The sequence below is a fragment of the Bacillus sp. BC08 genome, from assembly GCF_054326875.1.
The window spans coordinates 519,045-634,387 of sequence record NZ_JBTGPA010000031.1; the positions used below are offsets into that span (position 1 = coordinate 519,045).

Annotated in this window: 103 protein-coding genes, 7 pseudogenes, 1 riboswitch and 1 other annotated feature (2 of these 112 cut by a window edge); of the genes and pseudogenes, 30 read left to right on the top strand and 80 right to left on the bottom strand. The window is 32.2% G+C overall.

From position 1 onward, the window contains the following. On the bottom strand, positions 1 to 594 hold the 5' portion of the coding sequence (locus tag ACXVYO_RS13345; RefSeq protein ID WP_458467788.1) for an FtsK/SpoIIIE domain-containing protein. Its footprint begins 552 nt before the window's first position; 594 of the gene's 1,146 nt are visible here — the first part of the coding sequence; it begins with the start codon at positions 592 to 594; its stop codon lies off the left edge, out of view. 177 nt (positions 595 to 771) lie between these two features. Here ACXVYO_RS13345 and ACXVYO_RS13350 point away from each other — a divergent pair, with 177 nt between their 5' ends. The 3 genes from ACXVYO_RS13350 (at position 772) to ACXVYO_RS13360 (ending at position 2,618) form a co-directional block, all read left to right on the top strand. Further along, positions 772 to 1,773, top strand: a complete 1,002-nt coding sequence (locus ACXVYO_RS13350; RefSeq protein ID WP_458467390.1) for a WXG100 family type VII secretion target — start codon at positions 772 to 774, stop codon at positions 1,771 to 1,773. 14 nt (positions 1,774 to 1,787) lie between these two features. Beyond that, positions 1,788 to 2,066 carry a hypothetical protein gene (locus tag ACXVYO_RS13355; protein ID WP_458467391.1) on the top strand — a complete coding sequence of 93 codons (279 nt, stop codon included), beginning with the start codon at positions 1,788 to 1,790 and terminating at the stop codon, positions 2,064 to 2,066. A 123-nt stretch (positions 2,067 to 2,189) separates the two neighbouring features. Further along, positions 2,190 to 2,618 (top strand): SMI1/KNR4 family protein, encoded by a 429-nt coding sequence (locus ACXVYO_RS13360; protein WP_458467392.1) that lies wholly within the window; start codon positions 2,190 to 2,192, stop codon positions 2,616 to 2,618. A 69-nt stretch (positions 2,619 to 2,687) separates the two neighbouring features. Here ACXVYO_RS13360 and ACXVYO_RS13365 read toward each other — a convergent pair. Next, positions 2,688 to 3,134: pseudogene (locus ACXVYO_RS13365) on the bottom strand (N-acetylmuramoyl-L-alanine amidase C-terminal domain-containing protein); the annotation flags it as partial. 9 nt (positions 3,135 to 3,143) lie between these two features. Then, positions 3,144 to 5,531, bottom strand: a complete 2,388-nt coding sequence (locus ACXVYO_RS13370; RefSeq protein ID WP_458467393.1) for an RNaseH domain-containing protein — start codon at positions 5,529 to 5,531, stop codon at positions 3,144 to 3,146. A gap of 271 nt (positions 5,532 to 5,802) precedes the next feature. Here ACXVYO_RS13370 and ACXVYO_RS13375 point away from each other — a divergent pair, with 271 nt between their 5' ends. The 3 genes from ACXVYO_RS13375 to ACXVYO_RS13385 all read left to right on the top strand — a co-directional run bounded on the left by ACXVYO_RS13375 (position 5,803) and on the right by ACXVYO_RS13385 (position 7,181). Further along, positions 5,803 to 5,991: an HNH/endonuclease VII fold putative polymorphic toxin gene (locus ACXVYO_RS13375; RefSeq protein ID WP_342719563.1), complete on the top strand. Its 189-nt coding sequence runs from the start codon at positions 5,803 to 5,805 to the stop codon at positions 5,989 to 5,991. A gap of 76 nt (positions 5,992 to 6,067) precedes the next feature. Further along, on the top strand, positions 6,068 to 6,568 hold the full coding sequence (locus ACXVYO_RS13380) for a YxiF family protein (RefSeq protein ID WP_458467394.1): 501 nt from the start codon (positions 6,068 to 6,070) through the stop codon (positions 6,566 to 6,568). Between the two features lie 223 nt (positions 6,569 to 6,791). Further along, entirely contained in the window at positions 6,792 to 7,181 is a 390-nt protein-coding gene (locus ACXVYO_RS13385; RefSeq protein WP_458467395.1) for a hypothetical protein, read from the top strand. Positions 7,182 to 7,290: 109 nt separating this feature from the next. Here the strand turns inward: ACXVYO_RS13385 and ACXVYO_RS13390 are convergent. The 9 genes and pseudogenes from ACXVYO_RS13390 to ACXVYO_RS13430 all read right to left on the bottom strand — a co-directional run. Further along, positions 7,291 to 7,965: pseudogene (locus ACXVYO_RS13390) on the bottom strand (N-acetylmuramoyl-L-alanine amidase C-terminal domain-containing protein); the annotation flags it as partial. A 13-nt stretch (positions 7,966 to 7,978) separates the two neighbouring features. Next, complete coding sequence (locus ACXVYO_RS13395) at positions 7,979 to 8,440, bottom strand: nucleoside 2-deoxyribosyltransferase (protein WP_458467396.1); 462 nt, start codon at positions 8,438 to 8,440, stop codon at positions 7,979 to 7,981. Positions 8,441 to 9,191: 751 nt separating this feature from the next. Beyond that, complete coding sequence (locus ACXVYO_RS13400; RefSeq protein WP_458467397.1) at positions 9,192 to 9,671, bottom strand: homoserine dehydrogenase; 480 nt, start codon at positions 9,669 to 9,671, stop codon at positions 9,192 to 9,194. Between the two features lie 367 nt (positions 9,672 to 10,038). Further along, positions 10,039 to 10,377: a heterocycloanthracin/sonorensin family bacteriocin gene (locus ACXVYO_RS13405; RefSeq protein WP_458467398.1), complete on the bottom strand. Its 339-nt coding sequence runs from the start codon at positions 10,375 to 10,377 to the stop codon at positions 10,039 to 10,041. 330 nt (positions 10,378 to 10,707) lie between these two features. Further along, a complete protein-coding gene (tenA, locus tag ACXVYO_RS13410; RefSeq protein WP_458467399.1) occupies positions 10,708 to 11,397 on the bottom strand; it encodes a thiaminase II in 690 nt (229 codons plus the stop codon). 123 nt (positions 11,398 to 11,520) lie between these two features. Beyond that, a riboswitch (TPP riboswitch) is annotated at positions 11,521 to 11,626 on the bottom strand. A gap of 74 nt (positions 11,627 to 11,700) precedes the next feature. Next, entirely contained in the window at positions 11,701 to 12,615 is a 915-nt protein-coding gene (ddlB, locus tag ACXVYO_RS13415; RefSeq protein ID WP_458467400.1) for a D-alanine--D-alanine ligase, read from the bottom strand. A gap of 4 nt (positions 12,616 to 12,619) precedes the next feature. Next, positions 12,620 to 14,068, bottom strand: a complete 1,449-nt coding sequence (gene pdxR / locus ACXVYO_RS13420; protein ID WP_458467401.1) for a MocR-like pyridoxine biosynthesis transcription factor PdxR — start codon at positions 14,066 to 14,068, stop codon at positions 12,620 to 12,622. Positions 14,069 to 14,191: 123 nt separating this feature from the next. Then, positions 14,192 to 15,235, bottom strand: coding sequence for a homoserine dehydrogenase (locus ACXVYO_RS13425; RefSeq protein ID WP_458467402.1), 1,044 nt, complete (start codon positions 15,233 to 15,235; stop codon positions 14,192 to 14,194). Positions 15,236 to 15,322: 87 nt separating this feature from the next. Continuing rightward, the gene (locus ACXVYO_RS13430; protein WP_458467403.1) at positions 15,323 to 16,564 is read right to left on the bottom strand and encodes an esterase/lipase family protein; all 1,242 of its coding nucleotides are present in this window, start codon (positions 16,562 to 16,564) and stop codon (positions 15,323 to 15,325) included. A 269-nt stretch (positions 16,565 to 16,833) separates the two neighbouring features. Here ACXVYO_RS13430 and ACXVYO_RS13435 point away from each other — a divergent pair, with 269 nt between their 5' ends. Further along, the gene (locus ACXVYO_RS13435; protein ID WP_458467404.1) at positions 16,834 to 17,175 is read left to right on the top strand and encodes a DUF3914 domain-containing protein; all 342 of its coding nucleotides are present in this window, start codon (positions 16,834 to 16,836) and stop codon (positions 17,173 to 17,175) included. Between the two features lie 65 nt (positions 17,176 to 17,240). Here the strand turns inward: ACXVYO_RS13435 and ACXVYO_RS13440 are convergent, their stop codons facing one another. From ACXVYO_RS13440 to abc-f, 5 genes are all read right to left on the bottom strand, one after another. Next, positions 17,241 to 17,912 carry a lipoprotein BA_5634 family protein gene (locus tag ACXVYO_RS13440; RefSeq protein WP_458467405.1) on the bottom strand — a complete coding sequence of 224 codons (672 nt, stop codon included), beginning with the start codon at positions 17,910 to 17,912 and terminating at the stop codon, positions 17,241 to 17,243. A 66-nt stretch (positions 17,913 to 17,978) separates the two neighbouring features. Next, positions 17,979 to 19,910, bottom strand: a complete 1,932-nt coding sequence (locus ACXVYO_RS13445; RefSeq protein WP_458467406.1) for an ABC transporter permease — start codon at positions 19,908 to 19,910, stop codon at positions 17,979 to 17,981. Next, the gene (locus ACXVYO_RS13450) at positions 19,885 to 20,655 is read right to left on the bottom strand and encodes an ABC transporter ATP-binding protein (protein WP_458467407.1); all 771 of its coding nucleotides are present in this window, start codon (positions 20,653 to 20,655) and stop codon (positions 19,885 to 19,887) included. Before ACXVYO_RS13450 ends, ACXVYO_RS13445 begins: the two co-directional genes overlap by 26 nt. 265 nt (positions 20,656 to 20,920) lie before the next feature. Next, positions 20,921 to 21,514: a GNAT family N-acetyltransferase gene (locus tag ACXVYO_RS13455; RefSeq protein WP_458467408.1), complete on the bottom strand. Its 594-nt coding sequence runs from the start codon at positions 21,512 to 21,514 to the stop codon at positions 20,921 to 20,923. 20 nt (positions 21,515 to 21,534) lie between these two features. After that, the gene (gene abc-f / locus ACXVYO_RS13460; RefSeq protein ID WP_458467409.1) at positions 21,535 to 23,163 is read right to left on the bottom strand and encodes a ribosomal protection-like ABC-F family protein; all 1,629 of its coding nucleotides are present in this window, start codon (positions 23,161 to 23,163) and stop codon (positions 21,535 to 21,537) included. A gap of 487 nt (positions 23,164 to 23,650) precedes the next feature. On the opposite strand from abc-f, the gene ACXVYO_RS13465 reads away from it, so the two are divergent. Further along, positions 23,651 to 24,640 (top strand): aldo/keto reductase family protein, encoded by a 990-nt coding sequence (locus tag ACXVYO_RS13465; RefSeq protein WP_458467410.1) that lies wholly within the window; start codon positions 23,651 to 23,653, stop codon positions 24,638 to 24,640. Between the two features lie 72 nt (positions 24,641 to 24,712). On the opposite strand, the gene ACXVYO_RS13470 is transcribed toward ACXVYO_RS13465, so the two are convergent. Continuing rightward, on the bottom strand, positions 24,713 to 25,612 hold the full coding sequence (locus tag ACXVYO_RS13470; protein WP_458467789.1) for a LysR substrate-binding domain-containing protein: 900 nt from the start codon (positions 25,610 to 25,612) through the stop codon (positions 24,713 to 24,715). 363 nt (positions 25,613 to 25,975) lie between these two features. On the opposite strand from ACXVYO_RS13470, the gene ACXVYO_RS13475 reads away from it, so the two are divergent. Continuing rightward, positions 25,976 to 26,602 carry a DUF6518 family protein gene (locus ACXVYO_RS13475; RefSeq protein ID WP_144535004.1) on the top strand — a complete coding sequence of 209 codons (627 nt, stop codon included), beginning with the start codon at positions 25,976 to 25,978 and terminating at the stop codon, positions 26,600 to 26,602. A 403-nt stretch (positions 26,603 to 27,005) separates the two neighbouring features. On the opposite strand, the gene ACXVYO_RS13480 is transcribed toward ACXVYO_RS13475, so the two are convergent. The 3 genes from ACXVYO_RS13480 to ACXVYO_RS13490 form a co-directional block, all read right to left on the bottom strand. Next, positions 27,006 to 27,989 (bottom strand): sensor histidine kinase, encoded by a 984-nt coding sequence (locus ACXVYO_RS13480; RefSeq protein ID WP_458467411.1) that lies wholly within the window; start codon positions 27,987 to 27,989, stop codon positions 27,006 to 27,008. Beyond that, a complete protein-coding gene (locus tag ACXVYO_RS13485) occupies positions 27,986 to 28,693 on the bottom strand; it encodes a response regulator (protein WP_458467412.1) in 708 nt (235 codons plus the stop codon). The genes ACXVYO_RS13480 and ACXVYO_RS13485 overlap by 4 nt, the downstream gene beginning before the upstream one ends. A 127-nt stretch (positions 28,694 to 28,820) precedes the next feature. Continuing rightward, on the bottom strand, positions 28,821 to 29,735 hold the full coding sequence (locus tag ACXVYO_RS13490; RefSeq protein ID WP_458467413.1) for an acetamidase/formamidase family protein: 915 nt from the start codon (positions 29,733 to 29,735) through the stop codon (positions 28,821 to 28,823). A gap of 156 nt (positions 29,736 to 29,891) precedes the next feature. On the opposite strand from ACXVYO_RS13490, the gene ACXVYO_RS13495 reads away from it, so the two are divergent. Beyond that, on the top strand, positions 29,892 to 30,320 hold the full coding sequence (locus ACXVYO_RS13495; protein WP_458467414.1) for a cell wall hydrolase: 429 nt from the start codon (positions 29,892 to 29,894) through the stop codon (positions 30,318 to 30,320). 54 nt (positions 30,321 to 30,374) lie between these two features. Here the strand turns inward: ACXVYO_RS13495 and lysS are convergent, their stop codons facing one another. Further along, positions 30,375 to 31,928: a lysine--tRNA ligase gene (lysS, locus tag ACXVYO_RS13500; RefSeq protein ID WP_458467415.1), complete on the bottom strand. Its 1,554-nt coding sequence runs from the start codon at positions 31,926 to 31,928 to the stop codon at positions 30,375 to 30,377. 82 nt (positions 31,929 to 32,010) lie between these two features. Continuing rightward, positions 32,011 to 32,267, bottom strand: a binding site (T-box leader). Between the two features lie 66 nt (positions 32,268 to 32,333). Continuing rightward, positions 32,334 to 32,504, bottom strand: a complete 171-nt coding sequence (locus tag ACXVYO_RS13505; protein ID WP_064774857.1) for a DUF2197 domain-containing protein — start codon at positions 32,502 to 32,504, stop codon at positions 32,334 to 32,336. 140 nt (positions 32,505 to 32,644) lie between these two features. Between ACXVYO_RS13505 and ACXVYO_RS13510 the strand changes: the two genes are divergently transcribed. Both ACXVYO_RS13510 and ACXVYO_RS13515 read left to right on the top strand, forming a co-directional pair. After that, a complete protein-coding gene (locus tag ACXVYO_RS13510) occupies positions 32,645 to 33,547 on the top strand; it encodes an SMP-30/gluconolactonase/LRE family protein (RefSeq protein ID WP_458467416.1) in 903 nt (300 codons plus the stop codon). Next, on the top strand, positions 33,544 to 34,245 hold the full coding sequence (locus ACXVYO_RS13515) for a class I SAM-dependent methyltransferase (RefSeq protein ID WP_458467417.1): 702 nt from the start codon (positions 33,544 to 33,546) through the stop codon (positions 34,243 to 34,245). Before ACXVYO_RS13510 ends, ACXVYO_RS13515 begins: the two co-directional genes overlap by 4 nt. 155 nt (positions 34,246 to 34,400) lie before the next feature. Here ACXVYO_RS13515 and ACXVYO_RS13520 read toward each other — a convergent pair whose 3' ends face one another. The 5 genes from ACXVYO_RS13520 to ACXVYO_RS13540 form a co-directional block, all read right to left on the bottom strand. Next, on the bottom strand, positions 34,401 to 35,879 hold the full coding sequence (locus ACXVYO_RS13520) for a UDP-N-acetylmuramoyl-L-alanyl-D-glutamate--2,6-diaminopimelate ligase (protein WP_458467418.1): 1,479 nt from the start codon (positions 35,877 to 35,879) through the stop codon (positions 34,401 to 34,403). A gap of 286 nt (positions 35,880 to 36,165) precedes the next feature. Then, positions 36,166 to 36,789: a class I SAM-dependent methyltransferase gene (locus tag ACXVYO_RS13525; protein WP_458467419.1), complete on the bottom strand. Its 624-nt coding sequence runs from the start codon at positions 36,787 to 36,789 to the stop codon at positions 36,166 to 36,168. A gap of 237 nt (positions 36,790 to 37,026) precedes the next feature. Further along, positions 37,027 to 37,524, bottom strand: coding sequence for a DUF421 domain-containing protein (locus ACXVYO_RS13530; protein WP_458467420.1), 498 nt, complete (start codon positions 37,522 to 37,524; stop codon positions 37,027 to 37,029). A 204-nt stretch (positions 37,525 to 37,728) separates the two neighbouring features. Next, positions 37,729 to 37,896: a hypothetical protein gene (locus ACXVYO_RS13535; protein ID WP_165915404.1), complete on the bottom strand. Its 168-nt coding sequence runs from the start codon at positions 37,894 to 37,896 to the stop codon at positions 37,729 to 37,731. A gap of 271 nt (positions 37,897 to 38,167) precedes the next feature. Further along, positions 38,168 to 39,040 (bottom strand): zinc-dependent alcohol dehydrogenase, encoded by an 873-nt coding sequence (locus tag ACXVYO_RS13540; RefSeq protein WP_458467421.1) that lies wholly within the window; start codon positions 39,038 to 39,040, stop codon positions 38,168 to 38,170. 107 nt (positions 39,041 to 39,147) lie between these two features. On the opposite strand from ACXVYO_RS13540, the gene ACXVYO_RS13545 reads away from it, so the two are divergent. Continuing rightward, positions 39,148 to 39,390 carry a hypothetical protein gene (locus ACXVYO_RS13545; protein WP_458467790.1) on the top strand — a complete coding sequence of 81 codons (243 nt, stop codon included), beginning with the start codon at positions 39,148 to 39,150 and terminating at the stop codon, positions 39,388 to 39,390. 27 nt (positions 39,391 to 39,417) lie between these two features. Here ACXVYO_RS13545 and ACXVYO_RS13550 read toward each other — a convergent pair whose 3' ends face one another. From ACXVYO_RS13550 to ACXVYO_RS13560, 3 genes are all read right to left on the bottom strand, one after another. Next, complete coding sequence (locus ACXVYO_RS13550; protein ID WP_458467422.1) at positions 39,418 to 39,621, bottom strand: hypothetical protein; 204 nt, start codon at positions 39,619 to 39,621, stop codon at positions 39,418 to 39,420. Positions 39,622 to 39,772: 151 nt separating this feature from the next. Then, on the bottom strand, positions 39,773 to 40,120 hold the full coding sequence (locus tag ACXVYO_RS13555) for a carboxypeptidase regulatory-like domain-containing protein (protein ID WP_458467423.1): 348 nt from the start codon (positions 40,118 to 40,120) through the stop codon (positions 39,773 to 39,775). Between the two features lie 20 nt (positions 40,121 to 40,140). Further along, positions 40,141 to 41,511, bottom strand: coding sequence for an aminotransferase-like domain-containing protein (locus ACXVYO_RS13560; protein WP_458467424.1), 1,371 nt, complete (start codon positions 41,509 to 41,511; stop codon positions 40,141 to 40,143). A gap of 127 nt (positions 41,512 to 41,638) precedes the next feature. On the opposite strand from ACXVYO_RS13560, the pseudogene ACXVYO_RS13565 reads away from it, so the two are divergent. Both ACXVYO_RS13565 and ACXVYO_RS13570 read left to right on the top strand, forming a co-directional pair. Beyond that, positions 41,639 to 42,576: pseudogene (locus tag ACXVYO_RS13565) on the top strand (DMT family transporter). A 17-nt stretch (positions 42,577 to 42,593) separates the two neighbouring features. After that, positions 42,594 to 44,285, top strand: coding sequence for a M3 family oligoendopeptidase (locus ACXVYO_RS13570; protein WP_458467425.1), 1,692 nt, complete (start codon positions 42,594 to 42,596; stop codon positions 44,283 to 44,285). A gap of 14 nt (positions 44,286 to 44,299) precedes the next feature. Here the strand turns inward: ACXVYO_RS13570 and ACXVYO_RS13575 are convergent, their stop codons facing one another. Further along, positions 44,300 to 45,388, bottom strand: a complete 1,089-nt coding sequence (locus ACXVYO_RS13575) for a helix-turn-helix domain-containing protein (protein WP_458467426.1) — start codon at positions 45,386 to 45,388, stop codon at positions 44,300 to 44,302. 192 nt (positions 45,389 to 45,580) lie between these two features. Here ACXVYO_RS13575 and ACXVYO_RS13580 point away from each other — a divergent pair, with 192 nt between their 5' ends. Continuing rightward, the gene (locus ACXVYO_RS13580) at positions 45,581 to 46,528 is read left to right on the top strand and encodes a phosphotransferase enzyme family protein (protein ID WP_458467427.1); all 948 of its coding nucleotides are present in this window, start codon (positions 45,581 to 45,583) and stop codon (positions 46,526 to 46,528) included. 40 nt (positions 46,529 to 46,568) lie between these two features. Here the strand turns inward: ACXVYO_RS13580 and ACXVYO_RS13585 are convergent, their stop codons facing one another. From ACXVYO_RS13585 to ACXVYO_RS13600, 4 genes are all read right to left on the bottom strand, one after another. Next, a complete protein-coding gene (locus tag ACXVYO_RS13585) occupies positions 46,569 to 47,363 on the bottom strand; it encodes a VOC family protein (RefSeq protein ID WP_458467428.1) in 795 nt (264 codons plus the stop codon). A gap of 205 nt (positions 47,364 to 47,568) precedes the next feature. Then, positions 47,569 to 48,321 (bottom strand): class I SAM-dependent methyltransferase, encoded by a 753-nt coding sequence (locus ACXVYO_RS13590; RefSeq protein ID WP_458467429.1) that lies wholly within the window; start codon positions 48,319 to 48,321, stop codon positions 47,569 to 47,571. A 69-nt stretch (positions 48,322 to 48,390) separates the two neighbouring features. Beyond that, the gene (locus tag ACXVYO_RS13595) at positions 48,391 to 49,254 is read right to left on the bottom strand and encodes a serine/threonine protein kinase (RefSeq protein WP_458467430.1); all 864 of its coding nucleotides are present in this window, start codon (positions 49,252 to 49,254) and stop codon (positions 48,391 to 48,393) included. A 432-nt stretch (positions 49,255 to 49,686) separates the two neighbouring features. After that, positions 49,687 to 50,262, bottom strand: coding sequence for an NUDIX hydrolase (locus ACXVYO_RS13600; RefSeq protein WP_458467431.1), 576 nt, complete (start codon positions 50,260 to 50,262; stop codon positions 49,687 to 49,689). A 341-nt stretch (positions 50,263 to 50,603) separates the two neighbouring features. Here ACXVYO_RS13600 and ACXVYO_RS13605 point away from each other — a divergent pair, with 341 nt between their 5' ends. Together ACXVYO_RS13605 and ACXVYO_RS13610 are read left to right on the top strand one after the other, a co-directional pair. Beyond that, positions 50,604 to 51,830, top strand: coding sequence for an MFS transporter (locus ACXVYO_RS13605; RefSeq protein ID WP_458467432.1), 1,227 nt, complete (start codon positions 50,604 to 50,606; stop codon positions 51,828 to 51,830). Between the two features lie 17 nt (positions 51,831 to 51,847). Further along, positions 51,848 to 52,504: a hypothetical protein gene (locus ACXVYO_RS13610; RefSeq protein WP_458467433.1), complete on the top strand. Its 657-nt coding sequence runs from the start codon at positions 51,848 to 51,850 to the stop codon at positions 52,502 to 52,504. A 115-nt stretch (positions 52,505 to 52,619) separates the two neighbouring features. Here ACXVYO_RS13610 and ACXVYO_RS13615 read toward each other — a convergent pair whose 3' ends face one another. The 13 genes and pseudogenes from ACXVYO_RS13615 to ACXVYO_RS13675 form a co-directional block, all read right to left on the bottom strand. Beyond that, on the bottom strand, positions 52,620 to 53,252 hold the full coding sequence (locus tag ACXVYO_RS13615; protein WP_458467434.1) for a type 1 glutamine amidotransferase family protein: 633 nt from the start codon (positions 53,250 to 53,252) through the stop codon (positions 52,620 to 52,622). 74 nt (positions 53,253 to 53,326) lie between these two features. After that, on the bottom strand, positions 53,327 to 54,289 hold the full coding sequence (locus ACXVYO_RS13620; protein WP_458467435.1) for a helix-turn-helix transcriptional regulator: 963 nt from the start codon (positions 54,287 to 54,289) through the stop codon (positions 53,327 to 53,329). A gap of 63 nt (positions 54,290 to 54,352) precedes the next feature. Next, positions 54,353 to 54,598: pseudogene (locus tag ACXVYO_RS13625) on the bottom strand (helix-turn-helix domain-containing protein); the annotation flags it as partial. Positions 54,599 to 54,830: 232 nt separating this feature from the next. After that, positions 54,831 to 55,198: pseudogene (locus ACXVYO_RS13630) on the bottom strand (GyrI-like domain-containing protein); the annotation flags it as partial. Positions 55,199 to 55,207: 9 nt separating this feature from the next. Then, positions 55,208 to 56,659 carry a serine hydrolase domain-containing protein gene (locus ACXVYO_RS13635; RefSeq protein WP_458467436.1) on the bottom strand — a complete coding sequence of 484 codons (1,452 nt, stop codon included), beginning with the start codon at positions 56,657 to 56,659 and terminating at the stop codon, positions 55,208 to 55,210. After that, positions 56,640 to 57,164: a hypothetical protein gene (locus tag ACXVYO_RS13640; RefSeq protein WP_458467437.1), complete on the bottom strand. Its 525-nt coding sequence runs from the start codon at positions 57,162 to 57,164 to the stop codon at positions 56,640 to 56,642. Before ACXVYO_RS13640 ends, ACXVYO_RS13635 begins: the two co-directional genes overlap by 20 nt. Further along, complete coding sequence (locus tag ACXVYO_RS13645; protein WP_458467791.1) at positions 57,161 to 57,466, bottom strand: PadR family transcriptional regulator; 306 nt, start codon at positions 57,464 to 57,466, stop codon at positions 57,161 to 57,163. The genes ACXVYO_RS13640 and ACXVYO_RS13645 overlap by 4 nt, the downstream gene beginning before the upstream one ends. A 408-nt stretch (positions 57,467 to 57,874) precedes the next feature. Then, positions 57,875 to 61,045, bottom strand: a complete 3,171-nt coding sequence (locus ACXVYO_RS13650; protein WP_458467438.1) for an ATP-binding cassette domain-containing protein — start codon at positions 61,043 to 61,045, stop codon at positions 57,875 to 57,877. Between the two features lie 79 nt (positions 61,046 to 61,124). Further along, positions 61,125 to 61,604 carry an SRPBCC family protein gene (locus ACXVYO_RS13655; RefSeq protein ID WP_458467439.1) on the bottom strand — a complete coding sequence of 160 codons (480 nt, stop codon included), beginning with the start codon at positions 61,602 to 61,604 and terminating at the stop codon, positions 61,125 to 61,127. Positions 61,605 to 61,869: 265 nt separating this feature from the next. Beyond that, entirely contained in the window at positions 61,870 to 62,430 is a 561-nt protein-coding gene (locus tag ACXVYO_RS13660) for a class I SAM-dependent methyltransferase (RefSeq protein ID WP_458467440.1), read from the bottom strand. A gap of 186 nt (positions 62,431 to 62,616) precedes the next feature. After that, positions 62,617 to 64,851, bottom strand: a complete 2,235-nt coding sequence (locus ACXVYO_RS13665) for a SpaA isopeptide-forming pilin-related protein (protein WP_458467441.1) — start codon at positions 64,849 to 64,851, stop codon at positions 62,617 to 62,619. Between the two features lie 153 nt (positions 64,852 to 65,004). Further along, positions 65,005 to 65,808 carry a class C sortase gene (locus ACXVYO_RS13670; protein WP_458467442.1) on the bottom strand — a complete coding sequence of 268 codons (804 nt, stop codon included), beginning with the start codon at positions 65,806 to 65,808 and terminating at the stop codon, positions 65,005 to 65,007. A 92-nt stretch (positions 65,809 to 65,900) separates the two neighbouring features. Further along, positions 65,901 to 67,562, bottom strand: coding sequence for a SpaA isopeptide-forming pilin-related protein (locus ACXVYO_RS13675; protein ID WP_458467443.1), 1,662 nt, complete (start codon positions 67,560 to 67,562; stop codon positions 65,901 to 65,903). 574 nt (positions 67,563 to 68,136) lie between these two features. On the opposite strand from ACXVYO_RS13675, the gene ACXVYO_RS13680 reads away from it, so the two are divergent. Beyond that, positions 68,137 to 69,363, top strand: a complete 1,227-nt coding sequence (locus ACXVYO_RS13680) for a helix-turn-helix domain-containing protein (protein ID WP_458467444.1) — start codon at positions 68,137 to 68,139, stop codon at positions 69,361 to 69,363. Between the two features lie 292 nt (positions 69,364 to 69,655). Here the strand turns inward: ACXVYO_RS13680 and ACXVYO_RS13685 are convergent, their stop codons facing one another. The 7 genes from ACXVYO_RS13685 to yqeK form a co-directional block, all read right to left on the bottom strand. Beyond that, positions 69,656 to 72,328, bottom strand: a complete 2,673-nt coding sequence (locus ACXVYO_RS13685) for a M4 family metallopeptidase (RefSeq protein ID WP_458467445.1) — start codon at positions 72,326 to 72,328, stop codon at positions 69,656 to 69,658. A gap of 207 nt (positions 72,329 to 72,535) precedes the next feature. Next, the gene (locus tag ACXVYO_RS13690) at positions 72,536 to 72,910 is read right to left on the bottom strand and encodes a hypothetical protein (protein WP_061680389.1); all 375 of its coding nucleotides are present in this window, start codon (positions 72,908 to 72,910) and stop codon (positions 72,536 to 72,538) included. Positions 72,911 to 73,018: 108 nt separating this feature from the next. Further along, positions 73,019 to 73,867 (bottom strand): GNAT family N-acetyltransferase, encoded by an 849-nt coding sequence (locus tag ACXVYO_RS13695; RefSeq protein ID WP_458467446.1) that lies wholly within the window; start codon positions 73,865 to 73,867, stop codon positions 73,019 to 73,021. 102 nt (positions 73,868 to 73,969) lie between these two features. Continuing rightward, positions 73,970 to 74,605 carry an SDR family oxidoreductase gene (locus ACXVYO_RS13700; RefSeq protein ID WP_458467447.1) on the bottom strand — a complete coding sequence of 212 codons (636 nt, stop codon included), beginning with the start codon at positions 74,603 to 74,605 and terminating at the stop codon, positions 73,970 to 73,972. A 15-nt stretch (positions 74,606 to 74,620) separates the two neighbouring features. Beyond that, positions 74,621 to 75,361 (bottom strand): phosphorylase family protein, encoded by a 741-nt coding sequence (locus tag ACXVYO_RS13705; protein ID WP_458467448.1) that lies wholly within the window; start codon positions 75,359 to 75,361, stop codon positions 74,621 to 74,623. Then, positions 75,358 to 76,032: a DUF3885 domain-containing protein gene (locus ACXVYO_RS13710; RefSeq protein ID WP_458467792.1), complete on the bottom strand. Its 675-nt coding sequence runs from the start codon at positions 76,030 to 76,032 to the stop codon at positions 75,358 to 75,360. The genes ACXVYO_RS13705 and ACXVYO_RS13710 overlap by 4 nt, the downstream gene beginning before the upstream one ends. Before the next feature lie 13 nt (positions 76,033 to 76,045). Further along, on the bottom strand, positions 76,046 to 76,654 hold the full coding sequence (gene yqeK, locus ACXVYO_RS13715) for a bis(5'-nucleosyl)-tetraphosphatase (symmetrical) YqeK (RefSeq protein WP_458467449.1): 609 nt from the start codon (positions 76,652 to 76,654) through the stop codon (positions 76,046 to 76,048). 196 nt (positions 76,655 to 76,850) lie between these two features. Between yqeK and ACXVYO_RS13720 the strand changes: the two genes are divergently transcribed. The 3 genes from ACXVYO_RS13720 (at position 76,851) to ACXVYO_RS13730 (ending at position 79,891) form a co-directional block, all read left to right on the top strand. Beyond that, positions 76,851 to 77,546 (top strand): response regulator transcription factor, encoded by a 696-nt coding sequence (locus tag ACXVYO_RS13720; RefSeq protein ID WP_458467450.1) that lies wholly within the window; start codon positions 76,851 to 76,853, stop codon positions 77,544 to 77,546. Then, entirely contained in the window at positions 77,536 to 78,693 is a 1,158-nt protein-coding gene (locus ACXVYO_RS13725) for a sensor histidine kinase (RefSeq protein WP_458467451.1), read from the top strand. Before ACXVYO_RS13720 ends, ACXVYO_RS13725 begins: the two co-directional genes overlap by 11 nt. Positions 78,694 to 78,874: 181 nt before the next feature. After that, positions 78,875 to 79,891: a D-alanyl-D-alanine carboxypeptidase family protein gene (locus ACXVYO_RS13730; protein WP_458467452.1), complete on the top strand. Its 1,017-nt coding sequence runs from the start codon at positions 78,875 to 78,877 to the stop codon at positions 79,889 to 79,891. A gap of 58 nt (positions 79,892 to 79,949) precedes the next feature. On the opposite strand, the gene ACXVYO_RS13735 is transcribed toward ACXVYO_RS13730, so the two are convergent. From ACXVYO_RS13735 to ACXVYO_RS13795, 13 genes are all read right to left on the bottom strand, one after another. Next, the gene (locus ACXVYO_RS13735; protein WP_458467453.1) at positions 79,950 to 80,408 is read right to left on the bottom strand and encodes a DinB family protein; all 459 of its coding nucleotides are present in this window, start codon (positions 80,406 to 80,408) and stop codon (positions 79,950 to 79,952) included. 2 nt (positions 80,409 to 80,410) lie between these two features. Beyond that, entirely contained in the window at positions 80,411 to 81,151 is a 741-nt protein-coding gene (locus tag ACXVYO_RS13740; RefSeq protein ID WP_458467454.1) for an alpha/beta fold hydrolase, read from the bottom strand. Then, the gene (locus ACXVYO_RS13745; RefSeq protein ID WP_458467455.1) at positions 81,144 to 81,701 is read right to left on the bottom strand and encodes a hypothetical protein; all 558 of its coding nucleotides are present in this window, start codon (positions 81,699 to 81,701) and stop codon (positions 81,144 to 81,146) included. Before ACXVYO_RS13745 ends, ACXVYO_RS13740 begins: the two co-directional genes overlap by 8 nt. 51 nt (positions 81,702 to 81,752) lie before the next feature. Further along, complete coding sequence (locus ACXVYO_RS13750; protein WP_458467456.1) at positions 81,753 to 82,292, bottom strand: GNAT family N-acetyltransferase; 540 nt, start codon at positions 82,290 to 82,292, stop codon at positions 81,753 to 81,755. Between the two features lie 114 nt (positions 82,293 to 82,406). After that, positions 82,407 to 82,721: an exosporium protein ExsK gene (gene exsK / locus ACXVYO_RS13755; RefSeq protein ID WP_458467457.1), complete on the bottom strand. Its 315-nt coding sequence runs from the start codon at positions 82,719 to 82,721 to the stop codon at positions 82,407 to 82,409. 265 nt (positions 82,722 to 82,986) lie between these two features. Further along, positions 82,987 to 84,927 (bottom strand): AMP-binding protein, encoded by a 1,941-nt coding sequence (locus ACXVYO_RS13760; protein WP_458467458.1) that lies wholly within the window; start codon positions 84,925 to 84,927, stop codon positions 82,987 to 82,989. 49 nt (positions 84,928 to 84,976) lie between these two features. Beyond that, a complete protein-coding gene (locus tag ACXVYO_RS13765) occupies positions 84,977 to 86,518 on the bottom strand; it encodes an acyl-CoA carboxylase subunit beta (RefSeq protein ID WP_458467459.1) in 1,542 nt (513 codons plus the stop codon). Between the two features lie 2 nt (positions 86,519 to 86,520). After that, positions 86,521 to 87,309, bottom strand: a complete 789-nt coding sequence (locus ACXVYO_RS13770; RefSeq protein WP_458467460.1) for an enoyl-CoA hydratase — start codon at positions 87,307 to 87,309, stop codon at positions 86,521 to 86,523. A gap of 4 nt (positions 87,310 to 87,313) precedes the next feature. Next, positions 87,314 to 88,225: a hydroxymethylglutaryl-CoA lyase gene (gene mvaB / locus ACXVYO_RS13775; RefSeq protein WP_458467461.1), complete on the bottom strand. Its 912-nt coding sequence runs from the start codon at positions 88,223 to 88,225 to the stop codon at positions 87,314 to 87,316. A gap of 21 nt (positions 88,226 to 88,246) precedes the next feature. Further along, positions 88,247 to 88,462, bottom strand: a complete 216-nt coding sequence (locus ACXVYO_RS13780) for an acetyl-CoA carboxylase biotin carboxyl carrier protein subunit (protein ID WP_001987345.1) — start codon at positions 88,460 to 88,462, stop codon at positions 88,247 to 88,249. A 26-nt stretch (positions 88,463 to 88,488) separates the two neighbouring features. Continuing rightward, positions 88,489 to 89,826: an acetyl-CoA carboxylase biotin carboxylase subunit gene (locus tag ACXVYO_RS13785; protein WP_458467462.1), complete on the bottom strand. Its 1,338-nt coding sequence runs from the start codon at positions 89,824 to 89,826 to the stop codon at positions 88,489 to 88,491. A gap of 15 nt (positions 89,827 to 89,841) precedes the next feature. Beyond that, complete coding sequence (locus tag ACXVYO_RS13790; RefSeq protein WP_000397281.1) at positions 89,842 to 90,987, bottom strand: acyl-CoA dehydrogenase; 1,146 nt, start codon at positions 90,985 to 90,987, stop codon at positions 89,842 to 89,844. 215 nt (positions 90,988 to 91,202) lie between these two features. Further along, a complete protein-coding gene (locus tag ACXVYO_RS13795; RefSeq protein WP_458467463.1) occupies positions 91,203 to 92,171 on the bottom strand; it encodes a YbgA family protein in 969 nt (322 codons plus the stop codon). Positions 92,172 to 92,402: 231 nt separating this feature from the next. On the opposite strand from ACXVYO_RS13795, the gene ACXVYO_RS13800 reads away from it, so the two are divergent. Further along, positions 92,403 to 92,702, top strand: a complete 300-nt coding sequence (locus tag ACXVYO_RS13800) for a WGxxGxxG family protein (protein WP_000728148.1) — start codon at positions 92,403 to 92,405, stop codon at positions 92,700 to 92,702. Between the two features lie 121 nt (positions 92,703 to 92,823). On the opposite strand, the gene ACXVYO_RS13805 is transcribed toward ACXVYO_RS13800, so the two are convergent. The 10 genes and pseudogenes from ACXVYO_RS13805 to ACXVYO_RS13850 all read right to left on the bottom strand — a co-directional run bounded on the left by ACXVYO_RS13805 (position 92,824) and on the right by ACXVYO_RS13850 (position 103,447). Continuing rightward, positions 92,824 to 93,477, bottom strand: coding sequence for a TetR/AcrR family transcriptional regulator (locus tag ACXVYO_RS13805; protein WP_458467464.1), 654 nt, complete (start codon positions 93,475 to 93,477; stop codon positions 92,824 to 92,826). A gap of 24 nt (positions 93,478 to 93,501) precedes the next feature. Next, the gene (locus tag ACXVYO_RS13810) at positions 93,502 to 94,521 is read right to left on the bottom strand and encodes an ABC transporter permease (protein ID WP_458467465.1); all 1,020 of its coding nucleotides are present in this window, start codon (positions 94,519 to 94,521) and stop codon (positions 93,502 to 93,504) included. Continuing rightward, complete coding sequence (locus ACXVYO_RS13815; RefSeq protein ID WP_458467466.1) at positions 94,518 to 95,243, bottom strand: ABC transporter ATP-binding protein; 726 nt, start codon at positions 95,241 to 95,243, stop codon at positions 94,518 to 94,520. The genes ACXVYO_RS13810 and ACXVYO_RS13815 overlap by 4 nt, the downstream gene beginning before the upstream one ends. Before the next feature lie 179 nt (positions 95,244 to 95,422). Continuing rightward, entirely contained in the window at positions 95,423 to 95,674 is a 252-nt protein-coding gene (locus ACXVYO_RS13820; RefSeq protein ID WP_000548621.1) for a hypothetical protein, read from the bottom strand. Positions 95,675 to 96,033: 359 nt separating this feature from the next. Further along, positions 96,034 to 96,257 (bottom strand): annotated as a pseudogene (locus ACXVYO_RS13825) (metallophosphoesterase); the annotation flags it as partial. Positions 96,258 to 96,371: 114 nt separating this feature from the next. Next, positions 96,372 to 97,808, bottom strand: coding sequence for an MBL fold metallo-hydrolase (locus ACXVYO_RS13830; protein ID WP_458467467.1), 1,437 nt, complete (start codon positions 97,806 to 97,808; stop codon positions 96,372 to 96,374). A 66-nt stretch (positions 97,809 to 97,874) separates the two neighbouring features. Continuing rightward, positions 97,875 to 99,074, bottom strand: coding sequence for an FAD-dependent oxidoreductase (locus ACXVYO_RS13835; RefSeq protein ID WP_458467468.1), 1,200 nt, complete (start codon positions 99,072 to 99,074; stop codon positions 97,875 to 97,877). A gap of 531 nt (positions 99,075 to 99,605) precedes the next feature. Beyond that, positions 99,606 to 100,241, bottom strand: coding sequence for an HXXEE domain-containing protein (locus ACXVYO_RS13840; RefSeq protein ID WP_270732831.1), 636 nt, complete (start codon positions 100,239 to 100,241; stop codon positions 99,606 to 99,608). 17 nt (positions 100,242 to 100,258) lie between these two features. Beyond that, on the bottom strand, positions 100,259 to 100,846 hold the full coding sequence (locus ACXVYO_RS13845; RefSeq protein WP_458467469.1) for a TetR/AcrR family transcriptional regulator: 588 nt from the start codon (positions 100,844 to 100,846) through the stop codon (positions 100,259 to 100,261). Positions 100,847 to 101,464: 618 nt separating this feature from the next. After that, entirely contained in the window at positions 101,465 to 103,447 is a 1,983-nt protein-coding gene (locus ACXVYO_RS13850; RefSeq protein ID WP_458467470.1) for a serine hydrolase, read from the bottom strand. A 486-nt stretch (positions 103,448 to 103,933) separates the two neighbouring features. On the opposite strand from ACXVYO_RS13850, the gene ACXVYO_RS13855 reads away from it, so the two are divergent. The 3 genes from ACXVYO_RS13855 to ACXVYO_RS13865 all read left to right on the top strand — a co-directional run bounded on the left by ACXVYO_RS13855 (position 103,934) and on the right by ACXVYO_RS13865 (position 107,443). After that, entirely contained in the window at positions 103,934 to 104,359 is a 426-nt protein-coding gene (locus tag ACXVYO_RS13855; RefSeq protein WP_458467471.1) for a hypothetical protein, read from the top strand. A 689-nt stretch (positions 104,360 to 105,048) separates the two neighbouring features. Continuing rightward, positions 105,049 to 105,618: a methyltransferase gene (locus tag ACXVYO_RS13860; RefSeq protein ID WP_073515827.1), complete on the top strand. Its 570-nt coding sequence runs from the start codon at positions 105,049 to 105,051 to the stop codon at positions 105,616 to 105,618. A 409-nt stretch (positions 105,619 to 106,027) separates the two neighbouring features. Beyond that, the gene (locus ACXVYO_RS13865) at positions 106,028 to 107,443 is read left to right on the top strand and encodes a phosphatidylinositol-specific phospholipase C (RefSeq protein ID WP_458467472.1); all 1,416 of its coding nucleotides are present in this window, start codon (positions 106,028 to 106,030) and stop codon (positions 107,441 to 107,443) included. 163 nt (positions 107,444 to 107,606) lie between these two features. On the opposite strand, the gene ACXVYO_RS13870 is transcribed toward ACXVYO_RS13865, so the two are convergent. Continuing rightward, positions 107,607 to 108,983, bottom strand: a complete 1,377-nt coding sequence (locus ACXVYO_RS13870) for a lytic polysaccharide monooxygenase (protein WP_458467473.1) — start codon at positions 108,981 to 108,983, stop codon at positions 107,607 to 107,609. Positions 108,984 to 109,598: 615 nt separating this feature from the next. On the opposite strand from ACXVYO_RS13870, the pseudogene ACXVYO_RS13875 reads away from it, so the two are divergent. The 4 genes and pseudogenes from ACXVYO_RS13875 to ACXVYO_RS13890 form a co-directional block, all read left to right on the top strand. Then, positions 109,599 to 109,922, top strand: a pseudogene (locus tag ACXVYO_RS13875) (hypothetical protein). A 1,646-nt stretch (positions 109,923 to 111,568) separates the two neighbouring features. After that, positions 111,569 to 112,612, top strand: coding sequence for a Fic family protein (locus ACXVYO_RS13880; RefSeq protein WP_458467474.1), 1,044 nt, complete (start codon positions 111,569 to 111,571; stop codon positions 112,610 to 112,612). Between the two features lie 844 nt (positions 112,613 to 113,456). Further along, positions 113,457 to 114,965, top strand: coding sequence for a spore germination protein (locus ACXVYO_RS13885; RefSeq protein WP_458467475.1), 1,509 nt, complete (start codon positions 113,457 to 113,459; stop codon positions 114,963 to 114,965). Next, positions 114,952 to 115,343, top strand: partial view of a GerAB/ArcD/ProY family transporter gene (locus ACXVYO_RS13890; protein WP_458467476.1) — the beginning only. It continues 712 nt past the right edge of the window; the window shows 392 of its 1,104 coding nt (coding positions 1–392); the start codon lies at positions 114,952 to 114,954; the stop codon falls past the right edge of the window. The genes ACXVYO_RS13885 and ACXVYO_RS13890 overlap by 14 nt, the downstream gene beginning before the upstream one ends.

A 115,343-nucleotide genomic window follows, 5' to 3' on the forward strand; every position in this document is an offset into this window, starting at 1 on the left:
TGCCTTTTCGACTGAATCAGCTACTTCAACCACTTGTTTCAAATTACTAAACTCGCTAAATTCCAATCCTTTTTCCTTTAAATCAATTAAATATACATGTGCATTTTCAGGGTTTGCTTCAATTAAAGTGGTAAGTAATACTTTCAAAAACACTGTTTTCCCCATTCGTGTAAGGCCACCTAGCACCATGTGCGGAGTTATATCAAAGTCATGGTAAATCATTCTCTCTAGACTTTGCCCCATTGGAACGCGCCATTTCCCTTTTTTTACTAATCCCGTTGACCAATCCCACTTCTTCGGTATCTCCCGATGGAATACACGAATGTTTAATTTATAATTATCGTACTGGATCCGTACTGGTTTATTTAGTCCCTCACTTACCACATCCTCTACCTTCTGAATAATTTTACTCGGCATGCCAAGCGGTAAAGTGTAAACATAAGTCGTACTACGATCATCATCAATTTGTTTTTGGAACTTTGGATATTGCAATTTTTCTTCATTATTTCTTTTAATCGCAATACCAGATACCTCAAAAAACACCTGTATTTTTTTCTTATCATCATTTTTACTTTTGAACTTTTCACCGAAAATTGATAGATATTAAAAAAGCCGCCCAACAGGACGGCTCTTTTTTATTTCACATACACATAGGCTTTATTTACACTTAAGCAGATTTTAGTTCACATAAATATTATTATACTAATCTAAAATTTCCATGTTTACATTTTTTTCTTTTTATCTCATATTTTTGGGAAAGAGAGGGAAAAAATGGTTCAAATCAAAGTAACGCCTGAAATGCTAGAAGAAGTGGCTAATCGTGCAAATAATACCAGAATCGCATTAGAATCTATACATAATAATTTATGTAACGAAATAGATCAATTGTGTTTTCAATGGATGGGTGCCTCTAATCAACAGTTCATTCAAATGTTCAATGATGCGAGACCAAAAGCTTTTACATCTATCAATTCACTTGTAAAAATAGAAGAAGACTTGAAACGGATTGCTGAAAAATTCCGCAATGCAGATAATCAAGATGTTACAATGGAAGAAGGTGCAATGTGTGGTAAACCTTCCTCTGAAGAAAAAGGTTTTGATGGCGGTAAACTAGCTCGAGATATAGCTGGTGAAATAAGTGGTGAGTATGATATTAAAAGAGCGTGGGATGGTGTTAATCCATCTACTGGTGAAAAACTATCAACCTGGGATAGAATCTTTGCGGGTGGGATGGCAGTAGCTGGTCTTACACCAGTCGGGAAACTTGCTAAAGTAGGAAAAGGCGTTAAGATGACGCATGCTGCAATAGAAAGTAAAAACCTTTTACGAGGAGAAGATTACTTAAAAGCAGCAACAAGACCAAATGGTATCGGTAAACCACATATTGGTGAGAACGGAAATTTAATCCCAGCAAATAAAGAAGGGATGTATAAAGGCCGACAAGTAACTGTAACTGAACATAACTTAGGTGGATATCGCAGAGGAGCAAAACATAATAGTCCTTATACTAGTTTCTTGATAAAACCTGAGGTTGCAAGTAATTATGGTAAAAATATTATTGATATTGATTTACCTGCTCTAAGAAAGGAAATTAGGGAAGGTGAAGTAAAAGATGTTGCTATTTTAAGCCCTAAGCAAATAGAGCGTTTAATAAAACAAGATTCCGCAACTACAGATCACTGGAAAAATCTCGCTTTAAATTGGACTAAAAGAGATACTGAATACCTTATTAGAGGAGAAATTCCTGGTAAATATTTTAACATTAAGAAATGAGAGGGATATTCGCTATGAAACTATACTTTAAAGATATATATTTAGGAGACATTTCAAATGCAAATGGTGATGGTTTTTGGATGTATGGAAATATTAATTTCACTAATAACATTTCTGATTTCAAAGAGTTTCTTAACAAAATGGTAGATGAAAATAATCCGCCTTTAGATGATGTAAATCCAATCCTATTGGATGAAAACAATTGGTTTGTATCTAAAAATAATCAATTAGAGGGAATTGGAATACCTGCCGTCTACTTTGATTCAAATGAAATAGAATGGCGTTGGAGATAAATAAAAAGGTTCTCAGTTAAGAGAACCTTTTTCACTTCACATATACATAGGTTTCATTTGCTATTACATAGTAAATCTCACTTAACTTCATACCACCCAAGAGTATGAAAGGATTGATCATTAATGAATATTCTAGAAAAATCAAACGATTCCTTCACTTTAGAAGCTCAGGAATCACCAGCGAGTAAAGAGACCATTCAAGAATTACAAAAGTTCTCATCAATAGATGTACCATTAGATTATTTAGAAGTAATCCAAAATTGTACAAACGCAGAGATTAATGTACAAAATGAACTTTACATACGTATTTGGGGCCCTACTGATTGCATAGAGATGAATGAAGCACATGATATTCAAAAATATATACCAAATTCACTGGCAATCGGTGATGATGAAGGCGGAAAAGCATTATTATATGTAGATGGAAAAGAAGGATTCGGATTATATACAGTGGATTTTGGAGATTTAGATATTGAAGAAGCAATTAAAATAGCTCTTTCATTAAAAGCATTGTTAATAGATGGTGTCGGAGTAGAGGAATTGTTGTCATAGTTAAAAAAATAACAGCCGACTCATTTATATCGAGTCAGCTGTTATTTTTGATTAAGCTATCCTTTTGTTTTACTTCAAATACTTATACCACCAATCGCTACGATTAAGGTACTCCTTCATCGCATTTAATTGAGCATCTGAAGTTGGATCAGAAATAAAATATGCTAACCCATCAGGTTGTAAAATGAACTTAGCTGTCATTTTTAACGATGTCAATACTCCCATAACATCTTCAATATACTCTCTTGAAAATGCTCCTGATTGGATGATATTTAGTTTAGTTGTTTGAACTTGCTCTTGCACTGCTCCAGTAAACCAAGAAAGCAGCTTGCCTCCTATCAATTGATTTAAATCACAATTACCAATACCAGGTACATTTCCTGTTTCCGTGTACTGCCAAATATCGCAAGGATATGCTGGCTTATTACCGACATATAAACCAACTTTCTTAGCACCTAAACGGTATAACTCATCGATAAAGCCTTATGTGCGGGCTCTCATATCCTCCATCGATTTGTCTATTATTTAAAGTAGACTAATTGAATCTTTCTTTTTTATTTTTATAATATCTACATCCAATTCATCATCAAATTCTTTAAACTCCCTTGCATCTATATCAGTCATATAGCTCTTTATTACTTTTGCCATATGCATAGAATACGGCATATGTATATTTTTTTCCTGAAGCACACTTGAATTACAGCACATATAGTGTATCATTTTAGCGATGTAATTCCTTTCTACAGGTTTTACACCTAGCGTTAATATTTCAAGTATGTATCGCTGCAATGTTTCACTACCATTTAGCGAATATTCGCCAGTGCTATAATACATCCCTTTTTGATCTACATATAAATTTGCGCCCTCTGGAACATCATTACATTCTATCACACCGTATTTTGGTGTATCAAAAGATGTATTTATTCTTATAACGTTTAAATTAAGAACCTTTAACGCATCAGGAACAATCTCTGGTAAAATATCTATATCAATTTTTTTATTTTGCAACTCTTTTATCCAATATTTTCTTAAATTCGCATCTACAATGAAATACACTTGCTCATTTTTCTCTTTTGCCCGTTGTAAAATCCCCTTTAATGTTTCAAAAATAAATTGTTTAAATTGAATTCCCATATCATTTCTTTTTGAAGGCTGCGGTAAAAAAGTATTATGTTTATTTACATTTAATAATAAGCAATCGATCGTTTGCCACTCTGTATTCCCATATAATTTATATGAAATTTCTTTTCCTTTTATTTGTGAAATAATAGGTAAAAAATCAAATTTCGAGATTCGTTCAATTGATAAATTAACATATATACAAGGTAAATTTATTTTATTCCAACTACGTTTCAAAAATCCTTTTTGTTCTAATAAACTAAGAATACAATTTGTAATTGTTTTACGAGTTACACTTTGACCTATAAATAAATTAATAAATGCTGAAATACGGTTTGTACGTGCGAACCCTTCTCTAACGATTTGCTTTGGATCAATTTTTTCACGCCCATCACAATTTTTCATTGCGATTAACGCCAATGTCGCATCATTGCGCTCACCTGCAGTAGCATAAACCGCTTTCATAACATCCTCTACTAAATTTGTTTTGTATTTCTGGCAATATTGCATTTTATATGGATTTTGCAATACTTTTTCAACATTATATCTTACTATTTTTAACAATACTGGAGAATCTGCATTTAATACATATAATGACTCACCGATTTGAGCTAACACAATTTCACTTTCAAATAACGCTTGTTCAACTTCTAACGATATTTTTTCAGACCATATTTCTAATGTTATAGTCTCTAATCCTTTTGGTGCAATTAAAGGGAATAATTCATTTTCATTATTTGTTGCTACCTTTTTACATTCTGGTAGTAATGTGAAATAAGAGAATTTTTGCTGAAACCTTTTAAATAGATACTCACTTTCTTTTACTTTTATACCAGGTTTTATTTTAGTACCTTGAACTTTATATATTCTCTCATTGTACGGAAGCAACACCCTAATATTTGTTCCTATCATATAATCTTTCGGATATTGAAGAATATGCTCTAATTCAACTTCTCCACCTATACGAAAATCATCTTTTAAATTTCTAAATATCTTAATCCATTTTATGCCGTTTGTAGCCTGTTGAACTTTTAGTTTTACAAACCGTAATTTCTTATTATTCGCTACAAATTCTGGAGTAGAAACCAATATCATGCCCCGTTTTCGTCTTAATAGCAAAGGAATATCTGGATGGTTATATTCTTGATAAAACCTCCGAATTCCTATTGAAACATTTAATAACGGAATATTTTCGCCTCCGCGCGTTATACATTCAAACCGATATACATAGGCAAAATAATCTTGTGTTTTTTCGTCTTTAATAGGGTCTGACATAGATTCGCAAATATTTTGTGATCTAAGAGGAGAAAAGTATATATCTTCTTCGTTGATATTCTCTAATCGAATAGGTTGTTCACAAAAAATATGTGAAATTAAAGCAGGCACCCACTTAGAATATATTTCATTATCATGTAGTATTGGTAAGTTAGAAATTAAATCATAATGCCATTCATATTTTGGTAATTCTATTAATTTATTTGGTTTCCAATCATGAATCACCTCATACCAACTTTGGAAAATATACTCTAGTTGTTCTTTTCTAATAGGTTCTTTGGATACAATCCATGGTGTATTTTCATTTAATACATATGGATTATGCTGAATAAATAATATATCAGAAAACATATCATATAATCTTTCATTCAACCGTTTCAACTTACTTGTTAATAAAAATGTCTTATAATGTATCTCTACAATATCAAGCCATTCAATAGGGAAATATATAAATGATACACTTTCGTTTAAAAGAGGTTCTACTATATTTTCAAATGTTAACAACTTTAATTTTTCCATAAGATGATTACTTCCTTTCTACATTTTTCTTGATCACAAAAAACTAAAGTATCATCACATAATTTAATTATTTAAAAGAAAAGCAAATACCGCTTATCCGACTTACATATTAATGACATGACTCTGATAAAAGTTAAAAGAAATTATCATACATAGCCCCCTTATTCATCTTAATTACACTACATTAGAATTATACAATATACATTGCATATTGTATTTGGTATTTACAATAATTTTACAAAAGATTATAAAAGAGGTATTGACCATACATATGTATATCAATACCTCTTTTCGCTATCCTATCACCTTTTTCGCTTCTGTATTCCCTGGCGACTATTCTAATATTAAAAATGAAAAAGTATATATAATTGAGCATAGAGAAGATAAGATGGGAAGAGGTTCCCATTTCCATACTGCAGATAATGAAAAAGGAAACCCACTGGAAAAAAGGAAGATATAATCAACACCCTAGACATTATCCGGAAGATTTAGAAGGATAAAAGAAAAAAATTAAGAAACTAAAGGTGTGAAAAATTTTGAGTAATATGAATAAAAACCGAATTGAAATTCTAAAAATGAAAGCAAAAAGAAACGCTAATAGAAAAGAACTGATAGACAAACTTTCTAATATTGTTACTATTTCTATAGACTCATTTATGGATGCCGAATCTAATGATTTATTTTGTAAAGAATTATTTAATACGCTAGAACAAAATTCAAACATAAAAAAGTTTGGTAGCACTGATTATGAAGAAAACAGAAGACTATCAATAGCGCTGTTAAAAGAAACAGCTAAAACTATTCAATTTCCACTTAAGCAAGGGAGACTCTTTTTCTCTAAGGGTGGTAAAATTGAAGCAGTTAAGTTAAACATTGCTGAAGTATTCGATAATTTAGAAGAGTTATCAACCATATCAAGATTTCTAACTGGGTATATCGATTTTGTATTAGTTGGTGATGATTTAGAATTCGGCGTATGTATCGAAAGAACGGAATATCATTATGAATTCAGTATGTGGGGAATAACGAAAATCTAAATTGTGAAAACAATTGGCTTGTAGTGTCTAAAAATAATTAATTAAAAGGAATTGGAATACCTGCTGCTACTTTGATTCAAATGAAATAGAATGGCGTTGAAGATAGATAAAAAGGTTCTCTTAACTGAGAGCCTTTTTTCACCTTATCTCACATACACATAGGCTTTATTTGCTGTTACATAGTTAGAGTACCATATAAAAAATAATAAAGGAGTAATAAACAATGGATGTAAAAATAGTAGATATATCAGAAAAGTTATTAGATGGATATACAGTATTAGTTCAAGTTGATAGCAGTCAATTTATCGCTGAGTGGGATGGCGATAAGCCAGAAAAAAATGAAAACTATAATGTAGTAATAGATATAGATGATGAATTTATATGGAATACAAATATAGCCTTTTCAGATGAAAAGGCAAATGCAATAATTCAGAATGATGAAGGCTTTAAAGTCATCGCTAAGCTAGATTATAACAGTGAGGATAACTTAGCGATACTAAATGTCTATGATAGTATAGCACTAATTGATATAGAAGCAATCGAGCAAGATATAGCTAATGAATGGGTAGAAATGCAGTACACTTCAATTAAATTATTTAATAACAACTTATAATAGAAACCAAATACAATAACTATGGCATAGTCGTTATAATGTAGTAAGATATAGCTAAAGTAAACTTGTATAAAAAAGCCGTCCAATTTAAACAGGACGGCTCTTATTTTTACTTAACTTCATACCACCAACCTTTACGGTCAAGGTATTCTTTCATTGCATTAAGTTGTGTATCTGATGTTGGCTCAGAAACACAATACGTTAAGCCATCAGATTGTAATTTGAAGTTCGCTGTCATTTTAACACATGTTATGCAAGCTTTAACACATGTTAAAGCTTGCATAACATTTTGAACCTCATACGGTGAAAAAGCACCTGAATGGATAATGTATTGTTTAGGTACCCCCGCTTGTACTTGCTCTTGTTTCTGTTCTGCTCCGGTAAACCAAGACAACGGCTTGCTTCCGATTAATTCATTTAAATCACATTTACCAATACCAGGTACATTTCCTGTTTCCGTGTACTGCCAAATATCGCAAGGATATGCTGGCTTATTACCGCCATAACGCGTAATCCATACAAAATCAATTTTTACGTTCGCCATACCGAAAGGTGCATATATATGATGACCGACATATAAACCAACTTTCTTAGCACCTAAACGGTATAACTCATCGATAAACGCTTGTGTCCCCACTCTCATATCATTCATTGTTTTCACTTCTACATCTGCAACACAAACCGTAGCACTCTTGTTACCCCATCCCCAGAAGTCTTGCGCTTCTTTCTTTGCATCAGCAATGGAAACAAAGCGGCAAAATGCATAGTTACCAAAAGGAATGTTGTGCCGCTACAATTCACTCCAGTGGCCCTTTATATGGAATACGTGGCATATTAATAAAATCATACGTGGCAACATCTTCTACATTTGTCAGATAGGCATGTAAGCTTTCAACTAACATAAGGTTAGGTATACTTTCTTTTTCTTTTATTAAAATAATAGGCTTTTGAAATGCATATGCGTAACCAATTTCAAAAGCCGTGCCACTATCTACACACCCATTCACGAAATCATGAATTGCCACTACTACATCCGCTCTTCTTAAATATTTTAAATCATTATGAAAAACTACAGTTCTCCACTCCATAGATCCAAAAGTTAAATGTTCATGTTGATAAAACCTAGCTGAAAAAATATCTGCAACAAAAGGATTGTTACTAAGCGCATTTTCTAGTCTCTTTACCCTGTTAAGTTGTTCATCATTAAAAAATGGACTTGCTATAAATACCCTAACTACTCTTGTATTCTTTTTTTCCATACCACCTATACCTCCTTTTACACTTATAAACTTTAAATATTCCGTGTATTGCATAGATATTATCGTTTATTAAAAATTTATGAATATCTCCCCCTGAATAAAACTCAAAATTCCGTAAATAATGTAAACACATGATTATTTTTCTCCTATTTTCTTACATGAGCAGTTAGCTTTTGCTAGCTGCTCTTTTTTACGTGTACTTACCAAATAGTATTTTTGTTGAATTTTCATTGACTTTACGTTGACCTTTTGCTGAATTTTTCTTCATATTTAAAGAAACAAACATACGATATTGTATGTAGTCTCTCCGCTCATAGGGATCTACCTTTCTTATCGAAGAACATACTTATATGTGTGCTCTTTTTACTTACAATGAAATAACAATTTTATTTACTATCCAATTCCTCTTGCATAAGGACTACAGTTTTAAATATTACTTGCTCAAAATCTTTTTCATCCATGTATGGCTTTACAATCTCTAGAATCGCAATAATCCATTCAGATTTGTTTACATCACTACATGTAAATATCAAGCTATATATTTAATTAACCTAGTATAATGCGAGAGATTGATAATTATATTTATCTATTAAAGAAGAGCACTCAAAGTTCAGCCCCTTGACACGCACCGTTGGGGCTGAACTCCTTTGTTGCGACAGGAATGATGTAATGTATTAACCTCTACAATAATTTTACAATAGAAATAAAAAAGAACACCTTAATTCAGTGCCCTTCTTGCAAACATCAACCATTATGTAATTGAACATACAGATACCATAAATCCTCCAAATGTAATTGCACCTAGTAATCCTAATGCAAATCCAGTTATACAAACACAATCAGCAAGACAAATGGAAGACTGCGATAATGGAACAAATGACCTACTTGTACTCGATCCATATTGTTTTATTTTCTCATAATTTATATCTAACATTAATTGTAGACATGCTATACCTTCCTCAATAGAATGAAGAGATTCTTTTTCTAATCGATTCAATAATTTACTATTAAAAGTAATTGGAAGAGGATACCGTTTATCTAATTTCATATTCTGATAAATTAATTGTAAACGAGATAATATATTATTTTTCTTTTTTTCACATGTTACTGTGTGTTTCATGTTATTAAATTCATTTAATAACAGTGTCAATTCATCTCTGTTTCCGTATAAATCCCTTGCTATTTTTCTCTTTAGTTTGTACGAATGGATAATAGATTTAAGTTCAATCATTTTAATACACTTCCTAATAAAATTTTACTTACCCCAATATTAAAAAAATAAACAGTACTTTTAAATCTTATTTAAAATACACTCAAGTATATTCTTTTACTATTGATTAACATTACATTAACCTTACATAGTTGTAATAATTTCTTTCGCTACCCACTAACTAGAAGCAACAGATTTCTTATTTGATGATAAAAATATGAAAAAGCAATGATTAGGTTTTAAATCTAGTCATTGCTTTTTCGATTTTATCTTGATTTACAACTAAAAATCTAAATATCTTTCTTTCACTTGAATGCTATATGTGTTTTAATTAAATTCTTTTATAAAAATTATATAATGCTTCACTAATGGATTCCTTTTTCTCCTATCAATATTCATATGTTACAATAGTACCAGTTGTATCAGTAGTACCATTAAAACCACCAAAACAATTAGAACAACTACCACAGCTACTACAGCCTCCACAACCGCCACAGCCTCCACAACCAAAACAACCGAAGCAACCAATACAACGGAACCCACCACAACGAAATCCACCACAGCGACCCGCACAACCGCCACAACGACCACCACAACCTCCACAGCGACGAACAGCATCTTCAATATAGTAATATGGATATTGGTTTTGCTGGTCCCAATACACAATATTTCCAGACTGGTAATCATTAAGGCTTAACGCTTGTAGTTCTTGTTGAAACTTATTCATTTTTATGACCTCCATTTATAAACTTCAACCTTTTCAATGCTTTCCTATATTTCTGTTCGTTAAATCTAAGTAGAAATAGCGCTATAAACTAAGTTCAATACGTACACCTACAAAATATGACCTATCACTAGATGATGCACCTTGTTCATGTACCTATTTTTCGGTTATTTTTCCACGGGCTCATTTTTATAAAGTGAAACTTTAATCAGTGGGGGTTTTCTTCATCCCCCACTGATTATCAGCCCTCGTCAATCGGGCTGCCCATTAAAGCGGGATAAATTAAAAAAAGACGCACTTAGATTGATGCGCCTTTTGCGATACCTCTTCTCTTTATCCTATTACGTTTTTCTCTTCTGTACTCGCTGGCCACTCTTCTAATGTATAAGCCATTTCCCAAAATGAATATTCATATTGACTGCTAATAATAAAATGTTGTTTCATTCGATTTCGGTCTGCCTCTGTTACTTTTTCAGCGATAGTATCTAACCGTGTAATTTGCTCTTCAACTAATGTACGGAACCAATCAGATCCGTAAGCAGAAATCCATTCGTTATAAATTGGTTCTTCTGGCTGACACTCTTTTAAACGCTCACCAATTTCATAATACAACCAATAACAAGGTAAAATTGCTGCAATGATATCACCTAAATGCCCTTCATACGCAGCACGATACATATGTGAAGTATATGCGTATGCAGTTGGAGCAGGGATAAAATTATCTTTTTCTTCTTGTGTAATCCCTAGTTTCTTCGCAAAATTTTCATGTAAGGATAATTCTGCTTCATATGTATTTTGAGCATGGTGTGCCATACGAGCTGTCGTTTCTAATTCCAATGCTTTTGCAGCTCCTAAAGTTTGTACTCTAGCAAAGTGACTCAAATAATACGAATCTTGAAGCACATAATAGCGAAAACTAGCTAAATCTAACGTTCCTTCACCAAGCTTTTTTACAAAAGGATGATGAAAACTAGCTTCCCAAATTGAGTCTACTTCTTTACGTAATGATTGTGAAAAAGTCATTTGAATCCCTCCAATTATGTATGAAATTTAAGTATTTACCCACCATTATTAAATCTGTAAAACAAAAAAACTTTCTTTACAGGCGTAAAGAAAGTGAAATTGACAGTTTTTATTCATAAAATAGCAATGTCTTTCCCACTTCCCTACGCTGGCATTAACCAGATCAGGTACTAAGAGTCTCAAATTCCAATTTGATCTCAGCCTATAATAGGCCCCCCTAGTGGATAAAATATTTAATTTTCGTATTGTATTCATCATAACATACTTCATGTAACTGTCAAAAATTATTCATGATACCTCTACTTAAAAGCCTTCTTCTTTTCTTACTCTTAATGAAGTTTCAATAATCATATCTAATAGTTTACTATATTCAATTCCCGCTGCAGCTGCACTTTTTGGTAGTAAACTCGCTTTCGTCATCCCTGGTAATGTATTAATCTCCATTACATATGGAATACCATCCTTCACCATCATATCCACCCTTGCATAAACGCTGCACTTTAATGCTTTATAGCAAGCCAGTGAAGCCTTGTTTACACGTTCCTTAAGTTCAGCTGGAAGTTCGATAACCTCTTCAATTGTACTAGTATCATCATATTTCGCATTGTAATCAAAGAACTCAGCAGCATGTTGAATCGAAATGATAGGTAACTGTTTTCCATCAAAAATAGAACATGTAATCTCGTCACCTTTTATATATTTCTCAATTACTACTTCAGAATCCCATTCGAATACAGTTTCCAGCATTGAAATTAATTCGTCTTTATTATAGACAATCTTTACCCCGACACTTGAGCCACCAGAGTTTGGTTTTACCACTAACGGAAATCCTAACTTATTTAGTTCCTCAAGATTTAGATCCTCCATTTTTGTAAGTTCAATCCAATCTGGCGTTTCTATTCCTTCATAACGTAAAATCTTTTTCGAAATATTTTTATCCATACATATACCGCTAGATAACATATTGCTGCCGCTATAAGGAATACCTAAACTTTCAAGTGTTCCTTGAACTGTCCCATCTTCTCCGTATTTTCCGTGTAATGCGAGCAATGCAAAATCAATATCTTTCGCTTTTTCGATTAAATCCATTTTTTCATTTAACGTAATTGGTACGATTTCATATTTATTTTTATCTAAATTTGCAATTATTTCATTTCCAGTCATAATTGATACTTGTTTTTCAGAGGATACTCCCCCCATAATAACGCCAATTCTCATTTCCTCAACTCCAAATTTCATTTTTTATTGTATCACCAATTATTTTGATTCCCCGAACTATTTCTTCTTCTTTTAAACGTGAAAATCCTAATCGAAACGTGTTCGCTCCTCCTCCATCAGAGTAAAAAACATCTCCAGGAGAAAATGTAACCCCTTGCTCATAACACTTTTGCAAAAGTGTGCGGGCATGAATTTTTTCTTCTAACTCTATAAATAAATGCAGTCCACCATCACCGGTCATTCTTTGAAACGGAATGTACTCGTTACACGCCCCAACAGCTAACTCATATTTTTTCTTATAAACAGACCTTGCCTTTTTTAAATATTTTTCAAAATATCCTTCATGTAAATATTGAAAAAGAACAGCTTGATCTAAAGTAGATGTGTGAATTGTTCTTGCTCTTTTTACACTTTCTAAATAATGAATCAGTTCTTTATCGGCAATGATCCATCCTACACGTAAACCAGGGAAAAGTACTTTCGAAAAGCTACTAATATAAATCACATTATTACCCGCACCAGCAAAAGTTAATAATGGTGCTAAATGTGAACCTGAATAACGTAACTCTTCATTAAACCCATCTTCTATAATAGGAACCTTATATTTTGAAAATAATCTCATCAGTTCCGTTCTTTTCTCTGAACTCGTGACAATACCGGTTGGATTATGATAAGAAGGAATTAAATACGCGAAATCAAAATCCTTTTCACGTAAACTTTGTTCCACTTCGTTCGTATCGATGCCATCTTCATTCATATTCATTCCATGAACTTCAAGTCCATGTAAGCGGAAAAGCTTGAGTGCAGCATGATGGGTCGGATTCTCACAAATAACCCGCCCTGATTTTTTTGATAACGAGGATAGTACAATGTCTAATCCTTCTGTAAATCCATTTGTAATTAAAATGTCTTTGTTCGAAATATCTACGCCTTTCATTTCCATATAATGAAGTAGATAATTCATTAACGGTCTATAACCTTTTGCATATCCGTAATTTAATACGACATCACCTTCAATGGACATACGAGTAAGAAAAGCTCTTTTGAAATTTTCCACATCAAATAGCTTTTCGTCTGGAGCAATGCTATTAAAAACAATCATTCCCTTTTCCCAGCGAACACCATGTTTCATTAAATCTAATTCATCCGCTAATAAGGTAACTGTATTAAGTTTATTTTTCCAATCTATTTCAACAGACGAAGTGTTTGAAATATCAACCTTCGCAATAAAATTCCCTTTTCCTTTAACTGCATAAATGAGTCCTTCTTGCTCTAAATCTGCATAAGCAGCGAGCACCGTATTTCTGCTCACACTTAGTAATTCACTAAGTTCCCTCGTTGAAGGAATTTTTTGATCACCGAGCAAATGCCCTTTCATAATCATCTTTTTCAAATAATCTTTCAATTGAATATAAACAGGACGATCTTTGACAACTTTAAAATCTTTAAACAATTCCTTACCCCCTACAATTATTTTTGCATATTTATTTCATTCTCAAAAGGTCCACTACATATGTATTTTTTATAAAGGGCGGTACGGTCTTATAAAATAAAGGCTAATAATCAATGGTGGATTTTACTCCTCATTAATACGGTACAAATCTTTACGATATAAGTTAATAATATCTTTTAAAGCTGCTGCTGCGGCTCCGCGTGGATTGGAAGCGCCACCAATTGTAGTAACTTGCCCCATCGTATCTGTAAAGAACGTAATCCCTTTTTCTGTCCCATTTACATTTGCTAACGGATGATCCTTATCTATTTCGTACGGTTCTACTTTAAGAGCTATTTTACCCTCTTGATCCTTATATGCTGAAGCTATTAATTTAATATATTTATTTTGTTCCTTAGCATGTCGAATTTGTTGTTTTGTAACATGTTCGATTCCTTTTATATGTATATCTGCAAGCGTATTTTCTGTTCCCATTAAACTGTTTGTCAAAAGTAACAATTTACAAGCACTATCAGAACCACTTACATCTAATATTGGGTTCGTTTCAGCAATTCCTTTACTTTGCGCTTCTTTCAGTGCTTCTTCAAACGTAATATCTTCCTCATTCATTTTCGAAAGAATATAATTTGTAGTCCCGTTTAATATCCCTTCTATTTTTTCAATATAGCAACCAGCTAAACTAAATTGACCAATGTCAAGTGTCGGTAATGCGGCCGCAGTTGCACCACTATATCGAATTCGTACATTTGCGATTTTTGCTGCTTCATTTATTTCTCTCCAGTTTGTAACGAGTGCACCTTTTGAAATTGCTACTATATCCATATGTTTCTCAATCGCTTGTTTTATATATTGTTTTCCTGGATTTCCATCTTTAAGATTTGTAACAGTCGATTCCACCAGTACAGTACCACTTATGTTATCTATTGCTCGTTCCTTCGGATGATGTTCAATATATTCTTCAATTGCAGAGCTACCGCCACCATATCTTAATAAGTGATGAATAGATAAGCCATCCTCATTATGTATTGCAACATTTCTACCTAATACGCCACTTACCACTAAATCTATTCCATATGTTTCATTTATATATAAATATTTTTCATTTAATAATTTTATAAACTCTCTTCCTACTGTCCCATATCCTGATAATACAACTTGAACTTTCATAATATCCCCCCATATTTTTCTACCAAATCCCTCTTTCAATATAATATAAAGCGCCCCCGAATTCCATCGAGAGCGCTTTATTATTACCTATCTCGGTAAACTTGATAGCTTTTCTGCAATTGTTCTATAAAACTCTTGAATATTAGAAAAACCTAACGTGTCTGAAACACTAAGTCCTACCATATCGAGATGGTCCCAATTTGCTTTCGTTTCAATATGATTCCATTTTCCCATCTGTAAAATCTCATTATTATTTACCACAGTATTAGAAGAAGGCGCGATCATAGAATTTGTATTTACTACACCATCATTTTGCCACCAAGAAGTATCAATTAATGGACGGTTTACTTCATATCTTGCATAGGAACCTAAGAAAAATGCATTACCCATTAACACTTTATTCATCGTTATATGAGGTAGATGTAAGCCTGTAATAGGTGCTGCTTGTGATGCATGTCCACTATAGGATAAGTAATACACATCAGATTGTGTCTTTACCCAATTATTAAGCTCCTTTGCACCATCTGTACTTAAATCCCATTGACTTATATCTTTTGTATCTTTCCAAAGTGAACTATTTACAATACGATCAGTGTATTGGAAAAAAGACTCTCCAGCATTCTTTTTTATACCCCATTGATCCAATTTAAAATCATATAACGATAAATTATTATTCCCTCCAAAACTTGCAGCTGTAATGAGCAAATCTTTAACGAACGGTACTAGAAGACTACCATCCGCAAGTGTCGTGCCATTGTGAGGAGTTGCTAATGTTGTCACACTATGAACATATGATTTCTTGCCCTCAAATAGTGGTGATATATTCGTGTTCGAATGATTTTTCACATAATTTTTTTCTTCAAAACTACCTTCTTTTAATAGATGTACCAATGTTCTAATCGTTTGTCCACCCATGCTATGCCCAACTAAATGAATTTTATTGGTTTCACTCCAATTCGGTGCAAAACCACTATAAGTTCTGCCAAAACGATTATGTCCATGTTTCTCAGAATGTGCGGGACCGTAGTCTACTGTACCACCATTAATTTGCGCATATAACTCACATGCGCGATCCCAGTTACTAGAAACTGGTCCAACAGCAGCAGTATGTACTGTATAGCCACTTCTTTTTAAATCTTCTTGTATATCATGAACACCACCCCAATATTTAACCCCTAACATTTCCTCTCTACCCCAGCCAGCAAATCCATTCACTAGTATGATAGGATAATTATTTTGTTGCTTCTCTTCAGCGTATGTTGTTTTTACTGTGAACGAAAAAACAGTCACTAATGCGAAAAAACATATTTTTAAAATTAACTTCCCCATTCTTTCTCCCCCCTTAATAAAACGTTTACATATTTCTATTAAAAAAGAGTTCTTAACTTAAACATAATGTAAAGTATTTTATATACATTGTATATACAGAAAACATACACAAATGTTGATAAATATTAAATCAAGTAAGCATTTACTTTTTAGAATACGACTTGTAAATCTTATTATTTGAATTTATAATTAGATTTAGTTTCCTCAAGTTAAATAACTTTAAAAATCATAAGAAAACTAATTCCATTACTTAAGGAGGAGGAAAAGGCATGCAAATCGGATTAAATATTCATACATTATCTCAACCTACTAAAATAACTCCATCTAACCTTGAGCATAATACTATCTCTTCTACTAAACTTGAAGATAAAAAATCAAATGATTTAATCAAGTTTGATATTCGTTCATCTGAAAAAGAGATGAAACAACCTGAGCATAAATTTAACGAATTAGATTTATGGAAAATGTTAAAAGATAAAGGTGTTCCTTTATGGGTGATACTTGAAATGCTACAAAAGTCCCGTAAAGAGAAGGAAACTCAAGATAGTTCGGTTCAATATGCAAATGGTATTGAAGAAACGAATGAAACACGATTAAATGAAGTAATGTAAGTTATTTAAATGGTATTAAAAAGAGTTCGAGGTTGATAAAGTTTCTATCAACCTCGAACTCTTTTTTAAGATTTTTCTCCTACTGTTACAAACTGAAATGAAACTTCCCCTTTATGATCTTTAATTAACTTTTCTACTTTTATTTTTTCATTTATCAATGTATTATCTGTCGACATTTTAGGTTTTTCATCACCTAAAGACTTTTTCAGATGGAGAAGTTGCATTTTCGTTTCATTTGCTTTTATTTCTTTATATACACTATCTTTTGCTACAATTACATACGATTGGGTTGGATATTTACGAGTGTTACCTATCCAAGCATCACTACCGTATGTAACAGCAATCTCCGTTTCTTCTAATTCAATACTTTTCAATTTTTTTTCATCTTCACTTGCAAACAAAAGCGATCCTTCTTTTGGTAAATTAGGTAACGTATCTAAAGGTCTAAATTTGGATCCATTCTCTCTTTCACGAAAAACCTTTGTTTTAATCAACGCTTGCGCTGTAGATTCATTTAAAATTACTACTTGTCCTATTCCGAATGTATCTATTTTCACAGAAAACACTTCATTTTCTTTCGTAATCTCCTTATAACGATTAATAATTGGTGAAGTATAATTTTCGTCTCCAAAAATTAATACACCGTTGGCTGGAAGTCTATTTTCATTTTTAGAGCAAGCACTAAAGCTTATTAAAAGTATTATAATTAACATAAAAATGGTTAATGTTCTTTTCATCACAATTCCTTTCTTAATTCACTTCTTTTTTATATACTTTTGAGTAATCTAACAAGCTGATATACTCTATTGCTCCATAGTTTTATAAAGCTTTTGTAAATAACACCAACGTGTTATAAAGAAATATAAAACCTGTATACATATAAATGAAATTAAAATAACGATAGAGCTATTTAAAATAGAAAAATCGACTAATTGTTGTAATGCGGTATAAGCAACTACAGTATGAATCACTGCAATAACAATCGGTAAGAAAAACATTAATACTAACTGTCTCGTTACAACTTTTTTTAATTCTCGTTTACTTAATCCCATTTTCGAAATCATTTTATATTGCTGTTGATCACGGTCCAAATCAGTATATAATCGGAAATAAATAAAACTAGCAGCAAATGTAAAGAAAACGATTCCGACTAAAACACTTGCCATAAGTAATAAACCATTCTTTTGCTTTGCCTCCAACAAGTTTAATGTTAAAGCTTCAAAGTAGAAATCTCTGTCCCTAAGATCTTTATCGAATATACTCTTTAATTGATTTGAAATCTCTTTCGTTTTTATCCAATCATCTACAACAAATCCGTAAGTACGATGTTGAATATTTTCATCTTTTGGATTATTCGTCAGAGGAATTTCATCATATACATGATCTTGAACAGCAATATAAATACTACTAGAATCATGTGGTAAAACTAAATCCCCCACAGTTTTTTTTACACGAAATGTCTTTGTCCAATCTCCTTGAATGACTTCAATATTTTTTTTATAGTCACCATTTTTAAATTCTTGTTTTTGTGACACCCTCCCAGGGATTAGTAACATTTCATCTTCTTTTTCAATCGTTTCTTGTTTATAACCGAGTGCTCTCGCAAGTTCGTTATATTCACTTAACTTCAATACATTTACGTTACTTTCTGTAAATTTATTTGAAGATGAAGCCATTCGGTACGGAATATTTGCATCCGCGAGATGTTTTTTTATCATTGAGAGATGTTTATCTGCCAACTTGTTATTTTCAGAGCTTTCATACAGAAATGTATATGGATTTGTCATCCATACTAAATTCCTATTCCCAAGGGCAGCTGTTGTACCGATTGCTGTAAATGCCACTGCTGAAATAATAGATACTATAAAAAACATCGTTGCATTATCTTTCATACGGTAAATTAATTCAGAAAATGTTAATATATTTGTTCTCTTTAAAAAGAAAGATTCTCTCCTTTTAGCAAGGTGCAATATATAAACGCTACACTGTGTATATAAAAAGTACGTTCCTATAATTACTAGGAGCACACCTATTCCAAGTGTAATAAAATTGGTACTTGGTATGAAGCGAAATACTGAAAAATATCCATACCCTATACTAATTAAAGAAAGTAGCGATAATAAAATTGAAGATTTCGGTTCAGGTTTTGGCTTTTCCTCTGCTCGAATAAGTTCCACAAGTTCCGTTACTTTTATCATTTTAAATGTAAATAATGAAACAATTAAAAACAAGAAAAGAAATGTGATAACTGTTAATAATACAGCACGCACTGGTATATAAAAAGGTAAACCATTATTAATCATTAATACACTTGCACTTATCAATAAGACTAGTTTAGAAAATATGAGTCCAATGAAAATCCCTATACAAATTGAACCAAGTCCAATCAACATATTTTCAATTAATAATAACTTCTTAAGCTGCCTCATTGACATACCTTGCATCATTAGAATGCCAAATTCTTTCTTACGTGTTTTTAAAAACGAACTAACTGAATATAAAATAAAGAAAAATGAAAATACAAAAATCAATCCTTGCGAAACTGAAAATCCCAATGTACCAAATGCACTTATTGTTGCACTTGTCGATTTCAACTCACCTTGTAAATCAGGATGAAATAATAAAAGAGCATACGTAAAGAAAATCATGATCGAAAATGCACTGCTTAAAAAATGAGCTGCATATGTACGCTTATTGCGAAAAATATTATTAAATGCGAATTGACGAAAAGTCATGCCTTTTCCCTCCTAACAAAGAAAGGACATCCATAATCTTTTGGTAAAATGCTTGCCTGCTTTCACCACGATAAATTTCATTATATAATTGACCATCTTTTATAAAAATAACTCTGCTACAAAAACTCGCTGCATACGGATCATGTGTAACTAACATCATCGTTGCCTTTTCTTCCTTATTTAGAGTATCTAACATCTCCATTACATCATTTGAAGATTTAGAGTCTAAATTCCCTGTCGGTTCATCTGCAAGTAATAATTGCGGCTTATGAACAATTGCACGAGCGATTGCTGTTCTTTGAGCTTGTCCCCCTGATATTTCAAACGTTCTTTTATTCAATATATCTGTAATATTTAATTTCGCTGCAATTTCTTCTACTCGTTTGTTCATTTCTTGCACAGTAACACCATCTAATGTCATCGGCAATACGATATTTTCCTTCACTGTAAGCGTACTAAGCAAATTAAATGATTGGAATACAAATCCTAATTGTTTTCTACGAAATAAAGCTAAATCTTCAGATGATAACTGGAAAGGATTTGTACCATTTATTACTATTTCACCCGATGTTGGAGAGTCGATAGTAGATACCATATTTAATAACGTTGTTTTCCCGCTACCTGATGGCCCCATGATCCCTATAAATTCACCTTCTTGAATTGATAAATCAATATCCACTAATGCTTTAAAAGGTATTTTCCCTTTATATACTTTACTAATATTTTTCGCATGTAAAATTTCCATTTTTATTCTCCCTTCATTTGCACTTCTCACAATAGAGTGTAAATGAATTGCCCTTTATCTCATATTGATTCATCTTTCATTTATCTTACACGCTTGTAAGATTTCTGAAAAAACTAGCAATAAACTTTTTGAAAATTAATATTAACGCATTATCTTATAATAATTGTATAGTGGCAGGAAATACAATTGTATATCAAAACTTTATTATATAAATGCAAAAAGCTTAGAGTTTTAACTCTAAGCTTTTTGCATTGCATGATCCCCTTTAAAGAGCACTATTTTTTATCCATTCGGATTTACTCAATACATAATGATTATAAGTTTGATTTTCTATCGTCTGTTGATTCAAATAAGTAAACCCGCATTTTTCAATAACTTTATTTGAAGATACGTTATTTATTACTGCAATTGCGTTTAGGACATCTACATTTGTACTTTCAAACAAATAATCGATCAAACCTTTTGTCGCTTTCGTTGCATAACCATTATTATGATATTCACTTGAAACAGCATACATAATTTCTCTGTTCGGTGCAGGGAGTTCTTCTTTTATGCTTGTGCAGCACCATCCAATAAATTCATTTGTGGTTTTCTTAAATATTCCTAGTCTTAATATGTGATCATCTATGTTACTCGTAGTTGTCACTGCATGAAGAAATGCTTTGTTTTCTGGTATTTCTTCATTTATAATCCAATTAACTCGCTGTTCTTTCGTTGATTTCCAGTCTGGTAAAAACTTTTCTATTTCTGGTTGATTTGCTATTTCATAAATACTATCTGCATTTTTGACCGTAAACTCTTGTAGATATATATCACCACAATCTATTCTAAATAACTTAGTCAAATTCTCTTCTCCCATCATAATCCCCCTTCCTTACGTTAAAGCGCCTTAATCTGCTTCGTAAGCTCCATAAACCGTTCATCTAGTTCTTTATATTCTTTGTCTTTAGAAGTTAAAAAGCTTAATTTCCCTAATACTTCTTGTCTTTCTGTTTCTAATGTTAAACGTAGCTCTTCAATTTCATCTCTTGTTTTCGTAGGTTGTTCAAGCTGTTTTTGTATCGTATTGTTTAAAAACAAGAGCTTTGCGTTAGTTGTTTTCTCCAGAAAATATCGATCGTGAGAAACGATAACGAGTGTTCCATTATACTCAGCTAATGTATTTTCAAGTTGTTCACGTGAAGGTAGATCAAGGTGATTCGTCGGTTCGTCTAAAATAAGTACATCTTTTTCATCTAAAATATAAGCCATGAGCTTACATTTCACTCTTTCCCCCATACTCATATGCTCAATTGGCTCTTTCCATTGAGAAGCTTGGAATCCTAAATGTTTCATTAAATTTTGGACTTTTCCTCTCTTCTCAAACGTCTCTTTATAAAATAACTCTTCTGGTGTTTTATCAAGCGGTAAATCAAATACTTCTTGTGTTAAATATCCAATGTTTGCTGATGGTGAAATCCATACTTCTCCTTCGACAGTTTCTGTTCCCATAATCATCTTTAGTAACGTTGTTTTCCCGCTACCGTTTGGTCCAATAATCGCAACCTTTTCACCGTGCTGAATTGTAAAATTAACGTTTTCAAATAATATCCGATTATTAAATTCTTTTCGTAATTGTTTTACTTCTAAGAAACGTTTTCCTACTTTTTTACTCGCTTGAATAGAAAATTCAACTGAATACTCTTCTTTCACACGTTCCACCTTCGTTTTCTCCAGCTCTTTTTCGAGGCGTTTTCGTTTTGATTTAACTTGCGCGTCCATTCGCTTTGCTTTTACACGATAAAATTCTTTCACTCCTTCTTGTTTTGTAGACTGTGCATGTGCCTTTTGTGACCATGAAGTTAATTCTTTTATATGAGTTTCTACTTGTTCTATCTTTTTTTGTTGTTTTTCATATTCACGCTGCTGCGTCATTCGTTTATGCTCCCGTGCTTTCATATAACTCGTATAATTCCCGCTATGGTCAATTAATTTCTTATCCTCAATTGACCATATTCTTGTTGCAACAACATCTAAAAAGTATCGATCATGCGATACGACGATTACTGTACCTTTCATATTTTTTATTTGTTTAATGAGAAATTCCGTACTCATCTCATCTAAATGATTTGTCGGTTCGTCTAATATTAAGACATTAGGATTTTCAGCAAACCCTTTTGCTAATCGAACTTTTAGCTTTTCACCACCACTTAAAGTTAGAAAATCGTTCGTTGGCACGCCCCATTTTGCAAGGAGTTCCGCTTCTTTTGCAATTATATCCTTACTAACAAATGATTCTTTTTCTTGTTCAACATATGCTGTTGTCATATTCATTTGCATCCATTCAACAGTACCTTTTGATGGTTCAATCTTCCCATTTATTAATTGAAGTAACGTTGATTTACCAGCCCCGTTTTTACCAATTAATCCGATAACATCCCCTTGTCTTACTGTCACATTCATTTTCTCTAACAAAGTGTTTTCCTTTATTTCAACATAAACATCATTTAATTTTAAAAGTTCTTTCATACTACCGATCCCTTTCATTAAGGGAGAATAAAAAAATCCTCCCAAATAAATTTGGCAGGATTAGTCGTAAAAATATTTATACCCAAATAAGCTATTGCGCAACATAAATAGCAATACCGTTGTATGGAAATTGGGCAGACTAATCCTATTTTTTAGAAATTGAAATTTATTTAATTTCAACATTTAAAAATAAGATTAGTTAATCATCGTCCACCCATCATTCCTTTCCGTCGTTAGTAACCATATTGTACCATGATAGTACTGTATGAGTAAATGCAATTATAAAGATTGTTTTCTTCTAGGTCTATTTATCATTTCTTAACTTCAAATTGAACAAGCATACTTTATTTTAAGATTCCCCTAATAATTCCCTTCTAAGCATGCCCTCTTATATAATTTTTATATAACTGTATGATTAATTTTATATTATACATACTACATTTCAGTTTTTATAATAAAGTTATCATTTTTAAGGAGGGATTCTCCAATGGAATTTAGCAAACTAGGAAACAGTGGATTAACAGTAAGTAAGATTGCATACGGGAACTGGATAAACCATGGCGGAAAAGTAAATGAAGATACTGCAAATGAATGTGTGAAAGCCGCATTAGATGTTGGAATTACAACATTCGATACTGCAGATGTTTATTCGGACACTATTGCCGAGGAGATACTTGGTCGTTCTTTGAAAGGAATACGCCGAGAAAGTATAGAACTTTGTACAAAAGTATGCCATCCGACCGGACCTGGAAAAAATGATCGTGGATTATCACGAAAACATATTATAGAAAATTGTAATGCATCGTTACAACGGCTACATACAGACTACATTGATATCTATTATGCACATCGATTCGATACAACAACTCCTCTTGAAGAAACAATGTTAGCTTTCTCAGATCTTGTAAGACAAGGTAAAGTCCTTTATTTAGGTGTAAGTGAATGGACATCGGAGCAAATTACACGCGGTGCAGCACTTGCCCGAGAATTGAACATCCCTCTTATCGCTAGCCAGCCTCAATATTCGATGTTATGGCGAGTGATCGAAACAGATATAATACCTACATGTCAACGTGAAGGACTTGGTCAAGTTGTTTGGTCTCCCCTCGCACAAGGTATTCTCACTGGAAAATACCAACCAGGTAAACCAATTCCTGCTCAATCACGTGCTAATTCAGATGCGGGAAAACCGTTTTTTAACAAACTCGTACAACGTTGGATGATTGATAATGTGCTTACTGCTATACAAAAACTTAATCCTATTGCACAAGAAAATCATCTCACCCTACCTCAACTCGCAGTTGCTTGGGTACTACAAAATCCAGCTGTTTCCTCTGCTATTATTGGTGCTTCCAATCCGGAGCAAATAAGAGAAAATGTAATTGCTTCTAGTATTACATTGTCACCTGAAATTATGGATCAAATTGATAGTGTGCTAAAAGGTTTCATTGAATATGATCCAAGTAAAACAGGTTAAATCATCAGTGACTTAACAATAAATATAGTACCTTTCTAAATTAACTACTGCCCATCCAATCAAGATGGGCCTTTATTTTTCAAATTCAAGTTGTGGAGTCTTATAAATCTCTCTAACAACTGCTAAAAAGTTCTCGAGTACGACAGACTTTTCATCTTGTCTCCATCCAGCGTATAAGTTTATCTCCGGTGTATGTTCCTGAATGTCTTTATACATAACCCCCGATTTTTTATAACTTTCTACCGATGATGGAACGACAGAAATCCCCATTCCTGCTGCAACTAAATTTACAATCGTCTGCATTTGAATTGCTTCTTGAACAATATTTAAACTTACTCCATGTTCCCAAAAGTAACTAATAATTAAATCATAAAAGTTAGTACCGAAATGACGAGGAAATAAAACAAATGGTTCATCCACTAGTTCTTTAATAGGAATATTAGGTAACGAAACTAATGGATGATCTTCTTGTAAAACCAATTTTAAATGTTCTTTAGAACAAACTTCGGAAGACAATATTTCATTATTCTGCTTAGAACGAATAAATCCAATATGAATTTGTTTTTCATAGAGTGCTTTTATTTGCTGGTCTGTTGTCATCTCGCGTAATATAAGCTGAATTTTAGGAAACCGTTCTCGAAACGTTTTTAATATGTCTATAACTGTTTCTGTAGAATCGACAAAACCGATGATTAAACGCCCGATCTTCCCTTCATCCGCGAGCTGTGTTTCTTTAATGGTTCTATCTACTTGAAGTAACGTTTGGCGCGCACCTTCTAAAAAGATTTTCCCCGCATCGGTAAGTTCAACCATCCTTTTTGTCCTGTGAAGAAGTTGAACACCTAATTCTTCTTCCAACTTTCGAATTTCTTGACTTAAAGGCGGTTGTGCCATCATAAGACGTTCTGCCGCACGACTAAAGTTTAATTCTTCTGCCACTGCTATGAAATATTTCATTTTACGAATATCCATTACAATCCCCCTAACATTCACAACTAGCAAAAAAGCCCTCCTTCTAATAAATTATTAATAAAAACAGGAGGACACTATATCAATCCCTTTTCGTTTCTTTTTTATCATAAATCATTTCATGAAAATACGAGAGATTTATACTAAGTTGAATTACATGTTTTGGGAAATTTCATTACTTACATATATTATTTGATTTACTATTTGGTTGAGTAACGAATAATATTTTATTCACCCAATTATAAAAATAAAATATTATTCGTTATCCAACAATAACTTATTGTTTTTCGATAAACTTTTATTGATTACTCTCCTGTAATAAGCTATTATATATTTGTAGAAAATATTAATCTAAGGATTGATTTTATGGACAGGACATTAAAAATCACAAAGTTAAATATGTTTTTAAGGATTTTTCTCATCCCGATTATAGTAGGGATAATTGTTGGTATACTAACTAAATTAGGGCAAGGTATACTTCCAGGACATTGGAATTCATTAGCTAATCTAGGAAGTGTTTGGTTAGTTCCATCCTTTTTTGTGGCTAGCTTTAGTTATTCTAAGCGTACAGCTATACTTTCTGGTATCCTTGCACTACTCGGTATGGTATTAGGCTATTATGGTTATGCAATAGTTATTACAAATGTAGCTCACTCTATTTATTTTATATCTGTATGGATTGTATGTGCATTTATAGGAGGAACTATCTTTGGAATTGCAGGTTTTCTATGGAAAGATACTACAAATCCACTTCATAAATTCGGAAGCGCACTTATAAGTGGAGTTTTTGTAACGGATGGACTTCACATTCTTTTAAATTTTGAAGACTATAGTCACATGTTACCTGTTGGATATACCGAAGTGATAGTCGGGATTATCTTGATTCTTGTATTAGAACGCTCTAATGCTAATCGAATTTCTTCTTTCTTAATGATGGTCCCTATCACTATTTTAGGATTAATTGGATATAAACTATTAAGTTTGTTTACTTAATTACAATACTGTATCATGAAAAAACAAAAGACAAATTCTATTATAATCTACAAAACATATCACGAATTCGAACATTATACTTATTAATGTTGATACACTTATTCATAGGATGGATTCATGAAGCTATCTCTTTCAAAGGGGTGGCTTTTTTCTTACAAAAACTATTTATCAGCTTTTTATTAAATACTTCTAATTTAACAATCGTATTTAATAGCGTGTCATTATACATACTAAGATGACCTTATACCATTTCATATAATTGCTATAAGGTAAAACTTTAATCAATGGAAGTTTTCTTCATCCCCCACTAATTATTAGTTGAACCAATCGGACTGCCCATTAAAGCGGGATAAAATAAGGCTAAAAAACTTATCTCCAAAGTTCTTTAGCCCTGATCACTTATTTACACATTAAAAAATATAATTCGTACAACGGTACCTTTACCAACTTCTGAATGGATTTCTACACTATGTCCTAATTGTTTCGTAATTTCATATACAAGATATAGCCCCATTCCAGTTGATTCTTTAAAATCTCTGCCATTTTCCCCTGTAAAGAAAGGTTTAAATACTCTAGGTAAATCTTGCTTCGGTATCCCCACACCACTATCGATAATTTCAAGTATAACGTTATTACCTTCCTTACAAGCATTTACTTTAATCTTCTCTCGACTACCAGATGAATATTTGATCGCATTCGATAGTATTTGTCCAATTAAAAATTGTAACCATTTTGCATCACTTTCTACAATAATGCCCTTATCAATTTTAAGCTCAGGATATACAAAATTTCGGATAAAGAAGCGTTTATGTTCATGCACGGAATCATTCACTATTTTATATAGCTGTACTTTTTCGACATAAAAATCTTGTGTAAATGCCTCTAAACGTGCGACATACAGAGCCATCTCTAACCCTTTTTTCAATCTATCTGTTTCCTCATTTATACTTTCAAAACGTGGGTCGACTTCATCTTGTGTAATTAATTCTATTACAGATAAAGGTGTTTTCATTTGATGTATCCACTGATTCATAAAAGTTAAATGATCATTATTTTTTCTCTCTTGTATTTGCAGCTGATTTTGATAATGGCGATATTGCACCTCAAGTAGGTCTTGAAGCGCAGTAGATACAGCTGAAAAATCAGATTTTTGAACAGAATCATCCAAAGAATGCAACGGATTTGCTAATCTTTCATAGAACGTACGATGAGTAAAGTAACGAAATACTAAATAACCTACCATAAAAAAGACACCTAAAAACATTGCATATAATGCCGTTGCAATATGGTTATGCCCATCAAACCAATATACAAGAAATATGGCTAGTAGCTGGATTACTGTAAAACAAATAAGTGGTATATGATCATGAATAAATAATTTTATCATTTCTCCATACCATTACCCCAAGTTATATGTAATCTATAACCGACACTACGAATCGTTTCAATTGCATCTTCAATCTGTAATGTTTTTAACTTTTTACGCACACGAGTTGTATTTACGCTTAAAGTATTATCATCAACATAAGATTCGCTATCCCATAATTTATTTAATAGCACTTCTCTACCCACAACACGCGGATAATTTTTCATTAACATCTCTAACAAAATAGCTTCATTTCTTGTTATATCAATCTCTTGATTCTTAAGCTTCAATACAAGCCTTTCGGGATATAAACAAAGACCTTGTTGCTCAACCATCCGTTCTTCTACTTTCGGTGCATAATCTCCGTAAGCACGTCTTAAATGACTACGAATTTTCGCCATTACAACTTCGTAATGGAATGGCTTTGAAATAAAATCATCGCCACCGTTTTCAAGCGCCATAACTTGATCCATTGTGCCTTCACGAGCCGAAATAAATAATATCGGACATGTAGAAACTCCGCGAATTTGACGACACCAATAGTATCCATCAAAACTTGGTAAATTAATATCTAATAAAACTAACTCTGGTTGTTCTTCTAAAAAAATGTTTAATACATTTTGAAAATCCGATACAATAATTCCTTCATACCCGTATTTTGCGACATGTGTTGATAATAGTTCTGCAATTTTCATATCGTCTTCTACAATCATAATTTTAACCATATGTTTACTCCTTTTTCGATCCACAATCTTATATTCGTTTATATAAAATAAATACTACCTTTTTTTATATCATCCGTAAATCAAAAAAGGATACTTTTATACAACAGCATCCTTCTTCTATTATTTCTTATTTAATATGAAATTTACTCAAAGTAAATCCCAATTTCTCCACATAATTCATACCTAGTTCCATTCGAGCAGTCTTCAGCGGATCCACAACTTGGCATATTTTTATATTGCCGGCAGCTGATAATAAAAGTGTTGCATCAGCTTTAGACATTTCTAATTCTTCATGTAAAAATGTTACCATATTACGTACAGCGCGATTCGCTGCATCATCTAACAATTTCGCTGAAGCAATCATCATTATTTTTTCTTTTTGGATAGCCATTGGTAGTGGCCATTTCTTTCCTTTTATTATTTGAACTGTTACTGTTACCTCACCAGCAACTTCTACCCCACTAACACCAATTTCACCATCACCCATCGCTGCGTGTAAATCACCTAATGCTAATAGAGCGCCAGGAACATTTACAGGTAATAGTAATGTCGTCCCTTCTTTTATCTCTTTACAATCCATATTTCCGCCATGATCATGCGGTGTGCCACATGAAATACTCTCTTCTTTCGGCGCAGTACCAATAACACCGATCATTGGGTTAATCGGGATTTGTAATTCATTTGAAAACAAAACATGTTCATTATGTATTTGGACAATTTTCACTGTGTTTTCGTTTAGCTCTTCACCCATGACACCAAGATTCGCCCCTGTAGTTAAAACACCTTGCTCAGCAATTTTAATTTTTTCAATCGTTACGATTAAAATATCACCAGGTTCTGCATCTTTAATATATACAGGTCCAGTCGCTGGATTAATTCGGTTCCAATCTAATTCTTGAAACACAACATCTTCAGAATCAATTTGATTTTCAAAGCAATCATATGTTTCAAATACAACACGACTCCCTACTTCTACTTCCATACAAGGCTGATTATCTGGTGACATTGCGTAAATAATATGTTCTTTATAGATGCGATGCATTTTATCTCTCCCCTTTTATATTGGTCTACAATTACTAATTAGCGTTTTTTATAAAAGCTCCTTTTAAAAATTTATGAATTTACATATAGAAAAGCACCTAGCTTATTTTCATACATACACTCTTTACTATAACAGGTAAAGAAAGGTGGTAGCACTATGCCCCTTATTCCATATAACGAAAGCGATGTTGATTTACTAGCTCGTTTAATTCGTGCTGAAGCTGAAGGAGAAGGTCGACAAGGTGAACAACTTGTTGGATGCGTAGTAGTTAATCGTGTATTTTGTGATTGCTTAGATTTTAAACAACTTCGATCTGTACGTGATGCAGTATATCAAAGTCCCGGCGGATTTGAAGCAGTGCAATACGGATATTTTTATCAACGCGCTCGTGAATCAGAAAAAGATATCGCTAGAAAAGTTTTACAAGGTGAATGGCGCTGGCCAGCACGATGGGCTCTTTGGTATTTCCGTCCAGTTGGTGCTTGTCCACCTGAATGGTATAATCAGCCGTTTGTAGGACAGTTTAAAAGCCATTGTTTTTATGAACCTAGTGGTGATGAATGTCCGAAAATATATTCACGGTAGCAAAATTTGAAACGCAAGTACTTAGACCACTGAGTACTTGCGTTTCCTTTATTTTTAGAAATCTAATAATGTGATGAATTTTCCAACTCCCACAACATGTATTAATAGCGGTATACGCGGGCCGCTAGTCTGATTCATAATGAGCCTATAAATTATAATAAATAATTGTTTTTGATTTTCTTTCATTATTTTTTTATTTTCATGATGGCAAATCGAATACAATTGTTCCATTAAGTTAGAGTAATCTTTGTTAGAACGAAGTATGTTGCAAACTTCTACTAACCATTCTTTCTGTCTTTCATCTAATGTGTTGTAAAAATCTATATTTCTCTCTTGATTTACAGCAATTAATTTTTCAGATTGAAAGTTTCTTATCCAATACTCTGCGCGGTTACATATCGCTATCATAGCATCTAATGTATAACCTCTATCTATTTTTTCTAATGTATCTTGTAAAATAGATGCATCAAAATTTAATAGCGGTAACGTTCCTGCTACTTGATTAAATCTCGGATATTCTTTAAAACCGCTATCAACTCTAGAAAGTTTAATTACATCGAGTAAATCTTCATTTTTGAGCGTTATATTTTCATAACTACTTTTCAATCGCTCATATTCTGTATAATTGCGAATCACATCTTCATCAAGACCGATATGAAAAGCTGCGTTTGGTCTATATTTTGCAAACATGAAAAGAATTACTTCTGGTAAATATACTTTTAACAACTCACTAGGTGTAATACTATTTCCTGAAGAACTAGACATTTTTTCATGATTGCCTTTAATTCCAATGAAATCATAAGCAACATAATGAGGAGCTTCACGATTGAATATTTTCATTGCAATTTCCTTTGATACATTATAACTACCCGTTTCCGAGGAATGATCTCTTCCGCCCGGTTCAAAAATAACATCCTCTATCATCCATCTCATCGGCCAATCGATTTTCCAATTCAGTTTCATTTTATTTGTATTTAATACCGATAATTCATTTTGATTTCCGCATTCACATTCATACCGTACTGTTTTTAATACTTCATCAAAATGTGTAATCGTTGTTTCATCTTTCTCGCATTTCTCACAATATAATGTAACCGGATAAAAACTCTCTCGCTCTTTTGCACTACACTCTCCAGTTTTAAAACTCATTAAAATATCATATATTTCTTTTCTTTTATACAAAGCCTCTAATATATTTTTGTTATACCTTCCGCTTCTATACTCAGCATGTTGATATATGAATTCCACCTCAACCCCAAATACTTGAAGCGATTTCTCAAACTCTTTTTCAAAATGCTCTGCATAGGAGTTATGACAGCCATATGGATCTGGTATATCACTGTATGGCATACCAATATATTTTGCAAAAGATGAATCAATATTTTTAGGAACTTTTCTAAACCGATCATAATCATCCCATGAAAATATAAAACGAGTCTTTTTTCCTAAATCTTGAAGGGCCCTTACAACGAAATAAGTCGTTATTATTTCGCGAAAGTTCCCGATATGAACAGAGCCAGATGGACTGATTCCAGATGCGCAAACAAACGTTTCTTTGTTTGGATGTTTCCTTATTAATTCATGTGCTACTTCATACGCCCAATGCATATATTACTCACCTCAATTGTTTTTTGTTTTCACATTTTCAGTTTTATGCAATAAAAAAACTCCCACCCCCAAGATTATTCATCTTGAGGACGAGAGTTGTTAGCTTCGCGGTACCACCTCAGTTTGTCAATACGTCGCCATATTAACCTCTTCAGGTACGGCAAAATATGCTTATACCCTATCTCGATAACGGGAGAACCCGTCGCACCATCCCTAAACAAATTAGTTCCTTGCGCAGCTCCAAGTCTTTTTTCATTAAGATGTATACCGCTCTTTCTCAGCTACCAGAGCTCTCTGTACGTATTCTTTCTTAACTACTCTTCTCTTCCATGCCATTTTAAATATTAGTTTTTTCATATGATAATTTATAATACTTTTATTGTCAAACTTTTCCGGACAAAAAGGCTATCTAAATAAATGCTTTATTGCTTCTAATTGAATTTTATGACTACATTCATCACAACAATATGTCCCTTTCGGTTTCTCTTTAAATCGCTTATATTTTTCGCTTCCTTCGTATACACGGAATATATTTTTACAAGAAAAGCAAACAATTTCATAAAACATCATATGCATTTTCCTCTCCATGTTTATACATTTTTTAATCATTTGAGAAAATCAGTTTTCCAAAGTACAAATCTTAATATCTTCTAACTAAAGGTTTACCTCTATTCTTATCGAATTATATAAATATCTTATAAAGCGAGGTGAACATCTTGATCAGTAATATAGAATTAGTTTTAGATGCTAAAGCAAGTTTAGCTGAAGGACCATGTTGGGATGAAAATAAACAACTTTTATACTGGGTTGATATTATGGAGAAACAATTATGCATATTTAATCCTACTACTAATACAAACCGAGTAATCGCTCTTAATCAACAAATCGGCTGTGTTGTTCCATATTTAGAAGACGTACTACTCCTAGCTATGGAAAATGGCTTTTATTCTATTAATGTAAAAACAGAAAAACTGACACATATTTTTGACCCTGAACCACATTTATTTGAAAATCGTTTTAACGATGGAAAATGCGATCCAGCAGGACGTTTTTGGGCAGGCACTACAGATACATACGGTATTAATGCTGCAGGTTCCTTGTATTGTTTAAATAATAATTTAAGTGTCGAGAAAAAAATTGTACATGTAAATACATCAAATGGCATTGCTTGGTCACTTGATTATACATACCTTTACTTTATTGATACACCTACTAAAAAAGTAGTTCGATTTCATTATAATATTTGTACTGGAGAAATTCGCAATCCAAATGATGTAATCATTTTCCCCGAAAATGACGGTCTACCTGATGGTATGGCAATAGACGAAGAAGGTTGTTTATGGATTGCACATTGGGGCGGTTCAAAGATTACTAGGTGGAACCCTTTAACTGGAGAGCAAATATTAAGTATCCCCATCCCAGCGTTATATGTAACCTCGTGTACATTTGGAGGGCCTAATTTAACAGATTTATATGTTACAACAGCCAGAACAAGAATGACAAATAACGAATTAAAAGAATATCCACATGCTGGTGGTATTTTTCGAATTCAAACGAATATAAAAGGTTGTCCTACCCATTCATTTCGCAATAATAATATTGGAGCTGAAACTATATGAACCGTATCGATTACATAAGACACGAAGAAAAGAAATATCATGACCTTTGCTATGAACAATATAAACTATTCGAAACTGGCTCTTGGCTTTACAAACCGGTTAAAACAGTTATGGACTTAATGGAGTACTTTGAAGGACAAAATAACTTACAAGTACTTGATCTCGGGTCTGGCGTTGGAAGAAATAGTATTCCAATTGCACAAAAGATACAAAATGGTAGTGGTACTGTTACTTGTGTGGACTTACTGGATTCCGCTTTAACAAAATTACAAACGTATAGTAAAGAGCATGATGTATTTCAAGTCATACAAACAGAACAAGCAGCAATTGAAAACTACTACATCCAACCTGATACTTATGATTATATCGTTGCAGTATCAAGTTTAGAGCATGTCAAATCAGAAGAAGATTTAACAAACGTGCTCCATTCTATGAAAAAAGGTACAAAAGCTGGTGGTATCAATTGTTTCATTATTAACTCGAACATACAAGAAATAGACTTACATACGAATGAAAAATTAGATGCTTTAATTGAAATTAACCTTCCTACTGAAGATATGATATATCTATTAAAAAGCATTTATAAGGAATGGAAAGAAATTAAAGTTGAAGTAAAAGAATTAGTCTATGATATTGTTCGCGATGAAAGGCATATTCAATTAAAAACAAATGCTATAACATTTGTTTTTCAGAAATAAAATTATAAAAGGTAAGGTTTTCCCCTGATATATTCATAGAAACACCCTTACCTTTCAATCATAAATTCTTTATAAAATTGCTTCGTTATTAGTTTTAGCTTCTTCTAAAACATTATTTTTATTAGAAATACTATTCAGCTATTAATTGAATTCATTCATTTATCAATAATTGCTTGTCGAGCTTTTTCTTTATCATCAAAATGAATAGTCGAATCCTTTAAAATTTGATACGTTTCATGCCCCTTCCCAGCAATCAAAACAATATCATTAGAAGATGCCATGTTTATTGCATGATTTATAGCAAGTTCACGATCTACTTCTACTTTATAATTCAAATTATTATTCTGTGAAAACCCTTTTTTAATATCTTTCATTATTGCCTGTGGATCTTCCGAACGTGGATTATCAGAAGTAATATAAACAAAATCACTATAACTTCCAGCAATTTCACCCATTATAGATCGTTTTTTTGTATCTCTATCTCCACCGCAACCGAAAACAGTAATAATTTTACCTTTTGAAAACTCGCTAATTGTAGAGAGGACATTTTCTAACGCATCGGGTGTATGAGCATAGTCCACAATTACAAGGAAATCTTGATTTTCGTCTACGATTTCCATTCTACCTTCAATGCTCTTTACATGAGATAAACTGTCACTAATGTTTGTAAGCGGAATACCTTCAACCAATGCAACTGTTATTGCTGCTAATGCATTATAAACATTAAAGCGGCCTACTAGATTTAGATTGATTTCTTTTTCCCCATTAAATGTAGAAACTAAAAACTGAATTCCTTTTGGGCTTAAAGTTATGTTCTTCGCTTGAACATCCGCTCCATTATGTATCCCATACGTAATCACTTCAGCAGAAGTAACTTTTTTAAAGTATTCTACTGATGGATCATCTGCATTCAAAATAGCAATTTTTTTATCTGTAGTAGAAAAATCATTTCCTAATCTAGAAAAAAGAAGACCTTTTACATGCTTATATTCCTCAAATGTACCATGATAATCCAAATGATCTTGCGTTAAATTTGTGAAAACAGCTATTTTAAAGTTACATCCTTTAACTCTCTCCATATGTAAGCCTTGTGACGTAACTTCCATAACACAATAATCTGTATTATGATTTTTCATCGTCTGCAAATTCCGTTGAAGTGTTGGAGGTTCTTGCGTATTAATTTCAGTCGGATACCATTTCGAACCAACTTTCACTCCGTTATTCCCCATAAGCCCTGTTTGAAATCCATAGTCAGTTAAAATTTTTTCAATTAAATAGGAAGTAGTCGTTTTACCATTTGTTCCTGTAATTCCAATGAGCTTTATTTTATTAGATGGGTAGCCATAGAAATGTGATGCGATAATTGCCATAGCATACCTAGCATCTTTAACGATTATTTTAGGTATTTGAATATCCACATCTCTTTCTACAATTAATGCCACAGCGCCATTTTTCACTGCATCTTCAACAAATTGGTGTCGATCTTCAAGAAAACCATCAATACCTGATACACATATAAAAAGATTTCCACTTGTAATCTTTCTAGAATCCATTTCTAATCCCGTAATTTCTACATTCATATTCCCAATGGTATCTTTAATCAATAACAAATTCGCCAGCTCTTTTAATTTCAAATCCCTCGCCCCCTTACACATTTACCCTACTTATTTTACCACTTCATATAAAATAATGGTTTAAAATTCCATATCAGTCGAACGAATTTTAATTATCTTCAATATACATAAATAAAAGAGCACTTGTTTCCGCAAGTGCTCTTTTTGGGGATTTTGAGATATCCTATTATAGAAAGTTAAGGTTACTTAAAGTTAATAGGTATTTCTATTATATGCTTGTCCTTTTTATTTGTGCATTATCAATATATAAACATCTTTAATAATATTTAATAACTATTAATTATAGTTATTTTTTACATTTTATCATTAAGAAATTAATTGAAGGCTTATTTACCATGTTCTTATTTGGTTCGTCAATTTCTGAAACTTTTACTAGTCCATATTTATTAAAATCTTGTTTTACAGATTCAGAATCATAGAAGAACATTTTTACGCCTTCCATTACCTCATAATAGTCTTTATCCAACTGTTTTCCTTTTCCATACATTGGCGCTTTTTTAGAAACTGTTGTAAAAACCAAATACCCGCCTGGTTTTAACTGATTATAACAATCTTTAATAAATTTCTCTCTTTCCTGCTCAGTCAACAAATGAAGAAGTGCATGACTAAATATCCCATCATACTGTTTATTATCAAAAGGCATCTCGTTTACTGAACCGTGATATATACTAACATCTTCTAGTCCATTTTGTTTTGCTAAATCAATGGCGGTTTTTGAAATTTCAATACCTGTTACATCTATACCATTATCGATAAACACCTTTGCGTTTCTTCCATATCCAATTCCCGGAACTAATATGTCCTTAATGTTCTTTTCCAGAAAAAATTTTTTTGTCAAAATCGCAGATTCTGTAGGCTCAAATCCCCACATTGTTTGTTTCTCAATAAAACTTGATTCCCAAAATTCCATTTTATTTTTATCTCCTTATTCTTATCTCATGTATAGCATCACATGAAAGACCTATTAATTTTTTACGCTACTTTTTCCCCCACAGTCACTATAGGTCCATTGAATATAGCATATTAATAGGCCTATATCTAATTTAAAGATTGGCTGAATATCTATTCTAATTATTAACCATTACGTTTAGAGAAAATATAAAAAAGCTAATACTTCCGTTGTAGTATTGGCTTTTCTAAAGAGAAATTATTTTTTTATTTTGTGCTGATCTAATATTTTTTCTAACATTTCTAAAGTTATCGGTTGAGCTTTCTCTATTAATCGATAACCAATACGTCCATTCGGTTCGGCTGTAACTTGTTGTAAACTCTTTAAATCATGAATCCCTTTTTCTCTTAATTGCATATATAGTTGTTGTTCTGACATTTTTGCCTTTATCAAGTTCTCTTTAATAATCTCACCGTTTTCAACAATTACAAAGCTACTGCCATTTAGGAATTGTTCCGCCTTCCTTGATTTCAGTTCAAAGAAATGAATGATAAGAAGTACGCTTGCAAATATTACAGCTGCAAATATAGATGGGATCACTTTCCTACTTAATACAGGCTCTACAATAATACGTGCAATTGATACTACTATAATGATTTCTGCTCTTGTCATTTGGCTAACAGATTTACTCCCTGTCATTTTTAATGCAAGAATCCCAGTGAGAATTAAAATAATGCTTTCAGCAATAATATGCATAATAGCCCAATCCTTTAATGGTAAATGTTATTAGCATTCCCATTTCATATAGCATTCTAAATGAATATTAATTAAACTTTTTTGTAAAAATCAAACTTACATATACTAGGAAATAACCTATTTTAATCGATCTTTTTTCAATAAGAATTGTATAATCCATTGTCCAAAAAATAAAAAGCACCCAAATGGATGCATTGATTAAACTTATTCATTATTACTTTCTTCACTTTTATCATCAACTGATTTCAAGTCTAACATGCTGCCTATATCCGGTGGTAAAGCTAACTCTATTCCAGCTACTGGCTGATTATCTTCATTAAACCATTGTTTCTTAAATTTACTCAATTCTTCACTTTTCTTATTTTCATCCATATTACCCCGCCTTTTATGTACATGATATTAAACACTTTACTTAATATGTACATTGAGAAAGATAATATACTATTTGTTCATAATGAAAGAGCAAAAAAACTTCTTTGTTTACACAAAACGTTGCACCTGTAAAAAATCCCTATAGTTGTTATCCCTCGTTTTATTATCATGTTAATGACGAAACATACGTGAGCTATGTGACATGTACCTGATCATTTTATTCATATGAGACAAATACTTTTAAGGGGGTAATTATCCCTTCACTCAATTCTTAAAAACATTTTTCAAGAGCAGTATAATGAATCTCATGTTGAAAAATCTCTTCTATCCATGGTGTTCTTTCTATCTGATTAAAAAACCAATCTGCATGTTTTTGATAATCATATCCGTCACTTGAACCAATGATTTGCAATTCTTTTCGATAAAAGTCGGCGGTTAATGTTAAGTCTTCTATATTACCATCAGAAAGAATGCATATAGCCCCATTACTTTTAATAGCCTTTTGCAATGTGTGAAACCCTCTATTTGTAGCAGAACATTCCAAACCGTAATTATATGTTTCTATTATTTGCTTTTCTGAATCAAAGAGGTTTTTCGCACCAAACTTCTTTGCAATTTCTCTTCTATTTTTATTAGGCTCAACAACATCCACCTGCTTAACACCTACATAGTATTTTAAAAAATAACAAGCGAGTAAACCGATAACTCCCATTCCAGTAATAAGTACTTTTTCATCCTGTCGCGGGTCTAGCTTCAATACCCCTTTAGCAGCATCACACGAAAGAATAGATAATAAAGCAACTTTAGATTTTATATAACTAGGCACTCGGATTACTTTATCTCCCTTAACTACTCCTATCGTATTATGCCCATAAAAAGAGACAACTTTATCACCTACGTTTAAATTTGTTACTTTATTACCAACTTGAATAACTTCACCATAACTTTCATATCCAGTTTTTCTTGGATAAATAGGATTTGTATCTGAACCATCCAATTCTTTATACTGTGGTAGCTCTGCTCCAATACTTATTGCACCTGCAATTGTTTTAACGATAATTTCCTCATCCTGTATGGACTTAATTTTACAAGTTTCCCACTTAAGACGTTTTGGTCCTTCTAAAACTAATTTATTTTGTTCCATCTATGACCCTCACATTTTATAAAAATATATTCTCACTAGATTTTAAACAATGTATAATAGATTCATCTAAAATTTAAGCTATAATGTTGGCTAGCAACAGTGATAATATGATAATTGAATTTGATGGATATGGAATTAATGAGTATGTTATTGGCTTTAACTGTTCTCTAAACGAATTAAGAACAATGTATTTAAATGTGAAAAATGAAGAGATATCTAACGAAGAGCTTCTAAGCTTATTTTGTGTACATTACCATTATGAAAAAAACCAAAAATTACTACGAGAAGACGTCACGAGCGATGTTGTCATTGATTTAGATACGGACTATATTTATGTTCCTAATAGATAACATGAAACTAGATGAAATGAATAGAAATTACGATTCAGCTAAGTGTTTTATAAAATAAGTAATTGCCCAAATTAATGTCGCAAATTGAGTGACAAAATACATTGTCCATTCAAAACCAGTCAATTTTCTCTCTCGTTTAACTTTCTTTAAGTATCTATAAAATATAAATGTACTAAAAAACATAAGTAACAATGATAGTTGTTGTAAATCATCGACTATACGTACCGCCATTGACTCCATCACCCTCCTATTCAAAATAAATGCTATACTTTAAGGTTATCATCTATTGGTAGTTTATTTCCATTTAAAACGATTATATTCTATACAAAAAGAGCACTCAGCAATTGAGTGCTCTAAAAAGTATTAACGTAACACTTTTCTTTTACTTTTTATAACCGAGGTCTATCACTTCCGGTATATGGTTACTATCATATTTCCTCGTATAGATTTCTCCGTCTGGAGTAACAAATTGTAATACAATCTCACCACAAACACCATTTGGTATTTCAAATTCACCTTGTGTATTTGAAATACTACGTTCCTTACTTTCAATTGAATCTTCATAAATTTTCACATTAGATATAGGTTCGTTATTTTGATCTACGATAATACCTCTTGAATACTTACCAACTGCAATACATTGATCATCTTTTTTATAATATTTAGTCACAACAATGGCTCCAATTAATATAACGATACACACAAACAAGAGAATTATTTTGCGCCTCACAACCAACCTCCTAATTTAAATTATTCTTTTCTAAACTGAAAATTCAACTGTCCTGATTGTTTGATTTCCTCAATTACTTTACGAATACCTTCTTCAATTTTATCTTCTTTTACATTCGATACGTTTAACTTTAGCAACTTTTCTTTATGAAAATCATTTAAATAATTTCTATCAACTGAATCGATACTTATTTGATTTTCTCTTAATGTTTTTATGAATGTTTCTATAGCTATGTTTTTTTGTATTTCTAAACAAGTGTGTATTCCCAATGTGTTTTGTCTATTATATGCAAATAATGATGGATTTTCATTTTGCACTTTTTTTAATGTTTCCGCTAATTTTATTGATCTATTATAGTAGGAAGATTTAATTTTAATCTTATGACGTTCAAACATACCGCTCTTTATATAAATTTCTAAAGCCGCCTGAGAAATCATCGGACTATCAATATCTAATATCTTTTTATATTTATGGAAATCATTTGCGATGGATGGCGGAATGACCGCAACTCCAACCCGTAAACCTGGAAAAATAATCTTCGAATAACTTTTTAAATATATTACATGATCACAATTATCCAAGTTATATAACGGATCTGCTTTTGAATCTGTTTCTAAATCTGCTAAATAATCATCTTCCACTATAAATACATTATATTTCTTAGCCAATAACACGATTTTTTCTTTCTCATCTTTAGAATAAGAATTTCCAAGCGGATGATGATATCTCGGTATCGTATAAAAGAATTTTATTTTACCTGTTCGAAATATACGCTCCAATTCATGCAAGTCAATACCTTCATTCGTACGTTTAATACCGATTACAGGAATTTTATTTATTTCTAGATACTCAATATATAAATGATATGTTGGCTGTTCAATTAATATCGTTTCATTCTCATTTGGAAATGGTATAGAAGTTAGTATAGCTAGTGCTTGTTGTACACCTGACGTTATAAAAATATTTTCTTCTTTAGTGAAGACTTGATAATTTGCTAATTGTTTTTGAATGACCGGAATTAAAGACGGTAAACCTTTCGGCGTTCCGTATACGAACAAGTCATTTTTATACGTATCAATGGCCTTATTAATACAATGCTGAAAATCTAAATATGGGAAAACATCTGGATCTGGTGCTGAGGAAGCAAAATCAATTATCTCGTTATTTTCTATGGTATTCCCAGATTTTTTAACAACGTAGTACCCACTTTGAGGCACGGAATAAATAATATGACGCTTTTCTAATTCATGTAGCGCTCGTATAACCGTTGCCTTATTACACTCATATTGCGTAACTAGTGTCCGAATAGACGGTAGTTTCTTACCTTCTTTTATCTCCCCATTTTGAATCATACTTTCTAAGTCGTTGAAAACATCTAAATACTTATACATCATTACCACCTCATTATTTAATTTGTACCGGTACAATTTGTATTTGTTCACATTGTAGCACTAGATCAGAAGGTTTACTATGTACGTATACTGGCCAGTAAAAAATCAGTTACTATGAGGTGAAATTATGAAACTTACAACAAAGGCATATTTATCAGCTTTACTCTATTCATTTATTATTGGATTTTCCTTTTTATTCGTGAAACTAACACTAACCATTACAAGCCCTCTTGATACTCTGGCTCATCGTTTTACAGTTGCTTTCATAGCAGCAAATATTCCGATTATTTTTGGATTCGTAAAGTTAAATATATCATTAAAAAACATACTTTCTCTTTTACCAATTGCGTTTTTTTATCCAGCACTTTTTTTTGCTTTTCAAGCTTTTGGCTTAGTGTATACAAGTTCCTCTGAGGCGGGAATTATACAAGCGGCGATTCCTATATTTACGATGATGTTAGCTTCCTATTTTTTAAAAGAGTATACAAATACACGGCAAAAAATATCTGTACTCATTTCTGTCATCGGTGTCATTTATATATTTATCATGAATGGTATAGGGACTCATGAAACTAGTTTCATAGGTGTTATTCTTATTTTGCTATCGGCATTATCATCTGCTTTCTATAATGTGTTAGCTCGAAAAATGACGAAGAAATTCAAACTAATGGATTTAACTTACACTATGACAGTAATCGGCTTTATTAGCTTTAATTTAATCGCAATCGCCAGCCATATAAGTAAAGGTACAATAACGGTATACTTTAAACCTTTTACGAATGGAACATTTCTTATCTCTATTTTATATTTAGGGTTACTATCGTCCTTGCTGACGGCATTGCTATTAAACTATTCCTTATCTTATATTGAAGCAGCTAAAATAAGTGTTTTCAGCAATTTATCTACACTTATTACAATTATCGCGGGTGTTGTATTCTTACATGAACAAATCACATACTATCACATCATCGGAACAATTTTGATTGTTCTTGGAGTAGTGGGCACAAACTTCTTAGGAAAAAAGGGATTGTAGTAAAGAAGAAGAATACTTCCTTAAGTAAATAAAAAGTGAGGGATATATATTGCAACGTGTAAATACGATTGATATTAGTAACGTTCTAGAATTAGAAAATGCTTTTTCTACTTTATTAAATGAAGCGATTTCTTCAAAACTAGAGCTTGAAAACTGGTTAAAAAAACAATCTACAGTCATTTGGGAAATTGAAGAACAATTAAGATCACACTATATCGCCTTTCAATGTAATACGGAGAATAAAGAAATAAAAGATACTTTTGAATATGATCAACAATTTGTACGGCCTCTGTTGAAACGTTATCAAAATTCATTTGATAATAAATATTTAGAGTCTCCTTTTCGAATGGAACTTGATCCAAAAACGTATAGCTTACTAGATAAAAAAATTAAGAATGCGCAAACATTGTTTTGTGAAAAGAACATTGATCTAGAGGTAACTGAAGACAAATTAGTAACCGAGTACTTCGAAATTACAGGTGGTTTAACTGCACTATGGGACGGTGAAGAGAAAACAATTACTGAACTACAGTCTTACTTACAAGATCCGGATCGTCATATACGAAAAACAGCAAAAACGCTCATTGCTGAAAAGTTTTTATCTGTTGAAAATAAATTACAACACATATTAAATGAATTAATTGCAATCCGTCACCAAAAGGCGAAAAATATTCAATTAGATAATTATCGTGATTATATGTTTAAAAAACATGAACGTTTTGATTATACGCCTGATGACTGCTATGAGCTTGCTGAATCTATTCGTAAATACGTAGTACCACTTATCGATAAAATGTTTAATGAGAAAAAATCTGAACTTCAAGTAGATAGTCTTCGTCCATGGGATTTAAAAGCAACCGCACCAAATCAAAAAGTATTAAAACCTATCGAAGATGCGAGTGATTTAGTCGAAAAAAGTTCTCGCATTTTACACAAACTAGACCCGAAATTTTCTGCATTATTAAGCCGTATGCATAAAAATAATTGCTTAGATTTAGAAAGTCGTAAAGGAAAAGGACCTGGAGGATTTTGTGAATACTTACCTGCTTCGCAACTATCTTTTATTTTCATGAATCTCAATCATACACATTATGACGTTACTACTTTCCTTCATGAAATGGGTCATAGTATTCATAATGAGTGTATGAATCAGCTAGAGCTACAAAAATATTTAGAAATCCCTTCTGAATCAGCTGAACTCGCTAGCATGACAATGGAATTATTTTCGATGGAGTATTGGGATACATTTTATGAGAATACAGAAGAATTTATAAAAGCAAAATTAGATTTCTTTAAAGATATTGTTAAGTACTTACCACAAATGCTTATCGTTGATCAATTTCAACATTGGATGTATGAAAATCCTAATCATACCGCTAAAGAAAGAAATGAAAAGTATTTAGAATTACATAAAACATACCAATCGAACGTCGTAAATATTGAAGGGTATGAAAATTGGATTGCAACTGGCTGGTTACCTGTACTACACATATTTGAATTACCATTCTATTACATCGAATATGCTATCGCACAACTTGGTGCGTTGCAAATGTATAAACAATATAAAGAAAATCCTAAACAAGCAATAGAAAATTATAAAAAAGCTTTATCATTAGGTAGCTCTAAATCTTTAACGGAAGTATATGAAGCAGCCGGTATTCGTTTTGATTTTTCTGGAGAAACGATTAAAGAACTAATGTTATTTGTAGAGAGTGAATTGGCGTTACTTGAACAATTGTAAGAAGGAAGCTGTTCCTATATTTTAGGTTCAGCTTTCTTTTTTATTTTATTTATCAATTCTATGTACTGAGAATCACCGTATCCGATTGTAGGAAAAAGTTGAAACAACTTTATTAATAATTCACGATTTGATAAGCCTTGATTTTTAGAGATGAATTTCATTACGATATTATCTTCTTTTAGCATTCCTAAATATAAGTCTATAGCCTGATACATTACAGGTGGTACCTTACACGAAGTCTTTTTATGGTTTACTAATACTTCATTGTATATAGAAGAATAATTCCCCAATTCAAGTTCAATTTGATCTACTTTAAATTCATCTTCTCTGAAGCTATTTAAGTATACTTTCCCTTCATAACAAGACTGTTCAAGGTAAGAAAGTATGGTAAGTAGGTTCATTTGGCAAAACATATCTTCACCAAACCATAAAACAATACATTTATACTTTTTCGTAAAAAGGTTTTCTAACGGGTCTATAACCTTTTTTGTATAACTTTCTATTGAACTGTTATGACCTTCTGCTCTTGTTTTAATAAACTCATCATTAAAAACTTGTGTAGTAGCCTGGTTCACACACATTGCCTCATTAAATGGTGCATATTCAGAATCACCCATTAGCTTTTCATTTTTAAAGTCTTCATACATCATTTGACCATTTAATATGTTTAGTACATCTTTATCAAACAGCTCTCTTTTCGCATTTCGTAACTGCTCAACCTCTAATTTTCTAGAAACGTTCATTTTAAACTCCCCTTCTATTTTTAGTTTAATAAATGACTGAATAGGCATTTTGTTAAGCTGGAATTCTCTTGGATTCATTCCAAAAACATTCTTAAAAGCTCTACTATAAGCCTCTTGCGAAGAATAATCGTAATCCAATGCAATATCTATTATCTTTCTATCATTCATCAAATCCCGCGTAGATAAATATAATCTCCTCAAAAGAATATAACGTCTAATACTAATGCCTGTTACTTGGTGAAATCTAAAAGAACAGTAATACGGAGAATAACCCATATAACGCGATAATTCATTTAATGAAAATTCTTCTTTTAAATTGCTCTCAATCCAATTAATCATCTGCTGTATATGTTCATTCATTTCCTTCACTCCTTATTTATAAGTATAAAAGAGGTTCGTTTCTTTCTTTTGATATTTCTTGTGTTTTATAACATGCCCCATCCATGACATCATGCTTCATTTTAAAGGATATCAAAAATAAAACACGAATGTTGTAAATTAAGATTCTTTTCGTTCTCTAGTAAAAAATAAAAGGTTGGAAAGGACGTTACAATGAAAGAGCTAGAAAAAGAAATACTCCAATTCATAAATGAACGATATCCATTAAATCTTATTAACATGAAACTTATAACGAATGAAATGTATCAATGTCTTACAGAACTAGATACATACTTCATTAGAATTACAAACTATAAAACATATGAAGAACAGCTAGAAGAAGTTACATATACGAACTTTTTATATCAAAATGGCTTAGGTGTTCCACTAATAATCCCTTCTTTACAAGGGAATTTTGTAGAAAAGTTTCCATTAGACAAAGAGATTTTTGTCGTATTATATAAAGCTGCGCCTGGTATACATTTACCAAGGTGCGAATGGAATTCTAAAATATTTAAAAAGCTTGGTAAACAACTTGGAAAATTACATCGTATTTCTAAAAGCTTTGAACAGACTAATCCAGTTAAACATATAAACGATTGGTATGAAAATGAAGAGTATAATTTTCTTAAGTATATCCCTAAAGATGAAACTACTATAAGAGAAATTGCCTCTGACGTTTTAACTTCTATAAAGGGGGTAGAAAAATCCCCTTCGAATTACGGCTTAATTCACGGTGATTTATGGTTAGAAAATATTTTAGTTGAAAACAATTCAAACTTAACAATGATTGATTTTCAAGACTGTGAAAAACATTTTTACATATTTGATTTAGCAGTTCCTATTTATAGCGCGATAGAATATTCATTTGCTGGAAATGGGAATATCGCAGACTATGAGCGTTCTATTACAAAAGCAATATTTGACGGATATCAAGAGGAAAATGAACTACCTAAAGAGATGATAGACAAGTTGCCTATGTTTATTAAATTAAAGGAGATTTTTGAATATAGCTTAATGCATATGTATTGGGATAAAGAAAAATTAACTGAGGAACAAGTACGGATAATGAACCTTTATAGGATGAAGATCGAAACTAAATATACCTATATCAATGTTTAAAAATGCTGTTGTTTAACTACAAGGAAACCACTTTCTATCCTTAAATAGAAAGTGGTAAGTTTAATTTACTAGGAATATCGGAAGGGAAATGTGGTGTATACACAATTGAAAATGCATATCCTTGCTCAATAAATGATACTTCATTATGTTTACATTGAAATGGTACACTATTTCTCTTAAAATTAATTTGGATTTGCTGTAAAAATGCAGGGTTCGGTGTTCCGAAAGATACGTTTACTTTCGGTGGTAAAGCTTTCATTGCAATTGGGATCCAAGGTCGTTGCCACCATGTTGCAACAATATATGCTGTGCCCCCTATAACAAAGTTGAAAATATCCCCATCTTCCATCGTTTTCATATTTAGATTTGATTTCAACCATTCTGTAAATACAGGTACACTTTTAACGGGAAGTCCGATTTCTCTTACATATAAAATGTTTAAAGGCGAATGCGGTACTAATACACCTTCTTTAACATAACTATGTGCGATAATTTCGAGAAGGTTTCCATCACCGTCTTTAAAGTATACATTGAATAAACCATTCTCTTCACCAATTACATTTCCATTTTTCCATTTCACAATGAGTAATCCAGAATCCTTTAACCACCTTGCTGTTTCATGAAATTTTGAATATGGAATCTCAAAAGCGAAATGTGCAGGTGCGATTGGTTCGTATACTTCTTGAAAACTAATTGTTGTGTGTGGTGTTACTTCAAATTGAATAAAAGATGCCGTTTCTTTTTTTATTGGAAAAGATAATATGTCCTTATATACTTGTTTTACCCCTTCTATGGAAACCGTTTGTAGTTTTATGTCTGATATATGTGTAATCACGTTACATTCCCCCTTGTTTCTTATTATCTATTCGTATTGTATTACATTTATAAATAGATAGAATCAAACAGAAGGGTGGATTTTTCAAAAAAAAACTACAACTTTAGTATGAATAAGTTAGCTTCTTTCATTGTTAATATAGTATTGTTTCCATACAAAAAAGCTGCTTTTCCTTATACGAAAAGTAGCTTTTACACTAAATACTTTATGATTTTACAGCAATAATCATAAATCTTTTTGAATTCGTACGAATCCCCTTTTCAGAACTATTTGCATCAATGAACTTTTGTAAAATAGTAAAATCCTCTTCCTCTTCTCCAAATCTAGGAATAATAGGTGTATGTTTTAACAAGAAAATAAGATCTTCCGGCGTATTGTAATAATCAGTAACATCATATTCACGTACTTGCACGAGTTCAAATCCTGCATTTATAAGTTCAGCCATATACTTTTCTTTTAAAGATCCATCTCTTTCGCCTAAGCATTGTCCTCTTCCAAATGCCTCTTTCAGGTTCAATTTATCATGTTCGCTAACTTGTTGTGTTAAAAACAAAGCACCTTTTTTCATTACTTTTGCTAATTCGGATGCTATAAACGGTGCGTGGCAACTAGAAGCAATATCAAAATACGACGATAGAAACGTTAAAGCTTCAGAATCCATTTGAAGAAACTCAACATTTTTTACATCTGATTTTCTCAAATTGGAATGTGCTGTTTCAATCATGCTATTAGAATTATCGATTCCAATTAAAAATTTAGCTGCAGATGCTATGTTAAGTACATTTTCGCCTCCACCTGTACCAACATCAAGTAAAATCTGTGATAGCTTGCATCTTTCTTTTACCTCACTATAAAAATCCCATGTATCTCCTACAGTTTCACATTTTACTTTACTAAAATCCCATCCATTTATTCTTCCTACTTTATCATAAAAGTTTTTGTACTCTAATTCGTTCATTTTATGCTTTCCCCTTTGTTGATGCTTATATATTCCACAGCTTCTTAATAAAAATGAGCCATCAATTATTTATTCTATATATGCAAGCCAAGCTTCATAAAACGCTTGAACAGTACGGTACCTGTTACTTTTTTCTTTATGTAGCGCTTTTTTACATATATTATATAATTCTTGTGTACTTTCCCATTTTTCATAGCTTTTATCATTTTTCCCGCCGATAAAGTAAAAAGCAATTCCGGCTAACACATACACATTCGTTTCGCTTGTAATTTGTGCATGCAGTTCATATTCCTCCGGTGCTTTAAAGCGAGTTGTTCCCCAAAAATCCTCCCCAATTTCATTGAATACAGGTGTTTTTTGAAAGAAATCAATATCACAAATCGTCAGTTTTGATTGTTCAAAATTATATAAAATACTACCGTCATAAAAATCAACCATGACATATCCTAGTGACTCCACATATGCTGCAAACTCAAAAATTTGTGTCAATATGTTAAGTCTATTCGACACACATAATTTTCTTAACTTCACAAAAGGCGAATTTGGTGCATGGTGCTTTTCAAACGTTGTAAAGTCCCAATGATTATGCATGCATTCCCCATCAATCCAATGAAAACTTAAACAAAATCCATTTTTCATTTGAATCGAATTAATATATGGAACTAGTAAAGGATGTTGAATTTGTTCATATACTTCCTTTGCTTTCATTAATCGTTGAATTGCATCCTCTACATTACCTTTATACTCTAAATTACGTGCACCAGCATACTTCAAAAAATAGCGTTGTCCATTCTCAATAATACCAAAGCTAATATTTCCTGAATCTTGCTGATCAAAAACAGTAAATACTTCTACACCCTTTAACCAATCAAAATTATGATCCTCAGCTAATGTTATAGAGTATTGATTTTTTCCTATTGTAATATTTATCATGCGCTGCTCCTAACTTTGAGCGAACGTAGTTTATAGAGGCATGATACGCATACTCAAATTATTTTTACCTCATACTTTGTTTTCTTCTGTTTATTCATAAAACATCACTCCTTTCAAATAAAGGCCCTTAATTTCATTCAATAACTACCAATATATTCTTATCTTCTATTATATATTATAAAATAAAAATTATAAGGAAAGTATATTTCACGTGCATAAACAGTTTACATAATAAATTTATAGTTTATTTCTTTATAATATAAATGTCTTCTTCCCCAATCACACATACTATCTAAAACAGCACGGACTGTTTTTACATACTCACATAAACTATAATATTTAATGCAAAATAGTTTTACTATAGGCAATGTACTGTTTCATAATGTAGGATACATTTAAGAAGAGATTATTTAAAAAAGTGGCTTTTTCTTACTAATTTAGAAACTGCTGAAGCAATACAGGATCCTCTTTTAAAAGTTCTGCTAAAAACAAAAGTTGCGGAAAAGGTTGTAAGATTAACTCTTTATCCATGTTTTCTTTTAATTTAGCTATTCCACCTTGCTTAATATAATCGTTTAGTGTTATTTCCTTACTACAAATAAGCCTAATATCACTTACTGAAAGTAATAAGAGCCCGTTCGTTTCGGAAGATGGAGTTGGTTCATTTTCTGCATGTGCCATATACATAGTAGATAAAGTTTCATCTGGACTATCAATAATTAATATTGGATTGATTTCATTTTCTACTTTTATTTTCTTTGATTGTGCACTCCAATTCTCTTTGTAATATATACTTGGCGAACTCAAAATGATAATATCGATAGCAGCTTCTTCTTTCACTTCTCTTTTAGCAGTTTCTACTGCTGTTTCATCCCCTTCTTTATGTCCTCCGAGCCTTACTACACCTAATGTATCACCTTTATTCGTTGGACCAACTTGAAAAACAAATAAATTTTTATACACTACATACGCACCAGCTGTTCGCACATTCTTATCTATTTGTATCAACATTTTCCCTCCTAACGACCTTTGAACAAAATAGTTTACTATAATTTTATTATGTATTTAAATTATCTTCAATCCAACTCGCAGCATCAAGTAGGTTTTGTGCTATATACTTAGGTACTGTTTCTTTCCACGAATTTCTATACTTTGTTAATGAGCTTTCTCCCCATCCTGTTCGTACTAAAATCTTTTTTATAATACTTCCTTCATTTTTATTTCCTCCTTTAAGTTTTAAAATACCTCTAAAAAGTAGGATTCATTTAAAAATTACAGAATTCTATACATAACAAATATTGGACGGATGATTTTCAAATTCCTCTATAATAAAGGTGGTTTAAACAGTTGTGAAATTTATGCTAGAACGCAAGTTTACCGTAAAGACAATTTTTTCTAAAGAATACAAGATTTTTATTTTTGGTTTACTCATTTCACGAATTGGGGATTCACTATATACTTTTGCGCTTCCTTGGATTGCCTATCAATTAACCGGTTCAGCTGTAATTATAAGTTCTTTATTTGCTATTAATGTATTGCCAATTGTTTTATTTGGCCCTTTAGTTGGTGTAATAATTGATCGATCCGATCGAAAAAAGTTACTTTGGATAGCGGATATTACCAATATTATTTTAGTAAGTCTTGTACCCATTCTACATGCATTACATCTATTAGAAATCTGGCATTTATACGTAATTACTTTTATCTTAGCAGTTATGTCTATGCTTTTTGATGTAACCACTGTTACAGTCATTCCACACATCGCAGGAGCATCATTAACGAAGGCTAATTCTTTCTATCAAATGATCAATCAATTGGCTAGTTTGTTTGGTCCAATGATAGCTGGGATTTTCATATCTTTTATTGGCGGCTTTCAAGTACTTTGGATTAATGTTCTTTCATTTATTGCAACATTAGTTGCTGTGATGTTACTACCATCAATTAAAACTGTAAACAGTCAAAATAAGGATAAAAATACATATCAAAATGTACTATCTGATTTGTTTAATGGGTTTAAGTGGCTTAAAAATGACCGCTTAAATTTAGCTTTATCTTTTCAAGCTATGATTGGAAACTTTGGAGCCAGTGCAGTTTTAGGTGTATTCATGTATTATTTACTATCCACATTGCAACTTACCCCGGAACAAAGTGGCTTTAATTATTCATTAATTGGCATAGGTGGGATTTTAGGGAGCTTAATTGCAGTTCCTTTAGAAAAGAAATTACAGCGCGGCCTTCTAATTCCTTCACTCCTATTCACTGGAGCAATTGGCTTAACTTTCGCACTTTGGAGTACATATTGGTTTGCTCCTGGCATTGCTTTCGGTATTGCAATGACTTGCAATATTGCATGGAATATAATTGTAGCCACAGTTCGCCAGGAAACCGTTCCATCAAATATGCAAGGAAGGGTTTTAGGATTTTCACGTGTACTCACACGATTAGCTATGCCACTCGGGGCATTAGTAGGAGGCATTATTTCAGCCTATAATCCAGTACTTGTATTTGCTTTAGCTGCTTTCACGAAGCTACTTGAAGTTTTTATTGCACTATATAGTCCGATACGAAAACTATGATGGAAGGAAAGATAATTATGTATGATTGGTTAATTGAAATCGAAGAGCAAAAATATCCAGCACCTACTATAAATGAAGATTTTCATATAGAAAAGGCACCTCCTGTATCTTCAAATACTTCTCTCAGTCCAATTTGCCAACTTTTCAGTGGCATGGTTGTCATACTTGAAGAGGACGTTTATACGTCCTTTCCCATTACAAATGACATTACTTTAAATATAGTTAAAAATGAATTAATCCCTCATTATAAAGATGTGAAACAAGTTTTTATTAATAATGAATTACATGAAATTTTCATGATAGGTTTAAAGGAAGAATCAAAACAAACTTTAAAAGCACTTCTAACTAACGGTATATATCCCGTAGTGCCTGATTTATACCGAAGTTGTTCTTTTAATAGAATTGTCGGTAGAAGAACATTAAAATATTATTCTGTACTATTCGATTGCATTGCTCCGATGTTCTTAAAAGAAACTCAAGAAATAGCATATTTCCTCAAACATTCATTCTTTCAAAAAGAGAATTGCATTTCTTTAGTACCAACAGGTTGGTTTTTAAAAGAGTCATTAAAGGATTCCATTACACTCCGCTCATTTTGTACATTTGCAAATAAAATTGTACTAGTAGTTGACGAATCGAATCAAGAAGTAATTTCTCTTGATATTTACGGATAAGTTGATAAAGGGGGCGCGTCAGGAAAATACGAATTTACAACGATAAGGAAATTCCAAATTTAAAAGCCCAACTTCTCTACAAGTCACAATAGAGAAATTGAGCTTTTCAGTTACTTCATTTATTTATTGAATTCATTAACTGGAAGAAGTATTCAGGTTTATGAGTTTTATTTAGGTTATACCATGAATGTAATGTATCTGGTGTAAATACATCTATTTTTTTCAATACCTCCATTGCAAATTCCAGAGGAGCTATTCCTGATGCAGTAACTAAATTCGCATCAGATATTGCAGATCCCAACTCATAGAACTTTTCTCCTTTATAGTTAGGACATACCATTTTAGTATATTCTAAGTTATTACTTGTATGCTTTCTAGTATCTAAGTATCCCATATTCGCGAGGCCCTCAGTTGCACCACAAATTGCAGCAACAATAGTACCAATCTTTAAAGCTTGGCCAATTCTTTCCAAGATCGGTTGATGAATTTCTTCACTCCAAGTAGTCCCTCCTGGTAAAATTAAAAGATCATTACTCTCAAGAGTACATTCATCAAGGGAAATATCTGGTTTTATGCTCAGTCCTCCCATAGTAGTAATCATTTCTTTATTAGCTCCTACTGTAATTACTTTTAAAGGTGCTAAATCTTTTTTGAAATATCTTCCTGAGTTTAATTCAGCAATTAAATATCCATATTCCCAGTCTGACATTGTATTAAATACATATAGAAATGCTTTTTTTGTTTGCATCCAGTAACACTCCAATCACAATTTATATAGCTATTATAATATAACTTCCCTGACAGTTAACGTCAGGGAAGTTATCATACTTGATGAAATTTTATTAATTCCGAAAGAACTTCAATAAGTCTTTTCTTAAGACTTATTGGCTCAATAACTTTAATAGATTTATTGTACGGTAAAAGTAAATAAGGTACATATGTATGTAATATATCTTTTTCAAGAAGAAAAACTGCTTGATTTGAAGTCCGTTCTTGTAAATAATGTCCTAAAAACCAATGTTGGCAAATATCAGCCAATACACTTTTATCCCCATTAATAACCAAAGAAATAGTCCCTTCCTTATCTTCTATAGTTGGAAGAAGACCATTTATAAAAAAGTCACGTGCTGAAAAATTTTCCGGTCGGTTAAACTTATTTTCTGTTAGCATTAAACTTTCAATTCGATCTACTCTAAAACTACGGATATCATTCCTAAGATGACAAAATCCAATCACATACCACTTATTATTCCAATAGATAATTTTGTACGGATCGACCAATCTATAATTTAATTGCTTTTCACCACTTTTATGGTAAAGAATTTTTACTGAGTAGCCGTCAGCTACAGCCTGCTCCAACTCCTTCAAAAAAGGTTCCATAGAGAGTGAACTTAATCGACTTATTACTTCAAGACTAGCTAAATGTTGGTTTATCTTTGTTTCCTGCTCTTGATTTGAGTATTTACTTAGTTTTGAAATGGCCCTATTTAGTGCTTTACCTCCATAATATCCGGCTTCTTCTGCAAAAACAGCAGCGTGAAATAGTGCAGTTTGCTCCTCAAAATCAAAAAAAAGAGGAGCCTCAATAAAATTGTTCAATAAAGTGTAACCACCGTTATGTCCTGGTTCTGAAATGATAGGTACGCCACTTGTTGAAATTGTATCAATATAACGATACACAGTCCTTATATTCATCTCTAACTTTTCTGAAATTTGTTTTGCAGTAATTTTTTCACCTGAACGAAGCATCCATAGAATTGCTAACATATTGTCAATTTTAGGCATATAATTCCACCTCTATATGAAATTTATTTTCTATTATATATTTCCTGTTTTTAGTATAACTCATCAACTGTTCCTTTCCGATAGCTTTCTATATAATGAGACCCTAGCCACATTTGTAATTTCACAAATTTGATTTACAGTCATATCTCCCTCTTTATAAAGCTTTACTGCATAATTCATTCCTGCATGATTTTTATGGTACTTCTTTAACCGACCTTTACAATTTCCTTCTTTTTTAGCCAATTCAACACGCTATCGCATATGGATAAGATCACGTTCTAATTGGTTTACAACCGCCATAACCGTAATATTGCACCATAGTTCACCTTAAATCTGGGAACATATTAATTTGCTAGGAGAATACCATTTTAATTCCAAGAAAGTGATCTCATTAGATTCTTTAAGACCACTGAAACTTTCTTAACGTTATTCAAAACGGGAGAATCGTCAGGAAAATTGGCTAAGTATTGTAAATCCTCATTTCCGTGACGGTACACCATAAAGAAAAAAGGCATATAATTAATGCCTTTTTTCTTTATCATCATTTAACTGGATAACAAACTTCTGTAACCCACTTATTAGGATCCGATTCCATCGCTGGGCTCACATGGTAAATATTAAACATCGGGCCTGCTAATTCGTAACCTTCTGTCTCAATCCATTTTGCAGCTGTCATTTGTTCATAACTTCCATTAACTGTTATAGACGCTACATGAGTTGATTCAATATTTTTAAATGTAACATCATTTGTATTTTCATGTTTACCTAAAATACTTAGCTGTATTCCTACATCTACATCATTTTCTATTCTTGATTAAGGAAGACAAAAATACAATAACTCGGATTTTCCATACTAATATTTTTAATATGAATTTCTTGCATCAATATGCTTCATAAATTGCCTTCACAAATTTCTCCTTATACTCTATTCCTTCTTAAGGCTATAAGAATTGATATTAGCCCGTTCACAGCTAATAAAGTTACAATAATACTTGTAAATAAGGCTACGTCTGGCGCAAATATTTTAATCGCACGCCACGGTGATCTTGTACTATAAGTAAGAATTGGGATGAACATAATAGATAATAGTAAGGGTAGAATCCCTATGGATAACCAAATTACCTTTTTTGCAGTTTTCCTATGTTTATACTTTTTAAGTAACATAAATGACATTATGAAAAGTATAAGTGTAACTATCAATAAAATAATTTGTGTTAATGGTATATTTTTAGGGATATCAACCGGTTCTTCCCCATTCATAATACTAATAAGCCCATTTTTCAATACCGATAGTGCTGGTTCTTCTAAAACATGATTTTTATTTGTTAAAATCACTCCACCCCAGCCACTTTTATTTAAAATAAATAATTCTGCACGAGCATCAGGCGTTGATCCTGAATGCCAAATCATCGTTTCGCTTTCATTTACATTTGTTGTTCTTAATCCAAAACCATAACTTTTTTCTGAATTTATTTTATAAAGTGGGGACAGATAAAGATCCATGTTTTCTTGCTTTAAAAATTGAGCATCCTCTGGCCGATTCAAAAACATAATATATTGAATCATATCTTCTAAATTTGCAGTAATATAGCCATACGGTGCCCCTGCATTATCATAGGACACTACACTTTTTCTTGGTATGCCAAACCACGACTGATAACCTGTTAAATAACCTTTTTCATATGCAGTTTCTTTACTTGCTGCCGCGCTATTCATATTTAACGGCTGAAAAACATGCTTTTCCATATATGATGAATATGTTTCATTTGTGACGGCCTCAATAAGCGCACCAAGTATTATATAATTCGCATTACTATATTGATATTTTTCACCTGGTGGAGCAGTTAATTTTACATTTGATAGTTTCATTACATTTTCTTGTAATGCTGTAGAATTTTCGGATTGCTTATCTGATAATGCTAAGCCCTCATATGTACTGATTCCGCTTGTATGAGTTAGTAGATGTTGGATTGTTATAGTTGAGGATATTTTAGGATATTTTAGTTTAAACCAAGGAAGATACCGTTGAACTGGATCCTCTAATTTTAATTTTTTATCTTCTATTAATTTCACTATAGCTAAAGCTGATAAAGATTTACTTATTGAGCCGATTGCAAATGGGGTTTTACTAGTTACCTTTTTTTCAGATTCTCCAGTAATCCCCATCGTTTTTGTGAAAAATACATCTTTATTATGTACAATTGCAACAGAAGCTCCTGGAATGTTCTGCTCCTTTATAAATTTTTCAATATACTTATCTAATGCAATTTTAATATTTTGCTGAGCATAAACTTTAGAATCTGTAATGCATAATATTAATATATTACAAATAATATAAAATAGAGACACTTTATAGATCGTATTCTTCATTATGCTTTGACAGCTTTCGTTTTTTATAACTTACTAAACTAATAAATACTACTACAGAGAACATAAAACTAATCATTATTAATAATAAATTCCACCATTGATTTTCTGAAATACGATATAAAAGATTATACTGAAATGTATTTTTACTATTATTAAATGATCTAGTTAAAAATATTGTGAATGTAGTTTGCGAGATGAGGTAAGTAATAATTGCGATGAATATGCCGCGTAAGATAGGTGTGTTTAATTTCCCTTTTTCATTTTTAAGTTGTTTCATTTTAACTTGTAAATCAATCTCATTTATTTCTAAATAATTTTGAACAAATAATTGAGGTGTACCTAAATCATCTATACTATCTTCACCATGTTCACGACATTCTTGAATATGTTCTAATATTTGTCGCTTAATATTTTTCCTTTCTTCTAAACTAATATCGTATTGCTTTAATTCCTTAAGTACGTCTGTTAAAAATTGCTTTTCTTTACCTATCAATCTATTCCTCATTTCAGAAGCTCTCCTTTCAAACCGCTTTTTAATAATGTTTGAATATCTGATTGCAATTCTAACCACTCATTAATTTTCTTCTCAAGACGTATTTTTCCACTTTCATTAATTTCATAATAAACCCTAACTTTACCACTTTCTGTTACTACTTGATAAGTATTAACCCACTCTTGATTTTTCAACTTAGTTAATATGGGGTAAATACTTCCTACTCCTTTCAATTTTAAATTGTTTACTTCGAGTTCTTTCATAATCTCATAACCATAACTTTTCTTTTTCGACAAAATAGATAATACACACATTTCTAAATGACCTTTAATTAAACTTGTTCTGTCCATAGGATAAATTTAACAGAAATATATACTTCATTCAAGTATATATTTCTGTTAAATCCGAAAAATCAGACAACATAACGAAGATATTACTTGCGAACTGTTTTTACCCCTAACAATCACTTTTATAATATAATAATTACATAATATATTAACTGTTCGTCCCTTTTATATTTCTATCTCTCCTCCATATTATCTTAGTTGAAAATGTAGTATACGGGACATAAAAATACTAAAAAATCCAATTCCTTAATTCTCACATTAAGAAATTGGATCTTCTTTCATTACCTTGTAATACTCATACTGCGTTATTATAAACATTATAAAGAATATACGTTTTATATAAGTTATGCTAATAACACATAAACTAATATAACTTTACTGATTACTCTCAAGACATTCATAAACCGCCATCATCTCACGTTTATCCAATTCGCGAATGCGATTAAAAATTGGTATTTGCGAAACAGCTTCTGTTAATAAGCTCTCATCCACAACATCACTAACTTTTCCAGTTAACCATGTTTGTACATCCACGCCCTCAACAACTTCTTTTAGTCCTTCGTCATTTATACCAGTTGCATTACAAGTTACACATGGGATTGTTAATTTAAAGACACCATCATGCAAATTATCTTCTGTTATAACTTTCTTTCCGTTACAGAATGGACATGGATTACCTTTTTTAATTTTATTAATTTGGGTAACTAACTTTTTGTATCCAAACGCTTCGTATACATACGTAAGTTTTTTATATTTACCATTTGTGAAATACTTATCTATAATGTTTTCTCTCGTTTCATAAACATTAGGGAAATCACAAACAGTTACTCGATTATTAACACTAATGAATTCGATATTTCCTTTTATTTCATCCCAGAATGGTAAAACATTTTGTAACACCATTTCATAGTTTGAAAAGCTTGCCTGTTCTAATTCAAACATTTTCAGTGCAACTTGTGCTTTTCTTGGCAATAAAGAAACATCTTCTGTCAATTTCATATTTCCACCAACAATAGATTTCAATTTATGAAGTGCTGGTAAATCACCGACTACTTTCAACACATCATCAACTGGTTGATTGATAATTTCACGAATATCGAAGTTACCAAATTTAAGCGGTTTATGATGATTTAAAACTGTTCCCTCACAAATTGGACAGGTCATCATTTCTTTAGAAGACTTAATTTCTTCTTTAATAGCTGCTTTTGAAATAACAATATACCCACCGATGATTGTATTAAATCCTACCCATGTTCTGCGTGTCTTTCCTTTTTTATCATAAAATGATTTTTCAAAATATCCGTACCAAAACGTATGCTTTTCTTCTTCTGACATATCGTTATAGCTCTTTGATAAATCGTGACCAAGCTCATTTTTAATTTCCTCAAATAGAAATTCTATTTTTTCATATTGATAAAATTTTAATACTTTCATGATTTCCGGATGGAATAAACCGTCCCAAAATGGAATGTTTTTATCTTGAATTGTAATCTCTTTATCGAAAACTTCAATTTGAAGACGTCCAGAACAAGATGGACAGTGATTGTCCTGTGAATAGAAATCAAAACTTCTCGTGTCTTTATTAGTTGGATGAGCAGCTACAATATGATTAATTAGTCCACCAATTTCATATAAGAAACTATATTGACTATATAAATGTCTTTCAAGATCAATAGCAATAACAGGTGCAATTGTATCAGATTCATATTCGCCATAAATTAAACGGGCCATTGATGATAAACTTTTTAAAATACCACCCTTATAAATGTTTTCCGCATTTTTAAAATAGTTAATATGATTTTCTTCTAAATAGTGAACGCCTTTTTTTTGCTTAAGTGCTGAAGAAATATGTATTTGCTCAGCATTATTCACACTGCTTTTTTGACGATAATAATCTTCATGACTTACTACATCAAGATGCTTTATAGGTTCGGGCTGTCTTTTCCCGAAATCTACAATATAATCAGAGCTTTCTAACATGTAACTATTATGTTCAATCATAATGATAGAGACCGATTCATCTTGCAATATCCCTCTAACACTATCTATAAATTGATTTAAAATATTTTGTGATAAACCTTTTGAAGGCTCATCAAAAATAAATAATGTATGTGGATTTCTTGTGTTTGCAAATAACTCCGAAACTAAATGAACACATTGAAACTCACCTGTTGATAATGTTTGTGTTTTTCGTTCTAACGTTAAATAACCAAGTCCTAATTTAATGAGTAGACTCAAGCGTTTATACGCAATATCTTCATTTGGGAGTTCATCTATAATATCCTCAATCGAACGCTCAAAAATATCATCAATTTCTTCGCTATACTTTGTTAGTTTCTTTTTAATATCTAGGAAAGTGGCTACAGTTGATCGACTTGTAATAGATTGATTTCGATCTTGTCCTACCATAACTAATTTATCTTTTGAATATCGTTTCATGAAATCTGTAGCTAAACATTCATTGACAAGTGTAGATTTCCCACATCCAGATTCTCCTGTAACCGTTACAAGCCTATTTTTAGGAATTTGAAACTCTTCCATTTGGATATTACGGCAATATAATTCTTGGAATGTATAATATTCTGTTGGTATTTCTTTATTTAAATCCCACAGTATTGGTTTTGGTCTTGGTGATTCTTTCACAATTTGTCCACCATATTTTCCGCTACCAGGTCCAAAGAACAATTGCTCATCTGTTGTATCCAATACTGTATCTGAATGATCGATGAGCCAAATTTGATTTTTACAACCTAACTGCTTAATCTCTTCTAATATTTGTAATAATGTTTCGTGATCAAGTCCAACTGAAATCTCATCAATAATAATTACAGCATTTTCACTTACTGCCATAAATTCAGCCAAATAAAGTCTTGTTAACTCTCCACCTGACAACGTACCCATAATTCGATTTAATGTTAAATAACCAATGTTCATATTAATTATATTTTGCAGTATATGTTGCTTTGCATCACTAATATTTAACTCTTCCGCTAACGAAAGAATAGACTCAACACTTAAATCATTAATATTTGAAATTGTATGTGGTTTAGCAAATAAATCTATAGTATGTTGTTCGATTTCTTCGTTATAACGTTTCCCCTTACATTTTTTACATTCAATATTTTTAGTAGTACCACGGCCTTTACAACCAGTACACCAACCTAACTGATTATTAAACGAAAAAACCTCAGGGGAAATATGAAATACTTCGGCAAGTTTTTCGCGAACTTCAGTAAATACACCAGTATGAGTACCTATCGTTGAACGTGGGTTGGAAGAAATCGATGACTTTCCTAGAAAAAGTACTAAAGGCATATCTTCCATCTTAATAGCACTAAAATTTGTTTCCATTATATTAGGAAATAAATATTGATATTCAGCCTTTGGCAATAAAGAAACTAATCGTTTTTTTGATTCTTCGCCAATCGTTTGACAAAAAGTTGTTTTACCCGATCCTGATAAACCAGCGATTCCAAACGACTTATTAAATGGAATAGCTGTATCTAATTTATTTATGTTATTAGCAATTAATTGATTTACTTTCATATTAACCTCTATTCTTATTTTTCATAAAAGTCATTTTTACAGTATAATAATTACACAATAAATATAATTTTTTACGTAATTACCCTCTTACTTCAAGGAACTTATCCTTATATATTTCAAACCACTGTTGCCATTCATCTTTAGAAAATTCTTTTTCTTCTCCTTCTAGAACGGAAGAAAAAAGATCTAAACAAATATGCCAACCTGCTATATCTTTTGGTGTATGATCTGTTAAATCATAAATGTATTCTTTAAGAAGTAAAAGAGTACCATTTTCCTCTTTATGTATTTCAAATCGGACACGATCTTTATCCCAAGTAAATTCAAGCACTGCGTTTACTTGACACTCTAAAATATCAATATTTATAAATGAACCGTCCATCATGTCAAACTTGATTATTCCACCTGTTTTAAGGCTTTCAATCTGTAAATTAGACATCCATTTTTTAAGCTTACTGTTTTCTGTTAAAACAGACCAAATTTCCTCTAGTGTATATGGAAATGTGCGTTCAAATTTTACAATGTATCCATCAGTTAGTTTCCCAATTTCAGCTATCATGTTAATTGCCTCCTTGTACAGAATGTATGTTCTCACTTCATTTTACACGAATATAAATATAAAATAAATATTTATATCACGGAAGTATTAATTTAAAGTTAATAGCGCTGCAAAAACTTAAATATTTTCTAAATCAAGTTATATTATGTTGAGAATGAAATATCAAGTATGTCCCTTTCCTTATTAAATATAAACTTACGCAGAAAAAAAGCCGCATTTGCGACTTTTGAAATGATAAAATTTACTCTTGTTTTTGTTGAGTGATTTAGCGCTTAATCGCATCGACAATTAGCGATGGAAAACCAAGTTTATCGCCTTTATTTCTAGAATCATACCTTTTAGAACGGAAAATAACACCGTCGTTTGCATCCCATTCGTTGTAATAAAACTGACCATTTTCATCACAATATTCAAGTAAAACTACCTCAAATCCAGCAGTTTCAAACATTTTCGTTAATGTTTTATAATTATGAACGATTTTATGACTTGCTGCTGGATGATCTTTCGGACCTGGTCCGCCTATTTGAACTATATTTTGGTACGCTTCATCTTGGAAAAACGCATCAGGAACACCACACCGAATGTGCCCTGCTGGCTTTAAAAATTCATAACAAATTTCTGCTGCCCTTACACCTTCTTCAAATGTAAGGTGTTCCCATACATGTTCAGCTAAAATAGCTGAAATAGAATTGTATTCAAATCTTTCTTCCCACGCAGCTTTATCTAATAAGTTAAGTTCATCTTCCTGCGTTTGAATCCAACCTGGATTATTATTAAACATTCCAGCTCCGACTACTACTTTAATTTCGTCTTGTTTTATTGCCATCAGTTTCACCTCATAGACATTTTAATTTATTAGTATATTCTATGTTTACTATTATCCTTCCTTCTTCGACCAAATTTAATAGCATAAGTCCAGTACAATACCGAACTCATGCTGGAAATTTTTCTAACACAACGATTTTCTAACTTTATGGAATCAGTTTATAATACACAACTGTTTTTATACTATTTATATACGATTTTTCTTACATAAACATAACACACTAAACATTAGCACAAAACCAGTCACGTAAAAACTTGTTGTTCCGCTGCCACCAGTATTAGGAATTACCCAATTATTTTTCACATTTTTCACTGTTAGTTTTTGTGTCCTTACCGCTTCTGTAATTTCTATTTCTATTGGATCTCTAAGTAACATATATCCGTTTGGCGCTTTTATTTCTTTAATCGTATACTTTCCAAATACTAACTGATTGGAAATCACCTTTCCTTTTTCATCCGTTGTTAATCTAGTAACTTCTTTACCTTCTTTATCTAAGACTTGAAATACAGCACCTTTTAGTTTTAGATTAATATCCTTATCATCAACTTTCTCAATTTCAAATTGCCCAGTCGGATCTGGTAATTTCTTATTTCCTATTTTAATTTCTACTACAGTATCTTTTTCTATTTTTACAGCTATTTTATCTTTTAATAATTCATAACCTTTAGGTGCTTCTACTTCCACTAGAGTATAGTTACCTATTGGCAATTCTTTTGATATCGCTTCTCCTTGTCCATCTGTTACTAACTCACCAACTACTTTTTTATTTGAATCTTCAATATGAAACTTTGCTCCTGCTAGCTTTTTATTTTTAGCGCTCGTATCTACTTTTACTAACTTCATTTTCCCCATTGGATCTGGTAATTTCTTATTCCCTATTTTAATTTCTACTACTACATCTTTTTCTATTTTTACAGCTATTTTATCTTTTAATAATTCATAACCTTTAGGCGCTTCTATTTCCACTAGAGTATAGTTACCTATTGGCAATTCTTTTGATATCGCTTCTCCTTGTCCATCTGTTACTAGATCTCCAACTACTTTTCCTTTTGAATCTTCAATTTTAAACTTTGCTCCTGCTAGCTTTTTATTTTTAGCGCTCGTATCTATTTTTACTAATTTCATTTTCCCCATTGGATCTGATAATTTCTTATTCTCTATTTTAATTTCTACCACTACATCTTTTTCTATTTTTACAGCTATTTTATCTTTTAATAATTCGTAACCTTTAGGCGCTTCTGTTTCCACAAGGGTATAGTTACCTATTGGTAATTCTTTTGATATCGCTTCTCCTTGTCCATCTGTTACTAACTCGCCAACTACTTTTTTATTTGAATCTTCAATATGAAACTTTGCCCCCATTAATTCTTTATTATCATTATTACTATCTACTTTTTTTATCTTTACTTTTCCTGTACTAGGCTTGTTCCAATGTTGCCAGTTAAATTTGAAATTGTGAAATTCAAATCCACCAGTTTGTTGTACCGCACCGACAAATGCTTGTCCATTAATTGAACCGCCTTTTGTTTCTAATACAGCATTTGGAGCAAACACACTCCCAACGACACCATACCCCTCTGTTGTAATTTTTTTTGCATTAGGAAAAACCCAAATCACCTTCCCGTATAACTCAGTGAACGGTGAATTAGGAGAATAGGGTTGTGATGTAGGAATTATATCTGTAGCCCTTCCAATATTGTTCGTGTCATATAGAATAGACCCATTTTTAAATGTAACATCTATTGCATCTGAATACATAACGATAAAATCCTTTCCTTTCGCATTAGGTAAAAAGACATCTCTTATATCTAAATTGATTTTCCCTACCAATTCTGATGAAACATAAATATTAGGATTGTTTATATCTTTTCCGATTCCATAACTCATATTTAGAATTGGGGTATTCGTTTTATATTGACCTGCATTTTTACTGACTTGGTTCACTATGTTGTGAAATTCATTAAATTTCGCGTCAATTTCTAGTTTTTCTTTATAAACGATACGATCATAAGAAGATTGTATGATACGATCTGGATCACTCTCTTTTGTCATTACGACTATTCCGTTTTGAATGATAAAGGATTCCTCTCTTGATTTTTTAAATTTTCCAGACAATAACAAGGATGGATATCCTTCATCGTCCCATTTTTCCCCAACTATATTAGATGTTCCCGCTGCTGCACCTACAATCGTATAACCAGATGCATCCATATCACCTTGAACTGCAATTGCTCCTTCAATGTCGCCACCTACTGCTTTATGGTTACCAAAGACTACAGCATTATAACGCGATATATCCCCTAGACCTTCTAAGTTAGTCGTGGAGCCATATGCTTCTTTTGGTGCATATACGACAAAAATTACACATAACATTAACAAAACCATAAAATGAATACTTACCAACTTTAATCGTAACCTCAATTTCTTTGTTCCCACCTTTACCGTATTTTTTCTACAGTCGAATAAAGTGAAACTTTTTTCAGTGAGGATTTACTTTACCCTCTATATACCTTCTTTGCTTATCTCTGGATTTTCGGTCCCACTGCCCATTAAAACAGGATAAATAAATTCATTCTATCGAGTTAATTTTTTCTTATAAATTACGACTAGAAACACACATAATAATAGGATTAAGACTACTACGGTCCACTTATTAAACATAAATATCTCTTTACGCATTTTTTGTTTTTCTTTCTCATTAAACTCCACACGCTCACCACGAACCAGTAATCTATTTGTATTTACTCCATAAGGCGTACATGTAATTAATGTAATATAATCTTTATTTTCCACAATTTTTAAATCGTCCGTTTCGTGTGGTAACACTACTTTAATTTGATCTACTTTATAAGCAAGAACTTTGTCTAAAGAATGAATATAAAAAAGATCTCCTTCACTCAACTTATCTAAATCTGTAAATAATTTTGCTGATGGTAAACCACGATGCCCTGTTAAAATAGTGTGCGTATTTTCTCCACCTACTGGAAGTGAAGAATAATCTAAATGACCTACCCCGCGACTTAATACTTCCTCAGAGGTCCCTTGATAGATTGGTAGTTTTATATTAATTTTCGATATTTCAATATACCCCATTACATCACTTAAATTTAACGCATCGGCATACGCTTGATGATTATTTTTTTCTTCAGAAAATGGATCTGCAAATGTTTTCATGGAAGTTTGAACTTGTTTATTATATTCGGTTGCTTCTTTTTCCCTACGTTCAACTTCTTTCTTTTGTAGTGCTTTGATCTTCTTATCGTAGGAGCTAATCTCAGAATAATGTGCACGAGTCGCCAACCAATTACTAATAGTAGGATATAAAAAAATACCTAATCCTAATAAAAAAATACCTCCTAAAGCAAGATTTCGTTTCATATTTCCACCTCTGCATATACTAAAATATCGAAAAGAGGGAAGCATTTTGCTTCTCCCCTTTTTACATCACTTGGTTACATGTTCCTAAAGCCTTAATTATTAGCAAACTTTTTTCTAAAGAAAACAAATACCGCTGTAGCCATTAACGCAAGGCCTAGTACAGTAAATAGAGTCGTTCCGATACCACCCGTTACAGGAAGAATCCATCCACTTTTATTATTTTCAATCGATAATTTAACCGTTTGATTATTTTCGCTAATCTTTACATCAATAGGATCCTTTAATAATTGATATGAAGCTGTTGTACCATCTTCTTTTGTATAAGTTGGTGCTTTCGTTTCAAAAATTTGATAGTCTCCATACGGAATGTTAATCCATTTAATAACACCATTTTCATCTGATACACCTGTGACTTCTTTACCTGCCACAACAACTATTTTTCCATTTTTATCTTTAAGTACAAACTCCGCACCTTTTAATTTCTTCTTATCAGCACCATCAACTTTTGTTAACTCGATAATTCCAGTTGTCGGAACAACAACTACAGGTTTAGATTCCTTTTCTCCAATTACATTATTTTTATTTATAAAATCAATTTTTGCTCTATTTAAAATTTCTGAACCAGATAGTACTCCTTCTTTTACTTGTGATTTAATTTGTAAATGAAATTCTTTTTTACCATCTAACTTTGTGAAATCTTTTACTGTAGCTGTTACTTTTTGGCCTTCTACAGCGACCTCTACAATGCTTGCATTTACTTCCGCTCCATCAATTTTCACGATTGGTTTTCCTTGAATCATTAAACGATTGTCTAATGTATCTGTTACTACATATTTTTTGTATTCTTTAATGTCTTCTGGAATTAATGTTTTGATATCATAATTGTAATTAGTTAACGGATTAATTGGTAACGCTTCCAAATTACCGTTAATCTTTTTATCAATATTTGGTTCTTCATAGTTTTTCACTTTTACTTTAACTACTGTACCAGAAGTAATTGTTCCATCTTCGTTAATAGTTCCGGAGGTCTTTATAAAAAACTCGTGTTTAGTCGGATCTAGTACATACCCTTTCGGCGCTTTTGTCTCTTGGAAATAGTATTCCCCATACTCTAATCCTTGCACGCGAATATGCCCATTACCATCTGTTGCTAACTCTTTTTTCACTTCTGTACCATCTTTTTTAAATAAAGAGAATACTGCACCTGCTAATGCTTTTTCATTTGCACCACTCTTTACTAAATCAACCGCACCACGTTTAATCTCATTTTTCGGATACATATGAACATCATAGTTTAGCACCTTACCCTCTTGATTCGTTAATGGAATATCCACTGTATACGTATTTGGATTTAGGTTAACATGCGGAGGTCCTGCCACTTCTTTCACTTCATAACGTCCTAGCGGAAGATCTTTTAATACAGCTTGTCCGTTATCATCTGTTACTACTTGAGTTGGAGTTGCTCCCATTACAGGCTTCACATCTTCTTTCACGATTTTCCCATCGTTTGAAATATTTTCAAACGACGCAACCCTTTTCACTTCAAACGTTACACCTTTTAACGGCTTCGCATTTGTTGGTACCTCTTGATTTGCAGAGCCATCTCCTTCTATCCCCTGTGCTCCATCTTTTTCTTGTTCATATTTATGGATCGTTAAAGTACCTTTGGATGGTGAAGCTGCCTTTACTAATACACTAGACCATGTAGAAAATGTTAAGAAAAATATTAAAAGCACACTAAATATTTTTTTCATTTCTCTTATCCCCTTTACTACTTCTATCATTTTAATAATCTCTTTATTACTATTACCCTCTTAAAAGTAATAGTGTGCCAAGTACCAGATTTAAACGAGTAACCTAAAACATAGCCGTCCAACAATCCATTGTTTACAATCACTTATTCACTCTTCTTATTTTCTATTATTACGTTGTCTCCCCGTACGATTTATGTAGTTTCCCCCCTGAATTACACTTATATCTCTACTTCAAAAATCATTACATATTAACTTCTATCGCAAATTTCCATTAATTACTTAACTTAACTTTAATTCATTAATCGCTCCCTTCCTATCCCTATTTAAAATCCAATCTTAATCATTTTTGATACATATAAGCAATGAACAACGAATAAGTGTGACAATTCATATTTTACGTTACTCCCTAAAACTATTACCTGTATATTCAAATAATATGTGCTACTCATGTTAAATTATGGTATTATTCTTAGAAGTTTATAATTTTTATGGATAAAGTTTTTCCGTTTCTACTTATGAAAAAAGGGAATATATAAACATTCAACTATTACACACAACTGTAAGGAGGAATAATATGACTAAAAAGCGCAGTCTAGTTGAGATAGAGTACATTTGTAATATGTTTTTCCAATCTTTTGAAATTCCAGTTTGTTTTTTAGATTGTAACAAAAATATTCTTTTAGAATTTACATCAAAAGATGATTCACATTCGTTCTATAAATCAAAAATAGAACAGTTACATGTGCTTTTTCAAAAAAATGATTCAAATAATTCACCTATCTTCAGAACTCACCAATATTTAGGGCACTTCATTTTAATTCACATAAAGAGCCATTATATGGTGAACGGTACTGTTATTATTGGGCCCTTGACACATGTAAATTTTTCTACAAGTAAAGCGGATAGTAACCTTAATTTTATTTCGAATTATAAAAGAACAAGAGATCATTATTTTTCATTGTCAGTCAAAGATCAAAACTTCTTTGTGAATATAGCAATATTGTTCTATAACATTCTCTATAAAAAAAATTCAAATGTAAGTACCTTTTCAAATAACAGTGACTCATTTCATGTAAGTCATAGCAGTATCTTAAACGAGGATGTATATATTTCAATGCAAAAAAACGAATCTATCTGTCATAATTTGTATATAGAGAACCAACTACTTGGAGCTATAGAAAACGGGGATAAACAAAGCGTACTCAAATATTATTACGAATTCCAACAAGAGACTTTTTCATCCTTATCTTCGTTCCATCAATTAAGACGTCATAAAAACATTTGTATTTCATCCATCACACTTGCTACTAGATATGCTATAAAAGGAGGACTTCCTTCCGGGATTGCTTACAAGATTTACGATCTACACATCCAAAAGACAGAGGGTTTAAAAGACACAGAATCTGTTTGGGATTTATTAAGAAATGTTTTCTGTACTTTTGCAGACCGTGTAAAAGCACAAAAAGTACAGAAATACTCAAAGACTATCGTTATTTGCAAAAACTATATTTTTGAAAATATTTACAATCAAATATCTGTTAAACAACTTGCTAAATTTGCAAACGTAAATTCAGATTATTTATCTATATTATTCAAAAAAGAAGTCGGTATTTCATTAATTGAGTACATTCAACGTGAACGAATTGAAGAGGCAAAAAAATTATTAACTTTCACAACCTATCCCTTATCAGACATATGTGCTTCGCTCAACTTTAGTGATCAAAGCTATTTTACTAAAATTTTCAAAAAATTCACTAACGAAACACCTGGTAAATACCGAAAATCTCATGTTGTCATATAGAGTTAAACTTTCATTAAAACAAAGTGTTTTTAGTAACTTATCAATGGCAGATTAAAATTACTTCCACATTCATGACCTTTTGAATTTAGGCTATTTTTAAATCAAAAAAACACGTTACTATTCTTTTATTTGAATGAGAATAGTAACGTGCTTTATATGTAATGTAGGTCTGTAGGCAAAATAGCGTCCAAATGCAAAGTTTTATAGAAGCAAAATACACCACTTAAATACTAAAATCTTATTAAGTAAAAAATTCATCTAATAATTATTGTGTGAGAAATAATTCCTACTATTATTTTTGTACCTTTCTAAATTTGCGAACGAAAGTGAGTACGGTACCTGCAATAACCATCCAAATGCCCATTGTTGCACTGTTAGTTGTACTAGCGCCCGTGTTTGGAAGTTCTTTATATGTAGATTCTTTTTTATCGGAATTACTGTTGTTCGGGATATTATTGTTATTAGTAAGGCCATTAGCTTTGCTGATGTCTTTATCTTTCACCAATACTTTTTGTATTGTATGAACCTCATTACCTACGGAATCTTTGACACTATATATTACTTCAAAAGTACCAGCTTTAGAGGTATCTACAGTTCCTTCATACGTTACGTTAGAAGTAACGTCACCGTCCTCTTTATCAGTAGCTAATACTCCTACCATTGGATCAAATTGATCTCCCTCAGTAATTGTAGTTGTAGCAGGTACTTTAAGTATTGGTATTTCATTTTTAACTTCATCTCTAACTTTGACCGTTACAGTTTGTTTCGCAGTTACTTCATGACCTTTAGAATCTGTCACTGTGTATGTTAATACGTAAGTATCGGCTTTAAAGGTATTTACTTCACCATTAACTTTTACTTTAGAAGTAAGATCGCCGTCTTCTTTATCAATAGCTAATACTTTTGCCATAGGATCGAATGAATCTCCTACATGAATTGTCGTTGCAGTAGGCACTGTTAATGTGGGGTTTAAATCTAATGTTTCTCCATTTCTCTCTACAATTACCGTCTGTGTAGCCATTGTATTCCCGCCTTGAGAGTCAACGACCGAGTAGTCCACAATGTATGTACCTGGTTTAGAAGTATCTACATCGCCTTTATATTTTACTTTATTTGTTAAATCACCATCTTCTTTATCAACAGCTTTTACATTACTCATCGGTTCAAACGTATCTCCAACACGCAGTGTAATTGTAAGTGGTACAGTTAATTCAGGAAGTTGGTTTTCTGCAGTTTTTTCGTTTTCTTTCACTGTTCCTTTAATTTTTGCTGCATCAAAAGCTTTTTGGACCGCTTCAACCTCAATTGAGTTCGCACCATATTTGTTTGTTGCAACTTTCAGACACGCTATTCTTAATTCAGAGAAATTAGAAGTCATGTTCAATTCATCTGTATTTGCATAATAGAAAATATCAAACATTTTATCTTCACCAATACCATTTACAGTTACACCGTTCTGAGTTCCACCTTGTGCAATTAAATACGCGACTTTATTAATAATACTTGAGTTGAAATGAACGCCCTCATTATCTTCTCCGTTTAAATCACTGTATTTGCTATAATCATCTGGATAAGGTAATCCATTAATAAATTTGACTGCAGATGGATTCTTCATATTACGAAGAACTAATCCAGTTTGTTCTCCTATTGTCCAATTAAATTCCCCATTATTTATGTATTTCTCAATAGCCGTTCCCATAATATCAGATAACGCCTCGTTAATTGCCCCAGATTCTCCGGAAAATTCAAGATTAGATTCGCTAGATGTAACCGCATGTGTAAATTCATGGCCCGCTATGTCAAACGCTTTCACCATTGGATCACCATATATTAGCATACTAACATTGCTAATATTAGCACTAAATGCATTCCCCCAATTTTTAGGATCATTTGTTTCTCCAGAATCCCATGCATGTACAACTGATACTACTTTTTTCCCCTTATTATCAAAACTATTACGTTTATATTTATCTTTATAAAAATCATATACCTTTGTTGCTAAGAAATGAGCACTTACCGCCTTTGGATCATTAAATATTGTTGAAGTGCTAGTTGCTAATATACCAGGATAATAACTGTCTTCAAAACTAATATCTCTATAATTTACATCATATGTCTCAATTCCTTGCCCCCTTGTGTAATCAGCAAGTGCATATGTTCCATTACTTTGTTCAGAAATACCGAATGTGCGAATTATACCTAAATCATCTTTACCTGTTCCGGTTAATGATTTGACATTGCTTTTTTTACTCGCCTCAATAGATTCAACATGCTCTTCACTTACTTTTAAACCTGACTCTTGCACCATATTTTTCAACATATCACCATTATTAGCATTCACTAAATAAGTTCCAGATACATAGTTTGGTGTTGCAGCTGTAAATGTAACTTGATATGCATTGCTAGCCTGCCCATTATTTTCATTTACAAAAATAACTTCCTTGACTTCTGGATCAGAAATAAATTTAATATCGTTCCCGTACTTCGTATAAATAACTTGTTTTGCATCTTCTTTTGATAAATTAATTGGATTCTTTAAATCTTCTTGTGTTAAATTTTGTGCACTTTCTCCTGAAACACTTTTAATAATCCCCTTTTTATCTACATGAGCAGTCAATTGGTGTCCATACACTTCTTTTCCTTCATATATTTGTTGCATACGAACAAGTGTAGTCCCATCATAAGCCCCACGTTTTTGAACAACCTTGTAATCTACCCCTTTGTCTCCACTAACTTGTTTTGGAGACAAAGCATGCTCCGTCTTTTCCTTAAGTGCATCTTTCACTACATTCTCAGGCGCCTTTTGTGATGGTTGTGTAAGTTCACCTGTACGGAACGAATCCTCTTGAATTTCAACTTGCATTGGATCCTTTTCCTCTGCATAACTTACTCCATATGGTGTTACAGTTGTTAGGGCTAATCCTGTTGTTAATGCAACTATAGCTATTTCTTTTTTATTTTTCATGTTATTTCCCTCGTATAATTCCCTAAAATATGAAACTGCTTAAATGTATTCCTATCAAAAATAGAAGAATAAAAAGTACGACACATTACGCAAAACTGTATTATAAAAAGATGACTTCTGTAGCAAACAAAAGTCATCCTTTCAATATGTAATATCTCTAATATTTTTTTAATGCATAATTTCTATATAAAAAGAAAAAAGCATTCATTAACGAGCGTTTTGCATTACTTTTATTAGGTCATTTATATTTTCAACTTTCTGCTGAAACTGATCAAATCTGCTATGTAGCAATGAAGGATTCTTATCTTCAGTTGAAATAACTTTTTTTAATTCCTCTTCTAATTTATCATATGTATCAAAGAAATTATCAAATTCTACACTTACAAGTTCTTCATTTTCACGATAAAATCTTTTTGATTCTATATAAGTCATATATGATTTATTTAAAAATCCTAATGAAATTAAATATTTAGAAGTGTTTTCTTGATAAATAGCAATATCACATGCTGTTTTAATATCAGAATAAGTTTTTTGAACGAAACAATGTAATTCAAAAATCTTAAACTTTAATCCATTATTCATTTCATCCCCTCCCACCCTATCTATTCTACATAAAAAAAGAATATTATACAAAGTAAAATATCAATATAGTACAAAAATAAAAAGCGTAAGAATAATTCCTTCCGCTTTTTATATCAAAACATACATTTCATATTGTGCTAAAGAATTCTTTTCAAATCCAGTTTTCTTTAAAAATCCTTCTAGTAAATTGTTGTTTGGAAACCCCATTGATAAACTTGTTACATTCAACTCATCTCTTGCTACTTGTAATAATTTTGATCCAATACCACGATTTCTATAGTCTTTGTCTACGAAAAGAAAACTAATTTTACCTTGTTCATTCACACATATAGCACCCTTTAAATCATTATCGACATATGTGCCGTAAAATGTATTATTTGTTTTTTCGATGTAATCCATATCATTTTGCCAATTTATATGGAAGTGTAACCATTTCTGAACTTCAAGTTTAAAAGATGGAAAATCTAATTGTTTTACTTCCATTCCCTTGCAATCTTTATTTTTTATTTCAGTCATATCTTTTAAATTATAATAAGATAGATCGTACACTTTTTCATAGCCTAATTTCGTATAAAAATGAATCGCTCGGTCATTGCCTACAATAACTTCAAGAAAAAGTTGCTTACACTCATTTTGAAGCGCCTCTTCTTTATGCAGTTCAAATAACTTTTGACTCACACCAATACCGCGGTAATTAGGATGAACCGCTAATGTTCCACAGCGCATTGTTTTTATGTTTGCATAATCCTTTATCCCGCCAAGTATTACACCAACAGATTTATTATCGTCTAAAGCAAGAAAGGAATGTTTTAGTGAATTCCCTTCTGGTCCAAAAAATCTTTTTATAAAATCTTCTTTTGAAACTTCCATTTTAATAATGTAATCTGAAAATCCATCTTTAAAAGCTTCATACACTAAATCGATACTTACTTCACTGCATCTTTTGTATTGAATCATATAAAATTATCCCTCACTTACTCGTGTTAAATTTAACATTCAAATACATAAAATGTACTAGTTCCACTCTACCCATCATTCTTTAATTTTTAGTTCTACCATTTAATTTGAAATAAACGGGCATTTTCCTACATATCTCTCACTATTAATTTGTTTTATAACAAACGGTGCAATATCACTATTTTGAATTTTGATTCCTGGCATATCTACTAAACTCTCTTTTATATTTCTAATTCCATTTCCTTCCATAACAAATGGTAATCTAACAATTGTCCAATCTACATCACTACCTTGAATAGTTTGCAATTCTTTATATTTATCTTGCATCATCTTTGATAAAAATACTTTAAACAAGGTAGCTCCTATTTTATTTATAATACCCTTTTGATCTCCTGTAACATCTAAAGAACCTCCAGAAATCAGTATATATCTTTTTATTTCAAATTCTTTCATTGCTTCTAAAATATGCTTCGTTACTGTACTAAAAATATAAGATTCATTTTTTGGTTGACCAACCGCATTAATTACAACTCGACAACCTTTAAGTAATTTCCGTATTGAAGAAAAATTACGTGCATCTCCATTAATAATCTCTAAATTTTCATTTGTTATTTTGATATTATTAGGATTTCTTGTTAATATTTTTACTTGATATCCCTTTTCTAACGCTTCGTTTACAAGGAATTTCCCGGCTTTTCCATTTGCACCTAGAATAGCTATTCTATTTGTACTTTCCAATATTAACCCCTCTAACTATCTATTATTTACTACATTAATCTCATACACTCGTAAAAAAGCAATTAAATGTTCGCACGCTCGTTCACATGCTAACATTTTAAAGATTTTTTGTTCCTCTTTCGTTTTATCATTTGCTTGATCTGAAGCAGCTTTTAAACATAGAAAAGGCTTGTTATTGATTTGGCATACATAAGCGAATGCTGCTACTTCTTGATCAACCGCTAATGCTCCATATACAGTATGGAGTAAATATCTCATTTCTGAACTACGGATACGTTGATCTCCAGATAAAAATGTACCGAAATGAATCGGTTCATATGATCGGATCTTTTTTATTCTTCTTACAATTGACTTTGTTGTTTCAATAGGTGCTGTTCTACCATTATATAAATTAAAAACATCCTCCCCCGAACCAGCTGCAGTAACATCGTGTTGTATTGCATTAAGGGCTACTACAATATGACCATTTTTCACCTTATTTGATAAGCTTCCGCATATCCCTGTCATAAACAACTCATCTGGCTGAAACTCACTAATTAATAATTGTACACAACTTGCACAACTTACTTTGCCAACTCCAGTTATAACAGAGATAACTTCCAAATTATTTATATAATGAAAATGAAATTCCCAAGCTGCTCTTTTTTCAATGCGTTCACTTGGATAATATTGATGCAAATACGTAAGTTCTGGTTCCCATGCGGATACGATTGCAATACGTTTCATTACACGCTTCACTTCCCCCATTGTTGTCATTTAAATAAGTTATCTATGCTTTCTCGTTCATAATCTGGAATCCACTTTTTATATTTCTCATATAAGTTTCGTATTGTTTCTTTATTCTTCGCAATCACTTCACATCCTCTATCATCGTAAATATACATGATAATATCTTTTGTTGTATTTATGAGAAATACATCTGGATAAGAAATTTCTTTTTTGCATCCAAAACGAGGATAAAGACCTGGAAAATCTTCATGATTTGCAGCTTGAATAAGCTGTTTATACTTTATATCGCTAGCAAAACATTTTAACGAAAATTGATATGTACAATATAAATCAGCTTCTTCATCTTCAAATAGAAAAGGTAATGTTTCTTGTCTTAACTTGAAATTTAAATCCCTCTTTTTAATAAAACTATTGTATACATTTATTTTCTGCGGATTTTTCACATTTTCCTTTTTAAATCGATAAACATTTGTTACTAAAAACACTTCATCTTCTTTTGAAAATATATCTTCAAACAAGTATTTATTATATGTATAAAGTTGAGTGAAGTATTCCATATTTAAATCGTCAGTTCTTTCGACATTTGGGCATTTCCCTTTCCCAAAATGAAAATGCAAATAATTTCCCCACTGAAAGTATATATGTGGTACTAATGTAACTCCAGGAAATATTTGATTCATATACTCTTGTAATTGCATCCCCATATCCTTTCTACTCTACAATTTCTTTTAACTGCCAATATGCTTCTTCTAGCCACGGGTGTACAACTTTCAACGTTTCTTTTCTATCCCACAAATATGAAATATATACGAAAGCAGCATGTTCTAAAGATTTTTCTAATCCTTTTTTTACTTCTACTAAATATAGCGGTGTACCATTTTGATCCCATTCTATTTTATCAGCAACAAATAACACTAAATCCATTTTCGTTGCATGTTTACGTAGTGTAGTATGACAACAAATTGCATTTAAAATCTCTTCATCTTCCACTTTAAATATCTCTTTTGCAATTATTCTCGACAGTTTTTGATGAATAATCATCGGGAATTCTCGTTCTTCTTGTAATATCTCTATTCCAAATTTCTCAGCAACCGCAACCCGCTCTTCATTCGGAAAGATTGCACTAATATCATGTAAATATGCTGCCATTGCTGCCTTTTCCTCATTTTCATGATACTTAATCGCAATTTTTCGAGCTTCATTTGCCACCCGAATTGAATGTTTATATGTAAGCTCTTTTTTGTATTTTAATAGAAAAACTTTTATATCATTTTCAATTTTCCCAGTCGGAGTAAATGAATAAATATCTTTATATAACATCGTAAGTCAGTCCCCCTTATTCCAAACTTTCGATATAACGTTGTATTCAAATATCCTTTTTATTTGTATTCGTTATGAATGTTTTAATCCCTTTTTTATACGTTACATGAAATTTTATGTGGAATCATTGCTACAAAATACATAAATGTTTGATATTATAGTAATGTTAATGATTTGTTAGGAAAGGAACTACATAATGAATAAAAATATATTAATTATTGATGATGATAAAGAAATTGTTGAATTACTTGCTGTTTATTTGCGAAATGAAGGCTATAACATTTATAAAGCATATGATGGCGATGAAGCATTACAAATGATTTCTACATATGAAGTTGACCTTATGATTTTGGATATTATGATGCCAAAACGAAACGGATTAGAAGTTTGCCAAGAGGTTCGTGAGAATAATACTGTACCTATTCTTATGCTAAGTGCAAAAGCAGAAGATATGGATAAAATATTAGGTCTTATGACTGGTGCAGATGATTATATGATTAAACCATTCAATCCATTAGAATTAGTAGCTAGAGTGAAAGCTTTACTACGAAGATCATCTTTCCAAAATGCCACTTCCTCTAAAAATGAAAATGGTATTATTCGTATTCGTTCTGCTGAAATACACAAACATAATCATACAGTTAAAGTCAATGGAGAATACATTAAACTTACATCTATTGAATTTGATATTTTATATTTACTTGCGAGTAATACGGGAAGAGTATTTAGTTCCGAAGAAATTTTTGAACGCGTTTGGAATGAAGATGGTTATGGTTCAAATAAAACTGTAATGGTCCACATTAGTAATTTACGAGATAAACTTGAGACAGGTATGAATGGAGAGAAGTTTATTCATACCGTTTGGGGAGTAGGCTATAAAATTGAGAAATGAAGCATTTGATATATTAAAAGATATCCCAAAATGGAAGTTGATTTTTTGGTTTATGTTAGCCATCACACTTACTCCTATTACTGAATTAATTATATATCGCCTTGTTACAAGTGTAATTGAAAGTTCACTTACGTTAAGTGAACTCGGCAAAGAATTCATTAGAATTTTTGGATATGAAAAATATAAAGGAATAAGGGAATCTCTATGGATGATGATTGTATCTTATTTGTTTTTATTTTCTATTTTCTCATCCTACCTATATATTTTTTATCGTCATGAAAGAAAGCTTTACTATGAAACTTGTATTAAAAAAATGATAGAAGAGATTCGTTATATTGCCGATGGAAACTTCAATCATAAAGTTTCTATCGTAAATCATAATTATCTGGAAGAGTTAGCGACCGGGGTTAATCAAATTGTTGAACAATTGAAAGTCTCAATTGATGAAGAGAGACAGGCCGAACAAGCTAAAAGTGAATTAATTACAAATGTATCACATGATTTACGTACTCCTCTTACTTCTATAGTTGGATACGTAAATTTAATCCACCATGATAATTATAGAGATGAAGTGGAATTACGCTATTACATACAAGTCATTTACGATAAAGTAACACGTCTTAATGCATTAATGAATGACTTGTTTGAATATACACGTGTTCAGAATAAAGAGTTAAGCTTATATTCTGTTCCCATTGATATTGTAGAGTTACTTGGACAATTAACTGTTCAATTCCGTATACAAGTTCAAGAAGCTAATATAGAATGTCGACCTTCTTTTCCATCTCAAAAACTCATGGTATTAGCTGATGGAGACAAATTAGTACGTGTGTTTGAAAATCTTATTATAAACGCTATCGCTTATGGAAACGACGGTGGCTATATCGACCTTGCTGCCTATGAAAGCAATAATATGATTACTATAGATATAACAAATTACGGCCAACCTATTCCTAGTACAGATTTACCTCATATTTTTGAGCGCTTTTATCGCGTTGAAAAATCTCGCTCTACGAACACTGGTGGATCTGGTCTCGGATTAGCAATAGCAAAAAGTATTGTTGAATTGCATAAAGGAACAATTGAAGTATATAGTGATGATAAAAAAACAACTTTCACTGTAAAACTACAACAATATAAATGTTAATAGAGCTTAACTTTAGGTCCAATTCCTTATCATAAAAGGAATTGGACCTTTTATTTTCCATTAACATCCAAAATTTAATAATCCTTTATAATTCTTTAGAAATTCTTTACCTTTTCTTTCTTCCTAATTAAGCATTCCTTTTTACAATAGTATTATCGATGTCATAATAGGAGGATCGCTTATGCAATTCCTGAAAAAGTTCACAATTTTATTATTATCTTTTGTTATTACAGCACTTATCGTTTTATATTTTTATCTTTATGTAAATGGTCCAATTATTCAAGCTAAATCAGCTATTTTAATAGATGCTAATTCAGGTGAAGTTGTTTTTAAAAAAAATGAAGATATTTCTATACAGTCAGCTACTTTATCTAAATTAATGACAGAGTATATCGCAATGGAACAACTGAATGAAGGAAAAATACAATTAGATGAATTAGTAAAAATAAGTAACGAAGTTTTTCGAGCAGAAACAAGTCCTATACAAGTAACTTCGAAAGATAAAACGACAGTTCGTGATTTACTTCATGCATTGTTTTTGACAGGGAATAATCGTTCCGCACTTGCCCTTGCAGAACACATTGCTGGAAACGAAGATAACTTTACACTTTTAATGAATGAAAAAGCAAAACAACTAAAGTTATCACAACCATCCCCGTTTCTAAATGCTACTGGTATGAATAACGATACAAATAAGCAAACAAATACAACAGCCATAGATGTAGCGAAACTAGCGACACAATTAGTAAAAGACTTTCCAGATGTATTGAATATTACGAAACTAACCTCTTACCAATTTACCTTCAAAGATTCAAAAGTGTTCAACACAAATAAAATGATTTATTCCCTTAATAAAAACATTAATCTCCAAGGTGTTGACGGCTTACAAACTAGTTTTTCAACTAATGGTAATTATAGTTTTGTCAGTACAGCAAAACGAGGAGATACTAGACTTATTTCTGTAATATTAGAATCAAATGAAGAAAACAGTACCTTTATTGAAACAAAAAAGCTACTACAGTACGGTTTTGATCCATCCTCGTACTCTTCACTCCAAGCTTTTAAAGATGCTGTTACATCTTGGACAGTATTGCTTCAATTTAAAAATTTAATCATACAAACATTGTTGATTTTCTTCATTATTACATTTTTAATGTTTTTACATATACGCCAAAAAAAATCCGAGGATTTCAACTAGGAAATCTTCTTATATATAAAAAACGGCTTACATTTATAGTGCAAGCCGTTTTCTACATCTATAGTCCTCTTCCAATTAAATTCGCTGAAACAGGCTGAAGCTTTAACTCTCTCGCCCATATAGATAGCTGACCAATGTGATGAATTTCATGTACAATTACATGTCTTAAAACTTCACCGTATGTATATGTTTTATCTGTCCACGAAGCTTTTAATATCTTACATTCTAGGCTAGATGACCACACCTGCAAAAAAACTTCTAATTCTCGTTTATATAAATCAGATAACGCTTTCACTTTTTGGATTGATTGATAACTTTTAAATTGCGGTTCATTATCTTCTTTTCCTTGAAGTGCGCTAATCCAGCTGTATTCAACATCGACAATATGGAATAATGTTTCTAAAATACTCCCAGCACCCCCTACACGCTTGCGGAGTAATTCTTCCTCTGAAAGTTGTTCACACCACTTAAACCAGTCATCCCTTACTTGCCAATTGTATTGAAATAAAGTGTACATATTTATCTCTCCCCCACCTCAATAATCCACTTAATAGCATCTACTACATAATATGGTTCATCTTTTTGAATATAGTGACCACTTTGTTCTGCAATTACAAATTTATTATTGCTTGATAATCGTAATAAATCTTCTTGCAATTGTAACCATTTCAATTGTGCAGCTGGCGAATAAAAAGCTTTTTTACCAGCAGCTAACACGGCAAGTGGAATATTCCCCATTGACTGACAATGTTTATCTACTTCACCTAGACTAAACATAAACTCTTCATAAGAACTTTCATATACAAACTGTTTATTGTAAGCATCTTGAAATTCTGGAGACATGATTGGTAAAAATGCTTCTTTATAATTTTCTGGTGTCGAATCCACCAAAACGATTCCCAACATATCTTCAGGATAAAAAGTCGCAAATAAACGTGCACTTCTACCGCCAAAAGAATGCCCTACAAAAATATAAGGTGGTTTCAATTGTATTTGCTCCAAGCAACACCTTAAATCCTTTACCATTTCAGAACTAATACGCCTCTTAGAACTCTTCTCACTTTTCCCTAATCCCGCTCGATCATATGTAAGGACCGTCCCATATTCCGTCAACTCTTCAGCAATATGGTCCCATGTCTTTGAATAATCGCCATAACCTGCCTCCATTATAATAACTGGCTGCAGCTTCTTTCCTTGGAACTTTTTCGTATACATTTTAAAATCGTCAACTTGTACATATTCCTCTATACATTTAACCATTTACAATCACTTCTCTTCGGCCAAGTTCCTCTACAGCATGATTCATTATTTCACTTACAGATAAAGATCCATCCAATACAATATCCGAATTCGGCTTAACAGTATGGATTGCCTCTAAATAAGCTTTTCTCGCAAATGTCATGTAATGTTTCAAATCATTATGTATTTCATCTATTGTACCTTCTTTAAAATCCCGCAAAATTCTTCTAGCCATCGCAATATCTAAAGGCGTGTCGATAAATATAGTTACATCAATGAATTGTCGCATTTCACTATTTAAGTATGCAAAAGGATAATCTACAATAATATAATCTACGTTACTATCTCGTATAAGATACTGAATATCATGAATTAATGGTGTAAGTACCCATTCATCATAATTTGCTCCATCATCAATCCATTTACAAATATCAGCAGGACAGTTATCAAAGTTATAGCTATCAAAATAAAGAGCTTTTGAGTTTTCCAACTCATTCGTTAATCTTTCTGTAACAGTAGTTTTACCTCCCCCTGAAACAGCTGCAATTGTAATGATTTTCGTTTTTTTCATAATTCCCCACCATACCCCATTTAATTACCATAATATAATTACAGATAACTATTATTTTTTATCGCTCCATTCATATTCTAACATACTCATTTCCCATAAATTCCAATACGTTTCACCTACTTTTTTTGACTCTCGTAATAAACCTTCTTTTACAAATCCTATTTTTTCATAACATGAGATGGCCGACGTATTAAAATCATAAACACCAAGAGTTACTCTATGTAGTTTTAATTCTTCAAATGCAACTTGTAGTATTGCCTTCATCATATGTTTCCCTATAGAACGTCCTCTCATTTTCGTATCACCAACTAGCACTTTTCCAATCCTTGCAGATTTATTTATATTGTCTATCTGCCCAAGTGAAATATGACCAACTACTTTCTTAGACTCTTCATCTATTACTTTAAATGCAAGTGTATTTGAGCTTTCTATATAATTTTCTAATTGTTGTTCATTTAGGGGATATGCAAATGCATTTCCTGACCATTGTATTAAAAACTCTTCGGAGTCAATCCAATCTATTAATTGCTTGAAATCAGATTTTTTAAAGGTCTCTAGTTTAATCACTTTTATGCTCCTTTCATACATCATACTTTATAGCCCAAAACTTATTTCTATACAAAGAATATATTCTCCTTTATATGAAATTAAAATAAAGCCATTCTTAAGAATGGCTTTACAAAAAAGCGAAATTACTCTTTTTCCCTATGTCAACAATGGCTCAATCGCTTCAATTTTACAAACTGAAATAATTACTGTAACTACCCCAGCACTATTAGCAAGCCTTACAACATCACAAGTGACTGAAGAAACAGTTCCTGCATAATTATTACTTCCTGTTGTAATGCGCACTGATCTGTTTACTAACTTTCTCAGCTCATCTCTAATTCCTTGTACACAGCAACAGTCACATGCCTTATTTTGTTCTTCATGTTCTTTTTTACACTCTTCAAAAACGTCCCAACAATCATCCTGTTTACATGAACACTTTTTTCTAGAATTACTATAACGATATCCCAAAATCTCACCCCCTAATCATTTCTATTAATATAGTATGTTCACTAGCTTCAAAGTGTACGAGGCAAAAACATAGAAAAGAAAAAACAAACAATTGTACTAAATTAAACTTATACAAAAAAACAAATACATTGCTGTATGAACTCCCAGTGAATATACTGGTAATCCTCGCATTAATAACTACTCTTTTCTAATCAGTGAAATGCAAAAAAATAAAAACTGACCTCTATCAATTAGAGGTCAGTTCATATTATACATACTTTATATCTTATAATTTACTAGACTGTAACCCCTGAATAAATGGAACTACTTCAGGATTTACAAGTGATGATAAATCACCTAATTCTTTTCCTAAGTAAGCAGCTTTAATGACACGTCGCATTACTTTAGAATTACGTGTTTTCGGTAAATCTTCTACAACGTGAATATCTTTTGGGCATAATGCTTTTCCGATATGAGAGTTTACTAAACTCATTAATTCTTTCTTTAACTCTCCTGTGAATGTTACATTATCCCTTAGTACTACAAAACAATGACAAACTTCACCTTTTACATCATCAGGTACACCAATCGCAGCAGCTTCTATGACATCATTATGCTTCACAAGAATAGATTCATATTCAGCAGGTCCAATACGTTTTCCAGCAATGTTTAACGTATCATCTGAGCGTCCTGTAATAATATATTGCTCACCATCATAAATCACCCAGTCACCATGAACCCATTTATTTTCAAAACGTGACCAATATGTGTTCACATAACGCTCATCGTCTTCCCAGAAGCTTTTCGTCATGCCAACCCAAGGTTTTTCTAAACATAATTCTCCAACTTCATCACGAATTGGATTACCTTGATCATCGAGCACAACCGCTGCCATTCCTGGTAAAGATGCATTAAAACTAATTGGTGCAATTGGTTTAATAAGGACGTTTCCGAAAATCCCACCAGAAATTTCAGTTCCGCCTGAATAGTTACAAATTGGTACATTACTTTTTCCAACTGTTTCAAATAGCCACATCCAAGGATCTGGATTCCAAGGTTCGCCTGTTGACGCGAATACTTCTAAACTCTTGAGTGAATGTTTATTCACATATTCATCACCTTTTGCCATTAACGCACGAATTAATGTTGGTGATATACCAAGATGTGTAATTTCATATTTATCAACTGTCTCCCATAACCGATCTGCTTCCGGGAAATCTGGAACACCTTCGTACATAACCATCGTTGCCCCATTAATAAGAGAACCGAATAGTAAAAATGGTCCCATCATCCAGCCCATATCAGTTACCCATAATACACGGTCACCTTGCTTGATATTCATTCCAAATCCTGCATCAAATGCAGCTTTCAAAGGAAAACCAGCATGTGTATGTACTGTTCCTTTCGGTTTTCCAGTTGTTCCAGAAGTATATATAAGCATTAATGGGTCATCACTGTTCATTTCTTCTGCATGTACAAATGGCTTTTCTTTTTCTAACGTACTCCATGAAAAATCATAATTATGTGGCGTAAAGTCATTTCCTGCATGACGCACGATAACGACTTTTTCAACAGTCGGACAATGTTCACAAGCTTTATCTACTTCGTCTTTTAATGAAACAACTTTACCTCGACGTGAAAAACCATCTGCAGTAATGATCATTTTTGACCCTGCAGCTTGCACACGTGTCATGACTGCATCAGACGCAAAGCCTGAGAATATTGGTGAAATAATTGCACCGATTTTCATAACAGCTAGCATCGCAACAACTGTTTCTGGAATCATCGGCATATAAATTGTTACACGGTCGCCTTTTTCAATACCAGCATGTTTCAAACCGTTTGCAACGCGGCTTACCCAGTTGTCAAGTTCTTCATATGTAAATAATTTTGAAGTTCCATTTTCTCCCTCGTACTGAAGTGCTGGTTGTTTTCTTGTTTCATCATCTGCAAGCCAGCGTGATAAAACTGATTCTACAACGTTACATGTTCCACCATTATACCACTGTGCAAACGGCGTACCATTCTCTAGGTCTAGCACGTCTGTATAAGGTTTCATCCATTGATAGCCTACCGCTTTCTCAGCTTCTCCCCAAAACCAAGCTGTTTCTTCGATTGACTTATTATAAAACGTTTCATAATCTTCATATCCCAATGATTTCATCCAACCATATAAACGCGTTTTTTCTTTATACTCTTCTGTTGGAAACCAAACTGCTTGTTTCAATGTTTTCCCCTCCTTGACTTTTTGAGCAAGAAAGCCCTAAATAGGGCTTTTAAACTGGATAAACAGGGTGTTTACGATTCGTAAATACTTGATATTTACTCATATACATTTCGAATCGTCCTTTTAACTCTTCTCTTAAATTGTTTGGATGAACAATACCATCAATGACCATCTCTGATGCCAAATGGTAAATATCAATATCCTTTTTATACTCTTCACGTTTTTCAGCAATGAAGCTATCACGCTCTTCTTCTGGTAAAGCTGCAATCTTATTTGCATATACAGCATTGACCGCAGCTTCTGGTCCCATTACCGCAATAGAAGCTGTCGGTAATGCAAGGCAGCAATCTGGTTCAAAGGCTGGACCTGCCATCGCATATAAACCAGCACCATACGCTTTACGAACAACGATAGAAATTTTCGGTACAGTTGCTTCACTCATTGCAGAAATCATTTTTGCACCGTGACGAATAATACCAGCACGCTCTACTTTTGTACCAATCATAAATCCAGGTACATCTGCAAGGAATAATAATGGAATATGATATGCATCACATAAATTAATAAACTTCGCTGCTTTATCAGCTGAATCGTGGAATAATACGCCGCCTTTCATACGCGGTTGATTTGCGATAATACCAACTGGCTTACCATCAATACGTGCTAAGCCTGTAATTAGTTCTTGAGCAAATAATTTTTTTACTTCATAGAAAGAACCTTCATCAATAATTCTGTTAATGAGATCTTTCATATTGAAAGGAGCATTTTGATTTTCTGGAATGATTTGTTCTAACGTTTTTTCGAATTGTTTCGGTTCTTGAGGTGTAACCAATGGAGTCTTCTCTAAGTAGTTGTTTGGAAAATATGAAATGTATTGTCTTGCTTGTGTAATCGCATCTTCTTCGGTCTTACATAAAACATCTCCGCATCCTGATACTGAGCAATGCATACGAGCTCCGCCCATCTCTTCTAAAGTTACTTTCTCACCGATAACCATCTCAGCCATACGAGGAGATCCTAAATACATAGATGCATTTCCTTCCACCATCATAACAACATCACAAAAGGCTGGAATATATGCACCACCAGCTGCAGAAGGTCCAAATAATAAGCATACTTGCGGGACTTTACCTGATAATTTCACTTGATTGTAGAAGATTCTTCCTGCACCACGGCGCCCTGGGAACATTTCTACTTGATCAGTGATACGCGCTCCAGCAGAGTCAACTAAATAAAATAACGGAACACGTAACTTTTCTGCCGTTTCTTGAATACGTAAAATCTTTTCAACTGTACGTGCGCCCCATGATCCAGCTTTTACAGTTGAATCATTTGCCATCACGCATGCCGTACGACCATGTATTTTACCTGTTGCCGTTATAACACCATCAGCAGGTAATCCTGTTTGTTCACAATTTGCAAATAATGCATCTTCTACATATTCACCATTATCAAATAAAAGAGCTAAGCGATCTCGAACGAATAGTTTTCCTTTTGCTTTGTTTTGTTCATGATATTTTGGTGCGCCGCCTTGTTTAATCGTTTCAACTCGTTCTTCAAATGTATTCGATTGTTGTTTTTGGTCTAACATATTTACTCCCCCTTATACATTGGTGTGCGTTTTTCCTTGAATGCTTGTAATCCTTCTAATCTATCTTTCGTATGGATTACACCTTCATACGCTTGTTTTTCCATTTGTAATCCGGTATGTAAATCAACTTGAATACCGTTTGAAATTGCTTCTTTTGCTAATCGAACAGCAATTGGACCATTACTAGCAATTCTCTCTGCCATTTCAATCGCTTTCTCTTCAAGTAAATGGGCTGGTACAACGAATTCTACTAGACCATATTCTTTCGCTTCTTGCGCCGAAATGCGTCTGCCTGTATAAATTAATTCTTTCGCTCTACCAACACCAATTAATCTTGGTAAACGCTGTGTACCACCTGCTCCTGGTATAATTGCAAGTGTAGTTTCAGTAAGACCAAGACTTGCAGTGTCAGAAGCAATTCTAAAATCACAAGCTAAACTTAATTCCGTACCACCACCAAGTGCGATTCCATTTATAGCAGCGATAACTGGCTGTGGTAATTGTTCAACCATTTCCATAGTAGAACGAATCATACTAACAGCATGACGAACTTGTTCTTCATTCATGCCAGCACGTTCTTTTAAATCAGCTCCGGCACAAAATGCTTTTTCACCAGCACCTGTTAGAATAACTACACGAGTATTTGACTCTTCATTTATTTGAGTTAATATGTTTTGTAACTCTTCTAATAACGCTAAAGATAATGAGTTTGCTTGTCTTTCACGATATAATGTAATCTTTACAATATGAGGTGTTACATAATCAACTGAAATGTTTTGTAATTGTAGCATCTTCTCACCTACTTATCGTTTTATGTTGAAGCGCTCTATACACATGACTCGGTAATTGGATATTTAATTTACTTTGAATAAATTGACTCGCTCTCAATAACTTCTCTTCATCAATATTCGTTTGGACACCTAACTTATGGAGCATATGAACTAAGTCATCAGTTGCAACATTGCCTGATGCTCCTGGTGCATATGGACATCCACCAAGGCCGCCACAAGAACTATCAAATGTTGTAATACCATATTCTAATGACTTAACTACATTCGCCAGAGCCATTCCATACGTATTATGGAAATGCATTGCAAACTGCGAAGCATCATATTTCTTTAATAAATGTTCTAATACTTGCTCTACTTGTAACGGATTTGCTACACCAATCGTGTCACCGAGAGAGACTTCATAAATGCCATATGAGAATAGTTGATTACATAATTCGTCAACTGCTGTAGCACTTATATCTCCTTCATAAGGACATCCAAATACAGTAGAAACATAGCCTCTTACCTTTTTCCCTTCGAATAATGCCTGCTTTGTTATATCTTCAATGACAACTAATGCTTCTTTAATTGATTTATTAATATTACTTTTATTATGAGATTCACTTGCTGATAAAAAAACATTCACCTCATCTACATTTTGCAAAAAAGCTCGTTCCAAACCATTTTGGTTTGGAACAAGCGCTGCATACGTAACATTTGAATCCCTTTTCAGCTCAGAAAACACATCATTTGCATCTGCTAATGCAGGAACCCATTTAGGGTGAACGAATGAGGAAACTTCAACGTACGATAATCCCGCCTCTGTAAGTAGTTGAATCCATTGTACTTTATCTTTTGTGCCAACAATCTTTTTTTCATTTTGTAAGCCATCACGTGGCCCGACTTCTTTAATGACAGCAAAATTAGGTAGTTTCAATTCGCTTCCCCCTATATCTCCCTATTCAATTTCTAGTAATACATCTCCTTCATTTACAAAGTCGCCTTCTTGCACATTAATTTTCATAACTGTGCCAGCTTCTTCTGAAATGATTGGAATTTCCATTTTCATAGATTCCAAAATGACGACATCCTGCTCTTCCTCTACTGTATCTCCTACTCCTACAACAATCTTCCATACATTTCCTGCCATCGATGCATATACTTTCGTCATCATTTTTTCCCCCTTAATATTGTTAAACCTTATTTTTTAACAAGTTGTTTCGTTACAAAACCCGTTGTATAAATACCACTTTTGAACACATCATCTTCCAATACTTGAATTAGCATTGGCGTGTTCGTTTTAATACCTTCTACTTTTAATTCTTCTAAAGCATCATGTAATTTAGAAATTGCTTCTTCACGAGTTTCACCATGAGCGATGACTTTCGCAATCATTGGATCATAGAAAGGTGTAATCGTTACTTGATTCTCTAAAAAGTGATCAATTCGAACATTCGTTGGCAGCGTTAAATTTGTAATCTTCCCAGGTGATGGGAAGAAAGTCTTCGGATCTTCTGCATAAATACGTGCCTCGATGGCATGACCACTACGTTTTACATCATCTTGTGTAAACGATAATTTCTCACCACATGCAATTAGAAGTTGTTGTTCTACAAGATCTAAACCAGTAATTTCTTCTGTAACTGGATGCTCTACTTGTAATCTCGTATTCATTTCTAAGAAATAGAAGTTCTTCTGATCATCAACTAGAAACTCAACTGTACCAGCATTTGTATATCCTAGAGCTTTGGCAGCTTGTACAGCAACTTCACCCATCGCTTTTCGCGTACCTTCATCTAAAAATGGTGAAGGTGCTTCTTCAATTACTTTCTGATTTCGGCGCTGTACTGAACATTCACGTTCCCATAAATACACTGTGTTACCATGTGTATCTGCTAAAAGTTGAATTTCAATATGATGTGCATCTGCAATATAGCGCTCTAAATACATTTCTCCGTTACCGAAGAAGTTTTGTGCTCTTGTCTTGTTACTTTCAAACGCTTTGGTGAGCGTTTGCTCAGTTTCCATCAACTGCATTCCAATGCCTCCGCCGCCTGCGGATGCCTTCAACATTAATGGATAACCAATCTGTTTAGCAATTTCAATTGCTTCTTCAGCAGTTTCAATATTTGTAGTAATACCTGGAACTACTGGGACATCTGCAGCTTGCATTGCAATACGAGATTCGATTTTACTTCCCATCTTCGTAATGATTTCATCTGATGGACCGATAAATACAATCCCTTCTTCTCTACAGCGAACCGGAAAAGACGGATTCTCTGATAATAATCCATATCCCGGATGAATTGCTTCAGCGTTTGTCTTCTTAGCTATTTCAATAATTTTTTCAAGGTTTAAATAGCTTTCTTGAACACGCGGCCCACCTACTAAGTAAGCTTCATTTGCCATTTTTACATGAAGTGCGTTTTCATCAGCCTCAGAATAAATAGCAACAGTGCGAATGCCAAGTTTTTGACAAGTTTTCATAATACGAACTGCAATTTCCCCGCGATTAGCAATTAATATTTTTTGAAACATAGTGATTCCTCCCTTTTATCTACATCCTAAATGTCTAGCAATTACGAGACGTTGAATTTCAGAAGTTCCTTCACCAATTTCTAATAGTTTTGCATCACGAATATGTCGTTCTACTTCATATTCACGCATATAACCGTATCCACCGTGAATTTGTACCGCTTGATTTGCAATACGGCTTGCTGCTTCAGATGCAAAAAGTTTTGCCATAGCCGCTTCTTTACCGAAAGGTTTATCGTTATCTTTTAACCAAGCTGCTTTATGTACTAAATTACGAGCTAGCTCTACTTCAGTCGCCATATCAGCTAATTTAAATTGAATCGCTTGGAAATTAGAAATTGACTTTCCAAATTGTTGACGTTCTTTCGCATATTGCAGTGCACGTTCAAATGCAGATTGTGCAATACCTACCGCTAATGCTGCAATCGAAATACGTCCTCCATCAAGTGTATATAAGAATTGTTTAAATCCTTTATTTACATCACCAAGAATATTTTCTTTCGGTACACGTACACCATCAAGTACGATTTCACATGTATTAGAAGCACGAACACCCATCTTATCGTAAGGACTTGAGATCGTTAATCCTTCACTTGTAGTCGGTACGATAAATGCCGAAATACGTTTTCTACCATTATCTTCAACACCGTTGACAGCGGTTACAATAATTGTATTTGCATACTCTGCATTTGTAATCCAACACTTTTCACCACTAATAACATACTCGTCCCCATCTAATACAGCTTTCGTTTGTGTGCCGCCTGCATCAGATCCAGCGTTCGGCTCAGTTAAACCGAAAGCACCTAATGTTTTACCTGATGCCATTGGAACTAAATATTTTTGTTTTTGTTCTTCTGTACCGAAATAATAAATTGGAGAAGCACCTAATGAAATTGTTGCAGCGTAACTTAATCCTGTCCCACCACAAGCACGACCAATTTCTTCAACTGCCAACGCGTACGATACAGTATCGCCACCTGAACCTCCATACTCTTCAGGGAATGGGATGCCTAATAATCCTAGTTCGCCCATTTTTTGAAATGTTTCATATGGAAATTCCGCAGTTTTGTCATAATACACAGCTTTCGGTGCGATTTCCTTTTCAGCAAAGTCACGTACCATTTCTTTAATCATTTGTTTTTCGCGAGTTAGAGTAAATTCCATTCCGCTACACACCCCTTATCGAATATTGAGTTTCGACAGCGTGCGAGTTTCTACTACAATCGTTACTACTTAAAGACAAGAATATTAGTTAGATAATTGTTATAATTCTGTCATAACTTAATTTTAAAACAGATTCTGTACTAATGCACAAAAAAATTCCTACATTGTTCTACAACAACATAGGAGCTTTCTTGTCGAAATATGTAATTTACTGTTTAATAATCTCTACCTTTACCCGAATCTGAAATCTCTACTAAGGCTTCAGGATATGGTTCGAAATATGTTTGTCTTAATAAATACTTTTCATCAAATCGAAGGGCCCATGATTTTAAAATTGCAAGTAAACTACTAAGCGGGATTTTCTTTTCTTTATACTTTTGTATCAAATCTAAAAAGTGATCTTTTTCTTGTTTTTTCAGCTTTGTTTTAAAATATCCGAAAATATGCTCACATACATTTACATTCGATGTATAGCGGGGTGTGCGCATAAATAATTCATATAGAGTCTTCTCATACTTATCAAATACCACTTCAATCTTTTCATTTTTTTGATTTGCAATAATACGCCCTAATTCCTTTTGTTTTACCTGATTGTATGCCATAAATAGATATTTATTGTCTGACTGAAACGATACAAGGTCTTTCATATTTTTATTATTTTTAATCATTTTGTAAAAGGCGATTGTAAATAACCTTGTAAAGAAATGTTCTCTAATAATAAAATTCGACAATCTACCTTCCTCTTCAATTGGAAGGTGCGAAAATTTTTTTATTACTGCTCCGCCAAATAAGCCAGATCCCTTTCCTTTTGCTGGCGCCTTTTCAAAACCAGAATAAATTTTCACATCACGCGTACCACAACTCGGTGAACGATTCTTTAAAATAAAACCATCCACATCAGGTATCGTTTGTAAAAAATCATTTGAAAATTGTTCCATTTTTCCAGTTACATCTTCACGCGTCGACGGCTGTACAAGCTTATTCACACCATTTTGTTCTACAATTCGTATCGTTTCACGAGGAGTGCCCAATCCGATCTCGACTTCTGGACAAACAGGTATAAATGTAACAAATGGCTGCAAATTTCGTATTGTTACATCCGGAATCATCTCTCCATTATAACGACATGCATCAAATTCTAAACATTTACTTACAACGATTGTCGGTTTGGCAAATTGTCGCATTTCATTACCTCCTTTGCACTAGTCCGTACTATATAAATTGTACTAAGTTTAGTATCGTAATCAAAGTTTGTTTTATTTATATTTTAATGAACATATTCAATGCCATTTTAACAGTTATTTAGCTCTACGACGTAAAGATGTTCGCTTTAAAATCATGGTTTGATACTATCACAAATGAATAATGCACAAAAGAGTTGGAGAATGTAATACGTAAGAAAGGAGGGGAATTTTATGAAGAAAAAATTATCATCTATTTTAAGTGTTTTAGCACTATCTATTATGTTTTTAGGTACATCTGCCCAAGCTGAATACGATGGAAATCATATGAATAGAGTTAATAACACTGATATTTCAACTCGAGTTAATGACAATAACTTAGACAGAGTTAATAATGATGTGAGAACTCGAAATGTAAATACGACAAATGATTTAAATGATAATCGTGATAGAAATAATAATTGGGCTTGGCTCGGTTTATTAGGACTAGCAGGATTATTAGGTCTTAGAAGAAGAGACAAAGAAGTACGTTAATCTAGAATGTTTTTCGTAAACAAGTACTTATTTATCAAAAATATAACAAATATAAATCGCCTTTTTAAAGGCGATTTATTATTTTGCTTAAATGTAACATATGTAATTCATACTTCGACGATTAATTTCGTGGCGTTAATCCGTACAGTATAAATTGAATCGTATTTTCAATTTCCAAATCATCATCCCATTTTTCTTCAGGTAATAATAAAAATCTTGTTAATAATAAACCTAATACAGCTGATAAAGTAAGTCTTAATACTGAAGATGGCGGCATTTCAATAATTTCCCCGTCTTCTTGAAACTTTACAATCAACTTTTTAAAATGTGAAAATAACTCTGTTTCTACTAAATGTTGTATTTCATTTTTTAGTTCTGGCTGAAATGGCACTTCTTGAATTAATATTTTTATCATTGGAAAATGCTTTTTTGCAAATTCAAATCGATTATGAATCACAACTCTTAGAAGCCCTTCGTATGATTCATACTCCGATTTAAATATTTCCTTTGCGAAGGCTTGTACGAAAAATGGTGCAGCAAACTTTGTTAATGTTGGCATGACGACTGCTAACAATAAATCTTTTTTCGTTTTATAGTAGCGGAAGATTGTTCCTTCCGCTACACCAGCACGCTTTGCAATTTCATTTGTTGAAGTTGATGCATATCCTTTTTCTCCAAACATATCAACAGCTGCCTCTAGTATACGCATTTGACGTTCATTTCGTTTATCCGTATTTGTTGCGGCTATTAATTCTTCTAGCCAATCCTTCTTCATTTATAATGCCCCTTTGTATCATCATTATATTTTTCGATGTTTCTTTAATGCAAATACATTTCCTATTGCAAATAATACTGAGAAAAATAGTAAAACAGTTAAATCTAATGCAATCTCTATAAATCCTTGATTTCGAATCATCACTTGTCTCATTGCGTCAGCGCCGTATGTGAGCGGAAATAGTTTCCCTAACATTTGGAGCCACTTATTCATCGATTCAATTGGAAACAAACCAGAAAAGAATATTTGTGGCACAATGACAAGCGGTATAAACTGGATCATTTGAAATTCGTTATTTGCGTATGCTGATAAAAACGTCCCTAAAGTTAATGCGGTTAAAGAAAGCATACATGTAATAAGTAGCGTTAGCCATATAGAGCCAGCTACATATAAGTCTAAAATATAAACTGAAAAACTTACGATTATTACGGATTGTATAAATGCAAAGATTCCAAAACCAACAATATATCCTACAACTATTTCCCATCTTCTCACTGGAGTGGACAATAACCTCTCTAATGTACCACTTAAACGTTCTCTTACAAAAGAAACTCCAGATAATATAAACACAAAGAAAAATGTAAAGAAACCAATCAACACGGGGCCTAGCCCATCAAACATTGTAAGATTTTTAGTGCCATGTAAGTAATCTACTTTAGGATTCACAGCAGATACATCATTCTTTACTGTATTCTTTTGTAAAACTTGAAGTACAGCTCGATTTTTTGATGAATCACTTCCTTCTAATAAAAGGTGCATTTTCCCATTCTCTAAATAAATTACCGCATCTACCTTTTGTTTTTCCAACTCAGTCATTGCCTTTTCTTTACTATATTCATAAATTGACACTTCTTGATTTTTCATCACTTTTACTACCTGAGCTGGCATATCAACAAGAGCAAGATGCGGTACATAGTCTTTTTGTGTAAACACTAGCGACAATAACCAAAGTAATAACATTGGTGCTCCAAACATCATAGCTAACGAACGCTTATCTCGAAAAAATTGGCGAATAATACGAATGATTACACCAGTAACTCTCATGATAGGGCCACCTCTTCCAGCAAAAAGACATCTTCAATCCGACCTGATGATACCCGCTTTTTCAATTCTTCAGGCGTTCCAGTTGCAACTAGCTTTCCTTCTCTAATCAATCCGAGACGCTCACAAAACTCAGCTTCATCCATAATGTGCGTTGTTACAAAAATGGTAGTGCCTTTCTTTTTAAGATCATAGAATTTTTCCCAAATCGTTTTTCTAAGAAGCGGATCTATCCCCACTGTTGGTTCATCTAAAATTAATATTTCAGGTTCATGAATGAGTGCTATCGCTAATGATAAACGCTTCTTCATACCACCTGAAAAATGCTGCACTTGCTTTTTCATATGTTGTGATAATTGTACAAGGTCAAAAACCTCTTCAATTCTTTCTTTTTTATGCTTTCCCTTTAATCCATACATCGTTGCAATAAAATCTGCATTTTCATATGCTGATAGTTCTTCGTATAATGCATCAGCCTGAGCCATATAACCAATTTTTTTCATTTCATTTAAATTAGGCATGTTCGTGTTGTAAACAAACACTTCACCTTTCGTTGCTTCATTAATACCTGCAATCAATTTAATAAGAGTCGTTTTCCCTGAACCTGAAGGCCCAACTAAACCAAATATCTCTGCTCTTTCAACTTGCAGTGAAAGATTGTGTAACACTTCTTTTTTTCCGAAACTTTTTGACACTGTTCGCAAAATAATGGAAGGTTGCTGCACGTTTTATTCCCCCTTTTCTAAAAATGAGTGAGTACTCACTTTTATTTTACTCTTGCGTAATTATATGTCAAACTTCATTGATTAGTATGTATTTTCAATCTTAAACAATGAAACAGAGTCGACATTAGAATATCATTTCTTAAAGTCGACTCTGTTTCATTTACATTATATATTTTACTTTACGTTTTTAAATTCATATACTTTCTAATTCTAGCAACATCTAAAGAATATTCGATAACTAACTGCTGTAACGGTAAAATAACTGTGTCAGGATATAAATGTGCATATTGTAATGTTTCTGCATATTTTTCTAACCTTTTCTCTAAATACTTTATAATTTGATCAGGATGACTAACTAATAAACATTTACAATAATAATGTATTTGTTCCTCAATCGCCGTATATTCTTCAATCTCATATTCTTTATGCATGTGTACACCCCTTTAAGTTTTTTACATGAATTACTTATCACAATTATCACTCGACAAATTTTAAGTTTTTTGATTATTTACACTATAACAAACTCTTCGGGTCAAATTTTGTTACTTTATGTAACGTAGAAAATTTTTAACAAAATTGTAATGTAAACTTGTATAAAGTGAAACTTTAGTCAGTGGGGGTTTTCTTCATCCCCCACTGATTATTAGTTGAACCAATCAGGCTTTTATAGGCAGTTGATCCCCATCTAACTTCTTTGCTTTCGCTGAATTTTGAGGTGGGGGTCTTACTGCCCATTAAAGCGGAATAAATTACATTTGGCTTATTTTTTCTGTACAAAAAATCGTACAGTTCAATTTAACTGTACGACCACAAGTTCCGGCCTATTAAAAACTCTTTGCGGAATGATACTATTTCCTAATCCTCTACTCACTACCATAGACGTATTTTGTTTTTCATATAAACCGGCTGTATATGTAGGCAATAGTCCTTGATTCGGAGCGACTAATTTGCTGATAAAACTATATCTATTTGCTCATCAGCATAATTCTGAAAAAATTCAGGTCTATAGAATAAATCATCTATTTCTCCTATTTTAATATACTATCTAAATGTGGTGCTCCTATATATAGATATACTCCTATGTAATCCCAATTTTTCTTATCGGATAAATTAATGGAAGTTATTCCCTTATGCATCGCGATTACATATTATATATGGAAGTTCTTCTTTTTTCCATGCAAGAAATCCTCCCTTTAAATTCACTACTTCCTTTATACCAGCTCTTTGTAAAATACTAGCTGCTATAGCGGAACGTAATCCGGTTCGACATTGTAAAACTATTTGGCAATCTTTTGGTATACAATCTAACTGCTTAGATAGGTTTCCTAAAGGGATGTGTACTGCATCATGAAGGTGTCCTTCCTCCCACTCTTTTTCACTTCGTACATCGATAACCTTAATTTTCCCATCTTTTATATGCGGATATAATTCAATTGATGTTTTTTCTTTGTAATTTTCAAATCTATCAAGTCTTTGTATTACTTGTAAGGGTACAAAAGCAATAATATTATCTAGCCCAATAGATTCAAAGTCTCTAATAACTTCCTCCACTCTAACCTTTTCCTCATCTAGAATGATTAAAGTTTCTGTTTTATAATCTAGTAACCACCCACACCAAGTTGTAAAAGAATTGTTATACGGTATGTTAATTGATTTCTCAATGTGACCAGAAGCAAAACTCTCTACATCTCTTATATCAACTATTTGCTGAACGCTCCTCATAACTTCTTGAAGTTCTTCTACCGTTTTAATAGCAAAAACTTCCCTCTTCTTTCGGATTGGAGGACCATACTTATTTAAATTCTTCATTAATGAAAAATACCTTGGAGGCTCTGGCTGCCCGGTCAATAAAGTCGATACAAAATCTCCTTCTTCATTACACTGAAATGCCCAATTGAACATCTTTTCATAACCTAAGGTAGAAGTTGGAATTGCTCCTAATGCTTTTCCACATGCGCTTCCTGCACCATGTGATGGCCATATTTGCAAATAATCAGGAAGTATTTTTATTTTTTGTATAGAATCAAATAATTGTTTCGCTCCAATTGTTGCAGTATCTTTCATACCTACAGCAGTTTCTAATAAATCCGGTCTTCCTATATCTCCTACAAATATAAAATCACCTGTGAATATTCCCATAGGCTTATCATTCGTATAATTATTTTGACTAGTATCAGTTACTAAAAAAGAAATACTTTCAGGCGTATGCCCTGGGGTGTGAATTACATTAAATTTTATATGACCTATTTTAAACTCTGTGCCCTCTCTAACCAATTTGTATCGGCCTTCATTAAGATATTGATATTTCCAATCACAATCTCCTTCATCAGATACATATAGCTTTGCATGATAAAGATTAGAAAGTTCCCTAGACCCAGAAAGAAAATCTGCATGAATGTGAGTTTCAGCCGCAGCAATTACTTCCATCCCCTCTTTCTTAGCAAATTCTATATATTGTTCTATATAGCGACCTGGATCAATTACAATTGCTACGCCTTCCTTCTGACAACCAACTAAATAAGAAGCATGCGCTAATTTTTCATCATAAAAATATTTTAAAAGCATAGCTATTCCCTCCATATAGTTATTTCAAATTACTTTTCAATCTTTTTAGCCATTTTCTCTCTTCCCTTATAGGATCCCTTTCAACATGAAGTTCCAATACATATAGGGCAACATATATCTTTTAAGTAAAAACATACTATACCGTTCTTTCGCTTGATTGAACGGAAACGTTTCTTGAGGCTCATGTTCATAGTTGAATTCGGCGAGTATAAGGCTTTTATATCCTGTAATAATCGGACAAGATGTATACCCATCATATTTAGCCTGTATATCTCTTCCGTTAAGTACGTCCATAATATTTTGTTTTAAGACCGGTATTTGTTTTCGAATTGCTGCTCCAGTTTTAGAGGTCGGTAAATTGGTACAATCTCCAAGTCCGAAAATATTCTTATACTTTACATGCTGCAAAGTATAAGGGCTTATATCTACCCAACCCTGATGATCACTTATCTTGCTCTCTTTAAGAAAATTAGGTGGCCCCATAGGTGGAACAACATGGATCATACCATATGGTACTGTTTCTCTTTTTAGTGTTTGCGTATCTTCAAAAATTGTTTCTTTCTTCTCCGCGATAATTTCTACTAAGTTTTTATTATAATTTGTTATTATTTGCTTTCTTTCTAACACTTGTTCTAATGTATTAGCATAACGTGGAACGTGAAATATGTTAGCGTTAGCCGTGTAAAACATTACTTTACTTTTGTTCCTTACACCGCTATTACAAAAATACTCTTCTGCTAAATACATAATCTTTTGTGGAGCACCACCGCATTTAATAGGAGTATTGGGGTGGGTAAAAACCGCATTTCCTCCTTTAAATTTTTCAATTTCTCTCCAAGTAGAATCAACATATTTATAAGAGTAATTGCTACAAACCCCATTAGTCCCAATAGACTTCTTCAAGCCTTTAATACCATCCCAATTTATTTGTATACCGGCTGCTACAATAAGAATTTCATACTCAAGCAGCAGTCCATCATCTAAAAGTAGCTTATTTTCTTCCGGAAACAACTTAACGACACTATTAGGAATCCACGTTGCACCTTTTGGAATAAGCTCTTCTTGATCACGCATCGTACTTTCCTTTGAAACAATTCCTCCCCCCACTAAACTCCATAGTGGTTGGAAATAATGTTTTTTTGATGGATCAATAATTGCTATACTTTCTTTTAATAGAGGTACATTTCGTAACAAATGTGCAGTAGAAGATATTCCTGCAGTCCCAGCACCAATTACAATAATTTTATAACTATCCCTGGTATTCATTATCCTCTTCCCATCTAAATTTGATTTTTAAAATCACTAATACATAACCTTATTTTCTTGTAGTAACATTATTATAAGTTAAAAACACCACCCATTTATCTGACTTAAATGAAAATTTTGTTAATTTTACCATCAATATTACTTTATGCATAAATCCTCTACGCTACTTCCGTATTTCATATTTTTCAATACTAGCCTTTACTACAGTTTCTCTCTACGCTCAAAGCTATCTTTAAAGACCCATGTAATTTCATATGTAAAAAAGCCCCTTTTTTATCTAAAGGAGGCTAAGGATTATTCTTATTAAGCTAACACTTTGAGGTGTCGCTAAAAAAAACCATATAACTACTACCATTATTTATGCGAATTCAGGTCATTTTTTTCGTTTCGAGTAACAATGAATTTCTTAACTTGATGGTGATGTGGTGATACCCTGAAATACAAAAATATCCTTCAAAAAGGAAAGGTGCCAATGCACCTTTCTTTTTTAATTCACTTGTACTCTCGTCAGCATCCAAAATTCCTTCTGAATCACTTTAATGAATCATTGTACGGACCTAATTGCTTTTTAGAAAAGTAATGAATTGTCTCCTTACTTTTCAGTAACATATTTCCTTTTATAATTAAAAAATAGGTAGCTACTAGAAAATAGATTGTCCCTAATATCCAATCCAAATTTGTTGCTAAATTGTGTAAAAGAACATATCTCATATATGCATAACCAATCGGAACATGTAGCAATACAACCGCACCTAATCCTGGGTTGTATATTGTTTTAGCTTTTATATTCGCAAAAATACCATGCCATATGAATTGAAAAAATCCCATTAAAATAGGTGCCAACCCAAGCCATATGATATTTGGAAAGAAAAACGGAAGTAAATAAAAAACATACGCAATCAAAATATTTATTACCATAGCAGATTGTGTATTTAATGGATAGCGATCTGGTATATCACTTTTAAATATAACTACATTAAACAGACCAGCGAAATAACCTGGCCAACGATACTCTTCAAATTGATGCACTAAAATGGCTACAAAGCTTAACGCTAACAGTACCTTTATTTCACTCATTTTTCCAAAATTCGCGATTAAATAACCTAAAACAACAATAGCCATAACTAACCCTACATCACACCATTGCTTTCTAAAGAAACTAATCATCTCTATCACCCACTATCTCAATTTTTATAAAAATAGCGTTCAAATAGGAAATCAATTTGCTTTTCTATAGCCTGTATTCTTATATCTGCCCCTGATTCAAGAATTGGCATCATTAATGCTGGAAGAAAAATGGATCCGAATATTTGCACCGTCATCATCATTAAAATTTCCTGATCCTTTTCATTTGTTATTTCACTCAATATATTCTTCACTTTACTAAAACCGAGCCTCTTCAAAAAATCTCCATATTCGTATTGAGATGTAAATACCGTAGTTCCCATTGCAATAATTTTCCTAACTAACTCGGGGTATTGCCGAATTACTATTACATAATCAAGTAAAAATATTTTTAATCTTTCTTTTGCTGGCACTTTAATATCATCTAAAATAGAAAAAGTGTCTTGAAAGCTAATTAATAATATTTTAATTGTTTCACTAATCAATTTTTCTTTTGAGCCAAAATGGTAATTTATAAGCGCAATATTAGTATCTGACAATGCCGCAATTTTTCTTATTGTTACACTTTCAAAGCCTTTGTCTTTAATTAACTCTAATGTTGTATTTAAAATCTTTTCTTTCGTAGATATGTTTTCATTTCCACTCAACTTATCTCCTCCTCTAAAATTTATCAATTAAACAATGTTTTAAACATTGTTTAATTGATGGTATCACCTTCAATTTTTAATATCAATTTAAACCTTTCGACATTTCCGATTACCTATTCTTTTTTATCTTTGTTATTAAAGTTTATATATACATTCAAGAACGTCTTTGTTGTTTTCCAGTCCCTTCATAATGTGAGCAGTCGGTAATTTTAATAATTGAACTGTTGTATAAACAATCAAATCGATTAACATTATTTTCCTTCACTAAAAAAGATGAACACAATTTTTTATACATCATATTTGTTGGTATCTAGTGTATTACTGTGACCTAGCTAGGAATGAATCTCCTTGTTGTAGATTTTATTTTATTATTAATAATTACGGTATGTGAAATTATTAATAATAAAATAAAAAAAGCTCCCCTGAAAGGAGCTCCTTACCTTACAAAACATTTAAGAAATCATTCTATTACCAGCTCTACTTAAGATTTGGAGCATGGTTATAACTTATTCACCCCTGTTTGTTACGATAAATCATTGGTCGATGACTATTCTTTTTCTGTGTATTATTTCAAGCTCTTTAGATGTTTTCTTTTTGTGAAATTCACCTCAAAACAAATTAACTAGATAAAAAAACATAAAGTAACAATGCAGCTGCTTCTTGTCGTTTCATACTTTGTTTTGATAGATAATCTGCTGATCCATCTTCATTATATATAACCTCAGGCCCCACTAAACGATGACCTACAATGTTTTTCACGGATTCTATTGCCCATTCATCAGTGTCTCCCTTTAATGTTGCATCTGCAGATGGCGCTCCTAACATTTTTAAATACTGCCAGGTAATCCATGCTGCTTCTTGTCTAGTAATTGCACGGTTTGGATGAAATTGTTCCCCATCTTTTTCATATAAAATACCAATCTCATATAACTTTTGAATATGAGGTGCATACGGATGATTTTTCACATCCGAAAATACTGGTTCTTTTTTTGAAGGTGGCGTAAAGTAAGCAATTTGAGATAACCAATATGCAAATTCTGCCCGTGTAAGAGAAAATTCTGGATTGAAATTCCCCTCCTTATTTGCTTGTAATACCTCGTATTGATGTAAAGGATTTATAAACTTAGCATACGGATGATTTTCATCTACGTCTTTAAATCTCTCGGGCTCACTTAACTTCACCGCTGAGCTGCCAGAGTTCCAATGTATCATTTCTTTCACAGTACCATCTTTGTGAAGTTTAAATGCCATATAATTCCCTTTTTCATCCTCAAATAGTAAAGGGTCTATTTGTTTTAGCTCCTGTTTACCATATACTTTATCACTTACATATAACTTTCCTTCACTTATGTTTACATGTGACATTAGGTTTTTTAATCTCAAATCACGGTAAACACCTTCAAATTTCTTTAATTCTTCTTCATTAGGGGTTAAATATTCAGGCTTTGTTTTATCTGGGAAATAGTGATTCATAAAATCATCAAATACTTCAACAGGAAGTGCCGAACTATCTTTATTTGTAACTACAAAAACTCCAATTTTATGCTCTGGAATTAACCACATTAAAGATGAAAAACCTGGTATATTTCCCCCTTTACCGAACACATATTGCCCATTATGGCTTTGCGGTGAAAAGAACTCAAACCCATATGTCATATTAGGGTATTTGGGATGTAAAGCAAATTTTGTTTTTTGCATATCTTCTACGGTTTCTTTTTGTAGTATTTGGTTATTTTTAAATTTACCATCATTCAATTGAGCGATCATAAAATTGGCTACATCACTTCCTGTAGAAAACATACTCCCTTGTGGCATATCTGTTGGTCTTGTTTGATAAAATGGAATGGCATTACCTTTAGCGTCATATCCTGTTGCAAGCTTTTCTTTAATAAAATTAGTCATAACAAAACTGCTATTATGCATTTCTAAAGGGTAAAAAATATTCTTGGCCATATATTTGTAAAAAGGTGTGTTTGTCAGACTTTGAACAATATACCCTTGAAGCATAGAAGCAAAATTATCATATGTATATGTATCTCCTGGCTTTCTCACTACTGTGGGCATATTATCTTCTACATAATCTTTAAGCATAGTATAATCATTCTCTTGATAATGGATATCCTCTGGTCTAGGATCTACGTAATCAAAACCTGTTGTATGGGTAAGTAAATGTTCCATTGTAACTGGTTCACCCATTTTATTTTGATACTTTAATCCCCCCATATAATTTACTATATCTTTATTTATATCAATTTTACCTTGTTCAACTAACTGCATGACAGCACTAGCAGTAAAAACTTTTGATATTGACGCTAATCGAAAAACTGTTTTTTTAGGATCGATGGGAGTATTCTTTTCTTTATCGGAAAATCCGAATCCCTTTTGAAATAAAATTTGATTATCCTTTACAACGACAAGAGCTACACCAGCTGCGTTTTCTTTTTTCATTTTCCCTGGAATTACTTTATTGGTAAATGCTTCTACATCTTTAGGATTTAATGTTATAGGTTCAACAGTTTCGGCTTTTGAATAATTGCTCCCCAGAAAAAATAACAAAAAACATACACTTACAGCTACTAACCTTTGAAAATAAATTTTCATTCCTCTATTCCTATTACCCAAATTAACTCCCCCTTTAATACTAGATTATTGATTATACATCTATAGTTTAACCAACCACATTCTACCATTTCATCAGTATTTTTTCTAATTTTATTTCAATTCTGTTATTTATTAACTTTTCTCTTTTAGAAGTAGTCTATATATTATTAGGTCTTAGTTATAGAAAATGCTAGACAGTCTTTAATATAGGACTTCCCAGCAGTTTTTTCATAACATCCTACTTAAAGAAAACACCCATCGTTTATAATCAATAAAAATTGGCTATTTTGTGATGCGAGTACTATTAATGATCGATCTAATTTTTTTGAGAAGTTAGATAGAATTAAAAGGTAGACCTACTGCATTATTTACTGGAAAAGATTACGGATATGGAGTGAAGATGCCCTAATTGGCATCTTCACTCCATATCCAGCAAGAAATCTTATAGTATGCTAATATTTAGATATTGATATTAGGAGGATTTAGATGATGAAGAAATCAGTATTAGCAGTTAGTTTATCTGTTGTAATGTTAGCAGCGTGCGGCGAAAAAGAAATAGTTCAAAAGGAGCAACCAAAAACACAACTAACAACGGCGAAAACAGAACAACTAAAAGATGAGCAGACACGAATGGTGAAAAGTCTTGAACGTAGAACCAAGGAGATTATAGAATATTTCGGTGGTATTGTAACAGCGGTTGAATTAAATAAAGAAAATAACTTGTATGTCTTATATGTTTTCGTTGATAAAACAGCATTGTCAAATGCTGACGAAGGCCTACGGAAAAATTTTGGCTATAGAACAAGAACAAAGTTAAAAGACGCCGTTGCGCAGAGTGGCTTGCAAGAATACGACAAAACAACCATAAGATACTTCACATCAGATGGTAAAACAGAAATCGAATTTGAATAAGCACTCACGGGAGTGCTTATTCTTTTCACTTGTTATTTCAAGGGACGGAAGATTGTTCCGAACTTTTGACAATTAACCAAGGTACGTAAAATTATTACGCTCTTTTCTTTCAATACATCTTAACTTTGATTCTTTCTCATTATTATAAAAGCTACCATTTTAGCAAGAATAGAACTAGTTAATGGAGCAATTATTACAGGTAAAAAATCGTTCAAAAGCGTACTCCCCCTGAATTCCCCCCACTTTCACTTCATTTAAAAATGAGGCATTCCTAAGTAAAGATTCTTTCAAACTCTAATTTATTTGACTATCCCCGCATCCCTTGCGATTTGAAGCCTTATCGCTTCATTCTTTAAAATAAAGAATTGTGAAATTTTATAGCATTATGTAAGACATTTGATATCAAATATACTACATCCACTATGAAATTAGTTTATTTATAGGATTTCTATAGATAAACAAGGTACTAAATTGACTCTTAAGAAGTCATTACCATTATATTTGTCGAAAAATTGAAAAAATATGTGTAGATAGATATCATCTTAAATACATATATAATTAATTTTAATTCTCTGACATAACTCCACATAATTCTTAAACCAGCTTTTTGTGCATTATTAAATAGAATATTACACAATGTCAGTCTTTAAAAGATTATATATCAAAACTTTAAGAGAGGAAGATAAACTATGAAGATGAAAAGAAAAATCATGATGACAACAGCACTTGCAGCTACGTTAGCTACAGGTGCACTACCTTCTACGTCAGTGTTTGCTGCAGAAAAAGAGGCTCCTATCCAACAAAAAGAGGCACAAATGAGTATTCAACCATTAGCACAAAATAATTTAGAAACAGCTGTTAATGCTGCCTTAAATGGTCCAGAAGTCAAAAAAATAAAAGTATTTGAGCATGAATTTAATGTAAAAGAAATAGAAGTAGTAAATCTAGGTGGAGGAAAAAAATATGTTAAAGGACAAATTTCTCATCATTTAAGTTTCCGTCCAGATGATCAATTTTATTATGAGTTTACTGTGCAAGATGGAAAAGTAGTAGATAAGCCTGTATTTAATATTGATAGAGGTGGTTGGACACCATTTGCTGCTCCACTTTTATCAATTCTTGCTGCGTATAATGGAATTCCAGTTAATCCAAATGATTTAAATGCACTTGGTCAGCAGCTTGGGAAAGTTATAGATGGAAGCTGGGAACATGCAGCTCAATCTATCGCAACTGTAGTTAGTCTAAGTTTTAATGAGTAGAATCTTTTAATTTTTATTACCATTGTAGGGACCACTTTTCCTGAATAGACTTGTTTTAAGAAATTCCTGAAACAGCTATAAATAGATTTTTACCGCTCACTCACATAATCTTAATTTGTTAACCACCTTATCATTCATAATATGTCACAAAATAGAAGTCTTTTTAAGGCTTCTGTTTTGTTTGTATACAATACAGCAAAAAGCTTATTTTTTACCTATCTATGCTTCAATTCTTTAAAACTCTGTTTGGCTATTAGATATAAGTTATTACAATAAACTAATACTATCTCAAGTTAGCTCACTACCCCTTTTTCAATTACAAAAATTCATTACATTAGGAATAGAAAACAATAAATATAGTAAAAAAACATCTTATTATAGCTATTGTTTAAAGGTTAGGAGAGATAAAATGAACAAAATAAAAATAAAAAATTTCTTTAAAGTTAGCATCCTCACTTGTTTTACACTAGCAAGTTTAAGTACACCATCTACAATTTCAGCTGATAGTCATCCAGGTTATTCCTATGAATCCAATATAGGTTATCAAAATCCATCTTGGATGTCAGAAGTAGCAGATTCAACAAAATTAAGTGAAATATCTATTCCAGGCACTCATGGTACAATGGCTTTACATGGAGCAAGTTTTCTTGATGAAAATTTAACAAGAAATCAAACTATGAGTCTATCCCAACAATTAAATTCTGGAATTCGATATGTAGATATGCGCGTTAAACGTGTAAAAGATTCTTTTGCAATGTACCATGGTATTGTCAATCAAAAAGCAGTATTTGAAGATGTATTAAAAGAAGCAATCCAATTTTTGAAAGATTATCCGACAGAAACAATTTTAATGCGCTTAAAAGAAGAAACTACTCCCGAAAGTGGATCCCTATCATTTGAGGAGATATTTTTAAAATATAAAAACGGTAATGCTTCATATTTTTGGGATCCTAATTCCGTACCAATTATAGACAGAAACAACCCTACTTTAGGAGATATCCGGGGGAAAATTGTAATCTTACAAAACTTTACATCCCCTCAATTGTACGGGATTGATTACGATGGATTGAATATTCAAGATAAATTTGAAATTGGAAGCGGACCAGACGAAATATATGAAAAATGGAATGCGATAAAAAATCATTTACAAAGTGCAAATACTAACTATAATAATGGAAAAATATACCTTAATCATTTTAGTGGTACGGGTGGTGCAGCCGCATTTTTAAATAATGTATATCCTTGGTTTGTTGCAAGCGGAAAAGAGAATAGAAATACTGATAGTAACCCTAAGTTGATTCAAACGAATTCGACTCATGCTTGGATTGATTTCCCTCGCGATAAAAATGGACAAGTATATTATGGTGGGATGAATACACTTGGGACCGAACTCTTACAACAAGGTGGAATTAGACATTCTGGTATTATCGCAGCTGATTTTCCTGGGCCAGGTTTAATTGATAGTATCATTAAATTAAATGGTGTACATTCAAATGAAAAAAAGATATTAATTTCGCAAATTTCATCCGAATCTAATCCTTTATCCGGACAAAAAAATCGATCCAGTCAAAACTTTAAAATTGATAGTTTACCTGCAGGTACCAAAGAATTAAAGTGGGTTATTGAGCCTTCAGAAATAGATCATCATTCTACTATCTCTTTCAATGTAATGATTGATGTTTCCCTAGGTACCGATTCTATTCGTTGGAAAAATATTTCACAGGGATCTAGGACTGAAGCTTACACAAATACAAAATATTATATCGCAAGTCCAATTGGTGCCACTAAGAAATTCACTGTGAAAATATACGCTATTACAAATTAGAAAAAAAGAATCCCAATGGGATTCTTTTTTGATTTCCTTTCGTAAGCATTAGATGGAGATTGAATTTATTTCTATATCATTTAAACCATTAAAGAATTTATATTTAGAACGACCGTTTATTTCCAAAGAAAACCCAAAAATGTTAACTATATTTTCCTACTTATCATTTATTCAAAACTGGCTTCCAAAGCGATAGGGCAAAAATCCAATTTGTGTCACCATTACCTTGATAATTTTGAACTGCTTCATACACTTTCCCCTCATATACTACTCTATCACCTTTAGTATATGCTTTTCTCGCATCCCATTTTTCATATGTGGAATCCTCTGCCTTTGTTGTTACATTTAATACATCACTTCTACTAGATTCATTTCCAGCTAAATCCACCGCTGTTACTACATATTTATACGATGTATTAGCCTTCAATTCTTTATCCATAAAGGATGTATTATCCGTTGTCCCAATTTTATTCATAACTCCAGCACTTTCTCTATATACAATATAATGGTCTACTCCTACATTATCTTCAGACGGACTCCACATCAAATCAACAGTTGTCGCTGTTGTACTCATACTATGTAATCCTTTCGGTTGAGTCGGAGCTTCTTTATCTGGGGTTTCATTTGTTGTCTTAATCTTTAGTTCTTCACTTTCTTTTGATATGTTTCCAGCCGAGTCTAATGCCTTTATTGTATAGGTATATTCCGTATTTCCCTTTAGTTTTTTATCAATAAATGTTGTACCTGGTACCGTATCAATTACTTCTCCATTGCGTAACACTTGATATTCTTTTACACCTAAATTATCCGTAGAGGCCTCCCACGTTAGTGCAACACTATTGGCAGTAACTTTAGACGCACTTAAACCTGTTGGTTGACTTGGAGCTACTATATCGGGAGTTTCATTATTTACTAGATTTACATCAATTACATTATAAAATGCATTTGACGTATCTGCTACGTCCCATACAGCTAAAATAACATGATAACCATTGCGATCAGTTGGTACATTAATTGTATGTGTTAAATTATTTGATGCGGCCGAACCGTCATGTTTCACAGCTCCAATTGGTTCTAATTCAGCACGTGTTAATGGTTTATTAGGATCCCACCCCTTTTTTGTAATGTAGTAATGCCATTTACTTGTAAGATGTGCAGCTGTATATTTCCATGTAAATGTATTTGCTCCACCCTTAATCGTATTTTTGAACCAGCGATTTGATGTTTGTTGGTCAAGAATTCCTCCAAACAGTCCTCCTGCCGAAGCGATTTTCCCATCAATCGGTCCACCATCTGGAAATCCTTTAGGTGCTTCTAAACTTTGAGGTTCGTACATTATATTTCCACAATTTAAATTTAATACTCCATAATTCTGACTACATAAAGCAGCACGACTACTCGGCTTTTCAACAAACCCATGTGCATATGCACTTTGAGGAATCATTGTAATTGCCGTCACTCCTGCAGCTAAAACACAAGCACCCATTCCTTTTTTACTTTTTCTTAATCTTTCTAACTTAGATGTTAATTTCAAATTCATACTTGTCCCCCCAATATATTGTTTACGCTAATATAATAGCAATATAGGGATAAACGAACAAATCACCTACTAATATATTAATAGTTCAATAACATAAACACATTTAGTTTATTTATTAACCTGATATGGGGCTAAATTAAGCAAATTAATTCTATTTTGTAACATTATGTAGTAAAGAGTTTATAAAAAACCAATAAAGATTCACAAAAAATCCAAATATCGATTACGGTTTAATATTCTTACTTTTTGATATATTGAAGTTTATATTTTCAAAATAATATAATTCCAGAAACGCCTTACACACATATTGTACAATTCCAATATACGATTCATATGAACTTAATATACGGTTTAAATGAATCTTATATAATGAATCCCACTTCACTATGGAGAAACTGTTGAAACTTTACTTCAATAACTCTGTAGGAAACTTATAAACAACTAAAAAAGGACACACCTATAGCATATGTATGCGTAGGTGTGTCCTTTTCTAAGATAAATTTTAGAGTATTAACTTTTTTTTATTTTATCGTATAAGATAACTATTTAAATTTAAAGATATATAGTATAGAATAGGAACATTCGCTATATTTATGTATGAAAGGATTTTTGGAAATGAACTTGTTGCAAATCAAGAAAATGGAAAATTTAATTTGGACTATTGAACATAGTAGTGACCTCTCATAAAGGTTTTACATAATAAAATTTTTTGATAGTGAAAATACAATTAAGCCAATTGAAACGTTAGAATTTGGAAATAGAAATATCGACAAATTTGAATGGGTGTTTATTAATATATTTCCAAGGATAGTAACAACTTATGTCCCTTCCACTGGAAGGAAACCTGATGAATCATTAATAGATACAACTAGAGAAAACAGTAAAGAATCACTTATTTTACAAGGAATACGAACCTACACCAAGTTTTGGTCATGTTAACCCCCAGCCTTATATAGCAGCAAATATAATTTTGCATAAAATGTGGTTTTTTAAGTTAAGGTGAATTCTATATGTAAATTCTTCTGAGAGTTTCATTCACATTGTATTGTTCGTTATTTGAAGAACAATGAGTTTTTTATAATATACGATATATCAATTTTTAAAATGTATGCTTATACTTATTTTTTTAGACATTTTATTCTCTTAAGAGCATCCACGCAAATACATGCTCTTAAGAAAATAAAAGTAGTACGCATGAAATTGAATGAATATTAAATAAAACACTTTGGATCTGGAACTTACCTTACACTTTGTTTTATATACATAAAAGAAGAGTAGAATATCCTTTTTTATTTTTAGATTTGCCTACTAACACTTCAAACAATCTATCAGGACGTTAAGTAGTGAATAGTTCAATTTAAGGGGATTGTTTTAGTCACTACTAATTTGGTAGAAAATTCAGTTCCACATTTAACCTTTCTAAATTCTAGATGATTAAATCCTTGATTAGCGCCTCATCGGTTGAATCAAAAAGGTATGCACTTTAATACACCTAGTCCAACAAACGTTAATATTAATCCTACCAAATCAAACAAAAAAATTTGAGTAGCCCCCTATTTATTGCACTAATTATAACTAGAGCTAGCCCTTTCCTTTTCTTTAAATTCCTACTTTAACTAGACCATACGGACTTTAAGTGATATAAAAGGTTCTTTATAATGGGGGAATTTTTCACCTTTTCTAAATAACTTATTATATTATTTTTATCTAATAAGGCACAGAAACAAATTAAAAACCTTTAGTGCTCCTGAGAAAACCTCTTGAGGAAAAACGTTTTTAGGGTGAAACGTTTTTCAGGGTACTTTTATACTGATTCTTTTCCTTAAAATGTTTCTGTACCTAATATTTAAATTAACTTATGTCAAAACATTTCGCAATACAAGTACTAAATGCTACATGGATATATAGAAAATGACACTTTTTATGAGCATAACCCATCAAATACTTATATTAAATATAGAAAAGTTACCTTACTATTATTAAATTTGTTAAATTAAATAATGAAAATGGAGAATACTAACTTTATAATTGTCACAATTTAATCTATATATCTACTCTTTTATTACTCGTAAAAATCATTTGATAATTCCTTCAATATTAATTTATAAAATGCAGAGACCATCTAAAGCAACAATTTTCTTACATTAGATTGTTTTTCTATCTAAATTTATTTTGTCGAAAAAAGTCGATATTTTCATATTTTTTTCATTTAATTATTGTACATTTGCACATTTAATGTTAGGATTATGCCTATTCAAATTAGATCCTATTGATTCCTCTTTAAAATTTCTTTATTTTATTTGTGAAAATTAGTTACTTTCTAGTAAATTCCCAGCAATAATACAGCAAACTACACTAATAATAATTCTAAAATTATATTTTCTATCTGTGTATATTCAATTTTTATTCAAACATGATTAATTATAAGTTCTAACTCGTTAATCAAATTTAAATAACAATTTTGATTCTAAAATAAGTTCAAAATCAAAATAAATATATTGTTATTTCAAAATAATGTTGTAAACTATCTTTAGAATGGAAAGATTTATGTAACAGCATGTTAAGGGGTTACAGGGGGAATAAAAATGAGAAATTTTTTCGATGACAAGTATAAAAATATTGAATTAAAAAGGAGACTATTAAATATAATCAGTGAAATTAGTGAATTAAAAGGAAAATTAGCTGCTTATCAGGAACAAAATCCTGATATATTTACTAGCTTAGAAAAAACCATACCACTTCATTACATAAAAAACTTTACTACTACCTATGAAGATATAAAAGTCCCAAATAAAAGATTAAAAGAACTTATTTTAGATGATATATTACCTCAAAATATTTCGGAAGATGCTATCTTTTGCTTTTATCAAACACTTACTTTTGTACATAAGAATTCCTGTGATTTATTAATCAATCCAGAGACTATACAGGAATTACATTTTCAATTAATACATTACATTACCTCTGACAGTGCCAAATGGCGCGAAAAACCGTTTACTATTCCAGGTATTCCTGAAAACGGAATGCACTTAAATAGTTACCGCATTCTTCCACATGAGCTTATTCCACAAGTAATGGAACGATTATGTGATCAATATAACTCATTAAATTCTAGTAAGGGCCATCATTCACTTTTATTAATAGCTCGTTTTATATTTAATTTTTATTGCATAGTTCCTTTTAATCAGGGTAACGGCAGATTGGCACTTATGTTAATGCAACTGCTATTAATTAAAAGTGGAAATACATTTGTAAAATATGTATGTCTGGATAAATACATTAAGAAAAATGAATCTGAATATTACAATTCGATTTATAAATCTTCGGTAAATTGGTACTGCGAGGAACATAATAGTAGCTTTTGGTTAAAAACGTTTTTAACTATTATATTAGAGGCGTACAAAGATCTTCATAATACAGTTCTAGATTCTATATGTAAGCATACTAAAGTGGAAAGAATTCAGGATTTTATACTTAAACAAAAACAACCCTTTACTAAGGAGTGTATTCGTAACACATATCCAGACATAGCAGAGAGTACAATCAGTAAGGCTTTAAATTCTTTGCAATTGTTTGGCCATATTAAGCTAGTGACAAAAGGAAGAAATGCTAGTTGGATTAAAGTTTGACTATACTTGTAAAACACTTACAGTTCAAAAAAGAAAATTATAACTTTATCATTTAAATTCATGCCTTTGGACTCTTATTCATTGAATTTCACTTTAATATATTAAGCTATTATTACTAATTTAGTTATTTCTAATTCCTACAAAACGTTTTATAGGAATATTTGTCGAAAAAAGTCGCATTTTAATATTTTTTCTTTATTTTCTGGTTGCAAACGTTTCATTTTCGTGTTACCATCTTAATCAAACAATAGTTGGTAATAAAAATGAAAATATTTCTTTCCCTTAGAAACATATAAACGTACGATCATATCAAGAAAATAAGGCCAAAGAAATATTTGATACCTATCCAAATTACCAATAGGAATTTTGCCGCATTAACTTTCTGTTATTTCAGAATAAAACTTCACATTTTGTCCCTAAACAAAATTTGTTAGCGTGCAAAATTCAAATACACTAAAACACCCAAATAAATGAAATGTCCTTTTTTTATTGAGCATTGAGGTATGAAAAAATAATTCTTCCTACAAAATTCAGCTGAGTAACATAAAGACATCTAAATTACTACCTTTATCGCCATCTATTGTTGACAACATATTTATCAACTATTAAAAAGAACCTATCAAGGGTTCTTTTTTATTATAATCATTCAAATTTCACTTCTATCTTTATATTTAGATTTCTACACAAATTACATCTACTTTTTTACTCTCAATTATTGAATTTATAATATAGTACTTCAATTTTAGTTATTCTTGATCTCAATCCATTTAAATTAGTGAATAAAATTCAAACATATAAAAATAATAACTACAACTAATCGTTATATATTAAAGAGGTGTCAATTTTGTCCTTAAATGAAAAGACCCTAGAAACAAAGACAGATAAAACCATTGAAAAGATCCAAACAAGTAACTTAAAAGAGCTTAAAAATACATTAGATAACATCTTTAATATTAGTGCAGATTTGATTGAACATCCTTTGCAATTAAAAACAAACACGAATATTTTACTATATTATTTTGAAGGCCTTACAGATGGTGTCGCTTTAAAAGGCAATGTTGTTACACCATTATTACAAAAAGTAAATGAAGACAGTCAAATATTTAATTCTAATATTATTGCTACTCATACCAAAATAGTATATACGTGGAATGAAATTAAAGAAGGATTACTTGAGGGTCAATGTGTTCTATTTATGGAAGGAGAAAAGCGGTCACTTTTAATAAATACAAAAGGTTGGGCAGAAAGAACAATTCAAGAACCAATTTCAGAAGTTACTATTAAAGGCTCACATGATGGATTTATTGAGAATGCCACAAAAAATATAGGCTTAATTCGTCGATATATTCCTTCTACAGAGTTAAAAATCAAAAAGCTGACGATTGGAGAAAGAGCAACTTCATTAGTCTATTTAATTTACTTAGGTGATGTTGCGAGCGCAGATGTAGTCCAAGAAATAGAAACTAGAATCTGTAAAATTAAAACGGATGCGGTATTGAGCATTGGAGAACTATCTAATTATACAAAAGATCAAAATTGGACTCCTTTTCCACAGGCTTATTTAAGCGAACGTCCAGATGCAATTTCAAATCATTTACTTGATGGGAAAGTAGCAGTGTTAATGGATAGATCCCCTGGTGCAATGATTGTTCCAATGAATTTAATTGGATTTTTTCAAACTCCAGATGACTATAATATACATTGGCTCATTGCATCATTTTTTCGCTTATTACGATTTGCAGGATTTATTATCGCCATTTTTTTACCGGCATTTTATATTGCTATTGTCTCTTTTCACTTTGAAATCATTCCAATAGATTTATACACTTCTATTGCAACGTCAAGAGTCAAAGTCCCTTTCTCTCCCCTATTGGAAGCTTTTATAATGGAAATTACACTCGAAATGCTACGTGAAGCTGGTATTCGCTTACCACAACCGATTGGACAAACAATTGGAATTGTTGGAGGGATTGTAATTGGGCAGGCGGCTGTTCAAGCTGGTCTTGTAAGTAACGTTATGGTTATTATCGTATCTATCACCGCCATTGCATCATTTATTGTTTCTAATTATGACTTATCAAGTTCTATACGCCTTATTCGTTTTCCAATGATGTTATTGGCATACTTTTATGGGATTGTAGGTATTGTTAGTGGATTAATGCTTTTATTTGCTCATTTTGTTTCACTAACTTCGTATGGTTCACCATACGGATTGCCAATAGCACCATTTCGGCTTGAAGAGTTAAAAGATTCTTTTGTAAGATTTCCTATTTCTATGATAACCACCCGCTCGAGTACAGGAAAACCGAAACAAAAAAAGAAAAAAGAAGGTGGTTCGCATGGGGAATCTTAAATTTCAAAACATAACTTTATTTGAATTTATTGTTTTCATCCATTCACTGCAACTTGCATCAGGTATGTTAATTATGCCAAGTCCACTTGCTACTACGGCTGGCACAGATGGTTGGATATCTATCATCCTTGGATGGATAACTACTTCTATAATCGGCGTATTTATTATATTAATGTTACAAAAAAATCCTAATAAAAATTTCTCACAAATCTTAAAAACATACTTTGGTAAATGGATAGGGACAATTCTTTTTCTTTTATATGCCTTTTATCTATTTTTTGTTGGCTTTAATACTTTATTAAAAGCAACTGATATTGTAAAAGTATGGATATTCCCTTCCACTCCTGCTTATCAAATCACCATATTATTACTATTACC

What these genes read in the sequence shown, in the direction of transcription:
- ACXVYO_RS13655 (WP_458467439.1), bottom strand. Translation starts at nt 61,604, where the DNA reads ATGATAGCTGAAATTGGGAAACTAACTGATGGATACATTGTAAAATTT.
- ACXVYO_RS13525 (WP_458467419.1), bottom strand. Translation starts at nt 36,789, where the DNA reads ATGGAATTTTGGGAATCAAGTTTTATTGAGAAACAAACAATGTGGGGA.
- ACXVYO_RS13440 (WP_458467405.1), bottom strand. Translation starts at nt 17,912, where the DNA reads ATGAAAAGAACATTAACCATTTTTATGTTAATTATAATACTTTTAATA.
- ACXVYO_RS13535 (WP_165915404.1), bottom strand. Translation starts at nt 37,896, where the DNA reads ATGGATGAAAATAAGAAAAGTGAAGAATTGAGTAAATTTAAGAAACAA.
- ACXVYO_RS13400 (WP_458467397.1), bottom strand. Translation starts at nt 9,671, where the DNA reads ATGATTGAACTTAAATCTATTATCCATTCGTACAAACTAAAGAGAAAA.
- ACXVYO_RS13635 (WP_458467436.1), bottom strand. Translation starts at nt 56,659, where the DNA reads ATGAAGAATACGATCTATAAAGTGTCTCTATTTTATATTATTTGTAAT.
- ACXVYO_RS13615 (WP_458467434.1), bottom strand. Translation starts at nt 53,252, where the DNA reads ATGCAAACAAAAAAAGCATTTCTATATGTATTTAATACAATGTCAGAC.
- ACXVYO_RS13530 (WP_458467420.1), bottom strand. Translation starts at nt 37,524, where the DNA reads ATGCATATTATTGCTGAAAGCATTATTTTAATTCTCACTGGGATTCTT.
- ACXVYO_RS13790 (WP_000397281.1), bottom strand. Translation starts at nt 90,987, where the DNA reads ATGGAATTTACTCTAACTCGCGAAAAACAAATGATTAAAGAAATGGTA.
- ACXVYO_RS13810 (WP_458467465.1), bottom strand. Translation starts at nt 94,521, where the DNA reads ATGAGAGTTACTGGTGTAATCATTCGTATTATTCGCCAATTTTTTCGA.
- ACXVYO_RS13575 (WP_458467426.1), bottom strand. Translation starts at nt 45,388, where the DNA reads ATGAATGAACATATACAGCAGATGATTAATTGGATTGAGAGCAATTTA.
- ACXVYO_RS13850 (WP_458467470.1), bottom strand. Translation starts at nt 103,447, where the DNA reads ATGAAAATTTATTTTCAAAGGTTAGTAGCTGTAAGTGTATGTTTTTTG.
- ACXVYO_RS13595 (WP_458467430.1), bottom strand. Translation starts at nt 49,254, where the DNA reads ATGATAAATATTACAATAGGAAAAAATCAATACTCTATAACATTAGCT.
- ACXVYO_RS13820 (WP_000548621.1), bottom strand. Translation starts at nt 95,674, where the DNA reads ATGCATAAAGAATATGAGATTGAAGAATATACGGCGATTGAGGAACAA.
- ACXVYO_RS13540 (WP_458467421.1), bottom strand. Translation starts at nt 39,040, where the DNA reads ATGGAACAAAATAAATTAGTTTTAGAAGGACCAAAACGTCTTAAGTGG.
- ACXVYO_RS13480 (WP_458467411.1), bottom strand. Translation starts at nt 27,989, where the DNA reads ATGATAAAATTATTTATTCATGATCATATACCACTTATTTGTTTTACA.
- ACXVYO_RS13580 (WP_458467427.1), top strand. Translation starts at nt 45,581, where the DNA reads ATGAAAGAGCTAGAAAAAGAAATACTCCAATTCATAAATGAACGATAT.
- ACXVYO_RS13515 (WP_458467417.1), top strand. Translation starts at nt 33,544, where the DNA reads ATGAACCGTATCGATTACATAAGACACGAAGAAAAGAAATATCATGAC.
- ACXVYO_RS13830 (WP_458467467.1), bottom strand. Translation starts at nt 97,808, where the DNA reads ATGCTTTTAAAATATTTTTATGATGAAAAATTAGCGCATGCTTCTTAT.
- ACXVYO_RS13560 (WP_458467424.1), bottom strand. Translation starts at nt 41,511, where the DNA reads ATGTATAAGTATTTAGATGTTTTCAACGACTTAGAAAGTATGATTCAA.
- ACXVYO_RS13835 (WP_458467468.1), bottom strand. Translation starts at nt 99,074, where the DNA reads ATGAATACCAGGGATAGTTATAAAATTATTGTAATTGGTGCTGGGACT.
- ACXVYO_RS13660 (WP_458467440.1), bottom strand. Translation starts at nt 62,430, where the DNA reads ATGGCAATAAAACAAGACGAAATTAAAGTAGTAGTCGGAGCTGGAATG.
- ACXVYO_RS13490 (WP_458467413.1), bottom strand. Translation starts at nt 29,735, where the DNA reads ATGCATCGCATCTATAAAGAACATATTATTTACGCAATGTCACCAGAT.
- ddlB (WP_458467400.1), bottom strand. Translation starts at nt 12,615, where the DNA reads ATGAGAATTGGCGTTATTATGGGGGGAGTATCCTCTGAAAAACAAGTA.
- ACXVYO_RS13375 (WP_342719563.1), top strand. Translation starts at nt 5,803, where the DNA reads ATGTATATCAATACCTCTTTTCGCTATCCTATCACCTTTTTCGCTTCT.
- ACXVYO_RS13465 (WP_458467410.1), top strand. Translation starts at nt 23,651, where the DNA reads ATGGAATTTAGCAAACTAGGAAACAGTGGATTAACAGTAAGTAAGATT.
- ACXVYO_RS13780 (WP_001987345.1), bottom strand. Translation starts at nt 88,462, where the DNA reads ATGATGACGAAAGTATATGCATCGATGGCAGGAAATGTATGGAAGATT.
- ACXVYO_RS13385 (WP_458467395.1), top strand. Translation starts at nt 6,792, where the DNA reads ATGGATGTAAAAATAGTAGATATATCAGAAAAGTTATTAGATGGATAT.
- ACXVYO_RS13505 (WP_064774857.1), bottom strand. Translation starts at nt 32,504, where the DNA reads ATGCATATGATGTTTTATGAAATTGTTTGCTTTTCTTGTAAAAATATA.
- ACXVYO_RS13740 (WP_458467454.1), bottom strand. Translation starts at nt 81,151, where the DNA reads ATGGTTAAATGTATAGAGGAATATGTACAAGTTGACGATTTTAAAATG.
- ACXVYO_RS13735 (WP_458467453.1), bottom strand. Translation starts at nt 80,408, where the DNA reads ATGTACACTTTATTTCAATACAATTGGCAAGTAAGGGATGACTGGTTT.
- abc-f (WP_458467409.1), bottom strand. Translation starts at nt 23,163, where the DNA reads ATGAAAGAACTTTTAAAATTAAATGATGTTTATGTTGAAATAAAGGAA.
- ACXVYO_RS13370 (WP_458467393.1), bottom strand. Translation starts at nt 5,531, where the DNA reads ATGGAAAAATTAAAGTTGTTAACATTTGAAAATATAGTAGAACCTCTT.
- ACXVYO_RS13350 (WP_458467390.1), top strand. Translation starts at nt 772, where the DNA reads ATGGTTCAAATCAAAGTAACGCCTGAAATGCTAGAAGAAGTGGCTAAT.
- ACXVYO_RS13645 (WP_458467791.1), bottom strand. Translation starts at nt 57,466, where the DNA reads ATGTGTGTATTATCTATTTTGTCGAAAAAGAAAAGTTATGGTTATGAG.
- yqeK (WP_458467449.1), bottom strand. Translation starts at nt 76,654, where the DNA reads ATGTTATATAAAGATATTTATTCATTTACTCCGACTGGGAAAATTGAA.
- ACXVYO_RS13620 (WP_458467435.1), bottom strand. Translation starts at nt 54,289, where the DNA reads ATGCCTAAAATTGACAATATGTTAGCAATTCTATGGATGCTTCGTTCA.
- ACXVYO_RS13395 (WP_458467396.1), bottom strand. Translation starts at nt 8,440, where the DNA reads ATGGAAAAAAAGAATACAAGAGTAGTTAGGGTATTTATAGCAAGTCCA.
- ACXVYO_RS13695 (WP_458467446.1), bottom strand. Translation starts at nt 73,867, where the DNA reads ATGATTCAATACAAAAGATGCAGTGAAGTAAGTATCGATTTAGTGTAT.
- ACXVYO_RS13475 (WP_144535004.1), top strand. Translation starts at nt 25,976, where the DNA reads ATGGACAGGACATTAAAAATCACAAAGTTAAATATGTTTTTAAGGATT.
- ACXVYO_RS13355 (WP_458467391.1), top strand. Translation starts at nt 1,788, where the DNA reads ATGAAACTATACTTTAAAGATATATATTTAGGAGACATTTCAAATGCA.
- ACXVYO_RS13750 (WP_458467456.1), bottom strand. Translation starts at nt 82,292, where the DNA reads ATGATGTATGAAAGGAGCATAAAAGTGATTAAACTAGAGACCTTTAAA.
- ACXVYO_RS13455 (WP_458467408.1), bottom strand. Translation starts at nt 21,514, where the DNA reads ATGGGAGAAGAGAATTTGACTAAGTTATTTAGAATAGATTGTGGTGAT.
- ACXVYO_RS13730 (WP_458467452.1), top strand. Translation starts at nt 78,875, where the DNA reads ATGCAATTCCTGAAAAAGTTCACAATTTTATTATTATCTTTTGTTATT.
- ACXVYO_RS13405 (WP_458467398.1), bottom strand. Translation starts at nt 10,377, where the DNA reads ATGAATAAGTTTCAACAAGAACTACAAGCGTTAAGCCTTAATGATTAC.
- ACXVYO_RS13450 (WP_458467407.1), bottom strand. Translation starts at nt 20,655, where the DNA reads ATGGAAATTTTACATGCGAAAAATATTAGTAAAGTATATAAAGGGAAA.
- ACXVYO_RS13795 (WP_458467463.1), bottom strand. Translation starts at nt 92,171, where the DNA reads ATGCGACAATTTGCCAAACCGACAATCGTTGTAAGTAAATGTTTAGAA.
- ACXVYO_RS13745 (WP_458467455.1), bottom strand. Translation starts at nt 81,701, where the DNA reads ATGAAAAAAACGAAAATCATTACAATTGCAGCTGTTTCAGGGGGAGGT.
- ACXVYO_RS13840 (WP_270732831.1), bottom strand. Translation starts at nt 100,241, where the DNA reads ATGATTAGTTTCTTTAGAAAGCAATGGTGTGATGTAGGGTTAGTTATG.
- ACXVYO_RS13805 (WP_458467464.1), bottom strand. Translation starts at nt 93,477, where the DNA reads ATGAAGAAGGATTGGCTAGAAGAATTAATAGCCGCAACAAATACGGAT.
- ACXVYO_RS13445 (WP_458467406.1), bottom strand. Translation starts at nt 19,910, where the DNA reads ATGACTTTTCGTCAATTCGCATTTAATAATATTTTTCGCAATAAGCGT.
- ACXVYO_RS13675 (WP_458467443.1), bottom strand. Translation starts at nt 67,562, where the DNA reads ATGAAAAAAATATTTAGTGTGCTTTTAATATTTTTCTTAACATTTTCT.
- ACXVYO_RS13685 (WP_458467445.1), bottom strand. Translation starts at nt 72,328, where the DNA reads ATGAAAAATAAAAAAGAAATAGCTATAGTTGCATTAACAACAGGATTA.
- ACXVYO_RS13720 (WP_458467450.1), top strand. Translation starts at nt 76,851, where the DNA reads ATGAATAAAAATATATTAATTATTGATGATGATAAAGAAATTGTTGAA.
- ACXVYO_RS13690 (WP_061680389.1), bottom strand. Translation starts at nt 72,910, where the DNA reads ATGAATAATGGATTAAAGTTTAAGATTTTTGAATTACATTGTTTCGTT.
- ACXVYO_RS13650 (WP_458467438.1), bottom strand. Translation starts at nt 61,045, where the DNA reads ATGAAAGTAAATCAATTAATTGCTAATAACATAAATAAATTAGATACA.
- ACXVYO_RS13610 (WP_458467433.1), top strand. Translation starts at nt 51,848, where the DNA reads ATGTATGATTGGTTAATTGAAATCGAAGAGCAAAAATATCCAGCACCT.
- ACXVYO_RS13640 (WP_458467437.1), bottom strand. Translation starts at nt 57,164, where the DNA reads ATGAGGAATAGATTGATAGGTAAAGAAAAGCAATTTTTAACAGACGTA.
- ACXVYO_RS13545 (WP_458467790.1), top strand. Translation starts at nt 39,148, where the DNA reads ATGATAATTGAATTTGATGGATATGGAATTAATGAGTATGTTATTGGC.
- ACXVYO_RS13360 (WP_458467392.1), top strand. Translation starts at nt 2,190, where the DNA reads ATGAATATTCTAGAAAAATCAAACGATTCCTTCACTTTAGAAGCTCAG.
- ACXVYO_RS13705 (WP_458467448.1), bottom strand. Translation starts at nt 75,361, where the DNA reads ATGACAACAATGGGGGAAGTGAAGCGTGTAATGAAACGTATTGCAATC.
- lysS (WP_458467415.1), bottom strand. Translation starts at nt 31,928, where the DNA reads ATGCATTGGGCGTATGAAGTAGCACATGAATTAATAAGGAAACATCCA.
- ACXVYO_RS13865 (WP_458467472.1), top strand. Translation starts at nt 106,028, where the DNA reads ATGAACAAAATAAAAATAAAAAATTTCTTTAAAGTTAGCATCCTCACT.
- ACXVYO_RS13800 (WP_000728148.1), top strand. Translation starts at nt 92,403, where the DNA reads ATGAAGAAAAAATTATCATCTATTTTAAGTGTTTTAGCACTATCTATT.
- ACXVYO_RS13485 (WP_458467412.1), bottom strand. Translation starts at nt 28,693, where the DNA reads ATGGTTAAAATTATGATTGTAGAAGACGATATGAAAATTGCAGAACTA.
- ACXVYO_RS13670 (WP_458467442.1), bottom strand. Translation starts at nt 65,808, where the DNA reads ATGAAACGAAATCTTGCTTTAGGAGGTATTTTTTTATTAGGATTAGGT.
- ACXVYO_RS13765 (WP_458467459.1), bottom strand. Translation starts at nt 86,518, where the DNA reads ATGTTAGACCAAAAACAACAATCGAATACATTTGAAGAACGAGTTGAA.
- ACXVYO_RS13590 (WP_458467429.1), bottom strand. Translation starts at nt 48,321, where the DNA reads ATGAACGAATTAGAGTACAAAAACTTTTATGATAAAGTAGGAAGAATA.
- ACXVYO_RS13680 (WP_458467444.1), top strand. Translation starts at nt 68,137, where the DNA reads ATGACTAAAAAGCGCAGTCTAGTTGAGATAGAGTACATTTGTAATATG.
- ACXVYO_RS13710 (WP_458467792.1), bottom strand. Translation starts at nt 76,032, where the DNA reads ATGCAATTACAAGAGTATATGAATCAAATATTTCCTGGAGTTACATTA.
- ACXVYO_RS13870 (WP_458467473.1), bottom strand. Translation starts at nt 108,983, where the DNA reads ATGAATTTGAAATTAACATCTAAGTTAGAAAGATTAAGAAAAAGTAAA.
- ACXVYO_RS13425 (WP_458467402.1), bottom strand. Translation starts at nt 15,235, where the DNA reads ATGAAAGTTCAAGTTGTATTATCAGGATATGGGACAGTAGGAAGAGAG.
- ACXVYO_RS13495 (WP_458467414.1), top strand. Translation starts at nt 29,892, where the DNA reads ATGCCCCTTATTCCATATAACGAAAGCGATGTTGATTTACTAGCTCGT.
- ACXVYO_RS13435 (WP_458467404.1), top strand. Translation starts at nt 16,834, where the DNA reads ATGCAAATCGGATTAAATATTCATACATTATCTCAACCTACTAAAATA.
- ACXVYO_RS13855 (WP_458467471.1), top strand. Translation starts at nt 103,934, where the DNA reads ATGATGAAGAAATCAGTATTAGCAGTTAGTTTATCTGTTGTAATGTTA.
- ACXVYO_RS13430 (WP_458467403.1), bottom strand. Translation starts at nt 16,564, where the DNA reads ATGGGGAAGTTAATTTTAAAAATATGTTTTTTCGCATTAGTGACTGTT.
- tenA (WP_458467399.1), bottom strand. Translation starts at nt 11,397, where the DNA reads ATGACTTTTTCACAATCATTACGTAAAGAAGTAGACTCAATTTGGGAA.
- ACXVYO_RS13470 (WP_458467789.1), bottom strand. Translation starts at nt 25,612, where the DNA reads ATGGATATTCGTAAAATGAAATATTTCATAGCAGTGGCAGAAGAATTA.
- ACXVYO_RS13785 (WP_458467462.1), bottom strand. Translation starts at nt 89,826, where the DNA reads ATGTTTCAAAAAATATTAATTGCTAATCGCGGGGAAATTGCAGTTCGT.
- ACXVYO_RS13550 (WP_458467422.1), bottom strand. Translation starts at nt 39,621, where the DNA reads ATGGCGGTACGTATAGTCGATGATTTACAACAACTATCATTGTTACTT.
- ACXVYO_RS13860 (WP_073515827.1), top strand. Translation starts at nt 105,049, where the DNA reads ATGAAGATGAAAAGAAAAATCATGATGACAACAGCACTTGCAGCTACG.
- ACXVYO_RS13880 (WP_458467474.1), top strand. Translation starts at nt 111,569, where the DNA reads ATGAGAAATTTTTTCGATGACAAGTATAAAAATATTGAATTAAAAAGG.
- ACXVYO_RS13770 (WP_458467460.1), bottom strand. Translation starts at nt 87,309, where the DNA reads ATGCTACAATTACAAAACATTTCAGTTGATTATGTAACACCTCATATT.